Annotated in this window: 86 protein-coding genes, 3 tRNA genes and 1 pseudogene; 61 read left to right on the top strand and 29 right to left on the bottom strand. The window is 74.8% G+C overall.

Translation table 11 applies throughout. The features are described from left to right. Positions 1-201: 201 nt before the first annotated feature. The 3 genes from Ae331Ps2_RS04130 to Ae331Ps2_RS04120 all read left to right on the top strand — a co-directional run bounded on the left by Ae331Ps2_RS04130 (position 202) and on the right by Ae331Ps2_RS04120 (position 21,457). Entirely contained in the window at positions 202-14,988 is a 14,787-nt protein-coding gene (locus Ae331Ps2_RS04130; RefSeq protein ID WP_075329687.1) for a toxin glutamine deamidase domain-containing protein, read from the top strand. A gap of 3,273 nt (positions 14,989-18,261) precedes the next feature. Further along, on the top strand, positions 18,262-18,870 hold the full coding sequence (locus Ae331Ps2_RS31790) for a type VII secretion system-associated protein (RefSeq protein ID WP_158071527.1): 609 nt from the start codon (positions 18,262-18,264) through the stop codon (positions 18,868-18,870). Positions 18,871-19,024: 154 nt separating this feature from the next. Continuing rightward, the gene (locus tag Ae331Ps2_RS04120; RefSeq protein ID WP_075310585.1) at positions 19,025-21,457 is read left to right on the top strand and encodes a right-handed parallel beta-helix repeat-containing protein; all 2,433 of its coding nucleotides are present in this window, start codon (positions 19,025-19,027) and stop codon (positions 21,455-21,457) included. A 28-nt stretch (positions 21,458-21,485) separates the two neighbouring features. Here the strand turns inward: Ae331Ps2_RS04120 and Ae331Ps2_RS04115 are convergent, their stop codons facing one another. Continuing rightward, positions 21,486-21,716, bottom strand: coding sequence for a LuxR C-terminal-related transcriptional regulator (locus tag Ae331Ps2_RS04115; RefSeq protein WP_075310587.1), 231 nt, complete (start codon positions 21,714-21,716; stop codon positions 21,486-21,488). After that, complete coding sequence (locus tag Ae331Ps2_RS04110) at positions 21,716-24,145, bottom strand: hypothetical protein (protein ID WP_139318947.1); 2,430 nt, start codon at positions 24,143-24,145, stop codon at positions 21,716-21,718. Before Ae331Ps2_RS04110 ends, Ae331Ps2_RS04115 begins: the two co-directional genes overlap by 1 nt. A 223-nt stretch (positions 24,146-24,368) precedes the next feature. Between Ae331Ps2_RS04110 and Ae331Ps2_RS04105 the strand changes: the two genes are divergently transcribed. The 9 genes from Ae331Ps2_RS04105 (at position 24,369) to Ae331Ps2_RS04065 (ending at position 34,264) form a co-directional block, all read left to right on the top strand. Next, the gene (locus Ae331Ps2_RS04105; RefSeq protein WP_075310591.1) at positions 24,369-27,086 is read left to right on the top strand and encodes a helix-turn-helix transcriptional regulator; all 2,718 of its coding nucleotides are present in this window, start codon (positions 24,369-24,371) and stop codon (positions 27,084-27,086) included. A 10-nt stretch (positions 27,087-27,096) separates the two neighbouring features. Further along, complete coding sequence (locus Ae331Ps2_RS04100) at positions 27,097-27,876, top strand: enoyl-CoA hydratase/isomerase family protein (RefSeq protein ID WP_020624499.1); 780 nt, start codon at positions 27,097-27,099, stop codon at positions 27,874-27,876. Positions 27,877-27,955: 79 nt separating this feature from the next. After that, a complete protein-coding gene (locus Ae331Ps2_RS04095; protein WP_075310593.1) occupies positions 27,956-28,912 on the top strand; it encodes a class I SAM-dependent methyltransferase in 957 nt (318 codons plus the stop codon). Beyond that, positions 28,909-30,084 carry a MacS family sensor histidine kinase gene (gene macS, locus Ae331Ps2_RS04090; protein ID WP_075310595.1) on the top strand — a complete coding sequence of 392 codons (1,176 nt, stop codon included), beginning with the start codon at positions 28,909-28,911 and terminating at the stop codon, positions 30,082-30,084. Before Ae331Ps2_RS04095 ends, macS begins: the two co-directional genes overlap by 4 nt. Then, positions 30,081-30,734 (top strand): response regulator transcription factor, encoded by a 654-nt coding sequence (locus Ae331Ps2_RS04085; RefSeq protein ID WP_020624502.1) that lies wholly within the window; start codon positions 30,081-30,083, stop codon positions 30,732-30,734. The genes macS and Ae331Ps2_RS04085 overlap by 4 nt, the downstream gene beginning before the upstream one ends. A 137-nt stretch (positions 30,735-30,871) precedes the next feature. Then, a complete protein-coding gene (locus Ae331Ps2_RS04080; RefSeq protein WP_075310597.1) occupies positions 30,872-31,477 on the top strand; it encodes a DedA family protein in 606 nt (201 codons plus the stop codon). Between the two features lie 135 nt (positions 31,478-31,612). After that, positions 31,613-32,227 carry a response regulator transcription factor gene (locus Ae331Ps2_RS04075; RefSeq protein ID WP_075310599.1) on the top strand — a complete coding sequence of 205 codons (615 nt, stop codon included), beginning with the start codon at positions 31,613-31,615 and terminating at the stop codon, positions 32,225-32,227. 43 nt (positions 32,228-32,270) lie between these two features. Further along, positions 32,271-32,771, top strand: a complete 501-nt coding sequence (locus Ae331Ps2_RS04070) for a helix-turn-helix transcriptional regulator (protein ID WP_020624505.1) — start codon at positions 32,271-32,273, stop codon at positions 32,769-32,771. A gap of 11 nt (positions 32,772-32,782) precedes the next feature. Beyond that, entirely contained in the window at positions 32,783-34,264 is a 1,482-nt protein-coding gene (locus Ae331Ps2_RS04065; RefSeq protein WP_075310601.1) for a serine hydrolase, read from the top strand. Between the two features lie 37 nt (positions 34,265-34,301). Here the strand turns inward: Ae331Ps2_RS04065 and Ae331Ps2_RS04060 are convergent, their stop codons facing one another. Both Ae331Ps2_RS04060 and Ae331Ps2_RS04055 read right to left on the bottom strand, forming a co-directional pair. Next, the gene (locus Ae331Ps2_RS04060; RefSeq protein ID WP_075310603.1) at positions 34,302-35,240 is read right to left on the bottom strand and encodes a nucleoside hydrolase; all 939 of its coding nucleotides are present in this window, start codon (positions 35,238-35,240) and stop codon (positions 34,302-34,304) included. Between the two features lie 33 nt (positions 35,241-35,273). Further along, entirely contained in the window at positions 35,274-35,477 is a 204-nt protein-coding gene (locus tag Ae331Ps2_RS04055) for a hypothetical protein (RefSeq protein ID WP_075310605.1), read from the bottom strand. A gap of 80 nt (positions 35,478-35,557) precedes the next feature. On the opposite strand from Ae331Ps2_RS04055, the gene Ae331Ps2_RS04050 reads away from it, so the two are divergent. Then, complete coding sequence (locus Ae331Ps2_RS04050; protein ID WP_020624509.1) at positions 35,558-36,277, top strand: acyltransferase; 720 nt, start codon at positions 35,558-35,560, stop codon at positions 36,275-36,277. 13 nt (positions 36,278-36,290) lie between these two features. Here the strand turns inward: Ae331Ps2_RS04050 and Ae331Ps2_RS04045 are convergent, their stop codons facing one another. From Ae331Ps2_RS04045 to Ae331Ps2_RS04035, 3 genes are all read right to left on the bottom strand, one after another. After that, positions 36,291-37,526, bottom strand: a complete 1,236-nt coding sequence (locus tag Ae331Ps2_RS04045) for a glycosyltransferase family 4 protein (RefSeq protein WP_075310606.1) — start codon at positions 37,524-37,526, stop codon at positions 36,291-36,293. A 180-nt stretch (positions 37,527-37,706) separates the two neighbouring features. Next, positions 37,707-39,281, bottom strand: coding sequence for a glycoside hydrolase family 57 protein (locus Ae331Ps2_RS04040; RefSeq protein WP_020625242.1), 1,575 nt, complete (start codon positions 39,279-39,281; stop codon positions 37,707-37,709). Continuing rightward, complete coding sequence (locus Ae331Ps2_RS04035; RefSeq protein ID WP_020625243.1) at positions 39,278-40,027, bottom strand: bifunctional 2-polyprenyl-6-hydroxyphenol methylase/3-demethylubiquinol 3-O-methyltransferase UbiG; 750 nt, start codon at positions 40,025-40,027, stop codon at positions 39,278-39,280. Before Ae331Ps2_RS04035 ends, Ae331Ps2_RS04040 begins: the two co-directional genes overlap by 4 nt. A 152-nt stretch (positions 40,028-40,179) precedes the next feature. On the opposite strand from Ae331Ps2_RS04035, the gene Ae331Ps2_RS04030 reads away from it, so the two are divergent. Both Ae331Ps2_RS04030 and Ae331Ps2_RS04025 read left to right on the top strand, forming a co-directional pair. After that, positions 40,180-40,404, top strand: a complete 225-nt coding sequence (locus Ae331Ps2_RS04030) for a hypothetical protein (RefSeq protein ID WP_020625244.1) — start codon at positions 40,180-40,182, stop codon at positions 40,402-40,404. 179 nt (positions 40,405-40,583) lie between these two features. After that, positions 40,584-40,790: a hypothetical protein gene (locus Ae331Ps2_RS04025; protein ID WP_020625245.1), complete on the top strand. Its 207-nt coding sequence runs from the start codon at positions 40,584-40,586 to the stop codon at positions 40,788-40,790. A 27-nt stretch (positions 40,791-40,817) separates the two neighbouring features. On the opposite strand, the gene Ae331Ps2_RS04020 is transcribed toward Ae331Ps2_RS04025, so the two are convergent. Together Ae331Ps2_RS04020 and Ae331Ps2_RS04015 are read right to left on the bottom strand one after the other, a co-directional pair. Beyond that, a complete protein-coding gene (locus tag Ae331Ps2_RS04020; protein WP_020625246.1) occupies positions 40,818-42,038 on the bottom strand; it encodes a helix-turn-helix domain-containing protein in 1,221 nt (406 codons plus the stop codon). Between the two features lie 10 nt (positions 42,039-42,048). Further along, positions 42,049-43,836 carry an acyl-CoA dehydrogenase gene (locus tag Ae331Ps2_RS04015; protein WP_075310608.1) on the bottom strand — a complete coding sequence of 596 codons (1,788 nt, stop codon included), beginning with the start codon at positions 43,834-43,836 and terminating at the stop codon, positions 42,049-42,051. Between the two features lie 340 nt (positions 43,837-44,176). On the opposite strand from Ae331Ps2_RS04015, the gene Ae331Ps2_RS04010 reads away from it, so the two are divergent. The 4 genes from Ae331Ps2_RS04010 (at position 44,177) to Ae331Ps2_RS03995 (ending at position 50,050) form a co-directional block, all read left to right on the top strand. Continuing rightward, on the top strand, positions 44,177-45,622 hold the full coding sequence (locus Ae331Ps2_RS04010) for a class I adenylate-forming enzyme family protein (protein ID WP_075310610.1): 1,446 nt from the start codon (positions 44,177-44,179) through the stop codon (positions 45,620-45,622). Between the two features lie 138 nt (positions 45,623-45,760). Beyond that, positions 45,761-47,563, top strand: a complete 1,803-nt coding sequence (locus Ae331Ps2_RS04005) for a DUF3556 domain-containing protein (RefSeq protein WP_075310612.1) — start codon at positions 45,761-45,763, stop codon at positions 47,561-47,563. Positions 47,564-47,645: 82 nt separating this feature from the next. Continuing rightward, a complete protein-coding gene (locus Ae331Ps2_RS04000) occupies positions 47,646-48,416 on the top strand; it encodes an SDR family NAD(P)-dependent oxidoreductase (protein ID WP_075310614.1) in 771 nt (256 codons plus the stop codon). Positions 48,417-48,637: 221 nt separating this feature from the next. Further along, a complete protein-coding gene (locus Ae331Ps2_RS03995; protein WP_075310616.1) occupies positions 48,638-50,050 on the top strand; it encodes an NAD(P)/FAD-dependent oxidoreductase in 1,413 nt (470 codons plus the stop codon). Between the two features lie 7 nt (positions 50,051-50,057). Here the strand turns inward: Ae331Ps2_RS03995 and Ae331Ps2_RS03990 are convergent, their stop codons facing one another. Further along, positions 50,058-50,354, bottom strand: a complete 297-nt coding sequence (locus Ae331Ps2_RS03990; protein WP_075310618.1) for a hypothetical protein — start codon at positions 50,352-50,354, stop codon at positions 50,058-50,060. Between the two features lie 391 nt (positions 50,355-50,745). Here Ae331Ps2_RS03990 and Ae331Ps2_RS03985 point away from each other — a divergent pair, with 391 nt between their 5' ends. The 8 genes from Ae331Ps2_RS03985 to Ae331Ps2_RS03950 all read left to right on the top strand — a co-directional run bounded on the left by Ae331Ps2_RS03985 (position 50,746) and on the right by Ae331Ps2_RS03950 (position 59,375). Next, entirely contained in the window at positions 50,746-51,531 is a 786-nt protein-coding gene (locus Ae331Ps2_RS03985; protein ID WP_020626655.1) for an electron transfer flavoprotein subunit beta/FixA family protein, read from the top strand. 42 nt (positions 51,532-51,573) lie between these two features. Further along, positions 51,574-52,521, top strand: coding sequence for an electron transfer flavoprotein subunit alpha/FixB family protein (locus Ae331Ps2_RS03980; protein ID WP_075310620.1), 948 nt, complete (start codon positions 51,574-51,576; stop codon positions 52,519-52,521). 187 nt (positions 52,522-52,708) lie between these two features. Beyond that, positions 52,709-53,485: a GNAT family N-acetyltransferase gene (locus tag Ae331Ps2_RS03975; RefSeq protein ID WP_075310622.1), complete on the top strand. Its 777-nt coding sequence runs from the start codon at positions 52,709-52,711 to the stop codon at positions 53,483-53,485. Further along, the gene (locus tag Ae331Ps2_RS03970; protein ID WP_075310624.1) at positions 53,482-54,591 is read left to right on the top strand and encodes a 1-acyl-sn-glycerol-3-phosphate acyltransferase; all 1,110 of its coding nucleotides are present in this window, start codon (positions 53,482-53,484) and stop codon (positions 54,589-54,591) included. Before Ae331Ps2_RS03975 ends, Ae331Ps2_RS03970 begins: the two co-directional genes overlap by 4 nt. Before the next feature lie 67 nt (positions 54,592-54,658). Next, positions 54,659-55,867: a cysteine desulfurase family protein gene (locus Ae331Ps2_RS03965; RefSeq protein WP_020622514.1), complete on the top strand. Its 1,209-nt coding sequence runs from the start codon at positions 54,659-54,661 to the stop codon at positions 55,865-55,867. Between the two features lie 3 nt (positions 55,868-55,870). Further along, positions 55,871-56,953 (top strand): tRNA 2-thiouridine(34) synthase MnmA, encoded by a 1,083-nt coding sequence (gene mnmA / locus Ae331Ps2_RS03960; RefSeq protein ID WP_075310626.1) that lies wholly within the window; start codon positions 55,871-55,873, stop codon positions 56,951-56,953. A 519-nt stretch (positions 56,954-57,472) separates the two neighbouring features. After that, complete coding sequence (locus Ae331Ps2_RS03955) at positions 57,473-57,931, top strand: nitroreductase family deazaflavin-dependent oxidoreductase (RefSeq protein WP_075310628.1); 459 nt, start codon at positions 57,473-57,475, stop codon at positions 57,929-57,931. A gap of 409 nt (positions 57,932-58,340) precedes the next feature. Continuing rightward, positions 58,341-59,375, top strand: coding sequence for a methionine synthase (locus tag Ae331Ps2_RS03950; protein WP_075312891.1), 1,035 nt, complete (start codon positions 58,341-58,343; stop codon positions 59,373-59,375). Positions 59,376-59,526: 151 nt separating this feature from the next. On the opposite strand, the gene Ae331Ps2_RS03945 is transcribed toward Ae331Ps2_RS03950, so the two are convergent. Continuing rightward, the gene (locus Ae331Ps2_RS03945; RefSeq protein ID WP_075310630.1) at positions 59,527-60,306 is read right to left on the bottom strand and encodes an isocitrate lyase/phosphoenolpyruvate mutase family protein; all 780 of its coding nucleotides are present in this window, start codon (positions 60,304-60,306) and stop codon (positions 59,527-59,529) included. 105 nt (positions 60,307-60,411) lie between these two features. On the opposite strand from Ae331Ps2_RS03945, the gene Ae331Ps2_RS03940 reads away from it, so the two are divergent. Next, positions 60,412-60,819, top strand: coding sequence for a hypothetical protein (locus Ae331Ps2_RS03940; RefSeq protein ID WP_075310632.1), 408 nt, complete (start codon positions 60,412-60,414; stop codon positions 60,817-60,819). Positions 60,820-60,893: 74 nt separating this feature from the next. Here Ae331Ps2_RS03940 and Ae331Ps2_RS03935 read toward each other — a convergent pair whose 3' ends face one another. From Ae331Ps2_RS03935 to Ae331Ps2_RS03920, 4 genes are read right to left on the bottom strand one after another with little or no spacing between them, the layout of a single operon-like run. After that, positions 60,894-61,733: a DMT family transporter gene (locus tag Ae331Ps2_RS03935; protein WP_255407973.1), complete on the bottom strand. Its 840-nt coding sequence runs from the start codon at positions 61,731-61,733 to the stop codon at positions 60,894-60,896. Between the two features lie 34 nt (positions 61,734-61,767). Then, positions 61,768-63,399, bottom strand: a complete 1,632-nt coding sequence (locus Ae331Ps2_RS03930; RefSeq protein WP_020627724.1) for a peptide chain release factor 3 — start codon at positions 63,397-63,399, stop codon at positions 61,768-61,770. Positions 63,400-63,408: 9 nt separating this feature from the next. After that, on the bottom strand, positions 63,409-63,807 hold the full coding sequence (locus tag Ae331Ps2_RS03925; RefSeq protein WP_075310636.1) for a VOC family protein: 399 nt from the start codon (positions 63,805-63,807) through the stop codon (positions 63,409-63,411). A 3-nt stretch (positions 63,808-63,810) separates the two neighbouring features. After that, positions 63,811-64,194, bottom strand: coding sequence for an ankyrin repeat domain-containing protein (locus Ae331Ps2_RS03920; protein ID WP_020627726.1), 384 nt, complete (start codon positions 64,192-64,194; stop codon positions 63,811-63,813). A 58-nt stretch (positions 64,195-64,252) separates the two neighbouring features. Between Ae331Ps2_RS03920 and ligA the strand changes: the two genes are divergently transcribed. After that, the gene (gene ligA, locus Ae331Ps2_RS03915) at positions 64,253-66,697 is read left to right on the top strand and encodes an NAD-dependent DNA ligase LigA (protein ID WP_075310638.1); all 2,445 of its coding nucleotides are present in this window, start codon (positions 64,253-64,255) and stop codon (positions 66,695-66,697) included. Between the two features lie 245 nt (positions 66,698-66,942). Further along, a complete protein-coding gene (locus tag Ae331Ps2_RS03910) occupies positions 66,943-67,662 on the top strand; it encodes a 3-keto-5-aminohexanoate cleavage protein (RefSeq protein WP_060713011.1) in 720 nt (239 codons plus the stop codon). Between the two features lie 59 nt (positions 67,663-67,721). Here the strand turns inward: Ae331Ps2_RS03910 and Ae331Ps2_RS03905 are convergent, their stop codons facing one another. Then, positions 67,722-68,378, bottom strand: a complete 657-nt coding sequence (locus tag Ae331Ps2_RS03905) for an amino acid-binding protein (protein ID WP_075310640.1) — start codon at positions 68,376-68,378, stop codon at positions 67,722-67,724. A gap of 333 nt (positions 68,379-68,711) precedes the next feature. Here Ae331Ps2_RS03905 and gatC point away from each other — a divergent pair, with 333 nt between their 5' ends. The 4 genes from gatC to Ae331Ps2_RS03885 all read left to right on the top strand — a co-directional run bounded on the left by gatC (position 68,712) and on the right by Ae331Ps2_RS03885 (position 73,136). After that, on the top strand, positions 68,712-69,038 hold the full coding sequence (gene gatC / locus Ae331Ps2_RS03900) for an Asp-tRNA(Asn)/Glu-tRNA(Gln) amidotransferase subunit GatC (protein ID WP_020622204.1): 327 nt from the start codon (positions 68,712-68,714) through the stop codon (positions 69,036-69,038). Further along, positions 69,035-70,543: an Asp-tRNA(Asn)/Glu-tRNA(Gln) amidotransferase subunit GatA gene (gene gatA, locus Ae331Ps2_RS03895; RefSeq protein WP_075310642.1), complete on the top strand. Its 1,509-nt coding sequence runs from the start codon at positions 69,035-69,037 to the stop codon at positions 70,541-70,543. Before gatC ends, gatA begins: the two co-directional genes overlap by 4 nt. Continuing rightward, entirely contained in the window at positions 70,540-72,042 is a 1,503-nt protein-coding gene (gene gatB, locus Ae331Ps2_RS03890) for an Asp-tRNA(Asn)/Glu-tRNA(Gln) amidotransferase subunit GatB (RefSeq protein WP_020622202.1), read from the top strand. The genes gatA and gatB overlap by 4 nt, the downstream gene beginning before the upstream one ends. 137 nt (positions 72,043-72,179) lie before the next feature. Then, complete coding sequence (locus tag Ae331Ps2_RS03885; protein ID WP_075310644.1) at positions 72,180-73,136, top strand: ABC transporter substrate-binding protein; 957 nt, start codon at positions 72,180-72,182, stop codon at positions 73,134-73,136. A gap of 45 nt (positions 73,137-73,181) precedes the next feature. On the opposite strand, the gene Ae331Ps2_RS03880 is transcribed toward Ae331Ps2_RS03885, so the two are convergent. Next, the gene (locus Ae331Ps2_RS03880) at positions 73,182-74,279 is read right to left on the bottom strand and encodes a sorbosone dehydrogenase family protein (RefSeq protein ID WP_233147642.1); all 1,098 of its coding nucleotides are present in this window, start codon (positions 74,277-74,279) and stop codon (positions 73,182-73,184) included. A gap of 55 nt (positions 74,280-74,334) precedes the next feature. Between Ae331Ps2_RS03880 and Ae331Ps2_RS03875 the strand changes: the two genes are divergently transcribed. From Ae331Ps2_RS03875 to Ae331Ps2_RS03855, 5 genes are all read left to right on the top strand, one after another. Beyond that, complete coding sequence (locus tag Ae331Ps2_RS03875; RefSeq protein ID WP_075310648.1) at positions 74,335-75,255, top strand: 2-hydroxyacid dehydrogenase; 921 nt, start codon at positions 74,335-74,337, stop codon at positions 75,253-75,255. Between the two features lie 269 nt (positions 75,256-75,524). Further along, positions 75,525-76,556: a polyprenyl synthetase family protein gene (locus Ae331Ps2_RS03870; protein WP_233147641.1), complete on the top strand. Its 1,032-nt coding sequence runs from the start codon at positions 75,525-75,527 to the stop codon at positions 76,554-76,556. Continuing rightward, positions 76,546-77,562: a UbiA family prenyltransferase gene (locus Ae331Ps2_RS03865; RefSeq protein ID WP_233147640.1), complete on the top strand. Its 1,017-nt coding sequence runs from the start codon at positions 76,546-76,548 to the stop codon at positions 77,560-77,562. Before Ae331Ps2_RS03870 ends, Ae331Ps2_RS03865 begins: the two co-directional genes overlap by 11 nt. Then, on the top strand, positions 77,559-79,235 hold the full coding sequence (locus tag Ae331Ps2_RS03860; RefSeq protein WP_075310650.1) for a prenyltransferase/squalene oxidase repeat-containing protein: 1,677 nt from the start codon (positions 77,559-77,561) through the stop codon (positions 79,233-79,235). Before Ae331Ps2_RS03865 ends, Ae331Ps2_RS03860 begins: the two co-directional genes overlap by 4 nt. Then, the gene (locus tag Ae331Ps2_RS03855; protein WP_083695213.1) at positions 79,232-80,548 is read left to right on the top strand and encodes an NAD(P)/FAD-dependent oxidoreductase; all 1,317 of its coding nucleotides are present in this window, start codon (positions 79,232-79,234) and stop codon (positions 80,546-80,548) included. Before Ae331Ps2_RS03860 ends, Ae331Ps2_RS03855 begins: the two co-directional genes overlap by 4 nt. Before the next feature lie 11 nt (positions 80,549-80,559). Here Ae331Ps2_RS03855 and Ae331Ps2_RS03850 read toward each other — a convergent pair whose 3' ends face one another. Continuing rightward, positions 80,560-81,576 carry a methyltransferase gene (locus tag Ae331Ps2_RS03850; RefSeq protein WP_075310652.1) on the bottom strand — a complete coding sequence of 339 codons (1,017 nt, stop codon included), beginning with the start codon at positions 81,574-81,576 and terminating at the stop codon, positions 80,560-80,562. A 163-nt stretch (positions 81,577-81,739) separates the two neighbouring features. On the opposite strand from Ae331Ps2_RS03850, the gene Ae331Ps2_RS03845 reads away from it, so the two are divergent. The 9 genes and pseudogenes from Ae331Ps2_RS03845 (at position 81,740) to Ae331Ps2_RS03805 (ending at position 90,848) form a co-directional block, all read left to right on the top strand. Beyond that, on the top strand, positions 81,740-82,576 hold the full coding sequence (locus Ae331Ps2_RS03845; protein WP_075310654.1) for a TauD/TfdA family dioxygenase: 837 nt from the start codon (positions 81,740-81,742) through the stop codon (positions 82,574-82,576). Between the two features lie 49 nt (positions 82,577-82,625). After that, positions 82,626-83,864, top strand: a complete 1,239-nt coding sequence (locus Ae331Ps2_RS03840; RefSeq protein WP_075310656.1) for a cytochrome P450 — start codon at positions 82,626-82,628, stop codon at positions 83,862-83,864. Then, positions 83,861-84,874, top strand: coding sequence for a histidinol-phosphate transaminase (locus Ae331Ps2_RS03835; protein ID WP_139318950.1), 1,014 nt, complete (start codon positions 83,861-83,863; stop codon positions 84,872-84,874). The genes Ae331Ps2_RS03840 and Ae331Ps2_RS03835 overlap by 4 nt, the downstream gene beginning before the upstream one ends. Beyond that, on the top strand, positions 84,871-86,130 hold the full coding sequence (locus Ae331Ps2_RS03830; RefSeq protein ID WP_075310658.1) for an MFS transporter: 1,260 nt from the start codon (positions 84,871-84,873) through the stop codon (positions 86,128-86,130). The genes Ae331Ps2_RS03835 and Ae331Ps2_RS03830 overlap by 4 nt, the downstream gene beginning before the upstream one ends. Before the next feature lie 71 nt (positions 86,131-86,201). After that, a complete protein-coding gene (locus Ae331Ps2_RS03825; RefSeq protein ID WP_075310660.1) occupies positions 86,202-86,804 on the top strand; it encodes a DoxX family membrane protein in 603 nt (200 codons plus the stop codon). Continuing rightward, complete coding sequence (locus Ae331Ps2_RS03820; RefSeq protein ID WP_075310662.1) at positions 86,801-87,688, top strand: aminoglycoside phosphotransferase family protein; 888 nt, start codon at positions 86,801-86,803, stop codon at positions 87,686-87,688. The genes Ae331Ps2_RS03825 and Ae331Ps2_RS03820 overlap by 4 nt, the downstream gene beginning before the upstream one ends. Positions 87,689-87,971: 283 nt before the next feature. Next, a pseudogene (locus Ae331Ps2_RS34125) lies at positions 87,972-88,439 on the top strand (sensor histidine kinase); the annotation flags it as partial. Between the two features lie 438 nt (positions 88,440-88,877). Further along, positions 88,878-89,540, top strand: a complete 663-nt coding sequence (locus Ae331Ps2_RS32995; RefSeq protein ID WP_139320104.1) for a response regulator transcription factor — start codon at positions 88,878-88,880, stop codon at positions 89,538-89,540. Between the two features lie 75 nt (positions 89,541-89,615). Further along, entirely contained in the window at positions 89,616-90,848 is a 1,233-nt protein-coding gene (locus Ae331Ps2_RS03805; protein ID WP_075310664.1) for a glycosyltransferase 87 family protein, read from the top strand. Between the two features lie 19 nt (positions 90,849-90,867). On the opposite strand, the gene Ae331Ps2_RS03800 is transcribed toward Ae331Ps2_RS03805, so the two are convergent. The 4 genes from Ae331Ps2_RS03800 to Ae331Ps2_RS03785 all read right to left on the bottom strand — a co-directional run bounded on the left by Ae331Ps2_RS03800 (position 90,868) and on the right by Ae331Ps2_RS03785 (position 95,941). Next, a complete protein-coding gene (locus tag Ae331Ps2_RS03800) occupies positions 90,868-92,250 on the bottom strand; it encodes an NAD-dependent succinate-semialdehyde dehydrogenase (protein ID WP_075310666.1) in 1,383 nt (460 codons plus the stop codon). Between the two features lie 55 nt (positions 92,251-92,305). Then, a complete protein-coding gene (locus tag Ae331Ps2_RS03795) occupies positions 92,306-93,304 on the bottom strand; it encodes an aldo/keto reductase (RefSeq protein ID WP_075310668.1) in 999 nt (332 codons plus the stop codon). A 68-nt stretch (positions 93,305-93,372) separates the two neighbouring features. Next, on the bottom strand, positions 93,373-95,214 hold the full coding sequence (ilvD, locus tag Ae331Ps2_RS03790) for a dihydroxy-acid dehydratase (protein ID WP_020627342.1): 1,842 nt from the start codon (positions 95,212-95,214) through the stop codon (positions 93,373-93,375). Between the two features lie 178 nt (positions 95,215-95,392). Continuing rightward, a complete protein-coding gene (locus Ae331Ps2_RS03785; RefSeq protein WP_020627341.1) occupies positions 95,393-95,941 on the bottom strand; it encodes a PH domain-containing protein in 549 nt (182 codons plus the stop codon). Between the two features lie 425 nt (positions 95,942-96,366). Here Ae331Ps2_RS03785 and Ae331Ps2_RS03780 point away from each other — a divergent pair, with 425 nt between their 5' ends. The 5 genes from Ae331Ps2_RS03780 (at position 96,367) to Ae331Ps2_RS03760 (ending at position 101,944) form a co-directional block, all read left to right on the top strand. Further along, positions 96,367-98,163, top strand: coding sequence for an acetolactate synthase large subunit (locus tag Ae331Ps2_RS03780; protein WP_233147791.1), 1,797 nt, complete (start codon positions 96,367-96,369; stop codon positions 98,161-98,163). Further along, entirely contained in the window at positions 98,160-98,669 is a 510-nt protein-coding gene (gene ilvN, locus Ae331Ps2_RS03775) for an acetolactate synthase small subunit (RefSeq protein WP_060712994.1), read from the top strand. Before Ae331Ps2_RS03780 ends, ilvN begins: the two co-directional genes overlap by 4 nt. Positions 98,670-98,723: 54 nt before the next feature. After that, complete coding sequence (ilvC, locus tag Ae331Ps2_RS03770) at positions 98,724-99,728, top strand: ketol-acid reductoisomerase (RefSeq protein WP_075310672.1); 1,005 nt, start codon at positions 98,724-98,726, stop codon at positions 99,726-99,728. 259 nt (positions 99,729-99,987) lie between these two features. Then, positions 99,988-101,598, top strand: coding sequence for a phosphoglycerate dehydrogenase (gene serA, locus Ae331Ps2_RS03765; protein WP_075310674.1), 1,611 nt, complete (start codon positions 99,988-99,990; stop codon positions 101,596-101,598). A gap of 85 nt (positions 101,599-101,683) precedes the next feature. Then, positions 101,684-101,944: a hypothetical protein gene (locus tag Ae331Ps2_RS03760; protein ID WP_020627336.1), complete on the top strand. Its 261-nt coding sequence runs from the start codon at positions 101,684-101,686 to the stop codon at positions 101,942-101,944. A gap of 28 nt (positions 101,945-101,972) precedes the next feature. On the opposite strand, the gene Ae331Ps2_RS03755 is transcribed toward Ae331Ps2_RS03760, so the two are convergent. Then, complete coding sequence (locus Ae331Ps2_RS03755) at positions 101,973-102,983, bottom strand: LLM class flavin-dependent oxidoreductase (protein ID WP_075312899.1); 1,011 nt, start codon at positions 102,981-102,983, stop codon at positions 101,973-101,975. 242 nt (positions 102,984-103,225) lie between these two features. Here Ae331Ps2_RS03755 and Ae331Ps2_RS03750 point away from each other — a divergent pair, with 242 nt between their 5' ends. Beyond that, complete coding sequence (locus tag Ae331Ps2_RS03750) at positions 103,226-104,266, top strand: 3-isopropylmalate dehydrogenase (RefSeq protein WP_020625276.1); 1,041 nt, start codon at positions 103,226-103,228, stop codon at positions 104,264-104,266. A 43-nt stretch (positions 104,267-104,309) separates the two neighbouring features. On the opposite strand, the gene Ae331Ps2_RS03745 is transcribed toward Ae331Ps2_RS03750, so the two are convergent. Continuing rightward, positions 104,310-104,618 (bottom strand): EthD family reductase, encoded by a 309-nt coding sequence (locus Ae331Ps2_RS03745; RefSeq protein WP_020625275.1) that lies wholly within the window; start codon positions 104,616-104,618, stop codon positions 104,310-104,312. A 122-nt stretch (positions 104,619-104,740) separates the two neighbouring features. Here Ae331Ps2_RS03745 and gltX point away from each other — a divergent pair, with 122 nt between their 5' ends. The 4 genes from gltX (at position 104,741) to Ae331Ps2_RS03725 (ending at position 106,601) form a co-directional block, all read left to right on the top strand. Beyond that, positions 104,741-106,219, top strand: coding sequence for a glutamate--tRNA ligase (gene gltX, locus Ae331Ps2_RS03740; RefSeq protein ID WP_075310676.1), 1,479 nt, complete (start codon positions 104,741-104,743; stop codon positions 106,217-106,219). Between the two features lie 55 nt (positions 106,220-106,274). After that, a tRNA-Gln gene (locus Ae331Ps2_RS03735) sits at positions 106,275-106,346 on the top strand. A gap of 58 nt (positions 106,347-106,404) precedes the next feature. Further along, positions 106,405-106,480 (top strand) — tRNA-Glu (locus Ae331Ps2_RS03730). A gap of 48 nt (positions 106,481-106,528) precedes the next feature. Then, a tRNA-Glu gene (locus tag Ae331Ps2_RS03725) sits at positions 106,529-106,601 on the top strand. Positions 106,602-106,688: 87 nt separating this feature from the next. Here Ae331Ps2_RS03725 and Ae331Ps2_RS03720 read toward each other — a convergent pair. The 4 genes from Ae331Ps2_RS03720 to Ae331Ps2_RS03705 all read right to left on the bottom strand — a co-directional run bounded on the left by Ae331Ps2_RS03720 (position 106,689) and on the right by Ae331Ps2_RS03705 (position 111,190). Further along, entirely contained in the window at positions 106,689-108,089 is a 1,401-nt protein-coding gene (locus Ae331Ps2_RS03720) for an MFS transporter (RefSeq protein WP_075310678.1), read from the bottom strand. After that, positions 108,086-108,526: a MarR family winged helix-turn-helix transcriptional regulator gene (locus tag Ae331Ps2_RS03715; RefSeq protein WP_043279813.1), complete on the bottom strand. Its 441-nt coding sequence runs from the start codon at positions 108,524-108,526 to the stop codon at positions 108,086-108,088. Before Ae331Ps2_RS03715 ends, Ae331Ps2_RS03720 begins: the two co-directional genes overlap by 4 nt. A gap of 62 nt (positions 108,527-108,588) precedes the next feature. Next, a complete protein-coding gene (locus Ae331Ps2_RS03710) occupies positions 108,589-110,352 on the bottom strand; it encodes an Hsp70 family protein (RefSeq protein ID WP_075310680.1) in 1,764 nt (587 codons plus the stop codon). 133 nt (positions 110,353-110,485) lie between these two features. Beyond that, positions 110,486-111,190 (bottom strand): IclR family transcriptional regulator, encoded by a 705-nt coding sequence (locus Ae331Ps2_RS03705; RefSeq protein WP_051050238.1) that lies wholly within the window; start codon positions 111,188-111,190, stop codon positions 110,486-110,488. Positions 111,191-111,255: 65 nt separating this feature from the next. Here Ae331Ps2_RS03705 and leuC point away from each other — a divergent pair, with 65 nt between their 5' ends. From leuC to Ae331Ps2_RS03690, 3 genes are all read left to right on the top strand, one after another. Further along, complete coding sequence (leuC, locus tag Ae331Ps2_RS03700) at positions 111,256-112,683, top strand: 3-isopropylmalate dehydratase large subunit (RefSeq protein WP_020625106.1); 1,428 nt, start codon at positions 111,256-111,258, stop codon at positions 112,681-112,683. Further along, positions 112,683-113,273 carry a 3-isopropylmalate dehydratase small subunit gene (gene leuD, locus Ae331Ps2_RS03695; RefSeq protein WP_020625107.1) on the top strand — a complete coding sequence of 197 codons (591 nt, stop codon included), beginning with the start codon at positions 112,683-112,685 and terminating at the stop codon, positions 113,271-113,273. The genes leuC and leuD overlap by 1 nt, the downstream gene beginning before the upstream one ends. Before the next feature lie 138 nt (positions 113,274-113,411). Further along, the gene (locus Ae331Ps2_RS03690) at positions 113,412-113,969 is read left to right on the top strand and encodes an HU family DNA-binding protein (protein ID WP_075310682.1); all 558 of its coding nucleotides are present in this window, start codon (positions 113,412-113,414) and stop codon (positions 113,967-113,969) included. 273 nt (positions 113,970-114,242) lie between these two features. Here Ae331Ps2_RS03690 and Ae331Ps2_RS03685 read toward each other — a convergent pair whose 3' ends face one another. Next, positions 114,243-115,175, bottom strand: a complete 933-nt coding sequence (locus Ae331Ps2_RS03685; RefSeq protein ID WP_139318951.1) for a hypothetical protein — start codon at positions 115,173-115,175, stop codon at positions 114,243-114,245. Positions 115,176-115,343: the final 168 nt, after the last annotated feature.

The following is a 115,343-nucleotide window of genomic DNA, read 5'->3' as shown; positions in this document are numbered from 1 at the left end:
CCGAGCCGGCTCGCCTCCTCGACGGCGACGTCGACCGGATCCCCGTCGAGGAGAGCACGGCGGCCCTGGACGGGGTGCTGAACCGGCTGGCGGCCATGACCGGGTCCACGCCGCTCTCCACCATCTTCCCCTCGCCCGAGTACCGGCTCTCGCCCGATGCCGACGGCGTCCGGGTCGAACCGACGACGGGGGGGCGTCGGCGTGGCGGTGTCGCCCCACTACACCGCCGGGACCGCCGTCGCGGGTCTCGCCGACCTGCTGACGTGGTTGTCCGGTCGTCCGGCAGCGGTCGACGTGTTCCCGGCCCGCGCGGCGCGCCTGCACCTGGCGGACGGGTTGGACCTGGGACGGCGGCTGGCCGAGGAGATGGCGACGGACCCGGCGTTCGCCGGTCGGGCGCCGCACACCTGGGCCGCGACCCGGGCGGCCGTGCACGGCACCGTCGCCGCGCTGTACCTGCAGTTCGCGGCCATGGCACAGCATCTGCACGCCAATGCCGGGGTGTCGCTGACCAAGAACTTCTCCGCGTTCAACCTGCGGCACTTCCCCGACCACGTCGTCGAGGGGACCGGCCCGGAGGGCGCGGCCTGGCTGCGCCGCCACTCGGCCACGGTGATGGACCGGTTCGCCTCGACGTTCCGTGCGGTGGACACGGGCGAGGGGCGCGGTGACCCCGACGCCGGCCTGCTCGACCGACGGCTCCCGCCACGCTGGAGAGACGACACCGAGCGGAGCACCGCGACCCTGCGCGACTGGTTGTACGGCGGGTTCGGCGACGACCCGCACCGGCGCCGGGTGGGTCCCGACGAGGCACTGGGCATCCACACGGTGCTGCCGGAGCTCGACCACAACCGCGCCGCGAACGGCACCCCCCGCCTGGACCCGCCCGCCGCCGTCGGGGAGATGCGCCAGGAGGGGCCGCGCTCCCTGCACGTCGGCGGGTCGCCCTTCGCCGGCCGCCAGGACGTGCTGACCGGCATCCGTGAGATCGGTGCGGCGAGCCGGAACGCCTACGCCGCGGCGGAGGCACTGCGCGTACAGGAGACGATCGAGGCGACGCCGTTCGCCGCCCCGGGGACCTGGGCCCGTGCCGTGCGCGGCGAGAGCCTCGGCGCCGGGGTCGCCGCCCACGAGACCTGGCGGGGGAGGCCGACGGTCTCCCCAGGCACCGACCCCACCCGGGTCCCGGCGGCCGTCGCCGAGGTCGAGAACGCCTTCGGTGCCCGGCTGGCCCCGGTCGGGGACGGGCCGGCGGCGTTCACCACCGTCGTCGACCGGGTCCGCCACGCCGGCCACGGGGCCGACGCGATCGTCCACGCCTATCCGGCGGCAGCCGACCCCCGTCGTTCCTACGGCCGCGACGAGTGGGTCGGGCCGGTGCGCCGTGTCTGGAACCTGGTCAACCACGAGGGCACCGTCTGGATCGTCGACCCGCGGACCGGTACGGCCGCCGTCGCCGGTCCCGACTCGATCCCGCGGACCGGCCGGGTGTTCGCCGTGGGCGCCGATCCGGATGCGGCCCCGATCCGGTTCGCCTCCGACGACGCGTCCGGGGCCGCTGCGAGCTCCCCGGGAGCGGGGGCCCGCCCCGAGACCGGCCCGCCCGGCGACGGCCCGGACACCACGACCGGGCCGCCCGCCCCCACCCGGTCGTGGCGGCCGGGCCCGTTGTGGCACACGGACGGGACCACGGCCGCCGCCCCGCAGCTGCCGGACCCGCTGCTGCCCGCGCAGTGGGAGGCACGCCGCGGCGACGCGCCGTCCGGGACCGCGCACACCGAGCTCGTCCGCGTGCTGCGGCAGCCGGACGGCACCCTGACCCCGCAGGGCAACCCGGTGACCGTCGACGTACGCCGGATCGAGGTCGAGCCGGGACGCTGGGTGCGCGAGCTGACCCTGCCGCTGCACCTGGTCGGGGACCCCGCACACGTCGCCCGCGCCACGGACCTGGCCGCACAGGCGCTGCGCGAGCACGTCGACGGCCGCTACGAGCTGCCCGGCGGCGACCAGCTGCACCTGCGCATCGAGCCGTCCACGCGTGCCGACGCGAACCGCGTCCTGGTGACCTCCGAACCGGACTACACCGGGGCGAACTCGACGTCGCTGCACTGGCGGCTGGAGCACCTCGAGCGCGGCGACGACCCCGCACTCGCGGTCGGCCGCACGTTCCACGAGCTGCTGCACCGCGTGGGTCTGCCCGACCGTTACCGGGTCCCCGGTGCCGTCCTCGGCGGGGCCGTCGACGCGACCGGCGTGATGGGCACGGACTGGCGCAGCACGCTGCTCACCGACGCCGACCTGGCCCGGATCGACCAGGTCGCGCGCCAGGCCCCCACCCACGATCTGCCGCTGCCGGGGTCCAGGAGCGCCGCACCGCCGGTCGCGGGGAGCCCGGCAGCGCGCCGCGGTCCCGACGGGGAACCGATCGCGCCGGACTCCTTCGACTGGGGCCCGGTCCCGTCCGGCGACCGCGACAGCACACCCGGCTCGGAGCACCCGTACGACTCCGCGTACGACACCGACTCCGCGTACGACACCGACTCCGCGTACGACACCGACTCCGCGTACGACACCGACACCGCTCACGGGCCCGACGACGCGACCCGGCTCACCGTCGCGTTCGGCGAGGGTGACCACCGCGTGGACCCGACCGGGCGGGTCGCCGTGCAGGCCGCCACCGACCGGTGGATCGACGACGTCGTCGCGGCCCGCAACGAGGGCCGTCCCACTCCCGCCCTGACGGTGACCGGGCACGGCAACGGCTCCCGGTCGGCGTCCCGGGCGTGGGCCGACCGCACCGCTGCGGAGCGGACCGGCCTCGACCGGGCCCGCGCGGTCGAGGCGATCGCCCGGGCCCGCCTGCGCGCACGGATCGCCGACGGCGGGACCGACGGGCTCGCGGAGCGCGACTTCCGGATCGTCGCCACCGGGACGGTGCGGCCGCCGTCGCCCGGGGCGTCCCCGGCCGAGCACCGCGTCGCGGTGCTGGGACACGACACCTCCGACGTCACCGCCGTGGACTCGGTGCACGACGTGCCGTTCCGCAGCGGCGCCACCCGCCTGGACGCCGCCGCCCGACGCGAGCTGCAGAGCATCGCCGAACAGGTCCGCGAACGGGCCCGCCTGGCCCGCGCCCTGGGGCTGCCGCCGCCCCGCCTACAGCTCGTCGGCGACGGCATCGGACACCACGCCGACCGGCTCCTCGGCGCCGTGCGCCGGCAGCTGGGCGACGCCGACACCGACCGGGCGGGCCGCCCGCGCGACGACGTCGCGCACCGTCGCGCCACCGGCCACGCCCGCGCCACCGCGGCCGCCGTGTACCTGCGCGGCCTGCTCGCCGACGTCGAGGGCGGGGTCCGGGTCACCGCCCGGTCCGCCGTCGACGCGCCCGACGGCGTCGTCCCGCCCCCGTCGCGCGGGGTGCAGGCGCTCGTCGACCAGCCGGTCCGGCGCACCGTGATGGGCGACCCGCAGGGGCGTCACCTCGCCGACGTCCCGCGCCGGGTGCACGTCCCCCTGCTGAACGGCCGGCTCGACTCCCGGAGCCTGCGGTCGCTGGCCGCGTGGGCGCAGCGGACCGGTGACCCCGCCGCCGTGCACGTCTGGACCGACGCGGGACGACTCACCGAGACCGCGCGGGTCAGCCTGGACCGACGCGGGTTCACCGTCCGCGACGTCGCCACCGAGTTCCCCGCCGGAACCCGCGCCTCGGACCGCATCCTCAGCCGCCTGCTCACCGACGACCTCGACCGGGCCGGCGCCGACGTCGCCGTCGCCGTCCTGCACCGCGACGGGGGCATCTGGGCCGAGCCCGGTGTCCTCCCGGACACCCTGGAGCCGCTGCCGGAGGTGATGCCGCTGATGCCCCGCGGTCTCACCGACGGCGAGCCGCTGTTCCCCCTGCTCACCCGCCCCGACGACGGCTCGGGAACGCCGCCCACCGGGTTGATGGTCGCCCCGCCCGGGTCCCCGTTCCTCGGTGCGCTGCTGGGCTCCCCGCGCCTGGCCGAGGACGGCTTCGTCGCCGGCCGTCTGCACGGGTACCTGGAGACCCGGGGTCTGGTGGACCTCGACGCGCCCCGCGACCCGAACGCGGTGCGCGCGCTGCGCGACGACCTGGAGTCGGGCCGCTACCGGTTCGACGACGACGTCCTGGCCCCCTGGACGGGCCCGGACCCCGGCCCCCGGCGCGGCGCCGGGCCCGCCGGGACGGGATCGGCGACCCGCACCGCCGGCCCGGGGCCCGACCGGCTGCTGCGTGTGCGGACCGTCGGGGCCGACCAGCGCCGCGCCGTCGCCGAGCTGATCGACGAGATGGTCCCCGGCCGCCACCGCCGTCGGGAACCGGCGGTGGCCGAGCAGCTCGACGAGATGCTGCGTGCCCGGCCGGAGGCGCTGCACAGCGGCCTGCCGTTCGACGTCCGGGTCGGGGGCCGCGTCTTCGAGGCCGTCGTCGCGATCGACCAGGACCCGGCCCGGCCCGGCCCGGTCCGCGGCCCCGACGCCCCGGCCGCGACCGACGGCACCGAGCAGATCCGCCGGGGCACCGCCACCTACGTCGAGGGCCTCGCCCACACCTCCGGCCTGTCGGTCCCGGTGGTCGGCACCGGCGGCTCCATCACCGGCTTCGGTGGCGGCGGGGTCACCCTCGGCGGCAGCGACACCGTGCACCACCGCACACGCAAGACCGTGAACGTCGACATCGGCTACGACGGCAAGCACCCCCCGGCCGGCGACGTCCCGGTGCGGTTCACCGTGACGCTGCGCGACGACACCGGGGCCCTCGTCGGACCGGGCCCACGTACCCTCGCCGGCACCGCGAGCGGCTGGTTCGACACCGCCGACCGCCGGTCCGGCGGGCGCGTCCCCGCCCGGCTCGACGGCACCGCCGGCCCCGCACTGTCCAACGCCACGGTCCTCGACATCCGCACCCCCGGCGTCGACGCAGCACTGGCCCGGCTGGCCGGCCAGCTCCCTCCGGAGCTGGTCAGGCCCGGGACGCCGGGACACAACCGGCTTGCCCACTTCCTGTCCGACAACACCCTCACCCACCACTTCCAGCGGCTGACCGGCGGCTGGATGAAGTCCGACGAGCTGAGCGTGGGCGGTGGCCGGTCGGCGTACGTCATGGCCCGGCTGGTCCCCAGGGCCGGGTCGTGGCGCGGCCCGATCGCCGGCAAGACGCCGCTGTCCCAGCGCATCGACTGGGGCGTCGAGTCCGGCCGCAGCCGGGGCCGAGGTGTGTCCGGTGAGCTGCGCGGCGGCTGGCGGGTCGCCCCGAAGTTCCTGTTCCTGAACCTGGGTCCCTATGTCGGTGCGGGCTGGAGCCACCGCCGCGGGTGGTCCGCCAACCACATCAGCGCCTCCCGGCGCAACGTCGACCAGACCCGCCTGCAGGCCTTCGACGTCGACTTCGACCTGGAGATGAAGGTCGCCTGGGGTTCGACGAGCGAGACCGCCCCGCCGGTGCGGGTGCCGGTCGAGACGCTGCTCGCCGACGACCCGCACAACGCCCGCGACGCGGGTCTCCCGGTGCCCGACGAGATCCGCGACGCCCCCCGCTCGGCCCGCACCGACACCCTGCCGCCCTACCTCGCTGCGGGCCGCGGCATCGGTCGCGCCCACGTGCACTCCCTCGGCGACGCCCCGGCCCGGCTGCGGGAGCGGATCGAGCGGATCGCCGCCTCCGAGGAGGGCGGCATGGCCTCGCTGGTCGACCACGACGGGGCACACCGCACCGCGTCGAAGGCCGGCACCGTCGAGGGCTTCGGCGAGAGCTGGCGGATGCTCGACCACCAGACCACCCACGCCGTCCTCGGTGCGACGGCGGACCAGCTCCACGACGGCGGCGTGCACCTGCTGTTCGCCCGGGACGGCGTGCGGCACACCGAGTATCTGCACGTCCGCGTCGACGCGGAGATGTCCGGCGTCGTCGACGAGGGACCGCGGGCCGGCGTCGCCGCGAAGAGCAGCGCCGGCCACCGCACGGAGTCCACGGCGAGCGCGGCCAGCGCGTTCGACGCCGGCTTCGGCGCCCGGTTCGGCCTGAGCTTCGACGTCGGCCCGATGTACCTGGGCGGGACGGCCCGTGCCGGCTACGCCCACGGCGGCGACGCCGGGAACGCGGTCGGCACCGTCACCGGCCGGCGCAGCGTCGGAGGCCCCGGCGGCGACGCGCACCGCGTCACCGGACTCAACACCTACCGCGTCACGGCGGAGAGGTTCTCCGTCACCAACGCGTTCGGCCGGGTCACCGGCATCGGCCGGCCGGGCCTGCAGGCCGTCGAACGGACCCCGGTGCCCGACGTCGCCGAGCCGCCCGTCGCCGAGCCGTTCGCCCTCGACGTGCTGAAGGAGGAGATGCTGCAGCCGGGGACGCCGTCGCGTCTGCAGCGCGTCCCGATGCCGGGCGCACCGACGGCGACCCCGATCGGACGGAACAGGACCAACCTCGCCCCGACCCTGCGACCCGACACGATCCTCACCTGGGTCGGCGGGGCGGCCGCCCGCCGCGCGGCGATGGAGCAGGCCTTCGACGCCACGACCGGGGCCGGGGTGCTCGCCCGGTCCGGCACCGACGACGGCCGCGCCCTCGACATGACCTTCGGCCCGGAGCGGATCGCCAACGACCGCACCGTGACGCAGAAGGGGATCGGGACACCGGTCTTCGTGCACAAGGGTCGCCTGTTCGACCAGCGCGGCACGGGGGAGGGCGAGCTGATGCTGTTCCGCCCGCGGATCCTGTCGGTGGACCACGCACCACCCGTCGACCGCTCCCGCAGCGAGGTCGTCTTCAGCGGTGGCCTGGCGTCGGGCAGCAGCAACCGCACGCACACCGTCACCGGGACCGCAGGCGTCGAGGCCAACGACACGGCGCTGACGGCACAGGACATCGCCGCCGCGAACGGGCACCCGACCGGATCGGGGGGCGTGCACGGCGGCTACCGGGCGTCGCACCGGGCGGGCCGCTCGCGCGGTACGTCGGGGGCCAGCGAGACGTTCCACGACCTGGGCAGCAGCCGTTCCTACGTCGTCGTGATGGACGGGGTGTTCAAGGCGACGGCGCGCACGACGGCCACCAACCGGGCGCTGGACCTGTTCCGCACGCCCACCGAGCGGACCGCGACCCGCTACGTGAACCTGCCCCGGCAGGTCTACGTGTCCGCGGGTGAGGCACAGCTGCGGGACTGGGGCCTGCTGCCCCCGGAGCTGCCGCGTCCGGACACGGCCGACGTGCCGCTGCAGGTGCCGTCGCGGCTGCGCGCCGCGTCGCCGGTGGGCGGCCTCGGCTGGGCCATGGACGAGGGCGTCGCCGGACCCCTCGCCGACCTGGCGGCGAAGATCCCCGCGCACTTCGACGGGGTGCTGTCGGAGGCCGACATCCGCACCGTGACCGAGCGGTTCACCGATCCGCAGCGCGGGTTCACCGCCTCGGACCTGAAGGGCATGCAGGACAGCCTGGCCGGCAACGGCCTGACCTTCACCGGCTCCCGCGGCGGTGTGGTCGGCCACCACGACCTGACCGGGACCCTGCGGTTCGTGCCCGACCCGGCGCCGGACGCCGCGCGGGTGGAGCGGGTCGTCCACGACGGGCACGCGCCCAAGGTCGAGCAGTACCTCAGCGACCAGCGGATGAGTGTGACCGCGGTGTCGTCCGGGCCGAGCGCCGACATCGGTGGCAGCGCGGGGGGCCGGGAGGGCTCCGTCGACGGGAGCCCGCACTACGGCGGCGGGCTCGCCGCCGGGGGCGCATCCTGGTCGTCGACGAGCCACCGCCCCGACGCGACGGCCCACACCTACCGCGGCTGGCGCTGGCTGGGGTCCGACGGCCCGACCGCGATCCTCGGCCGCGACGGACATCTGGAGCTGTCGGTGTCCCGGGACGGGACGACCACCCCGTCGCTGGCCTCGGTGCCGTTCACCCTGCGTCAGCGGGTCCCGGCGTCGTTCCTGTCCACCCTGCCCGACCCTGCGGTCCCGCCGCCGAACCAGATGCGTCCGGCGGCGGCGGTCGACCCGGAGACCGTCCTCGGCAACATCCGCGGCGACGCGCAGCGCGCCCGGACCGCGTTGCAGCAGGCGTTGCGGGCCGCGGACGTCCCTCGGGCCTGGACGGCCCCGGGGGCGCCCGCCCACCACGCCCTCGACGCGATGTTCACCCCCGAGTACCTCGACCCCTGGATCCCGCTGCTGCTGGACGGCCCGACCGACCTGCCGCCGGTCGCGCACCCGAGCCTGCCCGGCTCCACGCTGACGCCGCGGCTGCGCATCGTGCCCGAGTCGCTGCACACCGAGGCCGTGTCGGCCCAGCTCGGGGTCGGTGCGGAGTCCAACTCCATGACCTCGACGGTCGCCGGTCCCTACAGCGAGGTCTCCAGCGGTGTCCGGAGTGGCCTGGTCGGGGACGGCCGTACCGTCGACGAGTCCCGCGGCGACCTGCGCGGCGACGCCCAGGGACAGTCGTCGGCCAGCAACCGGTCCATGCAGCTCCCACTGACCGGACGCGAGCACGAGACCAAGCTCGGCGGCTCGGTCCGCATCCTCGGCGGCTCCTACCGCTACGAGGTCGGGGCGGTCCTCACCCGGCCCGGTCGCGCCGACCTGGACATCACGGGCACGGTCCGGGGCGGGGACCTGCGCCTGTTCATCGGCGAACGCGACGCCGAGGCGCTGCTGGGGCCGATGCCGGCCGAGGTGCGTGCCGCGATGACCGACGAGAAGGTGCGCGCCGACGCCTGGCGCGCCGCCGACACGGAGCTCGTCGCGGTCCAGCACCGCTACGACGAGCTCTGGCTGGACACGCCCGCGGAGGACCGCCGTCGGCTGGAGAGCCTGCGTGGTGAGGCGACCGGCCGCATCGCGACCGACCTCCGCGTGGCCGGCGAACGCTACGCCGACGCCGCCCGCGAGTGGGCCGAGGCCAAGACCGAGCTGGACCGCCGCGCCGCCCAGTGGGTGCAGCAGCGTCCGGTGGCGCCCGCGCCGCTGCCGCCCCGCGCGCGGCGGCTGGGCACGATCCCCGAGGACGACGAGCCCCCGGCGCCCACCCGGTCGGGGAGGAGCACGGCCCCGGGAGACCCCGGGACGGTCGTGCACCAGCCCTTCCGGGCACCGGAGACGCCGACGCGACCGCAGATGGACGCCATCCGCGTCGCCCTGGACGGCCGTGGGCTGCGCTCCAGCCGGGACGACTCGTTCGAGATCTACCAGCGCTGGCGCGAGCAGGGCCTCCCGGTACCGCCGTCGCCGACCGAGCTGGCCCGCGCCGCGGTCGAGCACGCCGACCGCAACGGCCACACCGCCGAGGGACGTCTCGCCGCCGCGATCACCGACCGGGACGGTCGGCCGCAGCCGTTCGTGACGCCGGACCGCTGGGCACACCTGCTGCAGGGCGACCCCGCGGACGCCGCCGTGGCCGTCGTGGAGACCTGGCACGGGACTCCCCGGCTACCCGACTCGGACCACGGCCGCGTGGCGGAAGACGTCGTCGCCGCGGGACTCGGCACCGAGCTGACCACCGTCGGGGTGGGCGCGGACGCGTGGGCCGCGGTGTCCGCGGCCGTCCGGGGCGCGGGACACGGCGCCTCGGCCGTCGTGGAAGCCGCCCGGGAGACCGGCCGGGGACCGCGCACGGTTCCCGCCATCTGGGTGCTGCTCCAGGACGGGGACACCCAGTGGCTCGTCGATCCGCGGGCCGGTACCGCGACGCGGGTCGGGCCGGACGGTCTGCCCGCCGTCCGCGAGGTGCGCGCCGCCGCGGTCACCGGCGGTCGGGCGCCGCTGCCGCTGCCCAGCCACTCGGCCGTGCCGGAGACCGCGCCGACCCCGGAGCCGACCCCGGAGCCGACCCCTCGGCCGGAGCCCGCCGTCGCGGACCCCGCGGCGGACCGGTCCGGCCCCGCCGGGTCCTCCTTGCCCCAGGGGGATCGCCCCGGCGACCCGACCGAACCCGGTGGGTCCGGAACGCAGAGCCCGACCGTGCCGCCGTTCGTCGTCCTCGATCCCGGCGCGGTGGGCTCCGCCACGACGACGTCGTCGGCGCCCCGGACGGTGGACGACCTGGCCTGGACCTACTCCGGATCCCGTCCCACCGCCGCCGCCGAGCTGCACGAGGCCTGGCACGGGCAGCCGCACGCCCCGCGCGAGGAGCCGTCCGGGCCCGTCGGTACCCGTCGGATTCTGGAACGGACCTTCGGCGCTCCGTGGACCGCGGTCGGCACCGGTCCGGCCGCGCTCGGCGCGGTCATCGACACCGTCCGGGCCGCCGGGCCGGGCGCCGACGCGGTGGTCTGGGGCGCGTTCGAGCGCGACCCCGCCGTTCCACCGACCGGAGAGGGACACCCCCGGCTGATCGGGCCGACCCACTGGAACCTGCTCAACGACGGCGGCACGGTGCAGCTCGTCGAGCTGCGCACCGGCGACGTCGTCCCGGCCACCGCCGACCACCTGAGCTACCTGGGCCGGGTCGAGGCGGTCGGGACCGGCGCCGACGGCGTGCCGTTGGTCTTCCCCCGGACAGACCACCGGTCCGTTCCGCGGCCCCCGTTCGCCGACGACCCGACGGCCGTGTTCGGGCTGCACGAGCCGATCTGGCGACAGCTGCGGGGATCCGGTCTCGACGGGCACCTGGCGGTGCACGATCTCTGGTGGGGCCGCCCCCGCGCCACGCCGGACTCTGGCGCGACGCCCGCACCGGCCGCGACCCCCGATCCGGTCGGCACCCGGGCTCCGACCGAGAGCGACCGGGGTCGGAGGAACGTCCGGGACGAGATCGAGCGGACGTTCGGGTTCCCGCCGGTCGAGATCGGCACCGGCCCGGACGCGTGGGCCCGGTTCGCCGACGCGCTGCACGGCGGTGGCCACGGCGGCTCCGGGCTGGTCCGGATCGAGCACCCCGGCGACGGGCGCGTCGAGACGCTCTCCCTGCTGCAGGTCGAGGGTGACGTGCTCGTACTGACTCCGTCCGACGGCGGCGTCGTCCTCGCCGAGCACGTCGTCGTCCCCGACGATGCGCGCCTCACGGCGGTAGGGGTCACCAGCACGGGCGACCGTGTGCGGGCCGTCCCGGCCGACGAGCCGGAACCGTTCGTGCCCGGGCCATCGGTGCCCGAGGCGCCCCCCGTGGACGCGGTTCCGGCCGCCCGCTCCGGGCGCGCGGAGCCGCTGCACCGCACCGGCCCCCGGTGGCAGCAGGGGCACGAGCCTGCGGCGGACTCCGAGCAGCTGCACCGCCGCGACGTCGTCTGGGACGCCCAGCGGGCCGCGGCACCGGTGACCCTCGTGCGGGCCGACGCCATCACGGTGCTCCCGCCCGGTGAACGGGACGTCGGCATCTCCCGGTTCGCCGACCTCGCGCCGGTGGAGGTGCGCCGCTACGAGGTGTTCCCCGGGCACTTCGTCCGTGAGCTCACCGCCGCAGTGCGGCTGGTGGGTGACCCGGCCGCGGTCGCCGAGGCCACTGCGTTGGCCGTCGAACAGCTGGAGCTGCTCAACTACCGCTACCGGCTTCCCGGCGGGGACCAGCTGCACCTGAGTCTCGATCTCTCGCCCACCCGCCCCGAGCATCAGGTCGTCGTGGTGGAGGACGTGCCGTGGGTTCGCGGGCAGTCGCCCACGTCGCACCAGGAGCGCTGGCAGCTGGACCAGATCCGCAGCCTGAAGGCGATGGGGTCCGCCGTCGCGGCGCACGAGCTCTCCCACGTGTTCGGCCTGCCGGACAGGTACGGCCCGCACGGGAACGCCGCGGCCGTCGGCGGGACCGTCACGTACGGCGCCTTGATGGGCCCCGACGGCATCCTGGTGTACACCGAGGCCGATCTGGCACGCCTCGACGCCCTGTTCGGCGGGCCACAGCTGCCGAGCAGGCCGCTTCCGTCGGTCACCACGCCGACGGCCCGGGATCGGCTGGTGCCGGGCAACCACCAGTGGGCAGCGATCCAGAACGTGCTGAGGGAGCTGGGTCTCCCCGTCGTCCGGGACGATCGTCCGGAGCCGACCGCCCCGGACCACCCGACCGCGTCCGGCGATGCCGCGGCGACCGCGCGGGACCGCGCGGCGTACCACGGGAACGAGGCCTACCGCACGGCGTTGCTGGACGCCTACGACGCGTGGCGGCGGCGGACCTCTCCGCTCCCCTTCGACGTCGACACGCTCGCCCGGGCGACCGTCTCACTGGCCGAGATGCGCAACCTGGTGCGCGATCTGCTCCCGTTCACCACCGACCGGACGGACCGGTTCGCGCTGCATCGTGGGGCGTGGGAGGAGTTGGCGGGCAGCGGTCTCGACGGGCACCTGGCGCTGCACGACCTGTGGCGTGGACGCCCACGGGAGGTCGTCGCCGAGCCCGCCGCGGATGCGGTCGAGCAGACGTTCGGCGCCCCGCTGGCGGAGATCGGCACCGGCGTCGCCGCCTGGGTGCAGGTCCACAACGGCCTGGTCCACGGCGGTGACGGCAGCTCGGCGCTGGTCCGGATGCATGACCCGGCCACGGGACGGACCGAGACGGTGTCGATGATCCACAGCCGGGGAGCCGTGGTCGTGCTGACTCCGTCCGACGGCGGCGTCGTCGCCGCGGTGCGGCGGGAGCCGGGCGCCGGCGTGGTCGTCTCGGCCGTCGCGACGGGCCGCGACGGCAACCTGCTGCGGCTGCACGATCCCGCGCCGGCCGACGGCGTATCCACCGACGGCGTATCCACCGACGGCGTGCCCACCGACGGCGTGCCCACCGACGGCGTGCCCACCGACGTCGTGCCCACCGACGCCGCCCCGGAACCCACCCCCGCACCCGAAGCTGCTCCCACGCCCGAGCCGGCCTACGCCCCCGCCCCGGGCAACACCCTGGCCCCAGCGACCCAGAGCGGTCCGACCACGGGCGTCGACCACGTCGTCACGGTGGCCGCCGCACTGTTGCCGCGCCCGCCCGCCGACAACGATCTCGCCTCCCTGCGGCACGCCGTCCGGGACGACGTGGGTGCCCTGCTCGACGGCCGCATCGTGCGGGTCGGCCGGGAGAAGGTCCTCGTCACCGTGGCCCCGGACTGGTCGGCGGCGACCCCGGTCCACGGTGGCTCACCCGAGCCCGCAGGCGCGTCCCGTGAGTCCCACCGGGGCTCCTCGGCGGCGACGTCGTCGTCGCGGTCGCCGATGACCCGTTGGTTCCTCTTCGTCCCGGCGGTCCCCGGTCTGTTCGGCCTCGGTGGGGTGACCCTGCCGACCGGGGCGTCGACGCACCGCACGGCCGTCCGCTCGGAGTCCGAGCAGGTCGCGATCTCGGTGACGCTGCCCGAGCGGCCCGAGGGCGGCACCGGGTTCCGGGGCATGCGTACGGTCGAGGTGCCGCTGCGCTTCAGCCTCACCAGGGTCGACGCCGCAGGCGACCCGATCGGCCCGACGACGACGGTCGGGGACCGTCCCGGTGACCCCCGGGTCTCGGCCGGGATGACCGTGCCTGTCGGGCTCCGCAGCACCGGGACGACGGTGCCGCTGCCGCCGACCCTGCCTCCGTCGTTGGTGGAGGGCGCGCACCTGGACTCCTCGACGCCCGGACGGCACCAGCGGACGGCACTGCCCGCCACCCCGGAGCGGACGCCGGACGTGGCGCGACAGCTGGCCGAGCACATCGGGTCGGCGAACCCCCACACCCTGCGTGCGCTGCGGACGGCGCTGAGCGCGGACGGCCTCGCCTCGCAGCTGCCACGGATGGCGGTCGGCCCGCGCCAGGCCGGCAGCGGCGCCGGCTGGGTGGACTCGGTGTCGTTGCTCCCCAAGAGCAACCCGCTGCTCTCGCTGTTCAGCTCGCACGGCCGCAGGCTCCAGCTGCGGGCGGTCGCCCGGGAGGTCGAGTACCTGGAGACCATCGAGGGAGCGAGCTGGTCCACCACGACGAAGGGCGCCGCGACGGCCGCCGGCGGCACCCGGGCGAGCCGGGCGGGCGAGGGCTCACTCGGGGCCGGAGCGGGCGTCGACGTCGGCCTGGTCACCGCGGCGGCCGGTCCGCTCGGGGCGGGCGGCCGCTCGGCCGAGACCTCCCACGCCCACGACCGCACGACCACCCACGAGTCGACGCAGGACCGGACGGGCCCGGTCGTGCGCTACCGCACGGTCTACGACCTGGAGGCCCGCCTCCCGGGCCAGGCGCCGATCACCTTCGACCGTGCGCTCACCGCGCAGCACTGGACAACCCCGGAGGAGGCGGCCGGCACCGGCGTCCTCCCCACGGCGGACGGCCTCCCGGGAGGCCCGTCGGCGTCTCCCGAGCCGCAGGCGACGAGCGAGAAGCTCGCCGCGATCATGCGGGACTCGGTGGCGTTGCTGCCGGGCCACCACCGGTGGTCGTGGCGGGACTCGACCTTCGCCACCTCTTTCGACGACACCCGGCTGAGCGGCGGGATCTCCGACCGCCACGAGCGCGAACTCGGCCGCACGGACGCGGTCGAGGCGGCGGTGTCGGCGGACCGGCTGCCCCGCATCACCCCGGACCTGCTCGTGGACGGGCCGCTCACCGTCGAGCTCACCCCCGAACCCGGCCGCGGCCACGACTACCACGTCGCGCTGCGGGTCTCGGCCCGGCTCGACGGCGAGCTGGTCGACCTGGGCCCCGCCCCGGAGCGCCCCTCGACCACGCGGATCGGCGAGACCGGTAGCGGCGAGCACACCGCGAAGCGGGGCTGGTCGGTCACCGGGGGAGTCGTCGGCCGGGTGTACTCGCAGCTTGCCGGGAACCTCGCACTGGCCACCTTCTACAGCAAGCTCGGGTACCACCGTTCCACCTCGACGACGATCAGGCACACCACCGGGTCCGACGTCGGGGGGGGGCCCGCGGCCCCCGGCTCGACGCCGACGGCGCGCCGGTGCCCGAGCCCCTGCACCGGTACCGGGCCCGGGTCGAGTACACCGTCACCGGGCACCACTGGTCCCGGCCCAACGCCCTGGTCCGGGGGGTCACCGTCGGCGGTTCCGGCCTCGGGGTCCCGACCCGTCAGGACCTGACCATCGTCGATCCCGGAGCCGCGGAGGCCGGACGTGCGCCGGGGACGGTCGTCGCCGACGTCGTGCTCGAACTGCCCGCCGGGTCCGATGCCGCCGCCGTGCGCGCCGAGCTGGAGCGCACCGTCGTACCGACCGACCGCACCGCCCTCCCCGGGATCGCGCTGAACGGGGACCCGGCGCTGCGCCGGGGCACGTCCCGCGAGCTCGACGGGATCCGGCTGCTGTCGGTGCACGGCCTCGAACACGTCCGGACCTCGGTGCGCGACCAGACCGTCGACGCCTCCGGTGACCCGGCCCTCGGGTTCGCCGACGGAGCGAACTCCGGCCTGATCGACACCGCGCTCTCGCAGAGCGCGCTGCGCGGCGACCCGCACCTGTTCTCCCGGCCGGTGCACCTGGACGGGCTCGGCTGGGCGCGTCGCCGGGCCGACACCCAGGCAGCGGCGGCGGTCTCGTTCTCCCTCCGCGAACCTCAGGTGCTGGACACGGTGTGGGAGCAGCCCTCGGGGGCGATCACCGGCGGCAGCGTCCTGGCCCGCGAGGCCGGGAGCGGCTGGTCGCTGACGAACTCGATCGAACCGGCGTACCTCGCCACGGGCGACCCGGGCGCCATCGGTGGCGGTGCCGGCAACGCGATCGGCCTGTTCCTCGGCGAGATCGGCCTGTGGGGTGGCTCGCAGTCCTTCCGGGACGGGGAGAGTGCTGCCGCGCAGACCACACGCACGATCTCCGGTGAGCCCCGGGCACTGCACCTGATCCGGGCCGACCTGGGCTCCACCGTCGCCGCCGAGGCGAGCCGCCGGGGCAACCTCGACCGATGGGAGGTGTTCGGGCGGTCCCCGGTGGGACGCTCCGCGGAGCGCTTCACGCTGCCGGGAGCAGTGCACGCCCTGGTGACGGACGAGCAGCTCCACGCGATCCGGACCCTGCAGGCGGAGGAGGACGCCCTCCGCGCCGCGGAGACCGGACCGCCCCGCCTGCCGGAGCTGGTCCTGGACCACACCCCCGGCGGGTCGATCCTGGCCGCCTCGTCGCGTCCGGCGGTCGAACCGGTGCCCGAGGGGCGGTCGCTGCCGGCGCCGGACCGGGTGGGCGGCGTCCTGCAGCCGGTCGACCTCAGCGACACTCTCCCGCTGCTGCGCGAGCAGCTGGTGCACCGGCTCGGGCCGGAGCGGGCCGAACGACTGCTCTCGTCCTCGGCCGTGACGACCCCGCACGACGGCCACCGCGAGGCGCACACCCTGCTGTCGGCCCTGCAGGGCTCGTTGCGTGACGCGATGGCCGACGGGGTGGGTATCGCGCTGAGGTTGGAGGACCGGCTCAGCGGCCGGACCTACGACCTGCGCGTCGGAGCCGAGCTGCTCGCACCGCCCGAGCCGCTGGGCGTGACCCACGGCGAGCTCACGACGACGACGGTCTCCACGTTCACCCGGACCGCCGCGCGCACCCTGCGCCGGGTCCTGGCCGAGGTCATCATGACCGTGGTGCCGGGCGGGATGTTCGTCCCCTCGACCGAGGCGGGTACCGCTCGACATGGTGCCCCGTACCTCGCGGCCGGTCTGGGGCTGGCCTACGTCGGGGAGTGGCTGGCCCAGACCCGGCAGACGGTCGAGGAGTGGGCGACGGCCCGGCAATCCTCGGAGACGGCGTCGGGGGTCCTGGCGGCACACCGTGCAGAGGTCCTGTTCGACGTGCGGATCGAGCGGCACGGTGAGCGGATCGCCGCTGCCCCCGCGGTCCGGACGGTCGAGCTCCGGTCCCTGGTCGAGGACACGCTGGCCGGTCGTATGCCGCAGGCCCACCGGCAGGTCCCGGCCTCGCGGACCACGATCCGGTCGGCGGACGAGGCCCGGCCGGACGCGCTGGCGGCCTGGCGGTCCGCGGACGCGGCCGCGCTGCCCGCCGATCCCGCCCGTGCCCGGGCCGTCGACTTCGCCGGCGACACCGGCGACCTCGTCCGGGCCGCCGAGCAGGCCGTCCGTGAGGGCGGCGGGACGGTCACCGCGGCGACCACCCGTGCCCTGCAGGCGGACCTGACCCCGAGCCGGTTGACGGCCTCGGCCCGCGAACAGCTCGAGCACGGGATGCCCCTGGTCGTCCCCACCAGCTCCGGCTTCGACCTGACCCTGCACGCCGTGCTCCCCGACACCGGCGAGCTGGTGGGGGCCAGCGACCGCATCCGGCTGGGTGGCTCCACCGCCCGGACCGGCGCGGAGCACGTCGAGTACGGGTCCGCCAGCGAGCACCTCGTCGGTGCCATGCCCGTCGTGTCCGGCGGGGTCCCGCACCCGCCCGAGTCGAACACCTACTCCGAGGGGCGGCAGCCGTTCGGCCAGGCCTCGGGCTGGGCGCTGGGCCTGGAGCCGCTGGGCGCGGCCGGGGCCGAGCACGAGCAGCGCGGCGCGACCTCCTCGGGCGGCACCGAACGCCCCGCACGCGGGCCGGGTGACGTGAGCCCGATCAGCACCCTCCACACGCACGGGACCCGGTTCAGGGTGGTCGCCGAGCCCCGGTCCGTGCCGCTCGGCTCCGGCCGGCGGACCGGCGTCGTCGACGTCGACCTCGACCAGGGGTACGTGGTCCGGCGCACCGACCGCGGCGAGAGCCTGCCCGCCGCGCTCGTGGACGCGGTGCACCAGCTGGGTGTCAGGGACCGGGAGTGGGGCCGGGCCCGGTCGGAGCTGCGGGCCGCGGAGAGGGGCACCGGGGCCGATGCCGCCGCGAACGACCAGTCGGCCGCCGCGGAGCGCGAGCGGGCCGCCGCCGAGGCCTGGTGGTCGGCCAAGGGGAACTACGACGCCGAGCTGGCCCGGACCGGCACCCGTTCCGACAGCCCCCTCCCAATGCGAGGGGACCCCCCGCGTGACCCCGCCCCCGCCGACGGTCCTGGCGTGCCACCCGGCCCCGCGGTCCCGCCGGCTCACGAGAGCTGGGTCTCCGAGGCGGTTCCGAGCTGGGACGTCGACGGCGACGTGTCCACTCGCGAGCCCGTCCGGTCGGCCCACGAGGACGACGCCGTCCGGGCCGGGCACAGCGGTCAGTCCGCCCGGACACCCCCGACGCCGTAGGCTCCCGCCGTGCTGTCGATGTGGGACCTGCCGGAGATCCGGTCGGCCCCGCGACGGCCGGGCGTGTGGCCCACGGCAAGGACGGCACCCGGTGCGCGGCACGTGGACGCGATCCGGGACCTGGGGCGTCCCGACCCACGCGTGGCAGCGCCCCGGCCGCCCGCCCGCTGACACCACGAACCGCCCCCCGAACGGAGCGCTGTCCATGAGCACCTCCCCCGGCCACACGCCCACCCCGGATGGCGGGCCCGCCGAGCCCGAGGTCCCCGACACGGCCGAGGACCAGATCGCCTACCTCATCGACCCGGGCTGGCGGCCGACCCCCGGGCAGCCCGATCCCGGGCCGGCCCAGGTGGTGGGGGCCTGGATCCTGCGCGCCGACGGCGGGATCGAGGGGTTCCAGAGCAACCCCGACTACGTCCCGTCGGACCCCGGGTCACCGACCGACCCCGTCGACGCCGTCCTGCAGATCCTGGCCCTCGACCGGGAGGACGGCCTGCGCCCCGAGGACGAGACCATGGAGCTGCTCGACACGGTGCTGGTCGAGGCCCGGCTCGGCGTCGCTCTCGACGAGAACGGCGTCGCGGTCGTCCGGGCGGCACCCGGCGGGGGAGTCGTCCCCGTCGTCACCGCCGCCGCGCACCGCGACCGGGTCACCGGCGTCGCGTCCTGGCGCGAGACCACCGCCGCGGAGCTGGCCGCCGCCCTCCCCACCGAGGGCGTCGACATCGTGGTCAACCCCGACTCGCCCGCCCCTGCGCTGATCCCGGCCGCGAGGCTGCGCTCGCTCGTGGGCGGGGCCCCCACCGGGTGACCGGTTCGCGGGGGATCTCCCCCGTGGCGCGCGCGTGGGGTCCCGTCGTCGCTCCGCGGTGCCGGGGCCCGCACTAGACAGGGGAGGACCGCCGGAACCGACTCTGCCGAAGGGGCGCGATGGAGCCGCGACGCCGTACGGGACCGGTGCCGCGATGAGCGCGGCACTGGCCGTCTCGCCGATGGGCGGTACCGGGCACCGCAGCCTCGCCGACGCCGTGGCCGCGGCACCCGAGGGTGCCGTCATCAGCGTGGCGCCGGGAACCTACACCGAGCCCCTCGTCCTGCGGCAGGCCGTGACGATCCTCGCCGAGGAGGGCCCGGGCACCGTCCGGATCGCCCCTCGCGAGGGGGTCGCGGTGGTGCTGGCCGGGCCGCCGTCGGCGACCGCGCAGCTGTCCGGCATCACCGTGGCGGGCGCCGAGGGGGTGGTCGCGGCGGTGCTGGTGACCAGCGGGGCGCTGCAGCTGAGCGAGTGCGCGGTCACCGGCGCGGGCTGGTCGGCGGTGCTCGCCCGCGACGACGGCGCGGTGCACGCCCGCGACTGCACGCTGACCGCCCCGACGGGCGCGGGGGTCGTCGTCAGCTCCCCGGTGGGCAGCACCGTGTCGCTGTGCCGCATCACCGACGTCGGCACCACCGCGGTCGTGGTGGCCGGCGACGGCGTGCTGGACCTCGCCGCGACCCGGATCGAGAACCCCGCCGGCAACGGCGTGTTCGTCCACGAGCGGGGCCGGCTCACGCTCTCGGGGACGTCGGTGTCCGCGGCGGGCAAGCCGGCCGTCGCCGTCGAGCAGGAGGGTGCGCTCACCGCTTCCGACCTGCGGGTCACCGACACCGCCGGGGCCGGGCTGTACTTCGCGAGCAGTGCCGCGGTGCAGGTCGACGGCGCCGAGATCGGGCCGTGCGGCGCCGTCGGCGTGCACGTCGACCAGGCCTGCCGCCCGCAGCTGCGCGCGCTGACCGTGCGCGCCGCCACCGGGGCCGGGCTGCTGTGGACCGGCCGGGCCTCGGGCACCGCCACCGGATGCACCGTCGGGTCCACCGAGGGCGACGGGCTGCGGGTGACCGGGCGCAGCACCCCCGAGCTCGACGCCGTCGAGACCAGTGGCGACACCGGCGCCGGTGTCGTCGTCGACGACGGCGCCGACCCGTTCCTGCGCCGGCTGCGCGTCCTGGACGCCGGGACCTGTGCCCTGGTCGTCTCCGGTGGTGCCCGCGGCCGCCTGGAGAACGTGGAGATCGAACGCGCGGGCGCCGACGGGGTGCGGGTCACCGACGGGGCCCGCCCGCAGATCGACGGGCTGCGCCTGCGCGGCGCCACCGGGTCCGGTGTGGCCGTCGGCGGTGCGGCGTTGTCGCTGGCCGACGGCGACCTGTCCGCGGTCGGCGGCGACGGCGTCACCGCCGGCACCGGCGCCGACCTGACCCTGCAGCACTGCTGTGTCGTCGGGGCGCCGGGCGCCGGGTTCCGCCTGGGCACGGGCTCCGGCGGCACCCTCGAGGGCTGCGGGGCCGTCGACGGGGGAGCGGACGGGATCGTCGTCGCCACGGCCGAACCGGTCCGGCTGACCGGCTGCACCGCACAGGGCAACGCCGGTGCCGGGCTGCGGGTCACGGCCCCCGCGGCGTCGCTGACCGTCGAACGGCTGGCCAGCCTCGCCAACGGGATCCCGGACGCGCCGGGGCCCCGGTCCGGTGGCCAGGCCGCGGTGGCCGACGGCGGCCCCACGGAGGTCGCCGCACCCGCACCGGGCGCGACATCGGCCCGGCGGCCGACCAACGACCCGCTCGACGCCCTGCACGCGCTCGTCGGTCTGGAGGGGGTGAAGGCCGACGTCACCTCGCTGGTGAACCTCAACAAGATGGCCAAGCGCCGCGTCGACGCCGGGCTGTCCGCCCCGCCGATGGCCCGCCACCTGGTGTTCGCCGGCGCGCCCGGCACCGGCAAGACGACCGTCGCCCGGCTCTACGGCGAGATCCTCGCCCGCCTCGGGGTGCTGCGGTCCGGGCACCTGGTCGAGGTGGCGCGCGCGGACCTGGTCGCCCAGATCATCGGCGGCACCGCGATCAAGACCACCGAGGCGTTCACCAGCGCGCTGGGCGGTGTCCTGTTCATCGACGAGGCCTACACGCTGTCCAGCGGACGAGGCGGCACCGGCCCCGACTTCGGGCGCGAGGCGATCGACACCCTGGTCAAGCTGATGGAGGACCACCGCGACGACGTCGTCGTCATCGCCGCCGGCTACTCGAAGGAGATGCAGCAGTTCCTGGAGGCCAACCCGGGCATGGAGTCCCGCTTCAGCCGGACCATCGAGTTCGCCAACTACGACGCCCCCGAGCTGGTCACGATCGTGCGCAGCCAGTGCGAGCGCCACGACTACCGCCTCGCCCCGGAGGCCGAGCAGGCCCTGCTCGCCTACTTCGAACGGATTCCGAAGGACGGCACGTTCGGCAACGGGCGCACCGCCCGTCGGGTGTTCGAGCGGATGGCCGACCGGCAGGCGTCCCGGCTGAGCTCCGGCGGCGCCGTGGATCCCGCCGACCTGACACTGCTGACCGTGGATGACCTCGAACTCGCCGTCTGAGGCCGTCGCAGGTCCGGGGCTCGACCGGTCAGCCGGAGAACCCCGGGTCCTGCATCGCCGTCATGAGCTCGGTGCGCGACCGGTAGCCGGCGCGCGCGAACATCCGGCCCAGCCTGCCCTCCACACTCTTCTCGCTGACCTGGAGGATCGTGGCGATCGTCCGGTTGCCGAAGCCCTGCCCCACCAGCAGGCCCAGCAGCCGCTCGTTCTCCGCCACGACCGAGGCCCGGCCCGGCACGGTCACGCCGGCGCGGGTCATCAGGCCGCGGACCCAGCTGCGGCACAGCAGCGCGCCGAGCTCCCCGAAGAGGTCGTAGCACTCCCACAGGCGTCGGGCCCCACGAGATCGAGCTCGCCCAGCATGCCGATGACCGTCGCCAGTTCGAGGGGGATCCCGCGCTCCCGGGCGAGCCGCAGACAGCTCTCGACGGTCGCCCCGTCGCGGTCGACGAAAGAGCGCACGAGCAGCAGGTACAGCTCCGTCCGCGAGGTTCCCAGCATCCCGTGCAGACGTTCCAGCGCCCCGCCCACGCGCCGTGCGCCGTCGGCGTCGCCGCGAGCCATGGCGATGCGCGCCACCTGGAGGTGGGTCGCCTCGGTCCCGATGAGGACACCGCGCTCCTCCGCGTCGGCGACCGAGCTCTGCAGCCGGTCCATCGCCTCGTCGAGGTCCCCGACGGCGACGTCGGCGAGGGCACGGGGGGCGGCGAGCAGATGTCGCAGCGACGACTTCGCCGCGATCGCCTCGTCCAGGAACTCCCGGGCCCGGGTGATGTCGCCCCGGGCCAGCAGCAGGAAGGCGTGGTGCTGCTGGGTCAGCTCCAGGCCCGCGTCGTGCCCCACGACGAGCCCACCGACGCGGTAGCGGCGGGCCAGGTCCTTCGCCTCGGTGGTCCGGCCCTCCAGGAACGCCAGCGAGGCCCGGTCGGACAGGCTCAGCATCTCCGGGGTCAGCCCCTCGCTCGCCATCAGTCGGCGGGCCCGGTCGACCTCGCTGAGCTGGAGCAGGAGTGTGACCAGCCCCTGGACGAAGGCCAGTTGCCGACGGGCGGAGTTGTCCTTCGGCCACAGTTCGCGGTCGGCGAGCAGCGTCTCGAACGTCGCCGGACGTCCCGCACCCAGCTCGGCCATCATCGAGATCGTGTCCCCGAGGTAGGAGTTCGCCCCCGGACCGCGCCACGCCCACCGTGTCTCGTCGAGCAGCTCCAGGGCGTCCCGCCACCGGCCGAGCATGAACAGGGCCAGCGCCCGCCACGAGGACCGGGCGGCCACGTCACCGGGGAGTTCGCGGCGGCCGTGGGCGACGGCGCGGAGCCCCTCGATGTCGCCGAGGCTGCGCATCGAGCCGAGCAGCGTCGCACCGGCGTCGATCACCCACTCCTCGGGCAGGACGTCGCCGAGGTCGTCCAGGACGGACTCGATGGTCGTGACGGCGGTGGCGTAGTCACCGGTGCGGTAGCAGCTGGTGGCGTACATCCAGCGGGCCATCGCCTCGTCGGCGCGGTCGGAGGACAGTTCCGCGGCGGCCAGCCACCAGGCCTTCGTCCGGCCCGGGTCGTCGGCGGCACGGATCGTGGCCCGCTGGACCAGCTCGGTCCGGGCCCGGCCGGTGTCCAGCAGCGCGCCTGCCTCGGCGATCCGGTCGGTGAGGTAGTCGGGGTCCTCGGCGCGGGCGGCGCCCGTCCACACCGCGACGACGGCGGTGACGGCCACCCAGCGCCGCTCGTAGGGGCCCAGACAGGCGGCGAGCTCGACCGCCACCTGCGGGACCGGGAAGCGCCAGCCGCCGTCCGCCCCGCCACGGTGCAGCACTCCGGCGTCGACGAGCTCGCCGAGGTGGTCGTGGGCCTGCTCGACGCCGATGTCGAGGCTCGCGGCGAGCAGCCGGGGCAGTGCGGGCCCGAGCGGCGCGAGCAGGGCGACGGCGGTCGCGACCGGCCACATGGCGGGTCCCAGGCGACGCACCGGGCGCAGCAGCGGCCCGTCCGGACGGGGGGTCGGCCCCTGCCCCGGACCGAGGTAGGCGTGCCGGTCGGAGATCACCACCCGGCCTCCCGCCGAGAGGCTTCCCAACAGGTCCAGCACCGCCTCCGGCACCCCCCGCGTCCGCGCGAGCACGAGGTCGACCAGCTCGGGTGCCGGACGGCTGCGCAGCTGCTCGGCCAGCAGGCGCGCGATCTGCGCACGGTCGAGCGGCCGCAGCCGGTGCGAGTCGAGGACGCCGTCGCGACGCAGCGCACGGACCACCGGGACGAAGGGACGCAGGAACCCCGGGACCGGGGTCTGGACGGTGAACACCGCCCGGACTCCGGCCTCGGCCAGGGACGGCACCAGCGCGGCGAGCACCGCGACCGAGTCGGGATCGCTGCGATGCAGGTCGTCGACGAGCAGGGTCAGCCGGTGCCGGTCGAGCACCATCGCGATCGGTGCCGCCACCCGGGCGGCGAGGGCGGGGGAGTGCCGGGCGCCGTCGACCGGGTGCAGCAGCGTCGGCGGGACCCGGTCGAGGACGGCCGTGCTCCCGTCGATCACCGGACCGTCGGGGGTGTAGCGCAGGCGCAGGACCTCGCCGCCGCGGTCCCCGATCCCGGCGCCCAGCCGGTCGAGCAGGGCGGTGCGCCCGATACCCGGCGGTCCGTGCACGAGGGCCGGGCGGGTTCCGTCGTCCGGAAGGTCCGGGACGGGCAAGGGTGCCTCCACAGGGCGGTCGTCGACGACGGCGTGACAGGACGGGGGAGTCCTCGCACCGCGGACGACGAGCGGACATCGGGCCGGTGCCCGGTCTTCCCGGGGGCCGGTCGCGGCGGTGCGGATCGTGCCTCGTCGGTCGATCGTACCGTTCCGCGCTACATGTCATGATCGTCGCAGCTTGCGGGGCCGCATGACAGGGCCGCACGACAGGGACGGTGACGTGGGCAGGGAACGGATCGAGCTCTGTGGTCGGGACGAGGTGCTGGACGCTCTGCGCGGCACTCCAGGGGCGTCGTTGACGGTCCTCCGTGGCCCCACCTCCAGCGGACGGACCGCACTGCTCACCCGGATCGGTGACGAGCTGCGCGAGTCGGGTTCCACCGTCCTGTTCGTGGACGCGGTCCAGGACCACGCGGACTGGGACCGGTTCGGGGTCCGCCCGCTGCTGGCCGCGGTCCGTCGATCCTTCGAGCAGCTCGACCCCGGGCTCGAACTGCCCGGGGCGATGCGGTCGGTGCGCCACCTGGCCACCGCCGAGACCTACGAGTCGATCGCCGGGCGCTCCCGGCTGCGCGCGGAGACCGGTCGCCTCCTCGCCGCGGTCGGCGCCCGGGGCCCGGTCACCGTCGCCGTCGACGACGCCGACCACGTCGAGGCTCCGCTGTTCGTGCTCGCGGAGGCCCGACGCGCCGGGCACCGCGTGCTCGCCGCGACGCGGACGGCACAGCTCCCGACCGAGCAGGTCGCCGAGGTCGGTGACGTCGCCGACGAGATCATCGACCTCCCGATGCTGCCGGACGAGGCATCGGTGGAGATCCTGCGGCGGGCGGCGGGCGGCCCGGTCGACCCGGGACTCGTCGACGCCCTGCGGGGCGCGCTCGGGCTGTTGTTCGGGTGCCCGGGAACCCTGATCTCCACCCTGGCCGCGTTGCGTGCGGACGACCGTGTCGTGCGCGTGGACCGCAACCTCTGCCTCCGCGACGACCGCGCGCCGATCGGGCTCCCGACCGGGCACTTCCTGGTGGAGGCGGTGCGCACCGCAGGTCGTGTCGCGGAGGAGCTCGTCGCCCTCGCGGCGGGCCCCACCGGGCTCCGGATCGCCGACCTCGACGCCGTCGCCGGGGCGACCGGGCGGACCGCGGTGGGCTGTGGCGCCGTCGTCGACGCCCTCGCCGCGGAGTCCGCGCTCGAGTGCGACTTCCGGGGGCGCCTGACACCGCTGTGCCGGGCGCTGGGGACCACGGTGCGGGCCGGGCTGGGGGAGGACGCGCTGCGCGACCTGCACGTGCGGATCGGCCGCCGGCTGCAGTCCACGGTCGAGCTCAGCGGCCGCGACGACCTGTCCGCACTCGCCGACCACGTCGCCGCGGCCGGAACGGCGTGGCCCGCCCAGCAGCGGCTGACGGTCGTGTTGCACGACGAGGCCGTCCGCGTCGCCGACAGCGACCCGGACCGCGCGATCACCCGTCTCCGGTCCGCGTGGCGGCACGCCGGGCCCGGACACGGCCGGCGTCGTGTGCAGACCGAGCTGATCCGCACGACCCGGGCCGCGGGCCGCTTCGACGAGCTGGCCGACTTCGTCGCCGACGCCGTCGACGAGGGTGGGTACCGGACGACGGGCTCCCGCACCGAGCTGACCGCGGCCGCCGCGCTCGCCGCCCTGCAGCTCGGCCGCCGGGTGAGCACGCCGGTCCGCTCGGCCCTGGCCGGGATCGGGGACCCCTACTGCCCGCTGGAGCTGTGCGAGCGCTGGTGGCGCGGTGACCACCTCTCGATCGGTGAGCTGGTGCGGGGCTTCGCGCCGCTCGCGCCCGGCGGGCCGGTGTCGACGCTGCGGGACCTGTCCGCGGACTCGCTGCGGGTGCCCGCGGACGTCCGGCACGCGTACTCCCGGCGGCGGCTGGTGCCGCTGCTCCGGTGGCTGCAGGGACCCGGCTACCGGCCGCCGGCCGAGGGCCCGTTCGCGGCGTTCGAGCGCATGATGATCGCCTACGGGGACGGGCGCTGGAACCGGGCGTTGTCGGCGGCCCGGCTGCTGCAGACCCAGGAGTCCGCGGACCTGGTCTCCCGGCCGTGGGCGGCGCTGGCCGCCGCGGCCGTCCATCGCTACCGGGGCCGGGAACGGCGTGCACTGGCGTGGGCGCAGATGATCCCCGAGCTCGACGACACCGACACCGACACCGCCGTGCCCGCGTTGCGGGAGTGGGCGCAGGCGCGGCTCGCCTACACCGGGGAGAACCCGCTGGAGGCGCTGCCCCTGACCTGGGCGGTGTACTGCCGCGAGCTGCGGCGCGGCTCCCCGGGGCCGCACGCCGGTGAGGTCCTGAACTGGCTGGCGATGCTCGCCCGCAGCAGCGGCGACGACGGGTGGCGGCGCCGGATCGGCGAGGCGGTCGAGGAGGCGGTCGCCGCGGAGCCCGAGTCGGTCGGCCCGGAGTACGGCGATCTGATCCGGGCGATGCTCCACGACGACCCCGCCGCCGCCCGCCGGGGCGTCGCGTGGTGGCGTGAACGGGGCAGCCTGCCGGACCTGGCACAGGCGTGCCTGCAGGCCGCCGACGTCGTCGGGGCCGAGGAGGCGGAGCCCCTGCTGCACGAGGCGCTCGCCATCGCCGACGACCTGAAGGCGGTCCGGCTCCGGCGCTCGGTGCGGCGGGCGATGGCGCGGTACGGGATCGCCGTGCGGACCCCCGAGCTCACCGAGCAGCGGCTGTCCGAGCTGGAGATGCAGCTGGTCGAGCTCATCACCGAGGGCCGCTCGAACCGGCAGATCGCGGCCAGGATCACGATGAGCGAGAAGACGGTCGAGAACCACCTCACCCGGCTCTTCGGCAAGACCGGCTGCCGCAACCGGCGCGAGCTGGTCGTCGCGCACCTGGCGGGCCGGCTCACCGGGCTGGCTCCCGAGCCGTGGGAACCCGGCGTCGGGGCCCGTTAGAGTCCGCTGCGTGACCGAATTCGTGAGCCTGTCCGTGGACGCCGGCGTCGGGACGATCCGGATCGACCGCCCGCCGATGAACGCCCTGAACCGCCAGATCCAGGGCGAGCTGCTGGAGGTGGCCGACGAAGCCGCCACCCGCGCCGACGTGCGTGCGGTCGTCGTCCACGGCGGGGAGAAGACCTTCGCCGCGGGAGCGGACGTCAAGGAGATGGCGTCGATGTCCTACTCGGACATGGCCCCGCAGGCCCGCAAGCTCTCCGCCGGGCTGGGCGCGATCTCCACCATCCCGAAGCCGACGGTCGCCGCGGTGACCGGCTACGCCCTCGGCGGCGGCCTGGAGGTCGTGCTCGGTGCGGACCGCCGCATCGCGGGCGACAACGTCAAGCTCGGCTTCCCGGAGATCCTGCTCGGCATCTTCCCCGGCGGCGGCGGCACCCAGCGCGCCGCGCGGCTGATCGGCCCGTCCCGCACCAAGGACCTGATCTACACCGGCCGCATGGTCAAGGCCGACGAGGCCCTGGCGATCGGCCTGGTCGACGAGGTCGTGCCCGCCGACGAGGTCTACACCCGCGCCGTTGCGTGGGCGCAGCAGTTCACCGCGGGCCCCGCCCTGGCCTACGCCGCCGCGAAGAAGGCGATCGACAACGGCCTCGACACCGACCTGCGCACCGGCCTGGACATCGAGTCCGAGCTGTTCGCGGGCGTGTTCGCCACCGACGACGCGAAGGCCGGCATGGCCAGCTTCGTCGAGAACGGCCCCGGCAAGGCCACCTTCACCGGCCGCTGAGCCGCACCGCCCCGCCCGGACGCGCGACGCGCCCGGGCGGGGAGCGGGTCGGCGGCGCCGTTCTGCAAAACTCCTACTCATGAGTTCGGACCCGGCGCCCACCCCGCACGCCACCGCCGAGCAGGTCGAGGCGGCCTGGCACGACCCGAAGCTCGCCAACGTGCTCTACCACGACTGGGAGGCGGGCACCTACGACGAGAAGTGGTCGATCAGCTACGACGAGCGCTGCATCGACTACGCCGTCGGCCGCTTCCGCGCCGCGGCCCCGTGGGACGGCCGCCCCTACCTGCGCGCCCTGGAGCTGGGCAGCGGCACCGGGTTCTTCCTGCTGAACCTCATGCAGGCCGGCGTCGCCGACCGCGGCGTCGTCACCGACCTCTCGCCGGGCATGGTCGCCGCCGCCACCCGCAACGCCGAGCACCTCGGGCTGGAGGTGGAGGGGGCCGTCGTCGACGGCGAGCACATCCCCTTCCCCGACGACAGCTTCGACCTCGTCGTCGGGCACGCGGTGCTGCACCACATCCCCGACGTCGAGGCCGCGTTCCGCGAGGTCCTGCGGGTGCTGGAGCCGGGCGGGCGGTTCGTGTTCGGGGGCGAGCCGACCACCGTCGGCGACGCCTACGCCCGCACGCTCGGGCAGTGGACCTGGAAGGCCACCACCACGCTGACCAAGCTCGGCCCGCTGCGGGGCTGGCGCCGCCCGCAGCACGAGCTCGACGAGTCCTCGCGTGCCGCCGCGCTGGAGTCCGTGGTCGACATCCACACCTTCGACCCGGCCGCGCTGGAGGCCACCGCCCGCCGGGCCGGTGCCGAGGGCGTCGCCGCGCACACCGAGGAGTTCGCCGCGGCCATGCTCGGCTGGCCGGTGCGGACCTTCGAGGCCGCCGTCCCGCCCGGGCGACTCGGGTGGAACTGGGCGATGTTCGCCTACCACGGCTGGCAGCGGCTGTCCTGGCTCGACGAGCACCTGCTCACCCATGTCGTGCCGCGCAGCTGGTTCTACAACGCGCTGATCACCGGGACGAAGCCGAGATGAGCGTTCGGCCCCGCCGGGGCGCCCTCGCCGTCAGACTCGACGACGTGGAGCACCCGCTGGAGCCGTTCTGGCGCGGCGTCATCGCCTACCGCCTGCTGACCCTGCTGACCGTCGTCGGCGTGACGCTCTACCACCTGCGCACCGGCTACGAGCGCCCGCTGGCCGCGGTCGCCGTGCTCGGCGTGATGGTGGCGTGGACGGCCGTGACGTCGTGGGGCTACCTCGGTGGGCTGCCCGGCGCCCCGGACCGCCGCGGCCTGCTGGCCCTGGCCGACCTCGGTGTCTGCGTCGCGGTCATGGCGACGACCCCACTGGTCGTGCGCGTCGCCCACCTCGACGAGGGTGGTCCCGGCATGGGGTCGATCTGGACCTCCGGCGCGGTGCTGGCCTGCGCGGTCGCGTTCCGGATCACCGGCGGCGTGCTCGCCGCCGCCGTGATCACGGTGGCGCTGGTGCTGTCCAAGCAGCGGTTCGGGGTGCTGGAGCTGGGCGACATGCAGCTGCTCCTGCTGGCCGGGCTGACCGTCGGGTTCGCCGCGCACGTGCTGGAGCGCACCGCCGCCCGGCTGCGCCGCCTCGTCGCCGAACAGGCCGCGACCGCCGAACGCGAGCGGCTCACCCGGGCCGTGCACGACGGCGTCCTGCAGGTGCTGGCGCACGTCCAGCGCCGCGGTGCGGAGCTGGGCGGCGGGGCGACCGAGCTGGGTGTGCTCGCCGGGGAGCAGGAGACCGCGCTGCGCGCGCTGCTGTCCGGGTCGGGGACCACCGACGCGTCCGGGCGCCGCGACCTCGCCGCCGCGCTGCGGATCCTCGCCTCGGACCGGGTCACCGTCTCGGCCCCCGGACGGCCGGTCGAGCTGAGCGGGCCGGTCGTCGACGAGGTGGAGGGCGCGGTGCGGGCCGCGCTCGCGAACGTGGCACTGCACGCGGGCCCGGACGCGCGCGCCTGGGTGCTGGTCGAGGAGCTGCCCGGGGCGGTCGAGGTCAGCGTCCGCGACGACGGCCCCGGCATCCCCGAGGGCCGCCTCGCCGAGGCCGAGGCGCAGGGCCGGATGGGGGTGTCCCGCTCGATCCGTGGCCGCGTCGGCGACATCGGCGGGACACTGACGCTGGACACCGGACCGGACATCGGAACCGAATGGGTCATCAGGGTCCCCAGGGAGGACACATGAGCATCCGGGTGATGGTCGTCGACGACCACCCGATCTGGCGCGAGGGCGTGGCCCGCGACCTCGCCGAGCGCGGCCTCGACGTCGTCGCGACGGCCCCGGACGCGCCCGCCGCGGTCCGGATCGCGACGGCCGTGCGGCCTGACGTGATCCTCATGGACCTCAACCTGGGCGCGACCTCCGGCGTGGACGCGATCGCCGCGATCGGACAGCAGAGCCCGGACAGCCGGGTGCTGGTGCTGTCCGCGTCGGGCGAGCACGCCGACGTCCTGGAGGCGGTCAAGGCCGGTGCGCTCGGCTACCTGGTGAAGTCGGCCGGGGTCGAGGAACTGCTGGAGGCGATCCGGCGCACCGCCGACGGCGTCGCCGTGTTCACCCCGGGGCTGGCCGGGCTGGTGCTGGGGGAGTACCGGCGGCTCGCCGACGCCCCGCGCCCCGCCGACGGCGCGCCGTCGGTCCCGGCGCTCACCGAGCGGGAGACCGAGGTGCTACGCCTGGTCGCGAAGGGCATGACGGCCAAGCAGATCGCGGCGAAGCTCGTCGTCTCGCACCGGACCGTCGAGAGCCACGTGCAGAACACCCTGCGCAAGCTGCAGCTGCACAACCGCAGCCAGCTCGTCCGCTACGCGATCGAACAGGGACTCGCCGACTGAGCCCGTCCGGGAGCGGCACGGTGGGTTCCCCGCGGTGAACGGCGGCAAACGGTAACGGGGGACACCCCCATCACGAACAGGTCACGGGACCCGGCAGACTCGGAGCAGCCCCCGACGCGCGACCCCCGGAGACGCCTGTGACCGACCCGAGCGCGCTGATCGGGTACCTGCTCCAGAGCCCCTGGCTGGTGCCCCTGCTCGCCGTCGCCGTGATGTGCGACGGGCCGTTCCCGTTCCTCCCGAGCGAGCCGGTGCTCTTCAGCGCCACGGCCGCCGCACTGGCGGACGGCGACCGGTGGCGGATCGTGGCCCTGTTCGGTGCCGCGGTGGTCGGCTCCCTGCTCGGCGACGCGCTGCTCTACGGCGCCGGACGCAGCTCCCACTCCGTGGTCCGGGCCACCCGTCGCGGTGACGGGACCGGTGCCTGGATCCGCCGCCACCTGCACCGACGGCCGATCACCGCGCTGGTCGCGACCCGGCTGCTGCCGGGCGGACGGCTGGCGAGCGTGTCCGCGGCCGGCCGGGTCCGGCTGCCGCTGCGCGCGTTCCTGCCCGTGACCGTCGCCAGCGCGCTGGTGTGGAGCACCTGGATGACCGGCATCGGTGTCCTGGTCGGACCGATCACGCACGGCGACCCGCTGATGTCGGTGCTCGCCGGGGTCGTCCTCGCGGCGCTCGTCGCGTCCGTGGCCGCCGCGGCCAGGGCGCTGCTGCGGCTGCGCCGCCCCGTCGTCGCGGTCTGACCGGTCCGGCCGGTCCGACGGGCGCCCGACCCGTTCGCGTCGAACCTGCGTCCCGCGCCGTTCGGACGGTCTCCTGCGCTGCGGCACATGGCAAGCTGAGCCGTCCGGACGAACGGGGCGGGGAGAGCTGAGGACGTGCACGAGGACGGCGAGCGGATCTCGGCGGTGGCGGTGGGGCGGCCGGTCGTGCCGCCGGGGGTCGAGGTCGTGGCCCACGTGCCGCCCGCGCCCGCCGAGGGGGCCGCGGCCGCGGTCGACCGCGCCCGGCCCGGCCTGGTCCTGGTCGACCTGACCGGCCCGGAGGGCGTGGCGCCCGCGGTGATCTCCGCGGTGCTCGCGCGCGTCCCGGCCGTCGCCGTGCTCGCCGTCGCCGGTGCGGTCGCCGCCCACGCCCGGGTCCTCGACGCGGTCCGGGCCGGCGCGACCGGCGTCGCGACCAGTGCGGACCCCCGGGAGCTCGCCGCCGTCGCCGCCGCGGCCGCTGCCGGGCGGCCCGCGTTCTCCCCGGGGCTGGCCGACGTCGTCCTGGAGTCGGTCGCGGCCCCCGCGCACGCGGTTCCGGAGCTCAGCCCGCGCGAGTCCGAGGTGCTGCGGCTGGTGGTCGAGGGGCTCACCGCCAAGCAGATCGCGGCCCGGCTGGTGCTGTCCCCGCGCACGGTCGAGAACCACGTGCAGCGGCTGCTGCGCAAGTTCGAGGTGCCCGGCCGCGCGGCGCTCGTCCGGCACGCCATCGAGTACGGGCTCGCCTGAACCGTCGCTTGTACGTTTCTGCGTATTTCCGTACTTTCGTGGTGTGACCGATCTCGACGCCCGGCTGCGTGCCGTGGAACGCGCCGTCGCCGACCTGCAGGACGCACTCCGTCCGACCGGCGGGGACACCCCCGCGGCGCCCGCGGACGACGTCCTCTGGGCGCTGACCGAGCTGGAGGCCCGCAGCCCCGGCGCGGTCCTGATGGCGGGAAGCGTCGCCGTCCCCGGCACCGGTGAGGTCCGCTGGCAGTACGCCCGCCCCGGCGAGGCGCTGCTCGACGCCGACTGGTCCGAGCTCGCCGGCACCCTCGACGCGCTCGCCCACCCCGCACGGCTGGCGATCCTGCAGCACGTGCTGGGCGGGGTGCACGGCACCGCGCAGCTGCTGGAGCAACCCTCGGTCGGCACGACCGGGCAGCTGCACCACCACCTGCGCCAGCTCGTCGCCGCCGGGTGGCTGGCCTCGACCCGCCGCGGCCACTACGAGGTGCCCGCCGCCCGTGTCGTCCCGCTGCTGGTCACAGTCCTGGCCGCGCACCGATGAGGGGACCCGCGATGACCGTCACCACCACCTCCACCTCGACGACCGCCGGGACCGGGCACCGCGTCGGGGCCGTGTCCGCTGTCGCCGCCGTCGCCGCCGTGCTGGCGGTGCTCGTCGGCGCCGTCGCCGGCCCGGAGCACCGGCGGCTCGGCCCGCAGACCACCGGTGACCCGGCCCTGGCCGAGCGGGTCCGCGCCGCGGCGGGCGGACACGACGGCTACCGGTCGCTCGCCGTCGCCGAGGTCACGCCGACCACGGTCACCACCGCCGGGCTCGGCCCCGCCGACGCCGGGGCACCCTTCGAGATCGGCTCGGTCACCAAGACGTTCACCGCCGCGTTGTTCGCCGACGCCGTGACCCGCGGCGAGGTGCGTCCCGACGCCCCGCTGGAGCGGGCCCTGCCGGAGCTGGCGGGCACCCCGGCGGGCGCGGTCACCCTCGCCTCGCTCGCCCAGCACCGCTCCGGGCTGCCGCCGCTGGGCGCGACCGCCGCCGCCGGGGCCCTGGCCACGACGGTGAACCTGAACCCGTACTCGTCCACGACCACCGCGCAGCTCCTCGACGACGCCCGCGCCGCCGCGGTGGACCCGCAGCAGCCGCCCACGTACTCCAACTTCGGCGTCGCGCTGCTGGGGACGGCGCTCGTCCGCGCCGCAGGCGCCGACGGCTACCCGCAGCTGGTCGCCGACCGGATCACCGGCCCCCTCGGCATGTCCACGACGACCTTCGCCGCCACCGACGCGCAGGTCCCGGACACCGCGGTCCCCGGACACCGCGACAACGGGCGCCCCGCGCCGCGCTGGGTCGGCGAGGGCTACCTGCCCGCCGGGAGCTCCACCTTCTCGACCGTCGAGGACCTCGCACGCTGGGCCGCGGCCCAGCTCACCGGCGTCGCACCGGGGACCGCCGCGCTGACCCCGACCGCGCAGGACGGGACCGGCACGTCGATCGGCTGGATCTGGGTCACCAGCGAGGCCACCGGCGCCGACGGCGCCCGGCACCCCTACGTCTGGCACAACGGCGGCACCGCCGGGTTCAGCAGCATGGTCGCCCTCGACCGCGACGGCGGCCGGGCCGTGGTCGTGCTCGGCGACACCACCGCCGGGGTCGAACCGGTCGCCGGCACCCTGCTGTTCGGCACACCTCCGTCCGACGGCGGCGCGGGCCTCCTCGCCTGGGCGCCGGTCGCGGCCGCGGCGCTGTTCTCGCTGCTCGCGCTGCGCCGCGCGTTGCGGGAGGGGGCCCTGCTGCCGATCGCCGACGGCCTGCTGACCGCGGTGTTCGGGCTGGTGCTGCTGTGGAACCGGGGTCCGTGGGCCTCGGTCGGGGGCTGGGTGTGGGGCCTCGTGCTCGCCCCGGCCGCGGCCGCGCTGGTCCTCGCCGTGCTGCGGGGCCGCGACCTGCCGCTGCGCCCTTCCGGGCGCGCCGTCACGGCCTGGGCGGGGCTCGGGCTCTCGGCGGCGCTGGTCGCCGTGGCGGTGTGGGCGGGCTGAGACCCCGCGAGGCTCGCGGGAGCAGCGCCCGCGCCGGCTACCGACGCGCGGTGAGCCGGGCCAGTGCCGCGTCGAGCACGGCGGGCACGTCGGGCGCGGACAGCACGTCCACCGGCCGGGTGCCCGGCTCGGCGGGCACCGTCGCCCCACGGGCAGGCCCGAAGCCGGTCTCCACGGTCAGCGCCGTGGGCGTCGGGGTCAGCGACCCGGGCGCGACGCACTCCAGCAGTGCCGTCGCGTCGTGCAGGGCGACGGCGTCGCGGCCGTAGCGGCCCCGGTAGAACCGCATGTACGGGGCGATCATCGCGGCCAGCTCGGCGCCGACCGGATCGGCGTCGCCCAGTGCGGCGACCCACTCCGGGCCCGCGGCACAGCCCAGCGTGGTCTCCAGCGGCACCAGCGCGACCGGCGCGGAGCCCGCGCCGGGGTCCTGGGCGAGGACACGGTGCGCGGCCTCCGGGTCGGCGTGGACGTTGAACTCGGCCGCGGCGGTGACGTTCCCGCCGCCGATCGCCCCGCCCATGACGACGACCCGCTCGATATGCCCCGCCAGGTCGGGACGGGCGGCCAGCAGGATCGCGGTGTCGGTCAGCGGGCCGATCGAGGCGATCGTGACCGGCTCGGTCGCCTCCTCGAGCACCCGCGCCATCAACGCGACCCCGGATCCGGCCACCGGCGCGACCGGCTCCGGCAGCGCCGCGGCGCGCCCGCCGAGCCCGTCGGAGCCGTGCACGTGCCCGGCCCGCTGTTCGCGCCGGTGCACCAGCGGGCGGGCGGCCCCGACCCCCAGGGGGACGTCCGGCCGCCCGGCGAGGGCGAGCAGCCGTCCCGCGTTGGGCAGCGTGGCGTCCAGGCCGACGTTGCCGAACGTGGCGACGACGGCCCGGACGTCCACCTCGGGACTGCGCAGGGCGAGGACGAGCGCGACGGCGTCGTCGACACCGGGGTCGGTCGAGATGATCAACGGACGGGGCACACCGGCGAGCCTACGACCGGCCCGCCGGGGCGGTCACTCGCTCCGGGTGGGCTCGTCCTCGTGCTCGGCGTCGACCTCGCGGGCGGCCGCTCCGGTGGCCCCGGAGTCGTCGGTCGTCGCGGCGGGTCGGGGGTTGCCCGCCTTGTCGGCGTCGACGCGGGAGGTGCCGCCGCCTCCGGAGGTCAGTTCGTCGGTACCGACGTCGGTGCCGTCGTCGGGCTGGCGGTGGTCGCTCACGGGCTGGCCTCTCGGGTGGGGATCGCGGTCCTCGGGAGGTACCCGTCGCCGCAGGGGTGCACACGCCTAGTGTCTGGCGGGTGCGACGTCCGCCGATCCCCGACGCCGACCCGGAGCAGGCGAAGCTGTTCAGCCTCACCTCGCTGCGCTGGATCCTGCGCCACCGCGCGTACGGCCCCTGGTACCTGCGGCGGTACTGGCGGCTGGCGAAGCTGCGGCTGCGGCACCCGCACGTCGTGCTGCGCGGCATGGTGTTCCTGGGCAAGGACGTCACGATCGAGGCCCGCCCCGGGTTCGGGCGGCTCGAGATCGGCCGGTGGGTGCACATCGGCGACGGCACCGCCCTGCGCTGCCACGAGGGCTCGATGCGGATCGGCGACAAGGTCGTGTTCGGCCGCGACAACACCGTCAACTGCTACCTCGACGTCGAGATCGGCGCGACGACGCTGGTCGCCGACTGGGTCTACGTCACCGACTTCGACCACCGCACCGACGACGTCCGGCGCCCGATCAAGGACCAGGGCATCGTGAAGTCGCCGGTCCGGATCGGCGAGGGCTGCTGGCTCGGGGTGAAGACCTCGGTGCTGCGCGGCACCCGGATCGGCCCGGGGAGCGTGCTCGGGGCGCACGCGGTCGCGCGGGGGGACATCCCCGCGGAGTCGATCGCCGTCGGGACCCCGGCGCGGGTGGTGCGGGACCGGCGGGCCGACTACGAGGCCGCGGCCGCCGAGCGTGCCGCCGTCGCCGACATGGCCCGCAAGGCCGATCGGGCCCTGCAGGCCCGGCTGGACCGGGCCTGAGCACCCCGCGGGCTCAGGTGTCGAACAGGTTCCCGGTGGGGATCTTCGGGCGGGGGAGCTCCCTCGGCCCGGCCGCGGTGGCACCGGCGTAGATGCGCGCGGTGTGCCCGGCGATCACCGGCCAGGCGAAGTCGGTGCGCAGCCGGGCCCGGGCGGCGCGGGCCCGGCGGCGGGCCGCGGCCGGGTCGGCGAGCGCGCGGTCCACGGCGTCGGCGATCCCGGGGACGTCGCCGGGGGCGAACCCGAGACCGGTCTCGCCGTCGCGGACCAGCTCGCCGAGCCCGCCCGCGGTCGAGGCGACGAGCGTCGCGCCCACCGCTGCGGCCTCCAGCGCCACGATCCCGAACGGCTCGTAGCGGCTCGGCAGCACGACGGCGTCCGCACCGCGCAGCAGGGCGGTCAGCTCGCCGTCGGGCAGGTGGCCGAGAAAGGTCACCGAGCGCGTCACCCGGTGCTGCGCGGCGCGCTCGACCAGCATGTCCTGCTGGGTCCCGGTCCCCGCGACGAGCAGCCGGGTCCCGCGGTGCCGCCGCCGGATCCTGGGCAGCGCCGCGATCAGGTCCTGGACGCCCTTCTCGTACTCCAGGCGTCCGACGTAGACGATCCGCGGCCCGTCGCCAGCCGGTGCCGCGGCGGCGCGGGACCGCCAGCGACGCGGGTCGATGCCGTTGTGCACCACGTGGACGGCGGCCGGGTCGAGGTCGTGCAGGGCCGAGACCTCGGTGCGCATCGCGGCGGAGCAGGTGATGACCTCGTCCGCACGCTGGGCGAGCCACCACTCGGTGGAGTGCACCTGCCGGTTCAGCGGGCCCGGCAGCCAGCCGGAGTGCCGGCCAGCCTCGGTGGCGTGCACGGTCGCGACCAGTGGGACGCCGAGGACGTCGGCGAGCGCGATCGACGGATGCGCGACGAGCCAGTCGTGGGCGTGCACGACGTCCGGCCGCCAGCCCGGCAGCAGCGTTGTCAGGGCGTGGCGCAGCATCGCGTGCCCCATCGCGAGCGTCCACGCGACCAGGTCGTCGGCGAACTCGAGTTCCGGCGGGTCCTCGGCCACCCGCAGTACCCGGACCCCGTCGACGGTCTCGGCGCGGGTCGGATGGGTCTCGGCGTCGGTGCCGGTGGGGGCCCGGGACAGCACGACGACCTCGTGCCCGGCCGCGACGAGCTCACGGGACAGCGCGTGCACGTGCCGCCCCAGCCCGCCGACGACGACCGGCGGGAACTCCCAGCTGACCATCAGCACCCGCATCGCCCGATCCTGGCAAACGCCGGACCGGTGGTAACCCCCGGGGCGTCGTCCACCGCGCTGGGCCCCGCGACCCCGCGGCCCCCGCCGCGCCCGGCGGGGCGGTGGACCCGGTGCCCGGCGGGGTGGTGAGTCCGGCGCCCGGGGTCGGTGGCCCACGGACACCCACCTCGCCGTATTCGCTTACCGGGTAAGCGAGTTCGCGGTCAGACCCGCTCCAGGTCCCGCGTCCACGTGTCCGGAGGCCGGTGGCAGGGTGGCAGCGGCGTGTCCGCTCAGGTCCCGCGCGTCCACGTGCCCGAAGGTCGGCAGCGGCGCGTCCACCCAGGCCGCGACCCGGCGCCGAGCGGCCCGCCGCCGACCGGCGCGCAGCAGCCCGGACAGCTCGGCCACCCGCCCGGCGTGCAGGGCGGCGCGTGAGCGGGCGTACCCGGCGGCGGAGTCCTTGCTGACCATGAACGCCCAGTCGCTGGACAGGGCGTGCAACGCCTGGTCGGCGAGCAGGTCGGCCAGCGGGTCCCGGACGGGCCCGGGGTGCGGGGCGGCGAGCAGGTCGGACTGGACGGCGGCGTTCGTCGCGACCAGGTCGGCGACCTGCGGCCCGGCCCAGACCCGCCAGTCCTTGCCCGAGCCCCAGGACGACTCCCGGAGGTCGACCGGATCGCCGACCAGCCCGTCGTCGACGGCGTCGCCGAGGGTGCGCACGGCGACCCCTGCCTCGGGCAGCCGGCGGAGCACGGCGGCCAGCCACGCCGGCCCCTCGTGCCACCAGTGCCCGAACAGCTCGGTGTCGAACGCGGCGACGGTCAGTGCCGGGCGGCCGCGCTCGGCACGCAGTGCCCTCAGCCGCGCGACGACGGTGTCGACGAAGTCGTCGGCGTCGCGGGAGACCGCGCGGGCGGCGAGCGCGGGGTCGTAGGGCTTCTTGCGCCCGGTCGGCACCCGCCGTCCGGTGACCCGCGCCGGTTTGAGGCCGGAGTCGTGGTCCCAGGTGTGGAAGTCGCGGTACTCGGCCGAGCCGGGGTAGCCCTTGCGGGGCGACCACACCCGGTAGGTGATCTCCAGGTCGCGGCCGACGCACACGACGTCGGAGGTCCCCACCGGCCGGGCGAACGCGGTGTCACCGCGCAGCGCGGGGCCGTCGACGAGGAAGCGGTGCACCCCGGCGGCCGCGTAGTCGTGCTCCATCCCGGGCGCGAAGCCGCACTCGGGCGCCCAGATCCCGGCCGGTCGGGCACCCAGGCGGAGTGCGTGGTCGTCGAGCCCGGCGCGCAGCGAGAACGCACGGACCCGCGGGTCGAGGAGCGGCTGGAACGGGTGCGCGGCCGGCCCTCCCAGCAGCTCGACGGCGCCGGAGTCGCGCAGCCCGCGCAGCGCGGGCGACCCGCCGTGGCGCCAGTGCCGCTCGAACTCCGCCGTCGCCGCCGTCGACACCCGGTGCTCGTGCGCGGCCAGGTCGGGCAGCCGGCCCGCCGCCGAATGCGCACGCAGCGTCCATCCGCCGAGCCAGTCGTGCACCCCGCGCAGGCAGTGCGGGTCGTCGAGCTGGGCGGCCAGGACCGGCGTCACCCCGAGGGTGGCGAGTCCGGTGCGGCCCTCGTCGGCCAGCTCGCGCAGCGTCGCGACGACGGGCAGGTAGGAGTGCGCCCAGGACTGGTAGAGCCACTCCTCGCCGACGGGCCACCGGCCGTGCCGGGCCAGCAGCGGCAGGTGCGAGTGCAGGACCAGGCAGAACGTCCCGACGGGCGTGCCGCTCACGGCCGGGTCGCCGTGACCAGCAGGTCGAGCGAGGCGTCGAGGTCGGCCTGGTCGCCGGTGCGCAGCACGAAGTCCGAGCACCGCACCCCGGCGACGTCGACGGCCAGCGCCTGCGGCCACGGCTGCCCGGACAGCGCCAGCGCGGTCTGCGCCTCGATCAGGCCGCCGTGGCGGGCGTCGAGCTCGCGCAGCCGCGGACCGTGGTGCAGCCCCTGCACCACGACCCGGCCGAACCCGGCGTCGGTGACCAGACCGGCCAGCTCGCGGGGGTCGAGCTCGCGGGTGTGGAACGGGTTGAGCGGGGTGTCGCGGCCGGGGGAGAAGGTGATCCGGTTCGGTGTCGACACCATCAGCCGCCCGCCGGGGCGCAGCACCCGCAGGCACTCGCGCAGGAACCGCTCCTGCTCCCACAGGTGCTCGATGACCTGCAACGACACGACGACGTCGACGCTCCCGTCGGGCACCGGCAGCGCCACCAGGTTGGCCCGGGCCACCCCGACCCGCGGATAGCGGGCCCGGACGTGGGCGACGGTCGCCACGTCGTAGTCCAGCGCCAGCACTGCGCGGGCGGTCCCGGCGAGCAGGTCGGCGCCGTAGCCCTCGCCGCATCCGGCCTCCAGCACGACGCCGCCCGAGCAGTCGGCGGCGATGGCCGCGTAGACCACCTCGTGGCGGCGGAACCAGTAGTTCTCGTGGCTGATGCCCGGGACGGTGCGCTCCCCGGTGAGGGGCAGGCTGCTGGTCACCCTCCGACTTCACCACGCCCGTCGGTGAGACCTCCCACCGGTCCCCTCGCGTGCGCTACCGCTCGTCGACGCGGGGCAACGCAGCGTCACCGCGGACGTCTGGAGACGTGGAGCCCGACGCAGGACCTGCCAGGCACGACGGAGGGAGACCCATGACCGACATCGCGACCGACGAGGACACGGTGACGCTGACCATCACCGGCCGTAGCGGATCCTGGCTCGTGTCGGGTGTGCTCGGCCGGGAACCGCTGCCGCTCAAGGGGTTGGACGACGGCGCCCTCGCCGAGATGCTGTGGGCGATGCTGCCGGTCCCCCCGTCGGCCGCGCACGGCCCCGCGTACCCGGCCCCCGCGCCCGGCCGCCGGCACCCGGGCTGAGCCGCACTAGGGCCTCAGTCGGGTCGCGCACGTCCGGTTCGCGGTCGGCGCACGGTTCGTGCCGGTCGCCGTGCGATCGCTCCCGGACGGGTACCGCCGGCCCACCGACGGGTATCCGCCCTTCCCCCGGCCGTGCGGGTCGGGTGACGCCCACGGCGTCGTGCCGAGAGGAGCCCAGGATGAACGACCCGGCGGACGAGAACGAGACGCTGTCGCTCACCATCACCGGGCGGTCCGGTTCCTGGGTGGTGTCGGGCGTGCTCGGTGACGAGCCGGTCGAGCCGCGCGCGATGGACGACGAGGCCCTCGGCGAGGTGCTGTCGATGGTCGTGCCCGAGGAGGACCGCGCCGACGCCGAGCCCCCGCCCGGCCGCCGCGTCGGCTGAGCCCTACAGCCGTCCGTCGGCTGAGTCCTACAGCCGTCCCCGCAGCAGCGAGGCCGCCAGCAGCGCCACCTCGACCTGCAGCCGGTCCTTCCCGACCGGGCGTCCGAGCAGTTCCTCGGCCTTGCGCACCCGGTAGTGCACGGTGTTCTTGTGCAGGTGCAGCCGGGCCGCGGCCCGGGTGTAGCTGCCGCCCTCGGCCAGGAAGACCCGCAGCGTCGCCCGGAGCTGGTCCACGCCCGGCTCCTCGCAGGTCAGCCCGGCCAGCACCCGGTCCACCCAGCGGCGCAGCTCGTCGGACCGGTCGGTCAGCAGCGCGGCGACCGCGACCTCGTCGAAGTCGGTGACCGCCGGGCGGGCCTCGTCGGTCTCGGCGACAGCCCGCGCCCGGACGGCCTCCGCCAGTGACCCGCGGAACCCGGCCAGGCCCCGGCCCGCTCCGCCGAGCGCGAGGCGCAGGTGCCCCGGCAGCCGCTCCCGCAGCAGTGCGACGTCGAGCGGGGGCACGTCGGGCGCGCTGTGCCACGCCCACAGGGTGCGGCTGTCGGCGAGCACGGTCAGCGGTGGTCGGCTCGACGCCTCGCCGAGCAGCCGTGCCCCGGCCTGGAGGACGGCGTCGTCGACCGGCTCGCCCGCCGCCCCGGGCGCCCACAGCACCGCGGCCCGGTGCCAGCCCCCGACCGGGATCCCGAGCAGCTCGCGGGCGGCGGCCTCGCTCAGCGGTTCGGTCTCCAGGACCATCCGCACCCGCGCGGCGATGTCGGCGCCGGAACGCGTGCTCCACCGCCGTCGCTCGGTCTCGTAGATGTCGATCAGGCCTCCGATGACCTGGTCGATGTAGCGGTTGGTGCGGCCGGTCAGCTCGGACAGGACGGTGAGCGGGTCGGGACCCGGCCGGTCCAGCCGGCGCAGCGCGTCGATCGCCCACTGGTCGAACATGTGCTCGCCGAGCCGGTAGGCGCGCAGCAGCGCCTCCAGCGACAGCTCGTACTGGGCGAACCGGCGGGCGTACTCGGCGGCCGCCGGCGGCACCGTGATCTGCTCCATCGGGATGGCGTGCGCGAGCATCCCGACGATCGCCGACAGGTTCGCCGCGGTGCTCGCGACCATCAGCCGCCGGACCGTCTCGTCGTGCCGGAACTCCGGGATGACCCCGACGAACCAGTCGGTCATCTCGGTGGTCAGCTCGGGCAGCCGGGCCTCGATGTCGCGGGCGACGGCCGCCACGACCTCGTCGACGTCGGCGGGCACGACGACGAACCTAGAGCCAGGCCGGATCGAGGTCGACGGTGGTCCGGTCCAGCGACGCGAGCAGGTCGAACCAGGGCCCGGTCCGCGGCAGCTCGTAGCGGAAGAAGTACCGGGCGGCGGCCCGCTTGCCCCGGCCCAGGTCGTCGTCGCGGCCGGCGGCGGCGAGCAGCTGCTCCAGCCACACCCACGCGACGACGACGTGCCCGGTCGCCTCCAGGTGCACCGAGGCGTTCGCGAGCCGCGCCGCGACGTCGGGTTCGGCGTGCAGCGCGCGGGTCACCTCCACCAGCCGCACCCGGGCCGCGTCGAGCGCGTCGGCGTGCTCGGCCGCCTCGCCGCCCGCGGCGCGGCCCCGTGCGACGGTCGCGGCGAGCACCGCGTCGAGGGCGTCGAGCCCGGCGGCGCCGCGCATGGCGAGCTTGCGTCCGAGCAGGTCCAGGCCCTGGATGCCGTGGGTGCCCTCGTGGATCGGGTTGAGCCGGTTGTCGCGGTAGTGCTGCTCGACGTCGTACTCGCGGGTGTAGCCGTAGCCGCCGTGCACCTGGATCGCCAGGTCGTTGGCCGCCAGGCACCACTGCGACGGCCAGCTCTTCGCGATCGGGGTGAGCACGTCGAGCAGCAGCCCGGCCCGCTCGCGGTCGGCCGGGTCCTCGGCGGTGCGCTGGTCGTCGAGCAGCCGCCCGCAGTACAGGACCAGGCCCAGCCCACCCTCCACGTAGGACTTGCCCGCGAGCAGCATCCGCCGGACGTCGGCGTGGTCGACGATCGGGACCTGCGGCGCCGCCGGGTCCTTCGCGTCGACCGGGCGGCCCTGCGGCCGGCTCCGCGCGTACTCCACCGCGGCGAGCTGGCCGGTGTAGCCCAGCGCCACCGCGCCGGCACCGACACCGACCCGGGCCTCGTTCATCATGTGGAACATCTGCGCGAGCCCGGTGTGCGGCTCGCCGACGAGGTGTCCGACCGCCCCCGGCTCGCCACCCGGGGTGTGCGCGCCCTCGCCGAAGTTCAGCACGGTGTTGGTGGTGCCGCGGTAGCCCATCTTGTGGTTCAGTCCGGCGAGCACGACGTCGTTGCGGTCCCCGTCGGGCAGGAACTTCGGCACCACGAACAGCGAGATGCCCTTCACCCCCGCCGGACCGCCGGGGATCTTCGCGAGCACCAGGTGGACGATGTTCTCGCCGAGCTCGTGGTCCCCGCCGGAGATCCACATCTTGGTGCCGGTGATCCGGTACGTGCCGTCGCCGCGGGGCTCGGCGCGGGTGGTGATGTCGGCCAGCGACGACCCGGCCTGGGTCTCCGACAGGCACATCGTGCCGTGGAAGCGGCCCTCCAGCATCGGCCGCACCCAGGTGTCCACCTGCTCCGGGGAACCGTGCGCGAGCAGCAGGTTCGCGTTCGCCGTGGTGAGCATGGCGTAGGCGAAGGTGCTGATGTTCGCCGCCGCGAACCACGCCGAGCACGCCGTGTGCACGACCTGGGGGAGCTGCAGGCCGCCCGCGTCGGCGTCGGCGGTGGCACCGAGCAGGCCGGTGCCGGCCAGCGCCGCCAGCGCGGGTGTCACCTCCGGGTGCATCTCGACGCGGCCGTCGACGAAGCGCGGTTCCTCGGCGTCGTTGCGCTTGTTGTGCGGGCGGAACCGCTCGGCCGCGATCTCGGCGCAGACGTCGAGGACGGCGTCGACGGTCTCCCGGGAGTGCTCGGCGAACCGCGGACGGGCGGTCAACGCGGTGACGTCGAGCCAGTCGTGCAGCAGGAAGTCCAGGTCGCTGCGGGACAGCAGCTGCGACGGTGCGGCCATGACGGCTCCTTCGGGTCGGGGGCGGCGGATCGGGCGGGTCGGCGGGTCGGGCGCGGTGAGCGGGTCGGGACGGGCCGCCGTCGAGCGGCAGGACCGTACCGGTGACCGACCGCCGGCCCGCGCGGCGAGGGGATCGTCGTGGGTACCGCGGCACGTCCGTCCCGGACGAGGATCGCGGTCCGAGTGGTGCAGCGCGAGGAACTCGGCGCTGCTTTGTGTCCTCGGTACAACCGGCCCGGCCGGGTTCGTGATCCACGCCCATGGCGTCGGTCACACGGCGCTCCTACCTTGGGCGGGTCGATCGACGACGCCGTGTCCGACACCGAGGGGAAGGACCCCGATGCACATCGCCGTGCTCCCGCAGGATCGCGTCCGGGCTGCGCCGACCGGACCGTGCATCGCCGACGAGACCCGCGCGCTCGACAACGCGGCGTTCGCCGACGCCGTCGCGGGTGCTGCCGCCGCCCTGCACGCCGCGGGGGCCGGTCGGGGCGACGTGGTCGCGGTCGTGCTGCCCAACCGGGTCGAGCTCGTGGTCACCCTGTTCGCGGCCTGGCGGCTCGGGGCCGCCGTCACCCCGGTCAACCCGGCACTGACCGTCGACGAGGCGGGGCACCAGATCACCGACTCCGCCGCGCGTGTCGTGGTGGGGGAACGGGCGGCGTCGCCGCTGGTGACCCTCGACGTCGCCGAGCTGGCCGGGGACCCGGCCGCCGCGCCGGAACCGGTCACCGACGACGACGCGCTGGCCCTGCTGATCTACACCAGCGGTACCACCGGGCGGCCCAAGGGCGTCATGCTCGACCACCGCAACGTCCGCGCCATGTGCGAGATGATCATCGCCGGGATCGGGCTCGACGACACCGACCACAGCCTGCTGATCCTGCCGCTGTTCCACGTCAACGGCATCGTCGTCTCCGTCCTGTCCCCGCTCCTGGCAGGCGGGCGCACCACGATCGCCGGCCGGTTCCGGGCGGAGACCTTCCTCGACGTGGTCGCCCGGGTCCGGCCCACCTACTTCTCCGCGGTCCCCGCGATCTACGCCATGCTCGCCGCCCTGCCCGCCGACGCGGTGGCCGACACGAGCTCGCTGCGCCTGGTCATCTGCGGGGCGGCGCCCATGCCCGCCGAGCTGATCGCCCGTTTCGAGGGCCGGTTCGACGTGCCGCTGGTGGAGGGGTACGGACTCTCCGAGGGCACCTGCGCCTCGACCCTGAACCCGCCCGGCGGGCCGCGCCGTCCCGGCACCGTCGGACTGCCGCTCCCAGGACAGACCGTCGCGCTGATGGGCCCCGACGGCACCCTCGTCGACGACGGCCCGGGCGAGGTCGTGATCTCCGGTCCGAACGTGATGCGCGGCTACCTGAACCTGCCCGGGGTCACCGCCGAGACGATCCGCGACGGCTGGCTGCACACCGGCGACGTCGGCCGGTTCGACGACGACGGCTACCTGGTCCTGGTCGACCGGATCAAGGACATGATCATCCGAGGTGGGGAGAACCTCTACCCCAAGGAGATCGAGAACGCGCTCTACGCGCACCCGGCCGTGCACGAGGCCGCCGTGGTCGGTGCCGCCGACCCGGTCCTCGGCGAGGTCCCCGTCGCCCACGTGGCCCTGCTCCCCGGGGCCGTCGCGAGCCCGGAGGAGCTCGTCGAGCACTGCGCGGGGCGACTGGCCCGGATCAAGATCCCCACCCGGATCACGATCGTGGACGCCCTGCCGAAGAACTCCGTCGGCAAGATCGACAAACCCACCCTGCGCCGGGCGGCAGTCCCGACCGGCTGACCCGGCACGACCCGGCACGACCCGACACCGATACGACACCGACCTCCCGCGGACCGCCCCGGTCCGGCGGGGGAGCCGACCTGCCCGGAAACGCCCGCGGACGGCTACCGCATGCCACCCTCCGAAAGGGGATGAACAATGGGGTTCAAGACGGGGGACTTCCCCCCGGTCGATCTCGACACCTTCCTCGACAAGCCGCTGTTCGAACGCACGAAGGCGCTCGCCCTGCACTGGGTGGAGTACGGCTTCGGATCGCCGAAGATGATCCCGACGACCTACGTCGTCAAGCTGGTGGTCCTCTACGTGCTCGTGGGCACCACCCTGATCACCTGGACCTCCGGCGTCGGCCCGGTCTGGGACGTCGCGGGCTGGTGGAACGAGCCCATCGTCTACCAGAAGCTCGTGCTGTGGACGGTGCTGCTGGAGGCGATCGGCGTCGCGGGCTCCTGGGGTCCGATCGCGGGCAAGTTCAAGCCGATGACCGGTGGCATCCTGTTCTGGGCCCGCCCCGGGACCATCCGGCTGCGTCCGTGGAAGGCGGTCCCGGGGACCGACGGCGACACCCGCACGGTGCTCGACGTCGTGCTCTACCTGGGTCTGCTCGCCTCGCTGCTGACCGCTGTCGTGCTGCCCGGCGTGCCGAGCGCGTCGCTGTCGGCGGTGCTGCCCGACAACACCTCCGGTCTGGTCGCGCCATGGCTGATGGTCGCGCCGATCGTGCTGCTGATCCTCTGCGGCCTGCGCGACAAGACGATCTTCCTCGCCTCCCGCGGTGAGCAGTACCTGCCGGCGATGGTGTTCTTCGGTGTCCTGCCCTTCGTCGACATGATCGTCGCGGCGAAGCTGCTGATCTGCGCGGTGTGGATCGGGGCGGGCGTGTCCAAGTTCGGTCGGCACTTCACCAACGTGATCCCGCCGATGGTGTCCAACAGCCCGTGCGTCCCGTCGAAGTGGGTCAAGCGGGCCCACTACCGGGACTTCCCGCGCGACATCCGCCCGTCGAAGCTCGCGACGTTCATGGCGCACGTCGGCGGCACCACCGTCGAGATCATCACCCCGCTGGTGCTGCTGTTCTCCACCAACTACTGGCTGACGCTGGCCGGGGTGGTCCTCATGGTGGTGTTCCACCTGTTCATCACCTCGACGTTCCCGCTGGCCGTGCCGCTGGAGTGGAACATCCTGTTCGGCTACCTCGCCGTGTTCCTGTTCCTCGGCTTCCCCAACGGCGACGGCTTCGGCGTCACCGACATGTCCTCCCCGGCGCTGACCCTGGTGATCGTCGCCGCGCTGGCGTTCTTCCCGGTCCTCGGCAACCTGCGCCCGGACCTCGTGTCCTTCCTCCCGTCGATGCGCCAGTACGCCGGGAACTGGGCGTCGGCGCTGTGGACCTTCGCCCCCGGCGCCGAGGAGAAGCTCAACTCGATCGCGCACCGGCCGACCAGGAACCAGGTCGACCAGCTCCGGGCGATGGGCTACCCCGCGGCCGTCGCGGAGGTCACCATGCAGCAGACGATCGCCTGGCGGTCGATGCACTCGCAGGGCCGCGGGCTGTTCTCGGTGCTGTCGGCCCGGCTCGACGACCTCGACTCCCGCACCGTGCGTGAGGCCGAGTTCACCTGCAACTCCTTGATCGGCTTCAACTTCGGCGACGGTCACCTGCACGACGCGCACATGATCGCCGCGGTCCAGCGGCGGGTCGGCTTCGCCCCGGGCGAGCTCGTCGTCTGCTGGGTGGAGTCGCAGGCGATCCACGCGAAGGTCCAGCACTACCAGCTGATCGACGCGGCGCTCGGCGTCGTCGAGCGCGGGTACTGGAACGTGGCCGACGCGGTGAACGAGCAGCCGTGGCTGCCGAACGGGCCCATCCCGCTGACCGTCACCTGGCGTGCCCCGCAGCGGTCGGCCGCCGACGAGGACACCGCCGGGGCCCCGGCGGTCTGAGTCCCGGCGGGGCGGGCGGAGCACGACGCCCGCCCGCCCCGCCGACCCATCCGACGTCCCATCGACGAAGAAGGAACGCACCATGGGTGACGCACTGAACGGCCGGGTCGCGATCGTGACCGGCGCGGGCAAGGGACTGGGACGGGCCATCGCGGAGCGCTTCGGCGCCGAGGGCGCGACGGTCGTCGTCTCCGACATCGACGAGGCCGCCGCGAAGTCGGTCGCGGACGGGATCGCGGGCGCCTCGTACCTGGCGTGCGACGTGCGCGACGAGGCGCAGGTGCAGGCGCTGGTGGCCCACGCCGTCGAACGGCACGGCGGACTGCACGTGATGGTGCCCAACGCCGGCGTCGGGCGGCCCGAGCCGCTGCTGGAGATGGACCTCGCCGCCTGGCGCGCGGTCACCTCGGTGAACCTCGACGGGGTCTTCCTGTCGATCCGCTACGCGGCCCCGGCGATCATCGCCGCGGGCGGCGGCACGATCGTCACCCTCGCCTCGGTCACCGCGACCACCGGTTCGCCGCTGATCGGCCACTACGCCGCCGCCAAGGCCGCCGTCGTGAACCTGACCAAGACCGCGGCGACGGAGTTCCGGCCCCACGGCGTGCGGGTCAACGCGCTGCTGCCCGGCTTCATCGACACCGACCTGGTGACGGCGGCGCAGCCGGGGTTCGAGGCGGCGCTCGGACTGCCCGCCGGCGGGTTCGACGGTCTCATCGCGCAGAAGCAGGGGGGCTACGGCACCCCTGCCGACGTCGCCGAGGCGGCGCTGTTCTTCGCCAGCGAGCGGTCCCGGTTCTGCACCGGGAGCGGCCTGGTCCTGGACGGCGGACTCGATGCGTCGCTGCTCTGAGGAAGCCCCCGGGAACCCCCGTCGCGTCTGCGTGGCGGTGTGGCGGACCGCCACGATGATCGGCTCGCCCGCGTCGTCGCGACCGGGCCCCCGCACCGCCGGGACACAGGGTCGGTCGTGAGCCGTCCCCGGGACGGGGCGTCCTGTGCCACCGGGTCCGGGTACAACTGCGACGGCGGGGGAACCACCTGCTGTCGGTCCGCTGGAACGGGAGAACACACATGAGCACCGCGACGGTCGTCGGTTCCGGCCCCAACGGTCTCGCCGCCGCCGCCGTGCTCGCCAGGGCCGGGGTCGAGGTCACCGTGCTGGAGGCCGCCGACGAGATCGGCGGTGGCACCCGCACGGTCGAGGCGATCGTGCCCGGCCTGCTCGTCGACCACTGCTCGGCGGTGCACCCGATGGCGGTCGGCTCGCCGGTCCTGGCCGAGCTGGGCCTGGACCGGCACGGGCTGCGGTGGCGCCTGCCCGAGGTCGACTGCGCCCACCCCCTCGACGACGGCGACGCCGGCGTCCTGCTGCGCTCCGTCGCCGACACCGCGGCGGGCCTGGGCGCCGACGGGCCGCTGTGGCGTGCGCTGTTCGGCAGCCCGTCCCGGAACTACGACGCGCTGTCCCAGGACTTCCTGGGCCCGTTGCTGCGATTCCCGGGCCACCCGCTGCTGCTCGCCCGCTTCGGTGCGCCGACCGTCCTGCCGGCCGAGCTGCTGGCACGGGCGTTCCGCACCGAGCGGGGCCGCGCCCTGTTCCTCGGCACGGCCGCGCACGCGTTCCGGCCGCTGAACCGCCCGCTGTCGAGCGCGATCGGGATGGGCATCCTCACCGCGGGGCACCGCTACGGCTGGGGCGTCGCGCAGGGCGGCTCCCGGGCGATCTCCGACGCGCTGGCCGCGGTGCTCGCCGGACACGGAGCGAAGATCGAGACGGGCGTGCACGTCCGCTCCGCCGACGAGCTGGGCGACCCGGACGTCGTGGTGTGGGACGTCGGCCCCGACCGGCTCCCGCAGCTGCTCGGCGACCGTCTGCCGCCGCGGGCCGCGCGGGCCTACCGGCGGTTCCGGTACGGCCCGGCCGCGTTCAAGGTCGACTACGCGGTGCAGGGCGGGATCCCGTGGACGTCCCCCGGGGCGCGGCGGGCCGGGACCGTGCACGTCGCCGGGTCGGCCGCGGAGACCGCGCTCGTCGAGCGCGAGGTGCACGCGGGCCGGATGCCGGAGCGTCCGTTCGTACTGGTCGGGCAGCAGTACCTGGCCGACCCGACGCGGTCGGTCGGCGACGTGTACCCGGTCTACGCCTACGCGCACGTCCCGTACGGGTACACCGGTGACGCGACCGCGGCGATCACCGCGCAGATCGAGCGGTTCGCTCCCGGGTTCGGGGAGCGGGTCGTCGGGACCCTGGTCACCGACCCGGCCGCGTTCGCGGGGAACCCGAACTACGTCGGCGGGAACATCCTCACCGGCGCCAAGGACCTGCGACAGCTGGTCCTCGGGCCGCGCACGACGGTGCAGCCCTACGACACCGGAGCACCGGGGCACTTCCTCTGCTCGGCCGCGACGCCGCCCGGACCGGGTGCGCACGGGATGTGCGGCGCGCACGCCGCGCGCCGCGCGCTCGCCCACCTGGGCCGCTGAGGGCGGCTCAGACGGGCTCGGGCTCCCCGCTGACGGCCACCACCCCGCCGATGTCCTGGCGCAGCCACGCCAGCAGCGTCGTGTCCTCCAGGGTCAGCGGCACCTCCGGCCCGCCCCACCCCAGACGGGTGGTGGGCCGGTGGACCAGCGCGTCCTCCAGCATCGCGGCCAGACCCTCGGTGGCCTGGACGGTGATACCGCCGTGCTCCACCGTCCTGCTGCCCGCAACGTCGGATTCGGCGTGCGGCCCCGTGCTGAGCACGTAGCCGGTCCCCAGACGGTCGTCGAACCCCGTCACCTGCACGACGGCTCCCTCCTGCCGAGTGCGCGAGATGTCGACGGTAGCGAAACCCCACCCCCGATCAGGGCGTACGGCGTGTGACGTCGTGCGTGCACCAGGTGAGGAGAACCGCGCGTGAGTACGGTCACGACCGACCCCGGTTTGCCGGGGCGCTACTCGTTGGTAACAATGAACGTCACAGTGGCACGGCGTGCCATTACGGCACGACCAGTGGCAGAGTCACCGGCTACGACGGGCGCGACGCCGCGGCCCACCCCGCTCTTGCGAGAGCGCGCGGCGCAGCACCGTCACGGTGACGCGAGACGGTCCGGACCCCGACGGGGCGGATCGCGAAGAGGACGACGCGGTGTGCGCGTGGGCGCAGGCCGCCGCGGCAGGAGGTCGAAGAGGTCCTATGAAGATCGTGACCCTGGTGAAGCAGGTGGCCGACACCTACTCGGAGCGGAAGCTGTCCGACTCCGACCACACCCTCGACCGGGAGGGTGCCGAGGCGGTGATCGACGAGATCAACGAGCGCGCCGTGGAGCAGGCCCTGCTGCTCAAGGAGGCGAACGACGGCTCCGAGGTCGTCGTCGTGTGCATGGGCCCGGACCGGGCCACCGACGCGATCCGCAAGGCGCTGTCGATGGGCGCGGACTCCGCGGTGCACCTGTCGGACTCCGCGATCCACGGCTCGTGCGCGGTGCAGACCGCGAAGGCGCTGACCAAGCTGATCGGCACCGTCGAGGGCTGGGACCTGGTCATCGCGGGCAACTCGGCCTCGGACGGCCAGATCGGTGCGGTCCCGGCGATGATCGCCGAGCTGCTCGGTGTGCCGTCGCTGACCCACGCCAACGAGCTGTCCGTCGAGGGCACCACGGTGAAGGCCAAGCGGGAGACCGACGAGGGCGTCACCCACCTGACCGCCGAGCTGCCCGCCGTGGTCTCGGTCGGCGAGAAGTCGAACGAGCCGCGCTACCCCTCCTTCAAGGGGATCATGGCGGCGAAGAAGAAGCCGGTGCAGACCCTCGACCTGGCCGGCGCCGGGATCGACCCCTCCGAGGTCGGGCTGGCGAACGCCCTGACCTCGGTCGTGTCGGCGTCGCCGAAGCCGCCGAAGCAGGCCGGCGAGAAGGTCACCGACGAGGGCGACGGCGGCGCGAAGATCGCCGAGTTCCTGGTCGGCCAGAAGCTGATCTGACGCTGATCGACGACCGACACCACTTCTGCACAGGAGATATTCATGGCTGAGGTTCTGGTCCTCGTCGACCACGTCGACGGCGACATCAAGAAGACCACCTACGAGCTGCTGACCGCCGCCCGCGCGCTGGGCGAGCCGTCGGCGGTCGTCGTCGGCCCGGCGGGCACCGCCGACAAGCTGGCCGACGGCCTGACCGAGCACGGCGCCGAGAAGATCTACGTCGCCGAGACCGACTCCACCGACTTCCTCTCCCCGGAGACGACGGTCCTGGAGTCGCTGGTGAACTCCGCCTCCCCGGCCGCCGTGCTGCTCGCGGCCACCGGCAACGGCAAGGAGGTCGCCGGCCGCCTGGCGATCCGCACGAACTCCGGGCTGCTGTCCGACGTCGTGGGCGTCTCCGCCGACGGCGTCTCGCACTCGATCTTCGGTGGTGCCTACACCGCCGAGGCGAAGGCCAACACCGAGCACCCGGTCATCACGGTGCGCCCGGGCTCGGTCGAGATCTCCCCGGCCGCCGGTGCGGGTGCCCGCGAGACCGTCGAGGTCCCGGCGCCGTCGGGGCGTGCCGCGACCGTGACCGGCCGTGAGCCGATCCAGGGCGGGTCGCGTCCGGAGCTGACCGAGGCGACGGTGATCGTCTCCGGTGGCCGCGGTGTCGGCTCGGCCGAGGACTTCAGCGTCGTCGAGGGTCTGGCGGACTCCCTCGGTGCCGCCGTCGGTGCCTCGCGTGCCGCGGTGGACTCCGGCTACTACCCGCCGCAGTTCCAGGTCGGCCAGACCGGCAAGTCGGTCTCGCCGCAGCTCTACATCGCCCTCGGCATCTCCGGCGCGATCCAGCACCGTGCCGGCATGCAGACGTCGAAGACGATCATCGCGGTGAACAAGGACGAGGAGGCGCCGATCTTCGAGATCGCCGACTTCGGCATCGTCGGCGACCTGTTCAAGGTCGCGCCGCAGCTGCAGGAGGAAGTCGCCAAGCGCAAGGGCTGACCCTCCCGGTCCGCCACCACACGCTCGACGCCCGGGTGCCCCGCGCACCCGGGCGTCGTCGTGTGTGCGGGGCCCGTTCACCTGCTCCTGCCTGCGACGACACCTGTCCGGGACCGTTCACTCCGATGCCACCGACGTGTCGTCGCGGAACCGTCCGGGTGTCGCACCCGCCCGGTACCAACCCGGTGTGACCCAGGTGATCGTCTCGACCCCGGAGACCGCGGCCCGGCGGTACTCCCTGCTCCTCACGACCGACGACGGCGACGTCGCCGCGGCGCAGGCGCTGCGGCACCGGGTGTTCGCGGACGAGCTCGGCGCCCGGCTCGACAGCGCCGTCCCCGGCCGCGACGTCGACCGCTTCGACGCCCACTGCGACCACCTCGTGGTCCGCGAGGACGCCACCGGCGAGATCGTCGGCACCTACCGGATGCTCCCGCCGCAGCGGGCGCGCGCCGCGGGCGGCCTCTACGCCGACGGCGAGTTCGACCTCACCAACCTCGACCCGCTGCGGTCCGGCATCGTCGAGACCGGGCGCTCCTGCGTGCACCCCGACCACCGCGGCGGCGCCGTCGTCGGGCTGGCGTGGGCCGGGCTCGCCCGCTACATGCTGCTCACCGGGCACCGCTGGCTGATCGGCTGCGCCAGCGTCTCCCTGGCCGACGGCGGCGCCCAGGCCGCGGGCGTCTGGGACCGGGTCCGCGCCAAGCACCTCGCCCCCTCCGAGTACCGCACCGTCCCGCTCCGCCCCTGGGACCCGACCGACGTCCCGCGTGGCCGGGGTGTCGCGGTCCCGCCGCTGCTGCGCGGCTACCTGCGGCTGGGCACCTGGGTGTGCGGGCCGCCCGCGCACGACCCGGACTTCGGCGTCGCGGACTTCCCGGTGCTGCTGGGGATGGACCACATCGACCAGCGCTACCTGCGCTTCTTCCTGGGCGAGGACGCCGCCGGGGTGACGGGCGCATGACCCTCGCCGCCGGACCGGAGGGCGACGCCGGCGCGCCCCTCCGCCCGCTCCGCCGCTTCCGGCCCCGTGGTCGTGCCTCCGCTGTCGTCCCCTCCGCCGGGGCCGCGGTGCTCCCGCCCACCCCGGCGGACCCGGCGCTCTCGCCCACCCCGGCAGACCCGGCGACGGGGGACCGACGCGGTGCTGCGCACCACCCGGCCCGTGCCGCCCTGCGGACCCCGGTGCGCCCGGTCGTCGACCACCCCACGCACCCGCCGGCACCGCCCGCGTCGCAGCGTCCCGGCGGGCCGTGGGCGGCCTGGTCACCGTGCACCCCGCAGGAGTGCCTGCCCCCGCGCACGACGACCGGCACGCTGCGCCTGGCCCGCCGCACCGCGACGCTGCTCGCGGTGCTGGCGGTGGCCGCGACGACCGTCCCGGTTGCCGCGCTGTGCGGTGCCCGCGTGCTGGAGCCGGTCCTGCGGGCGCTGCACCGCGCGGTGCTCGGCGCCGCCGGGGTCCGGCTCGTCGTGCGCGGCGGACCGCTGGCGCCCGCGGACGGGCGGGGCGCGCTGGTCGTGGCCGACCACACGTCGTGGATCGACATCCCGGCGCTCGGCGCGATCGGCCCGGTCACCATGCTCGCCAAGCGGGAGGTCAGGGACTGGCCGCTGATCGGTGCGCTCGCGGCCCGCACCGGCACCCTGTTCGTGCACCGCGAGGGCCTGTCCCGGCTGCCCGGCACCGTCGCGACCTGCGCCGATGCGCTGCGGGGTGGCACGCTGGTCGGGGTCTTCCCCGAGGCGACGACGTGGTGCGGCGCGATCTCCGGGGACTACCGGCGCGCGCCGTTCCAGGCCGCGATCGACGCGGGGGCCCCGGTCCGGCCGGTCACCGTCGCGATCACCACCCCGGACGGGCGGCCGACGACGGCCGCCGCGTTCGTCGGCGAGCAGACCCTCGGCGACACCGTCGGCCGGGTGCTCCGGCTGCCCGGACTGGTCTGCGAGGTCACCGTCGGCGAGCTCGTCGAGCCGGGCCCGCGCACCGACCGGCGCGCGCTGGCCGCACGGGCCCGCGACCGGGTCCGTCACCCGCGCCCCGCCGCGACCGCCACGGCCGTGTGAGACGGACGGTCGTCCACGACGGGTTCGGCACGCACCGCTGTCACGGCGGGGTCTACCCTGGAGGCCGATGACGTACCTGGACCACGCGGCGACCACACCGATGCTGCCCGCCGCCGTCGCCGCTCTGAGCGACGCGCTCGGCCGCACCGGCAACGCGTCGTCGCTGCACTCGTCGGGGCGCCGCGCCCGGCGCGCGGTCGAGGAGGGGCGTGAGCGGATCGCCGAGGCGGTCGGCGCGCGCCCGTCCGAGGTCGTGTTCACCACCGGCGGCACCGAGAGCGACAACCTCGCGGTCAAGGGCCTGTTCTGGGCCCGCCGGGCCGCCGACCCCCGCCGCTCGCGGGTGCTGGTCTCGGCCGTCGAGCACCACGCGGTCGTCGACGCGGCGGAGTGGCTGGCCACCCACGAAGGTGCCCGGCTGCGGCTGCTCGAGGTCGACGCGACCGGCCGGGTCCACCCGGAGACGCTGCGCGCCGCGCTCGCCGAGGACCCGGACGGGAACGCCCTGGTCTCGGTCATGTGGGCCAACAACGAGGTCGGCACCGTCAACCCGGTGCGCGAGCTCGCCGCCGTCGCCCACGAGTTCGGGGTGCCCTTCCACACCGACGCCGTGCAGGCCGTCGGCATCCTCGACGTCGACTTCGCCGCGAGCGGTGCCGACGCGCTCACCCTCACCGGGCACAAGCTCGGCGGCCCCTACGGCGCGGGCGCGCTGCTGCTCGGCCGCGAGGTCGCCTGCACCCCGCTGCTGCACGGCGGCGGCCAGGAGCGCGACGTCCGCTCCGGCACCCTGGACGTCCCGTCGCTGGCCGGACTGGCGGCGGCCGTCGTCGAGTCGGTGGCCGCCGCGCCGCGCCGCCGGGTGCACCTGGCCGGGTTGCGCGACGAGCTGATCCGCGTCGTGCGCACCGAGGTGCCCGACGCGGCGCTGAACGGTGACACGACCGACTCCCGGGTCGACGGCGGTCCCGGCAGGCTGCCCGGCAACGCGCACCTGTCGTTCCCCGGCTGCGAGGGCGACAGCCTGCTCATGCTGCTCGACGCCCACGGCATCGACTGCTCCACCGGTTCGGCCTGCACCGCGGGCGTCGCCCAGCCCAGCCACGTGCTGCTGGCGATGGGCGCCGACGAGTGCACCGCCCGCGGGTCGCTGCGCTTCTCCCTGGGGCACACCAGCACCTCCGCCGACGTGGCCGCGGTCGCCGGGGCCATCGGGTCGGTCGTGGAGCGGGCCCGCAACGCGAGCCGTCGCACCCCCGCGTCGGTCACGGGCTGAGCCGTGCGGGTCCTCGCTGCGATGAGCGGTGGCGTCGACTCCGCGGTCGCCGCCGCGCGGGCGGTCGCCGCCGGGCACGACGTCGTCGGTGTGCACCTCGCGCTGTCGCGCACCCGCGACGCGATGCGGTCGGGGTCGCGCGGCTGCTGTTCCAAGGAGGACGCGGGCGACGCCGCCCGCGCCGCGGACGTCCTCGACATCCCGTACTACGTCTGGGACCTGTCCGAGGAGTTCACCCGCGACGTGGTGGACGACTTCGTCGCCGCCTACGCCGCCGGCCAGACGCCGAACCCCTGCCTGCGGTGCAACGAGAAGATCAAGTTCGCGGCGGTCCTGGACCGGGCGCTCGCCCTCGGCTTCGACGCCGTCTGCACCGGTCACTACGCCCGGCTCGACCCGGCCGGACCGGTGCTGCGCCGCTCGGCCGACGGCGGCAAGGACCAGTCCTACGTGCTGGCCGTGCTGCGCGCCGACCAGCTGCGGCACGCGATGTTCCCGGTCGGCGACACCCCCAAGCCGCAGATCCGGGCCGAGGCCGCCCGGCTCGGGCTGCGCGTCGCCGGCAAGCCCGACAGCCACGACATCTGCTTCATCCCCACCGGGGACACCCAGGGCTTCCTGGCCGACCGCCTGGGCAGCACTCCCGGTGCCCTGGTCGACGCCGCCACCGGCGAGACCCTCGGCACCCACGGCGGCGTGCACGGCTTCACCGTCGGGCAGCGCAAGGGTCTCGGGATCGACCGCCCGGCCCCCGACGGCCGTCCCCGCTACGTGCTCGGCATCGAGCCGGTCAGCGGCACCGTGCGGGTCGGCCCGGAGGCGGCGCTCGACGTCACCGCGATCACCGCGCGCACCCCGGTGTGGACCTCGGGCGTGGCGCCGGCCGCGCCGTTCGGCTGCGTCGTGCAGGTCCGCGCGCACGGCGGCACCGCACCCGCGACCGTCACCCCGCTCGGCTCCGCCGTGCAGGTGGACCTGGCCGAGCCGCTGCGCGGGGTCGCCCCGGGGCAGGCCGTCGCCTTCTATCGCCCCGACGACGACGGCGACATCGTCCTGGGGTCGGCGACGATCACCGGGACTGTCTGACCGGGGCTGTCTGGCTGGGGCTGTGTGGCCGGGCTGCCTGGCCGGGACTGTCTGGCCGGGGCAGCCCGGCCGGGTCCGCCCGACCGGAAGCGTCTGACACGTACTGCCCGACCGGGACCGCCTGGCCGGGGCTGTCTAACCGGCGCTGCCCGACCGGCGCTGCCTGACCGGGGCCGCCCGACCGGGACTGCCTGACCTGGTCCGCCTGACCTGGTCCGCCTGACCTGGTCCGCCTGACCTGGTCCGCCCGACCGGGACCGCCCGACCGGGACCGCCCGACCGGAAGCGTCCGGCATGTACTCCCGGGCCGACCACGTCCGGCCGGGGCCCGCCCGGACTCGGCCGCCGGGAGTGCGCCGCCACCGCCGGGGCGCGGCGCTGTCGTGGCGGATCGCCGTCCGCCGAGATGCACCTCAGCGGGCCCCGCGCGTCGCTGGAGCCCGCTGATCTGCATCTCGACGCACCTCCGGCGAGAGCACTGCTCTTGCTTTAACATAGTGAAGGGTGAACACTGCTCTCATGACGAATCGTCGCTCTCGGTCCCGCTACCTCGCCCCCGGCCGGTTCACCCGACGCGTGATGAACCCGCTGGTCGCCGGCCTGACCCGGCTCGGTCTCCCGCTGGCCGGCTCCGCGGTGCTCGGCGTCCGCGGCCGTCGCTCCGGCGAGGTCCGCACCACGCCGGTCAACCCGCTGCGCCACGACGGCGTCCGGTACCTCGTCGCCGCCCGCGGCGAGACCCAGTGGGTGCGCAACCTGCGCGTCGCGGGGGAGGCCGAGCTGACCGTCGGCCGTCGCACCGAGCGGGTGGCCGCGACGGAGTTGACCGACCCGGCCGTCGCCGTCCCGGTGCTGCGGGAGTACCTGCGCCGCTGGGCCTGGGAGGTCGGGGCGTTCTTCGACGGTGTCGACGCCTCCTCGTCCGACGCCGAGCTGGCCGCCGCCGCACCCCACCACCCGGTGTTCGCCCTGCAATGAGAACTCCAGCGATCGCCCCCTGCAGCGTTCGCCCTGCAGCGATCGCCCTGCAGCATTCGGCCTGCGGTGACCGCTCCGGGGCGATCGCTCCGTGGTGACCGCTCGGGGGTGATCGCTCTGCGGTGATCCCTCCGGTGATCGCCGACTGTGGAGCATCGGGTGCGGCTCACCCGCCTCCGCGCGCCACATTTGGCGATCATGCCCGCCGCCGACGGGCCGGGGCCGCACGCGTCGGGCCCGGACCGCGGAGGACACTGTGGGGGTGACCATCCCGGACCCCACCGACCCGCTGGCCGCCGCGCTCGCCGCCGCCGGACTCGGCGACGTCCGTCCCGGCGAGACCGTCGCGCCGCAGCCCCGGATCGAGGTCGTCGACGACACCCCCGCCGAGCCCGCCGCGCCCCGCGCCCTGTGGCCCGCCGGCGTCGGCACCGGCGTTGGATCACTGCCCGGCACCGACATCCGCGAGGCGTGTGCGCTGGTCACCGGCGAGAACCCCGAGTTCCCGGCACTGCCCGAGCTGCCCGCCCGCGGCGTCGGCGCGGACATGATCGGGCGCACGGCCGGGCTGCTGGTGGACCTCGCCGTCGAGGTCGTGCCGACCGGCTGGCGGGTCACCGCGCACCCCGGACGCGACCTGCGCCGGTCCCGGGACCTGATGTCCGGCGATCTGGACGCCTTCGACGACGCCTGCGACCACATCCGCCCGTCCTGGGTGAAGATCCAGGTCACCGGCCCGTGGACGCTCGCCGCCTCGGTCGAGCTCGCGTCCGGGCACCGGGTGCTCACCGACCGCGGGGCTGTCCGCGAGTTCGCCGCCAGCCTGACCGAGGGGCTGCGCACACACGTCGCCGAGGTCGCGCAACGGACCGGGGCGACGGTCGTCGTCCAGCTCGACGAGCCCGGTCTGCCCGCGGTGCTCGCCGGGTCGTTGCCGACCGCGTCCGGCTACGGCACCGTCCGCGCGATCGCCGCGCCGGACGCCCAGGACCTGCTCCGCGACCTGGTCGACGGCGTCGACGCACCGGTCGTCGTGCACTGCTGCGCGGACCGTGCGCCGATCCGGCTGCTCGCCGGCACCGGTGCGGCCGCGGTCGGCATCGACGCGACCCGACCGGCGTTCACCGGGAGCACCGCCGAACCGCGCGCCCTCGACGCGATCGGCGAGACCTGGGACAGCGGCGTCCCGTTGTTCCTCGGGCTGCTGCCCGGCACCACGCCGTCCCGCGAACCGGCGATCGGCGACCTGGCCCGCGCCGGCTACGACCTCGCCGACCGGCTGGGCTTCGACCGGCCGCGGCTGGCCCGCCTCGCCGTCCCGACGCCCGCCTGCGGGCTCGCCGGGGCCTCCCCAGCCTGGGCGCAGCGTGCGCTCGCCCTGTCCCGCGAGCTGGGAAAGGCCTTCGCCGATCCGGACGAGGTCGCGCCCGCCGACGGGCGCTGACCCCGCATGATCGGCGTCGCGCGCGCCTCCGTGTTCCGCGCGTGCGTCCGGACGCGCGCGCCGAGCGGATCACCGCGCGCCCGGCGGATCACCGTGCGCGGGGCGGATCAGTGCGCGCCGGGCGGCGGCGGAGTGCTTCTCCCCGGGCCACTCAGTTCAGCTTGCGGGTGCCCTCGGGGAGCCCGCCGCCGGCGTAGACGTCGGTGGCGAGGTCCTGCAGCGCGGTCAGCGCGACGTTCTGGCTCCACGGGCCGTAGGACACGCGGGCGACGCCCAGCTGCTGGGCGGTCCCCAGCGGGATCGACCCCGGGATGCCGATCAGGTTGACCTTGCGCTCGCCGAGCGCCTCGACCAGGCGTCCGACCTGGGTCTCGTCGAGCTTGCCGGGCACGAAGAAGTTCGACGCGCCCGCGTCCAGGTACGCCTTCCCGCGCTCGATCGCGTCGGCCAGCACGGCCTCGGGGTCCTTGTCACCGGCCTTGAGGAAGGCGTCGGTGCGCGCGTTCAGCACGAAGTCGATCCCGGCCTTCTCGGCCGCGGCGACGGCGGCCTCCACGGCCTTCACCGCCTCGGTGAGCGGCTTGACCTGGTCCTCCAGGTTGCAGCCGACGATGCCGACGTCGATCGCGCGCGCGACGGTGCCACCGGGGTCGCCGTAGCCGGCCTCCAGGTCGGCGGTCACCGGCAGGTCCCCGGCGACCTCCGCGATCAGCCCGACCTCGGCGATCATGAGGTCGCGCGGGATGTGCTCGCCGTCGGGGTAGCCGCGGGACGCGGCGATCCCGTGGCTCGCGGTGGCCAGGGCCGTCGTGCCCGGGGTCTCGGCGACGACCTTCGCGGTGATCGCGTCCCAGACGTTGACGACGAGCAGCAGCTCCGGTGCGGCGTGCAGCTCCTGCAGCTTCGTGGCCTTCTCGGCGATGGAGGTCATGTGATCACCGTAGGCCGGTTCCGGGGCCCCCGCCGCGTACCCAGAACTGAGGATCTGCGGTGTCCCCGACAGCGGCAGGGCCGTCCGACCCCTGATCCTTGTGCCGTGCTCCGAGACCGGTCCGACGTCCGACACCCGACCACCCCGCTGGGTGGTCTCGGGTCGTCCGCGCTGGTGCTGGGAGCGCTGGGCTCGGTGTTCGTCGCCGTCGCCGTCGCGATCGCGCTGTCCGCGGTGTCGCCGCTGACCGTCGCCGGTCTCGCGTTCGCCTCCGCCGGGGTCGTCCTCGCCATCGGCGGTCTGGTGCTGGGCACGCTGGGCGCGGTCCGTGCCTGCCCGGGCCGGTCCCGGACGGCTATCTCGGCCGCGGGGCTGTCGGTGGCCGGGCTGGCCGGCGGGCTGATCTGGCTGGCCGCGTTCGTGATGCTCGCCGTCACCGGGCCGGGACCGCCGCCCGTGCAGGGGGCCGGCACCGCGCCGGCCTGCGGGCCCGGGGTCTGCCACACCCCCTGAACCGCGGCCCGGCGACGCGTTCGGCCCGTCGTCCGAGGACCCTGTCGTCCTAGCACCCCGACGGCACCGCGCTGCTACGGCGCCCGCCCGCCGCTCTCCGCCTCGGTCCCGGCGCTCGCCCGGGCCAGCGCGATCGTCGCCACCACGAGCACGGCCACCAGCACCGCGACGAGTGCCCACCCGGCCCCGCCGGTGGACAGCCGCTCGTCGAGCACGGTCACGCCGACGACCGCGGCCACCACCGGCTCCCCGACGACCACCGCGGGCAGCGACGCCCCCAGCGCCCCGGCCTGGAACGCGGCCTGCTGCAGCAGGGTCCCGCCGACCACGGCGACGACCAGCGCCCAGGTCTCCCACGAGGTCAGCACCGTGGTGATCCCGTCGGACAGCGTGTCGACCACGCCCAGGGTGAGCGCGGCGACGACGCCGTAGGCGATGCCGGTGGCCGCGGCCAGCAGCAGTGCCCGGGCCGTCCCCGTCGTCGACCGGGCCGCCACGAGACAGGCGGCGAACAGCACCAGCAGCACTGACCCCGTCGGCGCCCACGCGGTGAGCCCGGCCCGGTCGACACCCGCGGTCGGCTCCCCGACGGTCACGAACAGCACCAGCGCCACCACCAGCACCGCGGCCCACGCCAGCTCCCGGCGGGACGGCCGCCGCCCGGCCCACCACGCGGCCAGCGGCAGCGCGAACACCAGCTGGGTGACGATGATCGGCTGCACCAGCAGCAGCGACCCGAACCCGAGCGCGACGGCCTGCATCGCGAACGCTGCCGTGTCACCCAGCGACCCGGCCAGCCAGCGCGGATCGCGGACCAGCCGCGCCAGCATCCGCAGCCCCCGGTCGTGCGGGTCCGCCGCCGCCGAGGTCTGCTGCGCGACGGCGGCGAGCGCGAAGAGCAGCGCCGAGAGCAGCGCGGCGCCGACCGCGGCGACGGTGTTCAGCGGATCAGGAGATCGAGGACCCGGCGGGCATGGCCTCGAACCGCATGTCCGGGAACTTGCGCTGGATGATGTCCATCCGCCACTTGTTGGTGAACAACGCGAGGTGCTCGCCGTCGGAGTCGCGGCGCAGGACCTCGCACTCGGACTGCCCGGCCAGCTTCTCGACCGCCTCGGCGTCGACCAGGCGCGCGATCTGGTACGGCAGCCGGTCGAGGGTGACCGGCGCGTTGAACTCGGTCTCCAGCCGTGTGGTGACCACGTCGAACTGCAGCGGCCCCACCGCGGCCAGCACCGGTGCCTGGTCGCCGCGCAGGTCCGAGCGCAGGATCTGGATGACCGCCTCGTTGCCGAGCTGCTCGATCCCCTTGCGGAACTGCTTGTACTTGCCCGCGTCCTTCGCGCGGATCACCGCGAAGTGCTCGGGGGCGAACGCCGGGATCGAGGGGAACTCGACCGGGTCGGCCGCGTAGAGGGTGTCCCCGGGACGCAGGGCGGTGGCGTTGACCAGGCCGACGATGTCGCCGGGGAACGCCTCCTCGACGGTCGTGCGCTCGGCGCCGAACACCGACTGCGCGTACTTGGTCGCGAACGGCTTGCCCGTCGCGGCATGGGTGAGCACCATGCCGCGCTCGAAGCGGCCCGAGCAGATCCGCAGGAACGCCATGCGGTCACGGTGCGCCTTGTCCATGCCGGCCTGGACCTTGAAGATCAGCCCGGAGGTGGGCGCCTCCAGCGGGCGGTCCTCGCCCTTCACGTCGGGCCGCGGGGCGGGCGGCGGGGCGAGGTCGACCAGCGAGTCGAGCAGCCGGGCGACGCCGATGTTGGACAGCGCCGAGCCGAACAGGACCGGGGTGGCCGTGCCGGAGCGGAAGCCCTCCTCGTCGAAACCGGCGCCGATCTCGTCGAGCAGGCCCAGCTCGTCCTGCGCGTTCTGCCAGTACTCGGGCTCCTGCGCGGCGATCGTCTCGGCGTCGACGACCTGTGCGGTGGCCTTCGTCGCGCCGCCGGCGGCCCGGGTGAACGCGGTGTACTCGCCGGTGCTGCGCTCGATGAGCCCCTTGAACTGCCCGGCGATGCCCAGCGGCCAGGTCAGGGGCATCGGGCGCAGGCCGATGGTCTGCTCGACCTCGTCGAGCAGCTCCAGGGCCTCGCGGCCCGGCCGGTCCCACTTGTTGACGAAGGTGACGATCGGGACGCCGCGCGAGCGGCAGACGTCGAAGAGCTTGAGGGTCTGCGGCTCGAGACCCTTCGCCGCGTCGAGCAGCATCACCGCGGCGTCGACGGCGGCGAGCACCCGGTAGGTGTCCTCGGAGAAGTCGCCGTGGCCGGGGGTGTCGAGCAGGTTGATCACGCAGTCCCGATAGGAGAACTGCAGCACCGCCGAGGACACCGAGATGCCGCGGGCACGCTCCATCTCCATCCAGTCCGACGTGACGCCCTTGCGGCCGGACTTGCCGTGCACCGCACCGGCGGAGTCGATGACCTCCGCGTGCAGCGCCAGCGCCTCGGTCAGGGTCGACTTGCCCGCGTCGGGGTGGGAGATCACCGCGAACGTCCGGCGGCGGGCGGTCTCGCCGACGACGCGCGCGTCGGTGGCGGTGCCGGTCTGCCGGGTGACGTTCTCGATGGTGCTCACACCTGCATTCTAGGCGTCGCCACCGACACCCCCCGACGACGGCGCCCGGCTCAGGTCGACCACGCAGAAGACGTTGCCGTCGGGGTCGGCGAGGACGACGAAGTCGGGCGCGGCGGGGTAGTCGTCCCAGGCCGGCCGGGTCGCGCCCAGCGAGGTCAGCCGCGCCACCTCGGCGTCCTGCTCGTCGGTGGTGTCGACCAGGAGGTCCAGGTGGAGCCGGGGTCTGGGCTCGGGCGGGGACGCGCTGCGCATCAGGCCGAGCACCCGCTCGCCGGCGGAGCCGGTCAGGGTGCGCCAGGACGGGCTCGACCACTCGTCGGAGACGTGCAGGTGCAGCGCGGCGGCCCAGAACGCGGCGGCCCGGTCGAGGTCGACGACGCCGACCACCGGGAACCCGAGCCTCAGCACGGCTCAGGCCCCCGCTTCCAGCAGCGCCCGCATGTCGGGCAGGTCGAAGTGCTCGACGGTCGCCCACGCCGACGGGCTGCCGTGGTGCGGGTCGGCGCCCGCGGCCAGCAACGCGGTGACCGACGGCGCCGACCGGGCGAACAGCGCGGCGGCGAGCGCGGTCTGGCCGCGGTCGTTGGTGTGGTCCGGCTCCGCGCCGCGGGCCAGCAGGTCGGCGACGACGGCGTCGTGGCCGTAGTAGGCGGCGAGGATCAGCAGGGTGTCGCCCTTGGGGTCGGTCAGGCCGACCGGGACGCCCGCGTCGAGGTAGGCGCCCAGCCGGTCCGCCGCGCCCTCGCGGGCCAGGTCGAACATCCGGTGCGCGAGCTCCACGGCAGCCTGGTCCATCCCCCGACCGTAGATTCCCCTGCTCGGTTGCGCATGACTGTCGGGGGGCGCGGCTAACCTGCGCCTCGTGAGTTCCCAGTCCGACGCCCAGCAGGCCCGCGAGCGCCACGCGCAGCTGGCGGCCGAGGTGGCCGACCACCAGTTCCGCTACTACGTGCTGGACGCCCCGGTCGTCTCCGACGGCCAGTTCGACGAGCTGTGGCACGAGCTGCTCGCGCTGGAGGAGGCCCACCCCGAGCTGGTCACGCCGGACTCGCCGAGCCAGCGCGTCGGCGGGACCTTCTCCACCGACTTCACCTCCTACGACCATCTCGAGCGGATGTTGTCGCTGGACAACGCCTTCTCGCCCGAGGACCTGCGCACCTGGCACGAGCGGGTGACGAAGGAGGTCGGCGGGGACCTGCACTACCTGTGCGAGCTCAAGATCGACGGGCTCGCGGTCAACCTGCTCTACGAGGGCGGGCGGCTCACCCGGGCCCTGACCCGCGGCGACGGGCGCACCGGCGAGGACATCACGCTCAACATGCGCACCCTCGCCGAGGTGCCCGAGCGGCTGACCGGCACCGACGAGTTCCCGGTGCCGGCGCTCGTCGAGGTCCGTGGCGAGGTCTACTTCCGGCTGGAGGACTTCGAGCGGCTCAACGCCTCGCTGGTCGAGGCGGGCAAGGAGCCGTTCGCGAACCCGCGCAACACCGCGGCCGGCTCCCTGCGCCAGAAGGACCCGCGGGTCACCGGCTCGCGCAACCTGCGGCTGATCTGCCACGGATTGGGCAAGCGGGAGGGGTTCACCCCCGACACCCAGTCCCACGCCTACGACGCACTGGTCGCCTGGGGCCTGCCGGTCTCCCCGCGCACCAGGGTGCTCCAGGGGATCGAGAAGGTGATCGAGTACGTCGAGTACTGGGGTGAGCACCGGCACGACGTCGAGCACGAGATCGACGGCGTCGTCGTGAAGGTCGACGAGGTGGCGCTGCAGCGCAGGCTCGGCGCGACCTCCCGGTTCCCGCGCTGGGCGATCGCCTACAAGTACCCGCCGGAGCAGGCCACCACCCGGCTGCTCGACATCCGGGTCAACGTCGGGCGGACCGGCCGGGTCACCCCGTTCGCGGTGATGGAGCCGGTGAAGGTCGCCGGGTCCACGGTCGAGATGGCGACCCTGCACAACGCCGACGAGGTGCGTCGCAAGGGCGTGCTGATCGGTGACCGGGTGGTCATCCGCAAGGCGGGCGACGTCATCCCCGAGGTGCTGGGGCCGGTCACCGACGTGCGCGACGGCTCCGAGCGCGAGTTCGTCATGCCGACGCACTGCCCCGAGTGCGGCACCGCGCTCGTGCAGCAGAAGTCGGGCGACGTCGACCGGCGCTGCCCGAACGCCCGTTCCTGCCCGGCGCAGCTGCGGGAGCGGCTGTTCCACGTCGCGGGCCGGGGCGCGTTCGACATCGAGGGGCTCGGCTACGAGGCCGCGGTGGCGCTGCTGACCTCGGGCGTGCTGACCGACGAGGGCGACGTCTTCTCCCTCACCGAGGCCGACCTGCTGCGGACCGAGCTGTTCCGCAACCAGAAGGGCGAGCTGACGGTCAACGGCCGCAAGCTGCTGAGGAATTTGGAGGCGGCCAAGGACCGGCCGCTGTGGCGGGTGCTGGTGGGGCTGTCGATCCGGCACGTCGGGCCGACCGCCGCGCAGGCGCTGGCCCGCGAGTTCGGGTCGATGGAGGCCCTCGAACGCGCCGCGGCACAGGCGAAGGCGGACACCGAGGCCGCCGGGGTCGCGATCGTCTCCGACGGGACGGCGGGGGAGGACGACGCCGCGGCCGAGGCCGCCGCGTCGACGCCCGAGGGTGCCGCGGCCGAGGCGACCGGCGACGTCGAGGCCGCCGAGGCGGAGGCGGCGGTTGCCGCAGGCGAGGCGGAGGCGGCACCCGGCGACGGGTCTGCCGGTGATGGGTCTGCCGGCGACGGGGCGCCAGACGACGGGGCGCCCGGTGAAGGGGCGCCCGGCGACGGGGCCGCCGACGCCGCGGCCGTGGAGGCCGCGAAGCAGGAGCGGGCCGCGGCGCGTGCCCGGGCGAAGGCCGTCGCGGAGGCGCTCGCGCCGATCGCCGGGGTCGACGGCGTCGGCCCGACCATCGCCGCGGCGGTGCGGGACTGGTTCTCCGTCGACTGGCACCGCGAGGTCGTGCAGAGGTGGCGGGCCGCGGGCGTCGCGATGGAGGACGAGGTCGACGACTCGGTGCCCCGCTTCCTGGAGGGCCTCTCGATCGTCATCACCGGCTCGATGGAGAACTGGTCCCGCGACGAGGCCAAGGAGGCGATCATGGCCCGCGGCGGGCGGGCGGCCGGGTCGGTGTCGAAGAAGACGGCCTTCGTCGTCGCGGGGGAGGCGCCCGGCTCGAAGTACGACAAGGCCGTCGAGCTCGGGGTGCCGGTGCTGGACGAGGCCGGGTTCGAGGTCCTGCTCGACCGCGGCCCCGACGCGGCGCGGGAGCAGGCCGCCGACGCCTGACGGCCCGGAGTCCGGTCCGCCGCGTGACCGGGGAATCCGCCCGGCGGCCGGACCTGCAGCACGCCGACGGTGAGCGACCACTCACCGGGCGTGTCGGGCGTCCGGCGCGGCCCGGCGTCCGGACGCCGACGTCGCCCGGACGCGTCCGCGCCCGGACGCCGGCCGCGGACGATCACCGCCTACCCTCGGTCGCTCGCCGGGGTCGTCCCGGCGGGAGGACGACCACTCGGATCGGGGAACACACGGTGTTGCAGGCGGCGCTCAACGGCTCACGACCGGCGGACGCGCACCCGGCGTTGCCGACCCTGGCCCGCCACCTCGCCCGTGACGCCCGGGCCGTCGCCCGGCTCGGCGTCACCTCGGTGCACGTGCACCCGCGCGACGACAGCGGCGCCGAGACGATCGAGCCCGCCGTGGTCGGCGACGTCGTGTCGCTGATCCGCCAGGAGGCCCCTGGCATCGAGATCGGCGTCCCGACCGGTCGCTGGATCCAGCCCGACCCCAAGGACCGCGTCGAGACCGTCCTGTCCTGGGGCCGGCTCGGCTCCGGCAAGCCCGACGTGTGCGGCGTCAATGTGCACGAGCTCGGCTGGACCGAGGTCTGCCACGCCGCGTGGTCGGTCGGCATCGCCGTCGAGCTCGGTGTCTGGACCAGCGGTGACGCCGTCACCCTCCGCCAGAACGGGCTGCCCCCGGGCACCCGCCGGGTGATCGCGGAGTCGACGGTGATCGACCCGGAGACCGCCGTCGCCGAGGGCATCCGGATCCTGCGCGCGCTCGGCCAGCCCCCCGTTCCCGTGCTGCTGCACGGCGAGGAGGAGGGCGCCTGGCCGGTGCTGGAGTACGCGACCCGGGTCAACATCGACACCCGGATCGGCTTCGAGGACGTACTGGTGCGCCCCGACGGCTGGCTCGCGACCGGCAACGACGACCTCGTCCGCACCGCCCTGTCGATCCGGGTCTGACCTGGATCCGCCGCACCCGCGCCCCGGCGACCCGGGTGGACCGGGGCGGGCGGCGGGGGTCAGGCCTTCAGCACCGTCGCGACGATCCCCGCGAGGTGCGCCAGCCGCGCCAGCTCCGACGGCCGGAACACCGGGCCACCCGGCCGTCCGACCACCAGCGTCTTCGGCGGTTCCCCGGTCCCGAACGGCGCGGCGGCCAGCTCGGTGTCCATCGCCCGCCACGGCTCGGGCACCCAGTGGCTGTCGTCGAGGGCGATCGCCCGGTCCAGCGGCAGCCAGGGCAGGTCCCCGGACCGGGTCTCGGGCGCCGCGGCGCTCTCCGCGATCCGGAAGGAACGACCGTTCTCGCTGACCGCGACCAGCGCCCAGCCGGCGCGGAACAGCCGCGGCACCTCGCCGGCGAGCAGGTCGAGCCCGTGCGCGTGGTCGCCGGCGATCTCGTCGAGCAGCTCCAGCTCGCGGTGGGTGTCCAGCTGCCCGGTGTGCGGGCGCACCGACTCCACCGACACCCCGGGCACCGACTCGGCCGCGGTGATGAGCACGTCCGGCGGCCGGTTGGTCGGCAGCTCCACGGCGATGTCGTCGACCGCCTGTCCGTCGCCGCGCTCCACGACGTCGACGCTGAGGATGTCCGCCCCCGCCCCGCCGAGGGCGGAGGCGACGGCCCCGAGATTGCCGGGCTTGTCCGGGAGGACGACCCGGAGCAGGAACGACACGGAGTGGATCCTCTCCCTCGACAGCGAGCGCCTCATCGGCACGCGTGTGCACCGCACCGGAGTGGCGGGGGGCGGTTCCGGGCGGGAACGATGATCCTGCCACCCTCGGGGCCGTCGGTCACCCGCCACCCGCATCATGGTGTGCGTACCTGGTCACCGGGGGGCGATCGGCCGGTGGACCGGCGGGAATAGACTCGCCCGATGGACCGGCGCGCGCGGGAGCGGCCGGGTCGTGTCGGCAGCCGGACCGGCGGTCGCACCGTCGTCGCCGCACCGTCGTCGCGACCGTCCACCCGCCGTCGTCATCATCGGACACCATCCCAGAGGAGGGGCATGACCGCCGATTCCGCGGAGCGGACGGGCGGGGTCATCACCCGGGACGAGGTCGCACACCTCGCCCGGCTGGCCCGCCTGGCCGTCACCGACTCCGAGCTGGACACCTTCGCGTCGCAGCTCGACGTGATCATCGGGTCGGTGGCCCGGGTCGGAGAGGTCGCCGCCGACGACATCCCGCCGACCTCGCACGCCGTCCCGCTGGAGAACGTCTTCCGCCCGGACGAGCGCCGCCCCGGCCTGAGCCAGGAGCAGGCGCTCGCCGGCGCCCCGGCCGCCGAGGACGGGCGCTTCCGCGTCCCGCGGATCCTGGGGGAGGAGCAGTGAGCGACCTGATCCGCCTCACCGCGGCCGAGCTCGCGGAGAAGATCCACTCCCGCGAGGTCTCCGCCGTCGAGGTCGCCCAGGCCCACCTCGACCGGATCGCCGCCGTCGACGGTGAGGTGCACGCGTTCCTGCACGTCGGCGCCGAGGCCGCGGTGGCCGCCGCCGCGCTGGTCGACGAGCGGATCGCCGCGGGCGAGGTCCCGGAGTCCCCGCTGGCCGGGGTGCCGCTGGCGCTCAAGGACGTGTTCACCACCTCGGACATGCCCACCACCTGCGGCTCGCGGATCCTCGACGGCTGGCAGCCGCCCTACGACGCGACGGTCACCACGCGCCTGCGCGCCGCCGGGATCACGATCCTCGGCAAGACCAACATGGACGAGTTCGCGATGGGCTCCTCCACCGAGCACTCGGCGTACGGCGTCACCCGCAACCCGTGGGACACCACCCGGGTGCCGGGCGGCTCCGGCGGCGGGTCGGCGGCGTCGCTGGCCGCGTTCGAGGCGCCGTTGGCGATCGGCACCGACACCGGCGGCTCGATCCGCCAGCCCGCCGCGTTCACCGGCACCGTCGGCGTCAAGCCCACCTACGGCCAGGTGTCCCGCTACGGGCTGGTCGCCTGCGCGTCGTCGCTGGACCAGGGTGGGCCGTGCGCGCGCACCGTGCTGGACGCGGCGCTGCTGCACGAGGTCATCGCCGGCCACGACCCGCTCGACTCGACCTCGATCGACCGGCCGGTCCCGGCCGTCGTCGAGGCGGCACGCCAGGGCGCGACCGGGGACCTGTCCGGGCTGAAGGTCGGCGTCGTGCGCGAGCTGGGCGGCGAGGGCTACCAGCCCGGCGTCCGCTCGGCGTTCGACGCCTCGCTGCGCCGGCTGGAGAAGCTGGGTGCCGAGATCGTCGAGGTCGCCTGCCCGCACTTCGAGTACGGGATGGCCGCGTACTACCTGATCCTCCCCAGTGAGGTGTCGTCGAACCTCGCCCGGTTCGACGCCATGCGCTACGGCCTGCGCGCCTCCGAGGGCCGCTCCGCCGAGGAGGTCATGGCCAACACCCGCGAGCAGGGCTTCGGGCCCGAGGTCAAGCGGCGGATCATGCTCGGCACCTACGCGCTGTCCAGCGGCTACTACGACGCCTACTACGGCCAGGCGCAGAAGGTCCGCACGCTCATCAGCCGGGACTTCGCCGCGGCGTTCGCCCAGGCCGACGTGCTCGTGTCGCCGACGGCGCCGACCGTGCCGTTCCCGATCGGGGACAAGGTCGACGACCCGCTGGCCATGTACCTGAACGACCTGGCCACCATCCCGACGAACCTGGCCGGGGTGGCCGGCATGTCGGTGCCCAACGGGATCTCCGAGGGGCTCCCGACCGGCCTGCAGATCATGGCCCCCGCGCTCGGCGAGGCCGTCATGTACCGCGTCGGGGCGGCGTTCGAGGCCGCCCGCGACGCCGACGAGGGCGGTCCGCTGATCGCCCGCGTCCCGGACGTTGCTGAGGTGAGGGCATGACCGCGGCCGTGGAGCTGGTCGACTTCGACGATGTCGTCGCCCGGTACGACCCCGTCCTGGGCATCGAGGTGCACGTCGAGCTGTCGACGAACACCAAGATGTTCTGCGGCTGCCCGACGGAGTTCGGGGCCGAGCCCAACACCCAGGTCTGCCCGGTCTGCCTGGGGCTGCCCGGCGCGCTGCCGGTGGTCAACCGGGCCGCGGTGGAGTCGGCGATCCGGATCGGCCTGGCGCTGAACTGCTCGATCGCGCCGTGGGGCCGGTTCGCCCGGAAGAACTACTTCTATCCGGACATGCCGAAGAACTTCCAGACCTCCCAGTACGACGAGCCGATCGCCACGGGCGGGTTCCTGGACCTGACCCTCGACGACGGCGAGGTCGTCCGGATCGGCATCGAGCGCGCGCACATGGAAGAGGACACCGGCAAGTCGCTGCACGTCGGCGGCTCCGACGGTCGCATCCACGGCGCCGACCACTCGCTGCTGGACTACAACCGGGCAGGCGTCCCGCTGATCGAGATCGTCACGACGATGATCCCGGACACCGGGGCCCGTGCCCCGGAGGTGGCCCGCGCCTACGTCACCGCGCTGCGCGACCTGATCCGGTCCCTGGGCGTCTCCGACGTCCGGATGGACCAGGGCTCGATGCGTGCCGACGTGAACCTCTCGCTGTCGCCGAAGGGCGGCCCGCTGGGCACCCGCACCGAGACGAAGAACGTCAACTCGCTGCGGTCGGTCGAGCGCGCGGTCCGGCACGAGATGAGCCGGCAGGCCGGCGTGCTCGACGCGGGCGGGGAGATCGTCCAGGAGACCCGGCACTTCGACGAGGCGACCGGCCACACCCGCGCCGGGCGACGCAAGGAGACCTCGGAGGACTACCGGTACTTCCCGGAGCCCGACCTGGTCCCGATCGCCCCGTCCGCCGAGTGGGTCGAGGAGCTGCGCGGCACCCTGCCCGAGCTGCCGTGGGAGCGCCGCAAGCGCATCCAGAGCGACTGGGGCATCTCCGACGAGGAGCTGCGCGACCTGGTCAACGGCGGGGCGCTGGAGCTGGTCGAGGCCACCGTCGCGGCCGGTGCGCCGTCGCAGGAGGCCCGCTCGTGGTGGGTGTCCTACCTGGCCCAGCAGGCCAACACCCGCTCGGTCGAGCTCGCCGAGCTCGCGATCACCCCGGCACAGGTCGCCCGGGTGATCGAGCTGGTCGCGGCGGGGGAGCTGACCAACAAGCTCGCCCGCCAGGTCGTCGACGGCGTGCTCGACGGCGAGGGCGGCCCGGACGAGGTCGTCGCCGCCCGCGGGCTGAAGGTCGTCTCCGACGAGGGCGCGCTGGTCGCCGCCGTCGACGCGGCGCTGGCCGAGCAGCCCGACGTCGCGGAGAAGATCCGCGGTGGCAAGGTCCAGGCGGCCGGGGCCATCGTCGGCGCGGTCATGAAGGCGACGAAGGGCCAGGCCGACGCCAAGCGGGTCCGCGAGCTGATCGTCGAGCGGGTCGGGGCCTGACCGGAGTGGCACGCGTGACGGGCCCCGGTCCGGTCGGAGCAACCGACCGGACCGGGGCCCGTTCCTCGTCCGCGACACGCGACCGCCAAGTGAGGCGAGGCTAAGCTCACCGGAGATCCCACGCCTCCGGAGGGCCCGTGTCCACTGCACTGCTCGAGCGCCCCGTCGTCGAGAACGCCACCCGCCGCCAACTGCTCGCCGCCGTCGGCGCCACCGGCCTGCTCGCCGCCTGCGGTCGCCCGTCGGCGCCCGTCGGCGCGGCCCCGGCGGGCGCGACCCGCAGCGTCACCACCTCGCTCGGCACCTACGACGTCCCGGTCGCGCCGGTGTCGGTGCTGGCCGTCGACTCGCGGGTCGACCTGGAGACCGCCGTCGCGCTCGGCCTGCCGGTGTCGGCGACCAGCCTGCGTCCCCCGGCCGCGTGGGTCCCGGCCCCGCCGGGGCTGCCGGTCCTGAAGGGTCCGATCGTCGACGAGGAGGTCCTCGCGCTGCGCCCGGACCTGATCGTCTGCTCCGCCGAGGACGACGGTGAGTACTGGCCGACCGCCCGGCTGCAGCGGATCGCGCCGGTCGTCCCGACCTCGTTCGACGTGCCGTGGCGCACCGACCTGACCACGATCGCCACCCAGCTCGACCGGCGCGACGCACTGGACCGGGTGCTGGCCGAGTACGACGCGGTCGCCGCCGGGGTCCGGGAGCGCCGCCGCGGGGCGCTGGCGACCAGGCGGATCGTCGTCGCCCAGTGGCGGCCCGAGGCGGGCACGTTCGTGGTGAACACGGCGGGCAGGCTGCAGCAGCAGGTGCTGACCGACCTGGGCGGCTCGCTGGCCGGGGAGGAACGCGCCTACGCCGCGGACCAGGAGGTGCCGCTGGAGGAGATGAGCCGGTTCCGCGACGCCGACGGATTCTACCTGCAGAACACCGGCACCGAACGGGCGCTCGCGACGATGCGTGACGTCCCGGTGTGGCGCGAGCTCCCCGCGGTGCGGGCCGGGAAGGTCGTCGAGACCACGGGCAACGTCAACTACGGCAGCGTCTACAGCGCGATGCAGGTCGCCCGCGACCTGGACGCGCTGTACGCGCTGCTCGGCTGAGCGTCCGGGGCGCTCGGCCGGAGACGGGCCCGCGCCGAGCCGGTGTCAGATCGCGCTGGCCCCGCCGCCGGTCGGCGGCTGGATGCGGACCACCCGGTCGTCGGTGCTGCCGGGGGCGCCGCCGTCGCGGTTCACGGTGCCCAGCCAGAGCAGGCCGTCCGGGGCGAGGGTGACCGGGCCGATGCGGCCGTAGGTGTCCTCCAGCACCGGCTTCGGGTCACCGGTGAAGGTGCCCTCGGGACCCGGGTTGAGCACGAACAGCGCCTTCCCGGTGCTCTGGGCGACGACGACCGCGCCCGGCAGCACCGTGCACCCCGCGACTCCGGGACGGTCCGGCCAGGTCCACGCCGGCGCACCGAGCGCGCCCGGGGCGACGCGGTACAGGACGTCGCGCCCGGCCGTCCGGTCGGTGACCCAGGTGGTCCGTGCCGCCGGGTCGACGCACACCCCGCCCGGTGCGGTGAGCCCGCGGGCCAGGACCGGCGAGGCGCGGTCGGGGTTGCCCGGGGCCGGCCGGCCCAGGGTGTCGATCCGCAGCACCGCCCCGGCGAGCGGACCCGCCCCGGCGGGCGTGGCGACCAACAGCGAGGAGCCGTCGGCGTCGACGGCCAGCGCCCCACCCGGGGGCAGCCCCGCCAGCACCGGCTTCGGCGCCTCACCGGGTGCGATCCGCCAGACCCGGCCCTCGGACAGGGCGTAGAGCAGGCGGTCCTCGGCGTAGCCGGGGGAGAGGACCAGCCCGGTCAGCCCACCCGCCGGATCGACCGGCACCGTCGCGACCGGCCGCGGCGTGGCGTTGCGGCGGACCTCCAGCACCCGTCCGGTCCGCCGCTCGGCGACGAGTGCGTGGTCGCCCTGCGGGAGCACCGCCACCGCCCCGACCGGCCCCAGGCACGCGGCCACGACCTGGGGGTCCGGGTCGACGCACGGCTGCGGGGCCGCCGCGGGCCCCTGCTGCTGCGGCGACGGCGGCCGGCCCGACGGCGGTGCCTGCTCCTCCGGGGCGATCCGGGGCGGCCCGCCCAGCTCGCCGGCGCCCTCGGCCTGGGGTCGCCAGTCGCGCGTGCCCGCGTCGGGGAAGGTGGCGCAACCGGCCAGCAGCACGACGAGCGTCGCGACGATCAGCAGCAGCCGGGCGGTCACGAGGAGCCAGGCTAGGCCCCGCGAGGTGAGTGCCCGGTGAGTACGGTCGGACGCCATGAGCAGTCCCGTGACCGTCCTCGTGCCGCACGCCGCCGGAGCCGAGATCCTGTCCGAGGTGGACGGGCTGGAGCCGGTCGTCTACGACCCGGAGAAGCCGCTGCCGGACGAGGCGGGGCGGGCCCGGGTCCTGGTCGCCCCGTTCCTGGCGACCTCCGAGGCCGTCGCGATGACCGAGCAGATGCCGCACCTGGAGCTGGTGCAGCTGCTCACCGCCGGGGCCGAGGCGTGGATCGGACGGCTGCCCGACGGTGTCGCGCTCTCCGACGGCCGTGGCGCGCACGGCGGCGCGACCGCCGAGTGGGTCGTGTCGGTGCTGCTCGCCGTCTACCGCCACCTCGACCGGTTCGTGCGGGCCCAGGACCGCGGTGAGTGGGACTACCACCAGACCGAGGAGCTGGCCGGCAAGAAGATCCTCATCGTGGGCGCGGGCGACGTGGGGCAGAAGACCCGGGCCCGTCTGGAGCCCTTCGAGGTGGAGACCGCGATGGTCGGTCGCACCGCCCGCGACGGCGTCCACGGCTGGGACGAGCTGCCCGCCCTGCTCCCGCGGTACGACGCGACCGTGCTGATCGTCCCGCTCACCGACGAGACCCGCGGCATGGTCGACGCCGACTTCCTGGCCGCCATGCCCGACGGGGCGCTCCTGGTCAACGGCGCCCGCGGACCGGTGGTGGACACCGACGCGCTCCTCGCCGAGCTCACCTCGGGCCGCATCCGGGCCGCCGTCGACGTCACCGACCCCGAGCCGCTGCCGCCGGGGCACCCGCTCTGGTCGGCACCCGGGCTCCTGCTGACGCCGCACGTCGGGGGGACCGTGCCGATGGCGATGCGCCGGGCCTACGGCGTCGCGGCCGAGCAGCTGGCGGCGTTCGTCCGGGGCGAGGAGCCTCCGAACCTGGTGACCGGGGCGTACTGAGCGGAGTCGTTCCTGCCCCGAGGGCGGTGTCGGCGGCTGCGGAGAACGCGGTCGCAGAGTCTGGTGAAAACCCCGGAGTTCGGGTGTTAAGCGATGTCCGGCCGGCGCCGCAAGCGCTTGCCCGACCTATGACGTAATCGTACGTTCGGGCCGCGTTCACCGGCTGACACGGCACCGATCGTGCCTGTGCCGCTCTCGGGGAGGTTCTGCCTGATGATCCGGACCGCTCGCCCGCAATGCTCGACGAGGAATTGTCGGAGACCTGCCCTGTGCCGGGCACAGTGAGCCGGGCGCTGTCGCTCACCGACGGCGACACCGCCCGGGACGACGCGGTGGCCCGCGGCCTCGTCCGCTCCGCGCTCGCCGAGCGTCGTCCGGACACCGGCTCCCGGTTCGACGAGATGACCCGCTACGCGCTGCTCGCGCCGGGCAAGCTCCTGCGACCGCTCATGCTGCTCACCGCGGCGGAGGCCGTCGGCGGCCGGCGCGAGGACGTGCTCCCCGCCGCCGCGGCGGTCGAGCACCTGCACGTCGCCTCACTGGTGCACGACGACATCATCGACGACGACGACCTGCGTCGCGGCCGGCCGTCGGTGCACGCCCGCTACGGCGTCCCGGACGCCATCGTGACCGGCGACGCGCTGCTGTTCGAGGTGTTCGCCGTCGTCGCCGAGTGTGCGGCCCCGCCGGAGGCCGTCGTCACGGCCGTCGCCGAGTTGGCCCGTGCCGGTAGCGACCTGTGCCGCGGACAGGTCCAGGAGTCCCAGCTCGTCGCGCCCGGACCCGGCCGACCGGGAAGCACACTGGACGACTACCTCGAGGTGGCCGCTCTCAAGACCGGAGCCCTGTTCCGGGGGGCGTGCCGGGCGGGCGCCGCGCTCGGCGGCGGGGACGCCGGGCAGGTCGACCTGCTCGGGGACTACGGCCACCACACCGGGGTCGCGTTCCAGCTGTTCGACGACCTGCTGCCCTACCTCGACGACGCCGTGGTCACGGGCAAGCCCGCGACCAGCGACGCCGCCAACCTGCGGCCCACCTGGCCGGTCCTGCTGGCACACCGCGACGGTGGACCCGCCGTGCGGCGGGCGGTGGAGACCGCCCTGTCCGGGGATCTCGGCCCGAGCGAGGCGCACGAGATGCTCCGCGCGGCGGTGACCGCGGACGACCTCTGGGACGCGGCGCGGTGCGGGGCGCGCGGCCACGCCGACCGGGCCGTGGCCCGCCTCGGTGAGCTCCCCGGTGCCGAGGCGGCACGCCGGCTCGCCGGGATCGCCGCGATCGCCGTCGACCGTGACCGCTGACGGGCGCACCCTGCGCGCCGACGCCCGTGCCGCACCGCGGCGGGGCGGGGGGACCTGGCAGGCGCACTGGGAGACCTGGCGGCCGTACACCACCTGGCACCCGGCGTTGCTGGGACTGGCCGGGGCGCTGGTGGCGGGCGGCAGCTCCCCGGGGCCGCTCGCCGTCGCGGTGCTGGCCCCGGTGCTCGGCTGGCTGGCCGGGCACTACCTCGGTGACTACTTCGACCGGGACCTGGACGCGATCGCCAAGCCGCACCGCCCGATCCCGTCCGGCAGGCTCACCCCCCGGGCCGCGCTGACCTGCGGGATCGCCTGCGTCGCCGGCTCGCTGGTGCTGACCACCGTGGTGAACTGGCGGACGCTGCCGGTGTTCGCCTGCGCGGTCGCCGGGATCATCACCTACAGCCGGCTGTTCAAGCAGCGGGGGCTGGCCGGCAACCTCAACCGCGGGGTGCTCTCCGCGCTCGCGATGGTCGTGGGGGCGATGGCCGTCGCGCCGTGGCCCCCCTGGGCGTTGCTGCCCGCCGCGCTGGGCTTCGCCCTGCACGACACCGCGTCCAACCTGATCGGGACGGTGCGCGACGTCGACGGCGACCGCGCGGGTGGCTACCGGTCGGTGCCGGTCCGGCACGGCACCGCGACGGCGGTCCGGACCGCGGCCGTGCTCTGGCTGTCGGCGATGGTCGCGGTCGGGGTGGGCGCCGTCGTCGCGGACCGGCCTGCCGCCCAGTTCGGTGGTCTGGCACTGGCGGTGCTCGTCGGTGGCTGTGCCTTCGTCGTGGTGCGCCCCGGCACGGTGACGCCCCGTCGTGCGCTGCGCTCGCACGAGGTGCTGGTCGCCGAACGAATGCTGCTCGCGGGCGCCGTCGTCGCGGGTGCCGCGGGGCCGCTCGTGGCCGGGGCGGTGGTGCTGCCCGCACTCGTCTCATCGCTGGTCATGCAGGCCCGGATGCGGGCCCGGCACGAGTTCCCGGCCGATGCCGGGGACGGAGAGGACACACCATGACACCGGCCCACGCCGGGACCGGCCGGCTCGCCGACGAGGTGGCGGAGGCGATCGCGGGAGGGGCCGAGGCGCTGCTGCGGTCGCGCCGCGACGACGGCGTGTTCGACTACGGCGCCGACAGCCTGCGGTCCACCCTCGCGACGGCGGGTGCGGTCACCGCGCTGCACTTCGCCGATCCCGGTGGGACCGCCGACCTGATCGCCGCCGGGGCCGCACGGCTGCGTCGCACCCAGACCGAGGACGGCGGCTGGGCGATGGTGCCCGGTCTGCCCGCGGAGCCGGGCCCGACCGCCGTGTCGGCCGCCGCGCTGCACCTCGTCGACCCGGCGGGGTCCGCCGAGCAGGTCGCGGCCGGGCGGCGGTGGATGGAGCGCTACGGCGGCCTCGCCGCGATCCCGCACCCGGAGGTCGTGCTCTGGTGCCGGCAGTTCTACGGGTTCGTCGGCTGGATCGCGCCGGCCGACATGCGGCGTTTCCCGCTGGAGCTGGCGTTGCTGCCCGGCCTGTACCGGCGGCTGTTCGACCTGCGGCTGCCGATGGCCTCGGCGCTGGGGCTCGCCCAGACCCGGCACCGCCGGATGACCCGGGTGCAGCGCACGCTGTCCCGGCTGGCCGAACCGAACGCGCTGCGCGTGATCCGCCAGACCTACGAGCACGAGGGATCCGCGGGATCCTGGTCGGAGGACGCCTGGGTGACCGGCCTGGTCTGCACCGGGCTGGCCCGCGCCGGCGTCGGCCAGGACATGGTGGACGCCGCCGTCGGCTGGCTGCGCCGGTCCATGCACCCGGACGGCTCGTGGGCCACGACCCCGCTGGACGCGGCCTGGACGATGTACGCGGTACGGGGCCTGGTCGAGGCCGGCTACGGCGACGACGAGCGCCTGGTCGCCTCCCGGGACGCACTGCTGGGCCTGCAACAGCACCGGCCCTTCCTCGCCTTCGGCTGCCCGCCCGGCTTCTGGGGCTGGACCGCAGGGCGCGGCTGGCCCGCGGTGCTGGAGACGGGCGAGATCGTGTCCGTGCTCAGCAGGCTCCCCGGCACCGTGCAGGGCGCCGCCGTCGCCGAGGGGGTCGGCTGGCTCACCGACCGGCAGGACTCCCGCGGCTCCTGGGGGCTGTGCGTGCGCAACACCAGGGTCGCGAACAGCGGCCCCTGCCCGACGACGACCGCGCAGGCGCTCGACGCCCTGCTCGACGCCGGGGTGCCGGCCGACGACCGGCGGGTCCGTCGCGCGCTGCGCTGGCTGGGCCGGGCCCAGCTGACCGGTGGTGGCTTCGAGTCGGTCTGGTACCGCGAGCACACGATGGGCACCGCCGCGGTGCTGGAGACCTTCGCCCGCTGCGGCCGCGGCGGGGACGGGCCCGCGGTCCGCGCCAGGGCCCTGCTGGAGCGCACCCGCAACCCCGACGGGTCCTGGGGCGACGGCCACGGCGCCCCGGGAACCGTGGAGGAGACCGGCTGGGCGGTCGCGGCACTGCTCGCCGCCGGTGCGGCCCCGGCGGAGGTGGAACCGGCCGTGCGGTGGCTGCTGGCGGCCCGCCTGCCGGACGGCGGCTGGCCGGCCGCGCCGGTGCACGAGTACGTCCGCCGGGTGAGCCGCTACGCCAACCCGGGGTTCACCCACGGGATGGCGCTGCGCGCGCTCGGCCGCTACCGGAAGGCCCTGACGTGAGCCACGGACACGACACCGACTACGACGCCGACTGCGACACCGATTACGACACCGAGTACGACGCGGTGGTGTGCGGCGCCGGGGTGGCCGGTCTGGCCGCGGCCTGCGCGCTGGGCAGGCTCGGGCACCGGGTCCTGGTGCTGGAGAAGCGCCCGGAGCCGCAGCAGGTCGCCAAGGGCGAGGTGCTGCAGCCGGGATCCCTCGGCATCCTGCGGGAGTGGGGCGTGGCGGACCGGCTGGAGGCGGCGGGTGCGCTGCGGCTGGAGCACCTGGTCGCCCGGGCCGCCGACGGGACGCCCCGGATGCGGCTGGACTACGGGCACCTGCCCACCCCGCAGCCCTGGCTGCTGGCCCACGACTACCCGACGATCCTGCGGGCGCTCGGCGACTCCCTGCCCCCTGGCGTCGAGGTGCGGCGCGGGGCGCTGGTCGAGGGACTGGTCCGGACCGGTGACCGGGTCACCGGCGTCCGGTGCGACGGCACCGCGGTCACGGCCGCGCTGGTCGTCGCCGCCGACGGCGTCTCCTCGCGGCTGCGGCGCGAGGCCGGGCTGACCGCGCCCCGTTCCGACTACCCGCACCGGCTCGCCGCCTTCGAGCTGGCGGGCACCGTCCCGCCGGACTTCTCCGCCTACGTGACCGACGGCGGGCTGCGGCTGCGGTACCCGCTCCCGGGGGGCCGGGTGCGGTTGTACGTCCAGGTCGCCGCGGACGAGCTGCGCGGGCTCGGGCCGGACGGGCTCCGCGCCTGGAGCGACCGGGTGCTGCGCGGCTGCCCCGGGCTCGACCCGGTGGCCGAGGCGTTCCGCGCGGGTGTCGCGGACCGTCAGGTGCTGCCGGTGTCCCGGGCACTCGCGCCGGCGCTGACGGTGCCGGGGCTGGCCCTGGTCGGGGAGAGCGGACACCTGGTGCACCCGATGGCGGCGCAGGGCATGAACAGCTCGATCGCCGACGCCCACACCCTGGCCGCGATGCTCCGGCAGGGCGGCTCGCTGCAGGCCGACGTCGTCGACCACGCGCTGCGCCGCTACGACACCGCACGCCGCCACGACCTGCACCACATCGGCCGGACCAGCCACAACGCCGCCCGGATGATCACCGGACGGTCCTGGATCGGGGACCGCGCGCTGACCGGGACCGGTGCCAACGACCGGATCCGGCACGAGGTCATGCACACCATGTCCGGACTCGGGATCCGGCGCCTGACCCCGGTGGACCGCCTGCACCAGATCGGGCTGCTCCCCGACCCGCGGGCCGCCCGGCTACCCGGCTGGGCCCGGACGGTCCGCGGGTCGGGTGCGGCGGCCCGATGACCCCACGGACCTCACGCCCTGGCGTACTCCAGCACGACCAGACCGTTCGCGCCGTCCCGGCGACCCCGGGCGACCAGACCGGCCTCGGCCGCGAGGACGTCGAAGGCCTCCGGTGCCCGCTCCCGGCCGCCCAGCAGGGTCAGCGACTGCAGGTCGAACGACGCGTTGTTCTTCGCGTGCTCCTCCCCGGCCAGCACCTCGACCACCAGCACCCGGCCGTCGGGCGCGACGGCCTCGGCGCAGCGGCGCAGGATCCGGACGGCGTCCTCGTCGGGCCAGTCGGTGAGCACCCGGGACACCAGCAGCACGTCGTAGCCGGTGGGCAGTGGCTCCAGGAAGCTGCCGCCGACGAAGCGGGCCCGCTCGCCCAGCCCGGCCCCGGACAGGAACTCCTCGGCCTCCGGGGCGACCTCCGGCAGGTCGAGCACGGCGCCGTGCAGGTGCGGGTGCGCGGACAGGACCGCGTGGAGCAGCGCCCCGGTGCCGCCGCCGACGTCGAGCACCGAGGAGACCGGCGCCCAGTCGTACCCGGCGGCGACCTCGGGACCGGTCTGCCAGGCGAAGCCGGCCATCGTCGCGCCGAAGAACAGGCGCAGCCGCTCGTCGGCGCGGTAGTCCGCCCAGAACTCTCGGCCGTGCACCGCGGGGTAGGCCGAGCGGCCGGTGCGGACCGCGTGCAGCATCCCGCCGTAGGCGAGGTCCATCCGCAGGCCCGGCCCGTCGGCGTCGAGCCAGGCACGCAGCAGTGCGTTGCGGTCGTCCAGCAACGCCTCGGAGACCGGGGTCAGCGCGTACCGGCCCGGCGCGGGCTCGGCGAACAGTCCGGCCGAGACGAGATGGCGGAGCAGCCGGACGAGCGCGTCGGGATCGGCACCGGAGGCCGCGGCGAGCTCACCGGCGTCGGTTCGACCGTCCCGGACCAGCTCCGGCAGCCGCAGGGCGACCGCGGTGCGCACCGCGAACGGGGTCGCCAGGTCGACGAGTGCGGCGAGAGCGGCGGTGCCGTCCTGCGTGGTCGGACTGGTCACGGAGTTCCTTTCGACGAACGGGAGGGGAAGTCGGTCCGCCACTGACGATGGCAGTTCGGAGCGGATTCCGACAAGGGTCCGTGACAATTCGACACAGCATTTCCCCGACCGATTCCGCCGGCGCGGTACGGCGGTCGAACAATGCGTACGGAAAGGTTTTCACATGGTTTCGCTCGACGTCCGTCCGGTTTCCGGAGCGCTGGGGGCCGAGGTGCGTGGGCTCGCGCTCGCCGACGTGGACGACGAGGTGTTCGCGCACCTGTACCGGCTCCTGCTCGACCACCTCGTGCTCTTCCTGCCCGACAACGCCGGTCTCGACCCGGCCGACCACGAGGCGTTCGGCAGGCGGCTGGGCCCACTGGAGGTCCACCCGTTCCTGCCGAAGCTGGACGGGCACGACGAGATCGTCCTCCTCGACTCCGACCAGGGGGCGAAGGCCGACGTCTGGCACACCGACGTCACGTTCTCCCAGACCCCGCCGATCGCGTCGGTGCTGCAGATCGTGCAGGGCCCCGAGGTCGGCGGCGACACCATGTGGAGCAACCAGTACCTCGCCTACGAGGCGCTGTCCGCCCCGCTGCGGGAGCTGCTCGACGGGCTCACCGCGCTGCACGTCTTCGAGCACCCGAACGGCTCCTACCGCAGCGAGGCCGAGCATCCGGTCGTCCGGGTGCACCCGGACACCGGGCGGCGCTCGCTGTACGTCAACCGGATGTTCACCCGGCGCATCCCGCAGCTGACCCCGGGGGAGAGCACCGCGCTGCTGGCCCACCTGTTCGACGTCTCCGAGAGCCCGCAGCGGGTCTGCCGCTACCGCTGGAGCGAGGGTGGGGTCGCGATCTGGGACAACCGGGCCACCCAGCACTACGCCGTCAACGACTACACCGGCCGCCGGGTCGGCCGCCGCGTCACCGTGCTCGGCGACCACCCGAAGGGCGAGCCGGCGCGCTGGCCGCACCACCAGGCCGCCGGGATGAGCGCGACGGCCGTCAAGGACTGACCGGCACGACCGGCACGAACCGACCGGCACCGCAGCAGGGGAGACCGCCATGAGCGAGACGACCACCACGAGCGCCGGGTCCGAGGAGTTCCTCGAGACCTACTGGCATGACCCGCACACCGCACTGGCCGGGGCCCGCCGGGACTGCCCGGTCCGCGAGGTCACCTTCGAGACCGGCCCGACCTGGCTGGTCACCCGCTACGCCGACGTCCGGGCGGGGCTGGCCGACGAGCGCCTCGCCAAGGACTGGCGGGCGTCGCTGCCGCCCGCCGAGCGCGCCGCGGCGCCGCCGGGGCTGCCCGCCCCGATGTCGCACATGCTGACCTCGCTCGACCCGCCGGAGCACACCCGGCTGCGCCGGCTGGTGACCCAGGCGTTCACCGCCCGGCGGATCGCGGCGCTGCGGCCGCGGGTCGAGAAGCTGGCCCACGACCTGCTCGACGCGCTCCCCGTCGACGAGCCGGTCGACCTGGTCGGCCGGTACGCGATCCCGCTGCCGATGGAGGTCATCTGCGAGCTGATCGGGGTCCCCGAGCTGGACCGCGAGGACTTCGCCCACTGGTCGACGGTGCTGATCGACGAGTGCCCCGAGCCGGAGCTGGTCCGGGCGTCGAACCAGATGGCCGACTACCTCGGCGGCCTGGTCGCCGCGCGTCGCCGCGACCCCGACGAGGCCCTGCTCTCCGGCCTGATCGCCGCCTCCGAGGACGGCGAGCAGCTCTCCGACATCGAGATCGTCGCGATGGCGATGCTGCTGCTCATGGCCGGGCACGAGACGACGGCGGTGTTCGTGACGAACAGTGTCCGGGTACTGCTGACCGAGCCGGACGCCCGGCGGCGGCTCGCCTCGCCGGAGACGGCCCCCGCGCTGGTCGAGGAGCTGCTGCGGTGGGCGTCGCCGGCGTTGAACGCCTCGCTGCGTTTCGCGACCGAGGACATGGAGATCGGTGGGACGGCGATCCCGCGCGGCGCGTCGGTGACCCTGTCCACCGGGGCCGCGAACCGTGACCCGAGCCGGTTCGACGACCCGACGCGGCTCGACCCCGACCGGGACACCGCCGGGCACGTCGCCTTCGGCCACGGCATCCACCGCTGCCTCGGTGCGGCGCTGGTGCGGCTGGAGGCCGACGTGGCGCTCACCGCGCTGTTCGGCCGGTTCCCGCAGCTGCGGGCCACCGCGGCGGAGGACGAGCTGACCTTCCGGCGCAGCGTGCACGTCCACGCCCCGCGGACCTTCCCTGTGCTGCTGGGCCCCACCCCCGACCAGGAACAGGAGCGACGAGCGTGACCCCCGTCGTCCACCAGCTGTCCTTCAACGAGAACCACTGGCCCGTCCTGCCCGGGGTGCGCGAGGCGCTGACCGGGTCGCTGGACACGATCGGCCACACACTCGACGCGTTGTCCGAGGGCCTCACCGCCGAGATCGCCCGGCGGCTCGGGGTGCCCGCGACCCGGGTCGTCGCGGGCGCGGGATCGGGCGCGCTGCTCCAGCAGTTCCTCGCCGCGCACTGCACCCCCGGCACGACGGTCGTGCACACCGCGCCGTCGTTCGCGATGTACCCGCTGCTGATCCGCAACACCGGCGCGACGGCCGTCGCCGTGCCGGACGGCCCCGACGGCAGCGACCTCGCCGGGGTGGTGAAGGCGGTCACCGACGACACCCGTGTCGTGGTGCTCTGCAACCCGGACAACCCCACCGGTGAGGTACTCGGCACCGCGGCGGTGCAGCAGCTGCTCGACGACCTGCCCCCGCACGTCCTGCTGCTCGTCGACGAGGCCTACCGCGAGTTCGCCGACCCGGACGCGGTCGCCGACGTGCTCGGCCTGGCCGCGCACGACGACCGGGTCGTGGTGGTCCGCACCTTCTCCAAGTCGCACGGGCTGCTGGGCCTGCGGGTGGGCTACCTCGTCGCCGCCGAGCGGGTCACCGCACCGATCCGGCCCAGCACGCCGTTCTACCGGGTGCCGACCCTCGGCCAGGCGGCCGCGCTGGCCGCCATGGACGCCGAGGAGCGGATGCGCGAGCAGTGCCGTGCGGTGGCCGCCGAACGCGACCGGGTCCGCGACGGACTGCTGGCGCTCGGCTTCGACGTGCCGCCCAGCGGCGGCAACTTCGTGTGGGTCCGCCTCGGCGGGCGCAGCCGGGCGTTCGTGGAGCGCCTCGCCGCCGCCGGGATCGCGGTCCGCGACCAGGACGGGCTCGGGGTGCGGGTCAGCACCGGCCTTCCCCCGGCGAACGACGCCGTCCTCGCCGCGGCCGCCGGCTTCGACCCCGCTCCGGGCGGAACCGCGCCGTGACCACCAGCCCGGGCACCCGGCAGGAGACCGCCGCACCGGCCCCTCGGACGTCGCGGCTGTTCATGCCGTTCTACCTCCTCGCGTTCGCCGGGCTGATGGCGACGACGGCCACCCCCGTGGCGGTGACGCTCGCCCTGCGCGCCCAGCAGCTCTACGGCGAGGAGAAGACCGCCGTCCTCGCCACCACCCTGGCGATCGGCACGGTGTTCGCCTCGGTCGCCCAGCCGCTGGGCGGCTGGCTCAGCGACCGCACCGTCTCCCGCTGGGGCCGTCGCCGGCCGTGGCTGGTGCTGGGCCTGCTGGGTGGGGTCGCGGGCCTGCTGGTGATCGCGCTGGTGCCGGAGCGCTGGGGGATGGTGCTCGGCTGGTCGATCGCGTCGCTGTTCCTCAACCTGGCGTTCTCGGCGCTGTTCGCGGTGCTCGCCGACCAGGTCCCGCCGGATCGGCGCGGCCGGGTCTCCGGCTGGATCGGGGTCGCCCTGCAGGCCGGGTTGAGCGCCGGGACCTGGGGCGCGGTCTGGCTGGGGAACCAGCCGGTCGCGCTGTTCCTCGGCCCGGCCGCGTTCGCGGTGCTGACGACCGCGGCGCTGCTCGTCGTGCTGCCCGACCGGTCGGCCGGACCCGGGACGCGCGCCCCGGCCGGGCGCGTCCCGTGGGGCGAGCGCCTCGCCCAGCTGGCGCGCTACCGCGACTTCGGGTTCGTCTGGGCGGGCCGGTTCCTGCTGCTCACCGGCTACTACATCTTCTTCAACTTCCAGCTCTACACCCTGACCGACCACCTGGGCGTGACCGTCGCGGTCGCGACCTCGGTGGTGGCGCTGAACAGCACGCTCAGCGCGGTGCTGAAGCTCGTGGTGGCCCCGCTGGCCGGCTGGCTGTCCGACCGGCTCGGCAGGCGCCGGGTGCTGGTGGGCTGCTCGGCGGCGCTGTTCGCGGTGTCGATGCTGCTGATCGCGCTGGCGCAGGACGTCACGACGTTCGTGCTGGGCGCCTCGGTCGGCTTCGTCGCCTACGGCGTCTTCCTGGCCGTGGACCTCGCGCTGGCGACCGAGGTGCTCCCGGAGGGCGACGCCCACGGCGGTTTCGGCCTGGGGCTGTACAACGTCGCCGGGACGGTCTCGCAGTCCCTCGCACCGGTGGTCGCGGTCTCGGTGCTGGCGGCTTCCGGCGACAGCTACCCGCTGCTGTACACGGTCGCGGCCGGGCTGGTGGCGGCGGCCGTCGTGACGGTGATGTTCGTCCGGTCGGTGCGCTGAGCGGGCCCGGCGCCACTCGGGGCCGCGCGGCGCCGGGGGAGACGACCGGTGTCCCGGTAGGGTCCGGCGCCATGAGCGGGCCCACGCAGCACTACGACTGGGGCAACATCTCCGGCGACGCACCGCCGGAGTCGACCCGGCCGGAGCGGCTCCCGGTGCCCGCGCACGTCTCCTCCGACATCGGGCTGCTCGTGCTGCGCCTGGTCGTCGGCGCCTCGTTCGCCGCGGCCGGTGCGCGGAAGCTCTTCGGCGTCGCGGGCGGCATCGGTCTCGACGCGAGCGCCGCCGCACTCGCCGCCGCCGGGTTCGTCGCGTTCGCCGGGCCGCTGGCGTGGGTGCTCGCGGTCGGCCAGCTGGTGTCCGGCGTGCTGCTCGTACTGGGTCTGCTGACCCCGTTCGCCGCGGCGGGCCTGCTGGCCACGAAGATCGTCGCGGTGACGGTCGCGCTGGTGCCGGTGACCAGCGTGCCGCTGTTCGCCTCGGACGGCGCGAACTCCCTGGAGCTGGACCTGCTGCTCGGCGCCGGGGCCGCGGCGCTGGTGTTTGCCGGGGCCGGGCGGATCGCGCTCGACGCCGGACGCACCTACCAGCGCCGCCCGCTGCCGTGGGCGGTGCTGTCGCTGGTCGTCGGCGTCGCGGTGGCGCTGCTGGTCCTGTTCGTGCTGCGGCGGTGACCGTTCCCGACCAGGCCTGGCTGGGCCCGCTCGCCCGGCGCCGCCGGCGTACGGTCGCGGTCCGCGACCGGACCCCGCTGAGCGGCGGATACGGCTCCGGCGGTGCCGAACGGATCGACCTCGACGACGGCACCGCGGTCGTCCTCAAGCGGACCGGTGCGGTCGAGGCCGCCGCGCTGCGCGCCGTCGCGGTGGTCAACGGCCCCGTGCGGCTCCCGCGGCTGCTCGCCTCCGGCGACGGCTGGGTGCTGCTGGAGCACGTCGACGGGACCCCGCTGCCCGACGACGCCCCCGTCCCCGACGAAGTGTGGCGCACCCTCGCGCTGGTGCACGCGCACTGGCGGCGCAACCGCCCACGCGGCATCCCTGTCGTCGACGACGCCTGGTGGGCGGCCCGGTGCGGGCACGCCGCCGAGCGCCTGCGCACCGCCGGGCACGACGGGGCGGACCTCGTCGCGAGGTGGGCGGACGACGAGCGCGCCCGCACCGCGCTGCGCGTCCTGCCCCGCACCCTGTGCCACGGCGACGCCCACCGGGGGAACGTCCTCGTCGGCCCGTCCGGGGCGACGTTGCTGGACTGGGGCAACGCCCGCGTCGCGGCCGGGTCGCTCGACGTGGTGGTGCTCACCGCGCCGCCCGCCGACGGGCCCGCCGACGCACCGGCGGCGCCGGTCCCCGTGGTCTACCGGGACACGCTCCACGCCGCTCTGGGCGCACCGGACCCGCCCGCGATGGTCGCTGCCGAGACCGCGTGGGCGCGAGCCCAGGCCCACGTGCAGTACCTGTCGTTCGCCGCCGATCACCAGCCGGGCGACCGGGCCACCTCCATGGTCGCCGTGGTGACCGCGGCGCTGGACGAGTTCGGCGCGATCGTGGGTGGGTGACGTGGGCGGCCTGTGGTCGGACGTGCGGTCGGCGCGGGTGCCGGTGTGGCCGGACAGCGGCCGCCGGGTCTGGCCGCGATGGCCGTTCCTGCCGGCGGCACTGGGCGTGGCGGCCCTGGCCGTCCTCACCTTCCAGCAGCTCGACGACGTTCTGCTGCTCGCACGGGCGGTCTGTTTCGCGATCGCCCTGGTGGTGGCCCGCGACCGCCCGGGGTGGGCACTCGCGGCCACGGTGCTCCTGCAGCTTCCGTGGCCGGGACCCGGCGGTGCACCGCTCCCCTGGATGGTGGACACCCATCTCTCCCAGGCGGCGATCCTGCTCGTCGCGGCGTCGGCGCTGCGGCCGCGGAGCACCGCCGTCCTGGGAGGTCTGATGGCGCTCGCCGCGACGCTCCGGACGGTCGTCTCGCCGGACTCGGGGCAATGGACGGGCCCAGAGTGGTCGCTCGCCGTGCTGTGGGTCGTCTCGATGCTGCTGGCCGCTGCGGTGGGGATCCGGAGCCGGGACCGGTGGTCGGCACTCGTGGACGAGCAGCAGGAGCTCCGGACGCGGGCACTCCGGACGGAGCGGGACCGTATCGGGCGGGAGCTGCACGACGTCGTCGCCCACCACCTGTCGGTCCTGGCGGTGCGCTCGGCCAGCGCGACCCGACGCATCCCGGGCGTCCCCGACTCGGCCGCCGTCGAGTTCGACGAGCTCGCCGCCCTGTCCCGGTCCGCTCTCGCCGACATGCGTCGCCTGGTCGGGGTGCTGCGCGACGACGACCCGGACGACGATCCGCACCGGGCCGGGAACGCGCCCCAGCCCGGTCTCTCCGACCTGCCGGCCCTGGTCGAGGCCACCCGGGGAGCCGGCTGCCCGGTCACCCTCGACGTGGACGGCGGCGACCGCGTCCCCGACGTCGTCGCCGTCTCGGTGCACCGGATCGTGCAGGAGGCGTTGGCCAACGCCGTCCGGCACGCGACGGGCGCCGCGATCGATGTCCGGGTCACGGCCACGCCCGGCGGACCGGTGTGCATCGAGGTCACCAACGCCCGCCCGCCGGCACCGCCCGTGCCGGCACCGGGGGGCGGGGACCGGGCTGCGTGCCATGGCCGAGCGTGCCCGTCTGCTCGGCGGGACGCTGGAGAGCGGCCCGACCGACGACGGCGGGTTCGTCGTCCGGGCCCGTCTGCCGTGGGGGACGACGTGATCGGTGTCGTGGTGGTGGACGACCAGGCCATGGTGCGTGCCGGCTTCGCGGCGTTGCTGGACGCGGAACCGGACATCACCGTCCTCGGCGAGGCGGCCGACGGACGGGAAGCGGTCGCCGTCGTCCGGGACCGCCGTCCCGACGTGGTTCTGATGGACGTCCGGATGCCGGTCCTCGACGGCATCGCGGCCACCCGGGAGCTGCTGGCGGACGCGCGTGGCCATCGCCCCCGTGTCGTCGTGTTGACGACCTTCGACGTCGACGACTACGTCTACGAGGCGCTCCGTTCCGGGGCGAGCGGGTTCCTGCTGAAGGACGCCCCGCCGGACGTGCTCGCCACCGCGGTGCGCACGGTCGCCGCAGGCGACGCACTGCTGGCGCCGTCGGTGACGCGCCGGATGATCGAGCGGTTCGCGGCCCACCGCCCGCCGTCACGCGCGGAGACCGCACGCCTGGCCGCACTCACCTCCCGTGAACGGGACGTGCTGCGGCTGATCGCCCGCGGCCTGTCGAACCGCGAGATCGCCGCCGACCTGGTCGTCGCGGAAGAGACGGTCAAGTCGCACGTCGGGAGGCTGTTCTCCAAGCTGCACCTGCGCGACCGGGCCCAGGCCGTCGTGGTCGCCTACGAGAGCGGACTGGTCGAACCGGGGCGCTGATCCCCCTGGAGAGCCGGACGGGGTTCCCGCCCCGGGGTGACGCCTCGGCCCCCTCCACCACCGGAGGGTGCCGTCATGCTGCTCTCGCGCCACGGACCGCTGCTCCCGCTCGCGACGTTCGCCGCATCGGTGGGCGTGGCCTTCCTGTTCCTGCACGGGATCGAGGGCATCGGGCTCCTGTCGACCGGGTGGACGGCCCAGTACCGGATCGACCTCGACGTGTACCGCCAGGCGGCCCAGGCGTGGCTGACGGGACGACCGCTCTACACCGAGGTGTTCCCGACCGGGTACGGCGAGCCCCTGCCGTTCGTGTACCCGCCGATCGCGGCGGTGCTGTTCGTCCCACTCACGTCGGTGCCGATGCCGCTCGCGGCCACGCTGCTGACCGTGGTGTCGGCCGCGCTGGTGCCGGTCGTGGGAGCGGCGATGCAGCGCGCGGTGGGCCGACCGGTCCGGGCCCGGTGGCTCGCGGCGGCGACTCCGGTGGTGCTGCTGACCGACCCGGTCCGGTTGGTGTTGTTCCTCGGCCAGGTCAACATCCTCCTGGTCGGCCTGGTCGCTGCCGGGCTGCTCGCCCGGGGTGCGTTCTGGGACCGGTGGCGCGGGGTGCCGATCGGGCTCGCGGCGGCGGTCAAGCTGACGCCGCTGGTCTTCGTGGTCTGGCTGGTCATGCGGGGTGACCGCCGGGGGGCCGTCGTCGCGCTGGCCACCTTCGCGGCGTCGATCGTGCTCGGTGCGGTGCTCGCTCCGGCGGACTCGGTCGCCTTCTGGTCCGAGCGGCTCAGCGGGGTCGGGATCCCGCTCGATCTCGGCTACGTCGAGAACCAGAGCCTGCGCGGGATCCTGGTCCGGTCCGGTGCGACCGGCACCGTGACGATCGGCTTGTGGTGCGTGGCGGCCGCCGCGGTGGGCGCGGCTGCACTGGTCCTGGCCCGGCGCTGCATACGGGAGGGGTTCCCGCTGGTGGGGGCGGCGGTACTGGCCGTCGCCGGGGCGCTGGTCTCGCCGATCTCGTGGTCGCATCACTGGGTCTGGGTCCTGGCCTTCGGGCCCGTCCTGGTCGAGCACGCGCGGCGGAGCCGCTCCCGAGCGCTGTGCGGGGTGCTCCTCGCCGGTGTGCCGTTGTTCGCGATCGGGCCCCACTGGCTGGTCCGGAACGGGAGCGGCGGTGTGCTGGACCAGCTGGTCGCCGCCAATCTGCCGCTCTGGGGACTCGCCGTCCTCGTCGCGATCGCGTGGTCCCTGCGCCGGGACACGGTCGCCGAGAGGCACCCCACGGCTGCCGGGCGCGTCCGCGGACGGCCCTGAGGTGCCTCTCGGCGTGCCCTCAGTCGCGGGCCTCGGCCGTACGGCGCAGCCGGGTGTTGACGAACTCGCCCATGCCCCAGCGGCCCAGCTCGCGGCCGAAGCCGGAGCGCTTCACCCCGCCGAAGGGGAGTCCGGGCAGCGTGGTGCCGTGCTCGTTGACGTAGGCCATGCCCACATCGAGGCGGTCGGCGACCTCCCGGGCGCGGTCGGAGTCGGTGCTCCACACCGACCCGCTGAGCCCGAAGTCCACGTCGTTGGCCAGGGAGACGGCCTCGTCGACGGAGTCGACGCCGTACACCACCGCGACCGGGCCGAAGATCTCCTCGGAGTAGGCGTCCATGTCCTTCGTGACGCCGGTCAGGACCGCGGGGCGGAGGAAGGCGCCGTCGCCGTCGACGACGTCGCCGCCGGTGTGCAGGGTGGCGCCCTGCTGCACGGCGCGACGCACCTGCTCGGCGACGCCGTCGCGGGCGGTGACCGAGGACAGCGGGCCGAGCCGGGTGCCGGGGTCGGTCGGGTCGCCCGGTTCGGTCGACTCGAACGTCGAGACCAGCACCGACACGAACTCCTCGACCTTGTCGTTCGGCACGATCATCCGCTTCGGGGAGTTGCAGGCCTGGCCGGCGTTCATCAGGCGGGCCCGGGCGGCGACCTTCGCGGTGCGGGCGATGTCGGCGTCGTCGAGCACGATGAGGGCGTCCGAGCCGCCCAGCTCCAGCACGGCCTTCTTCAGGTTCCGGCCCGCGGTCTCGGCGACCGCGGCACCGGCCCGCTCGCTGCCGGTCAGCGAGATCCCGCGCACCCGCGGGTCGGCGATCATCTCCGCGATCTGGTCGTTGGTCGCGTACACGTTGACGTAGACGTCGGCCGGGACGCCGGCGTCGTGGAAGATCTCGGCCATCACCGCGGCCGACGCCGCGCAGATCGGGGCGTGCTTGAGGACGATCGTGTTGCCCACCATCAGGTTCGGCGCGACGAAGCGCGCCACCTGGTAGTAGGGGAAGTTCCACGGCATGACGCCGATCAGCGGCCCGACCGGCTCGGTCTGCACCACCGACTCCGCGGCGCCCTGCGGGTCGAGCGTCTCCTGCTCCAGCAGTTCCGGGCCGTGCTCGGCGTACCAGCGGTAGATCGACGCCGCCAGCGCCACCTCGCCCGCGGCCTCCCGGACCGGCTTGCCCATCTCGGTCGCGATCAGGGTGGCGAGCTCGTCACGGCGGGCCTCGTAGGCCTCGGCGACCCGGACCAGGATCTGCGCCCGGTCCCCGACCGGGGTCGAACGCCAGGACGGGAACGCCTCGGTGACCCGGCGCAGGACGTCACCGACCTCGGCGTCGGTGAGCTCGGGGAACTCGTTCTCGGTCTTCCCGGTGGCGGGGTTGGTCGTGACGTAGGAGGTCATGTACGACGGGTGTCCTTCCTCGGAAACGGGCAAACATCGCAGAGTCATCGCAGGGTCAACGCCCGACGTTGCGCTGCAGGTGCTCCGGGTAGCGCTCGCCCGCGACCGCGGACGCCGGTGCGGCGGCCTCGATCTCGGCGAGCTCCTGCGCGGTCAGCTCCAGCGTCGCCGCCTCGACGTTCTGCTCCAGGTAGGTCCGGCGCTTGGTGCCCGGGATCGGGACGACGTGCTCCCCGCGGCTCTGCACCCAGGCCAGCGCGAGCTGCCCGGCGGTGACCCCACGGCGCTGCGCGACGGCCTTCAGCGCGTCGACGATCGCGAGGTTGGCGGCCAGGTTTTCCTCGGAGAAGCGGGGCAGGCCGCGGCGCATGTCGCCCTCGCCGAACTGGCCGGTCGAGGTGATCGCGCCGGTCAGGAAGCCGCGGCCCAGCGGGGAGAACGGCACGATGCCGACACCGAGCTCCGCGCAGGTGGGCGCGACGGAGCGCTCGATGTCACGCGTCCACAGCGACCACTCCGACTGCACCGCGGCCGGCGGGTGCACCGCGTGCGCGCGGCGCAGCGTGTCCGCGCCGCACTCGGACAGGCCGTAGTGGCGGATCTTCCCCTCCTCGATCAGCCCGACGAGCGCGCCGACGGTCTCCTCGATCGGCGTGTCCGGGTCGACCCGGTGCTGGTAGTACAGGTCGATGTGGTCGACGCGCAGGCGCCGCAGCGACTCCTCGACGCACTGCCGCACGTAGGCGGCGTCGCCCCGGGCGCCCTGGTTGCCGTCCGCGTCGCGGGTGATGCCGAACTTCGTGGCCAGGACCACGCGGTCGCGCCGGTCGGCGATCGCGGCGCCGACGAGCTCCTCGTTGGCGCCGTCGCCGTAGACGTTCGCGGTGTCGAGCAGGGTGACGCCCAGGTCGAGGGCGCGGTGGATCGTCGCGATCGACTCGGCGCGGTCGGAGGTGTCGCCGTAGGCCTGGCTCATGCCCATGCAGCCCAGGCCCTGGGCAGAGACGGTGAGATCGCCGAGTCGACGGGTTCCGAGGCCGGTTCCGGTAGCCATGCCAATCAACCTAGACGCGAACGGCCCCGGTCCGCAGGGCGCGGACCGGGGCCGTCGTGACGTGCGGATCAGGGGATGCGGCGGACCGCCCCGGTGTCGGCGCTGGTCGCCATGTGGGCGTAGGCGCGCAGCGCCTTCGACACGACGCGCTGCCGGTCCACGGGCTGCCACGGCCGCTCGGAGGACTCCATCTTGGCGCGCCGGTCGGCGAGCACCTCGGGATCGACGAGCAGCTCCAGGGACCGGGCGCGGACGTCGAGCCGGATCCGGTCGCCGTTCTCGACCAGGCCGATCGTGCCGCCGGCGGCCGCCTCGGGGGAGACGTGGCCGACCGAGATGCCCGACGAGCCACCGGAGAACCGGCCGTCGGTGATCAGGGCGCAGACCCTGCCCAGCCCGGCGCCCTTGAGGAACGCGGTCGGGTGCAGCATCTCCTGCATACCCGGCCCGCCTGCGGGGCCCTCGTAGCGGATGACCAGCACGTCGCCGGGCTTGATCTCCTTCTTGAGGATCGCCGAGACGGCCTCCTCCTGGCTCTCCAGCACCACGGCCGGGCCCTCGAACTCCCAGATGTCCTCGGGGATGCCCGCGGTCTTGATCACGGCGCCGTCGACCGAGAGGTTGCCGCGCAGCACGGCCAGGCCGCCGTCGGCGGAGTAGGCGTGCTCGATGTCGCGGATGCAGCCGCCCGCGGCGTCGGTGTCGAGGCTCGACCAGCGGTTCTCGGTGGAGAACGCCTGCGTGGTCCGGACCCCGCCCGGCGCGGCGTGGTAGAGCTCGATCGCGGTCTCCGACGGCGCCGACGACCGGATGTCCCACTCGGTGAGCCACTGCTCCAGCGAGGGGGAGTGCACCGCGTGCACCCCGGTGTTGAGCAGCCCGGCCCGCCACAGCTCGCCCAGCAGGGCGGGGATGCCACCGGCCCGGTGGACGTCCTCCATGTGGTAGTCCGAGTTCGGCGCGACCTTGGACAGGCACGGCACCCGCCGGGAGATCGCGTCGATCGCGGCCAGGTCGAAGTCGATCTCGCCCTCCTGGGCGGCGGCCAGGATGTGCAGCACCGTGTTGGTGGAGCCGCCCATCGCGACGTCGAGGGCCATCGCGTTCTCGAACGCCTCGCGGGTGGCGATGTTGCGGGGCAGCGCGGAGGCGTCGTCGTCGCGGTACCAGCGGGTCGCCAGGTCCATCACGGTGCGGCCCGCGTTCAGGAACAGCTCGCGGCGCGCGGCGTGGGTGGCGAGGGTGGAGCCGTTGCCCGGCAGCGAGAGCCCGAGGGCCTCGGTGAGGCAGTTCATCGAGTTCGCGGTGAACATCCCGGAGCAGGACCCGCAGGTCGGGCAGGCCGAGCGCTCGACCTCGGCCAGGCCGGCGTCGTCCACCTCCGACGACGCGGACGCCGAGATCGCGGTGATCAGGTCGGTGGGGGCCTGCGCGACGCCGCCGACGACGACCGCCTTGCCGGCCTCCATCGGCCCGCCGGAGACGAACACGGTCGGGATGTTCAGCCGCATCGCGGCGTTCAGCATGCCCGGCGTGATCTTGTCGCAGTTGGAGATGCAGACCAGGGCGTCGGCCGCGTGGCCGTTGACCATGTACTCCACCGCGTCGGCGATGATCTCGCGGCTGGGCAGCGAGTAGAGCATCCCGCCGTGGCCCATCGCGATGCCGTCGTCGACGGCGATCGTGTTGAACTCCTTGGCGACCCCGCCCGCCTCCTTGATCGCGCCCGCGACGAGGTCACCCATGTCCTTGAGGTGCACGTGGCCGGGCACGAACTGGGTGTAGGAGTTGGCGATCGCGACGATCGGCTTGCCGAAGTCGTCGTCACCCATGCCGGTCGCGCGCCAGAGCGAACGCGCTCCGGCGGCGTTGCGACCGTGGGTGGTGACGCGGGAACGCAGGGCGGGCATCGGTCTTCTCCAGCCGGGTCTTCCGTGGTGGTTCGTGAGGGGACCCCGGTGGGCGCGTCGCGGAGCGTGGGCGCGAGCCGCCCGGGGTGCGGCGCGACGGCGGCGGGGCGGGTCGCGTCCCGTCGGCCGGCGGGCCGATCGCCCGCAACCGTACGCCCCGCGACGGGCGTCGGTGTCGTCAGTGACCCTCGGCCGGGTCCTCCTCCGGCTCGGTCACCGCGGCCGGGTCGGCGAAGCGGCCGCCGCTGGCGACCGAGAGCGCGGGCAGGTCGCGTGCGTGCACCGCGGGCAGGACGAGGTCGTCGTCCTCACCCAGCACCGCGCTGACCCGCGAGCGCGAGCCGATCCGCAGACCGCGCACGTCGTCCCAGTCCACGGTGCGGGAGGAGAACGCGCTGCGCACGGTCAGCGTCTCCGGGTCCACGGTGGTGCGGACCCGCAGGATCCAGGCGATCGCCGCCACCGGGAGCACGAGCACGACCCAGAACCACGGCAGGCTGAACACCAGCGGCGTCGACCCGACGACCGCGACCAGGATGGCGAAGATGGTCAGCCGGCTCGGCTTGAACACCAGCGCGCGCGAGCCCACGCGGAGCTTGCGGCCCTCGTCGCGGACCCGTGGGGTCCACGCCAGCTCGCTGTCCACCTGCTGGGACGCCGCCGTGGCCCGCGGCGCGGCGGCGGAGGTGGTGTCGGCGGGGACGGCGTGGTCGTCGGTGCTGCTCACGACCCCAGTGTGGCAAACGGGGGCGGGGTGACGGCGGCCCGGACGGGTGGGGTCGTTTGACTCCGTCCGTGGGACGCGTGCTAGCGTCGACGCATGTTCGCCGTTCGAATTCTCGTACTTCTTGGGCGCGTCGTCGCCTGAGTTCGACCATCTCGAACGACGACGCGCTCACCCTCGCAGCGCCCGGAGCAACCGGGCGGCGGGGGTTTTTTCATGTCCAGCCCATGTCCGGCATCTGATCGACACGATCTCCAGCGAGGCAGACCCAGATGACCACCGTCCCCGCCAAGTCCGGCTCGTCCGGCCCGAAGCCGGGCCCGCCGCCCGGCCGGTCCGCCGCTCCGGCCGGCACCACGACGTCCCGCAGTCACACCTCTGCGCTCGCCGACACCGCCGTCCCCGGTCCGCGGATCGTGGACGAGCCCATGACCGGCGCCCAGTCCCTGGTGCGTTCGCTCGAGGAGATCGGCTGCGAGGTCGTCTTCGGGCTGCCCGGCGGGACGATCCTGCCCGCCTACGACCCGCTCCTGGACTCGACGAAGGTGCGTCACATCCTCGTCCGCCACGAGCAGGGCGCCGGACACGCTGCGACCGGTTACGCGCAGGCCACCGGCAAGGTCGGGGTCTGCATGGCGACGTCCGGACCGGGGGCCACGAACCTGGTCACCCCGATCGCGGACGCGCACATGGACTCGGTGCCGCTGGTGGCCATCACGGGTCAGCAGACCCGGCCGCTGATCGGCACCGACGCCTTCCAGGAGGCCGACATCACCGGCATCACCATGCCGGTGACCAAGCACAACATGCTGGTGACCGACGCGACGGAGATCCCGCGCGCGATCGCCGAGGCCTTCCACCTGGCGTCCACCGGCCGGCCCGGTCCGGTCCTGGTGGACATCCCGAAGGACGTGCTGCAGGAGCAGACCACGTTCTCCTGGCCCCCGGAGCTGCAGCTGCCCGGCTACCGGCCGACGACCCGGCCGCACGGCAAGCAGATCCGCGAGGCCGCCCGGCTCATCCGCGAGTCGGCCAAGCCGGTGCTCTACGTCGGCGGCGGCGTCCTCAAGGCCGAGGCCGCCGAAGAGCTTCGGGAGCTGGCCGAGCTGACCGGGGCGCCCGTCGTCACCACCCTGATGGCGCGCGGTGTGTTCCCCGACAGCCACCCGCTGCACCTGGGCATGCCCGGGATGCACGGCACCGTCGCCGCGGTCGCGGCGATGCAGCGCGCCGACCTGCTGGTCGCCCTCGGCTCCCGGTTCGACGACCGGGTCACCGGCAAGCTGGAGAGCTTCGCCCCCGAGGCGAAGATCATCCACGCCGACATCGACCCGGCCGAGATCTCCAAGAACCGGCGCGCCGACGTGCCGATCGTCGGGGACTGCAAGGAGGTCCTGGCCGACCTGGTCGAGGCCGTCCGTGCCGACCGCGCCGAGCACGGCGAGCCGGACCTGTCCTCCTGGTGGAAGCAGGTCGGCGGGCTGCGCGACCGCTACCCGCTCGGCTACGACGAGCCGAGCGACGGTGCGCTGTCCCCGCAGTACGTGATCGAGCGGATCGGCGCGATCGCCGGGCCCGACGCGATCTACGCCGCGGGGGTCGGCCAGCACCAGATGTGGGCCGCCCAGTTCGTCAAGTACGAGAAGCCGCGGACCTGGCTGAACTCGGGCGGGCTCGGGACCATGGGCTACGCGGTCCCGGCCGCGATGGGCGCCAAGGTCGGCGCGCCGGACACCGTCGTCTGGTGCATCGACGGCGACGGCTGCTTCCAGATGACCAACCAGGAGCTCGCCACCTGCGCGATCGAGGGCATCCCGATCAAGGTCGCCGTCATCAACAACGGCAACCTCGGCATGGTCCGCCAGTGGCAGAACCTGTTCTACGGCGAGCGGTACTCCAACACCGACCTCAACACCCACAAGCTGCGCATCCCGGACTTCCCGATGCTCGCGCAGGCGATGGGCTGCGAGGGGCTGCGGGTCGAGTCCAAGTCCGACGTCGACCGGGTCATCCACCAGGCCATGGAGATCAACGACCGGCCGGTCGTCGTGGAGTTCGTCGTCGGCGCCGACGCCCAGGTGTGGCCGATGGTCGCCGCGGGGATGAGCAACGACGAGATCAACGTCCGGCGCGACATCCGGCCGGAGTTCGAGCACGACGAGCTGGCCGCCTCGGTCGACGCGGTCGCCGATGTCACCGAGCAGGCCCTGGAGGGCGAGAAGTGAGCGAGCTCCACACCCTCTCGGTCCTGGTCGAGGACAAGCCGGGCGTGCTGGCCCGGGTCTCCGGGCTGTTCTCCCGGCGCGGGTTCAACATCAACTCCCTCGCCGTGGGCCCGACCGAGCACCCCGACGTCTCCCGGATGACGATCGTCGTCGAGGTGGACGAGCTCCCGATGGAGCAGGTCACCAAGCAGCTCAACAAGCTGGTGCACGTCATCAAGATCGTCGAGCTGGAGCCGGACGCCTCGGTGCAGCGCGAGCTGCTGCTGGTCAAGGTCCGGGCCGACGCCACGGTGCGCAGCCAGGTCGTCGAGACCGTGCAGCTGTTCCGCGCCAAGGTGGTCGACGTCTCGCCGGAGGCACTGACCGTCGAGGCCACCGGTTCGGCCGACAAGCTCACCGCGCTCCTGCGCATGCTGGAGCCCTACGGGATCCGCGAGATGGTGAAGTCCGGGATGGTGGCCGTCGGCCGCGGCCCCCGGTCCATCACCGCCGCGGCCGTCCGTTAGACAGACCGCGTAGCCGACGGCTACACACCCCCTGAGAGGAACCGTCCCAGAGCCATGAGTGTCAACATCTACTACGACGCCGACGCCGACCTGTCGATCATCCAGGGCCGCAAGGTCGCCGTGATCGGCTACGGCTCCCAGGGGCACGCGCACTCGCTGTCGCTGCGTGACTCCGGGGTCGAGGTGAAGATCGGTCTGCCCGAGGGCTCCAAGTCCCGGCAGAAGGCCGCCGACGAGGGGCTCGAGGTCGGCACGCCGGCCGAGGTCTCCGCCTGGGCGGACGTGATCATGGTCCTGGCGCCCGACACCAAGCAGCGCTTCATCTACGCCCAGGACATCGAGCCGAACCTGAAGGACGGCGACGCGCTGTTCTTCGGGCACGGCTTCAACATCCGCTACGAGCTGATCAAGCCCCCGGGAGGCGTCGACGTCGCCATGGTCGCCCCGAAGGGCCCGGGCCACCTGGTCCGCCGCCAGTTCGTCGACGGCAAGGGCGTCCCCGCCCTGATCGCCGTCGAGCAGGACGCCTCGGGCAACGCCAAGGCACTCGCGCTCTCCTACGCGGCCGGGATCGGCGGTGCCCGCGCGGGCGTCATCGAGACCACCTTCAAGGAGGAGACCGAGACCGACCTGTTCGGTGAGCAGGCCGTGCTCTGCGGCGGTGCCGCCGCGCTGGTCCAGACCGGTTTCGAGGTGCTGACCGAGGCCGGTTACGCCCCGGAGATCGCCTACTTCGAGTGCCTGCACGAGCTCAAGCTGATCGTCGACCTCATGTACGAGGGCGGCATCGCCAACGAGCGCTTCTCCATCTCCGACACCGCCGAGTACGGCGACCTCACCCGCGGCCCGCGCGTCATCACGCCCGCGGTCAAGGCCGAGATGCAGAAGATCCTGGGCGAGATCCAGGACGGCACCTTCGCCCGCGAGTGGGTGGCCGAGGACGAGGCCGGCCGCGGCAACTACACCAAGCTGCAGCAGCAGGGCGCCGAGCACCCGATCGAGCAGGTCGGCGAGAAGCTCCGCGGCCTGATGAGCTGGGTCGGCGAGAAGGCCAAGTGACCCTCGTATGACCCTCTGCCGGACGCGTCCGGCAGGATGAATCCGCCCGGGCCCCAGACGGCCCGCGGATGCCCGGGTCCGGACGCACCCATCCGGACCAGGCGACGCGAAACCCCCGTACCGGCGACACCGGGCGGGGGTTTCGCGCGTTCGGGGTGTGCCGTGCGACGACCCGTCCGTCCGTCCCGGTCCGCGACGGCCCGCGCGGTCCTAGGATGGTCGACGTTCGCGCACCGACCTCGGGGAGCACTCGCACACCGTGAGCACCGCAGCCACCGACCACCGTCCCGTCGTCCTGCTCGCGGAGACGCTCGCGCCCTCCGCCGTCGAGCTGCTCGGTGACGGCGTCGAGATCCGCCGCGTCGACGGCACCGACCGTCCGGCCCTGCTGGCGGCACTCGCCGACGCCGACGCGCTCCTGGTCCGGTCCGCCACCCGGGTCGACGCCGAGGCGCTGGCCGCGGCCGGCCGGCTCAAGGTCGTCGCGCGTGCCGGGGTCGGCCTGGACAACGTGGACGTCCCCGCCGCCACCGCGCGCGGGGTGATGGTCGTCAACGCCCCGACCTCCAACATCGTCTCCGCCGCCGAGCACGCCATCGCGCTGCTGCTCGCGACCGCGCGCCACATCCCGGCGGCGGACGCCGCGCTGCGGTCCGGCGAGTGGCGGCGCTCGTCCTACGGCGGGGTCGAACTGGGTGGCAAGACCGTCGGCATCGTCGGTCTCGGCAAGATCGGGCAGCTCGTCGCGCAGCGCCTCGCCGCGTTCGGCATGACGCTGGTCGCCTACGACCCCTACATCGCGCCGTCGCGCGCCGCCCAGCTCGGCATCGAGCTGCTGAACCTCGACGACCTGCTCCGCACCGCGGACATGATCACCGTGCACCTGCCGAAGACCCCGGAGACGCTCGGGCTCATCGGCAAGGACCAGCTCGCGCTCACCAAGCCCGGGGTGCTCCTCGTCAACGCCGCCCGCGGTGGCCTGATCGACGAGGACGCCCTGGCCGAGGCGGTCCGCTCCGGGCACGTCGGTGGCGCCGGGATCGACGTCTACGTCACCGAGCCGACCACGTCCAGCCCGCTGTTCGAGCTGGAGAACGTCGTCGTCACCCCGCACCTGGGTGCCTCCACCACCGAGGCGCAGGACCGGGCCGGGACCGACGTGGCCCGCTCGGTGCAGCTGGCGCTTGCCGGGGAGTTCGTGCCGGACGCGGTCAACGTGCAGATCCACGGCGCCGTCGGCGAGGAGGTCCGGCCCTGGCTGCCGCTGGTGCAGAAGCTGGGCACCACGCTGCACGCCGTCGCCGGGCGGACCCCGACCTCGGTCACCGTCGACGTCGCGGGCGAGCTGGCCAGCGAGGACGTCCAGGTCCTCGGCCTGGCCGCGCTGCGCGGGGTGTTCACCCACGTCGTCGAGGACCAGGTGACCTTCGTGAACGTGCCGCAGCTCGCCGAGGAGCGCGGGGTCGCCGTGGAGATCACCACCAGTCCGGAGAGCGCCAACCACCGCAGCGTGGTGCAGCTGCGCGGTGCCATGCCCGACGGCGAGAAGGTCACCGTGTCCGGCACCCTGACCGGCCGTGCCGAGGTCGAGAAGCTCGTCGAGATCAACGGACGGCACTTCGACCTGCGCGCCGAGGGCGAGGTCGTGCTGCTGGAGTACGCCGACCGCCCCGGCGTGATGGGCCGGGTCGGGTCGCTGCTGGGGGAGGCCGCGGTCAACATCGAGGCCGCCCAGATCTCGCAGACCACCGACGGCACCGACGCCATCATGCTGCTGCGGGTGGACCGCCAGATCGACCCGGCGGTGCTGGAGCCGATCGGCGCCTCGGTCGGCGCCCGGACGATCCGGCTGATCTCCTTCGACGACTGACGTCCCGGATCGCGGGAACGGACCTGTGCCGGCCGGGCCCGGCGTGGGATCGTGTCCGCTCGCCACGTCGAGAGGGAGTACTCCAGTGAGCTGGCTGCGGGCGCTGGTGCTGGCCGGTGCGGCGATCGGCGTCGCGTGCCTGGTGCTGCTCGGCGTCGGGTTCGTCACCGGGCTGTCGCTGACCGTGCCCTACGTCGTGTCGGTGATGGCGATCGTGACCGGGCCGCCGTCGGCGACGATGACGATCGGCCCCGGCATGCTCGTGGTCCTCGCCGCGCTCGTCGGGCTGATCGAGGCGCCGGGCCGGGTGCGGGCCCGCCGGTCGCTGCCGCGCGCCGGGCACTGAGCCCGGGGCGGCCGCCCGCCGGGGCGGGTCAGCCGCGCGGGGTCCAGCCCAGTGCCGGTCCGAGCGCGCCGGCGATGTCGGTGACGATCTGGACGTAGTCGTCGTGCGGGAAGCCGAACGGCAGCGCGAACACCGCCTCGTCGACCTCCCGGAACCCGGCGTCGGCCCACAGACGCTCGGCGATCTCGGCGGAGGTGCCGACCAGGTCGCGGGCGAACAGCAGCCCGGCCGGGCCCTGCGGGACGCCGACCCTGGCGTCGCGTTCCCGGGCGTAGGCGGCGTAGCGCTCGCGCTGGGCGGGCGTCGCGGAGTCGGTGGGGACGACGACCAGCCCCTGCGACACCCGTCCCGCCGGGTTCGCCGCGCGGTAGGCGCGGATCTGCCGGGACTGGATCGCGGCGAAGTCGCTCTCCCCGCCGCTGCGGACCACGTTGCTCGTGAGCAGGTTGAGCCCCTGCTCCGCGGCCCAGACGGCGGAGGAGTCGCTGCCCGCGCCGTACCACATGCGTCCGGCCAGACCGGGGGAGTGCGGCTGCACCCGCTCGGAGAAGGACTCGATCCCGACCGTCCCGGAGAAGGTGCTCGCCCGCTCCCCGCGGACCAGGCGCAGCAGCCTCGACACCCGTTCGCGGCCGAAGTCCTCGACGTCGGCGGTGTCCGGGTAGAGCGCGTCCCGCACGTGCTCCCACTGCATCGGCGGCCCGACCGAGACGCCCGGGTTGAGCCGGCCGCCGGAGAGCACGTCGACGGTCGCCAGGTCCTCGGCGAGACGCAGCGGGTTCTCCCAGCCGAGCGGGACCACGGCCGTCCCGAGCTCGATCCGTGAGGTCCGCTGGGTCGCCGCGGCGAGCACCGCGACCGGCGAGGAGATGCCGAACTGCAGGTGACGGTGCCGGACGAAGGCCGAGTCGAAGCCCAGACGCTCGCCCAGGGCGATCATCTCCAGGGTCGTCTCGTGTCCGGGGCGCGGGTCGTCGCCGTCGAAGGAGCCGATGGTGAGGAAGCCGAGGCGACGCAGCGGGCGGTCGGGCGTGGGCACGTCCGGGGCAACGACGCCGTCGTCGCGCTTCTTCCCCGTCACCCGGACGGGTGACCGTCGCGGTCGTCGTCGCACCCCTCGACACGCGCCGGTGTCCCCGGAACGGCCGTGTGTCGGGGGTACTCCGACCGCGTGCGGCGCACACCTCACCCGGACGGGACCACCCCAGTGGGTGGCCGAACGATGACCCTGCGTCGGCAGGCGGTAGCGTGCGGCCAGCAGTACGACGAGAGGACGAGGTCATGCGCCTTGCGGTCATCCCCGGTGACGGCATCGGCCCGGAAGTGATCAACGAGGCACTCAAGGTCCTGGGCGAGGTCGCCCGCGACGTGGAGACGACCGAGTACGACCTCGGTGCCGCCCGCTGGCACTCCACGGGCGAGCTGCTCCCGGAGACGGTGCTGACCGAGATCAAGCAGCACGACGCGATCCTGCTGGGCGCTGTCGGCGACCCGTCGGTGCCCAGCGGCATCCTCGAGCGCGGCCTGCTCCTGCGCCTGCGCTTCGAGCTGGACCACCACGTGAACCTGCGCCCCGCGCGGCTCTACCCGGGGGTGCGCGGCCCGCTGGCCGGCAACCCGGAGATCGACCTGGTGGTCGTGCGCGAGGGGACCGAGGGCCCGTACGTCGGTACCGGCGGCCTGCTCCGCAAGGACACCCCGCACGAGATCGCGACCGAGGTCAGCCAGAACACCGCGTTCGGCATCGACCGGGTCGTGCGCGACGCGTTCGCCCGCGCCCAGCGGCGGCCGAAGAAGCACCTGACGCTGGTCCACAAGACCAACGTCCTGACCTTCGCCGGCGCGCTGTGGTCGCGGATCGTCGAGGAGGTGTCGCTGGAGTACCCCGAGGTGTCGGTGGCCTACCAGCACGTCGACTCGACCACGATCCACCTGGTCACCGACCCGGGCCGGTACGACGTGATCGTCACCGACAACCTGTTCGGCGACATCCTCACCGACCTGGCGGCGGCGGTCACCGGCGGCATCGGCCTCGCGGCGAGCGGCAACATCGACGCCAGCCGTACCCACCCGGCGATGTTCGAGCCGGTGCACGGCTCGGCCCCGGACATCGCGGGCCAGGGCATCGCCGACCCGACGGCCGCCGTGCTGTCGGTCGCGCTGCTGCTCGACCACATGGGCGACCGCGACTCGGCCCGCCGCATCGAGGCCGCGGTCGCGTTCGACCTGGCCACCCGGGACCACGCGGCGACCGGCAACACGTCGTCGATCGGGGACCGGCTCGCCGCGCTCGTGTCGAGCCGCGAGGTCGCCACCAACTGACGCGGTACGGGTGGCCGCCGGGTCCCGGCGGCCACCCACCGGCTCAGACCTGGTTCGACGGCCCGGTCAGCAGGGTCACCCCGGCCCCGGCGAAGTTGTCGAGGTCGGCGACGGCGGCCTGGCCCTCGGGGCCGCCCATCCCGGCCTGGAACGCCGAGGCGTCCGGGAACTCCAGGACCGCCACGAGGTGGTACGGCGGCTGCGCGCCGTCCGGCCCCGGGACCGGACGGGAGACGGTGACCCGGGCCACGCCGGGGATCTTCTTCGCCAGCGGGGCGTGCACCTCGTCGTAGTGCTTGTCGAACGCGGCGGCGTCCTCGGGGTGGTTGTACAGGGCGGTCAGCTGGAACACGGGTGTTCCCTCCTGAGGGGGCGTCGTGCGGCGCCTCGCTGCGCCGCGGCACCCTCCACCCTGGCCCATCCGGCGCCCGCGTGCACCACCCCTCCGGACGGGGTCGATACGCTGGACCGACCATGAGTACTCCAGCCCAGGTCCGGGTGCGGTTCTCCCCGTCGCCCACCGGTACCCCGCACGTCGGTCTCATCCGCACCGCCCTGTTCAACTGGGCCCACGCCCGTCACCACGGTGGGGCACTGGTGTTCCGGATCGAGGACACCGACGCCTCCCGTGACTCCGACGAGTCCTACCGGTCCCTGCTCGACGCGCTGGAGTGGCTCGGCCTCGACTGGGACGAGGGCGTCGAGAAGGGCGGTCCGCACGGGCCGTACCGGCAGAGCGAGCGCGGCGAGGTCTACGCCGACGCGCTGCGCCGGCTGATCGACGGCGGGGAGGTCTACGAGTCCTTCCTCAGCGCCGAGGAGATCGAGGCCCGGCACCGCGCCGCGGGCCGCGACCCGAAGCTCGGCTACGACAACGCCGACCGCGACCTCACCGACGAGCAGCGCGCCGCCTTCCGTGCCGAGGGCCGGGCGCCGGTCTACCGGCTGCGCATGCCCGACCACGACATCACCTTCACCGACCTCGTCCGCGGCGAGATCACGTTCAAGGCCGGGCAGGTGCCCGACTTCGTGCTGGCCCGTGGTGACGGCACGCCGCTGTACCCGCTGACCAACCCGGTCGACGACGCGCTGATGGAGATCACGCACGTCCTGCGCGGGGAGGACCTGCTGGCGTCCACCCCGCGGCAGATCGCGCTGCTGGAGGCGCTGGCCCGGGTCGGCATCGGCCACGGCCCCTTCACCTATGCCCACCTCCCGCTGGTCACCGGTGAGGGCAGCCGCAAGCTGTCCAAGCGGGACCCGCAGTCGAACCTGTTCCACTACCGCGACCGCGGGTTCGTACCGGAGGGGCTGCTCAACTACCTCGCGTTGCTCGGCTGGTCGATCGCCGAGGACCGCGACGTGTTCTCCCTCGACGAGATGGTCGCCGCCTTCGACGTGTCCCGGGTGTCGAGCAACGCCGCCCGCTTCGACCTGAAGAAGGCCGAGGCGATCAACGCCGCGCACCTGCGCCTGCTCGCCCCCGACGACTTCGCCGAGCGGGTCGTGCCCTACCTCGCGGCCGAGGGGATCACCGACCCCGATCGCTCGGTGCTCGCCGCCGCCGCGCCGCTGGTGCAGGAGCGGAGCCAGGTCCTGTCCGACGCGGCCCGGATGCTGGCCTTCCTCTTCCGCGACGAGGAGGCCTTCACCCCCGACGACGACGCCGCCGCGAAGAACCTCGGCTCCGACGCGGCCCCGGTGCTGGAGGCCGCGGTCGCCGGGCTCGCGGACCTGCCGGAGTGGTCGGCCCCCGCGATCGAGGAGTCGCTCAAGACCTCGCTCGTGGACGGTCTGGAGCTCAAGCCGCGGAAGGCGTTCGCCCCCGTCCGCGTCGCGATCAGCGGCCGCACGGTGTCCCCCCCGCTCTACGAGAGCATGGAGCTGCTGGGCCGCGAGCGGTCGCTCGCCCGCCTGGGGGCCGGTGTCCGACGCTCCCGGAGCATGGGTTAGAGTACTGACATCAACGGAGAGCGGGCCTCGCTCCGGAACGAGGCCCGCTTTTCGATGGGGTATGGTGTAATTGGCAGCACGACTGATTCTGGTTCAGTTAGTCTAGGTTCGAGTCCTGGTACCCCAGCGGAAATCGCGACTTCTTCGGAATGACGATTTCTGACAATCGGCACGGTCTCGTCCAAGGTCCCGTCGTCTAGCGGCCTAGGACGCCGCCCTCTCAAGGCGGTAGCGCGGGTTCAAATCCCGTCGGGACTACCACGGACTCCATGCGCAGGGGTCCGCAATCGAGACCGAGCCGACTGTCCTGGTCCCGTCGTCTAGCGGCCTAGGACGCCGCCCTCTCAAGGCGGTAGCGCGGGTTCAAATCCCGTCGGGACTACTCCACGAAGGCCCCGCTCTCCGGAGCGGGGCCTTCGTCGTGTCCGGGTCAGGTCGCGCCGAGCAGCCCGGGGAGCCGGTCGGTCGGTCACGACGGTGCTCCTTCCGGCCCGGCGAGCCGGGCCAGTGAACGGTCGGCGAGGGTGAGCAGGACGAACAGCGTCGAGGCGACGAGCATCACCGCGGCGAGGACCGGCAGGCCGTCGCCCGCCGTACTGCCGCCGAAGGCGATCCCGCCCGCGGCCGAGGCGGCGATGGCGCCCAGGTAGAAGAAGGTGCGCATTAGCCCGGCCGAGGACGCGACCCGCTCCGGGTCGGCCTGCCGGTAGACCGCGTTCTGCACGGCGAGGTTGTTCAGGCCCTGCGGCAGCCCGGCGAGCAGCGCGACCACGACGATGACCCAGACAGGGCTGGCCGGCCCGAGGGCGAACAGCAGGGCGGCGAGCAGCACCTGCGCCACCCCGCCGACGAGCAGCTTGCCCCGGATCGCGCGCCGCCTGCCGGTCAGCGCGGTCACCCCGATCCCGGTGACGAAGATCGGCAGCAGGACCAGCCCGGCCGTCGCGGGGGTGAGCCCGCGGCCCTGCTCCAGCCACTGGGTGAAGCCGTAGAGCACGCAGTAGGACACGGTCGCGGTGAGCAGCGCCCGGACGAACGTCAGCAGCAGCGGCAGGTTCCCGCCGAGCACCCGCAGGTCCAGGAACGGCTCGGGGGTCCGCAGCTCGCGCACCACCAGCCCCGCCCCGGCGGCGACGGCCACCAGCGCGGGGGCGACCGCGCCGGCGTCGGGGTGCAGCAGGGCGAGCAGCAGCGCGACGGTGGTGACCGCGAACAGCGCGATGCCCGGCGGGTCGACCCGGCGCAGCGCGGCCCGCACGCCCCGGTGGGCGACCCGGGTACGGGGGAGCCGCAGCGCACCGAGCACCAGGCACAGCAGGGCCAGCGGGATGTTCACCACGAACACCGCCCGCCAGCCCGAGACCCCGAGGAGCAGACCTCCCAGGCTCGGCCCGACGACGGCGATCGTCGACGTCGCGATCGAGAGCACCGTCAGCACGCCCTCCGGGCTGTCGGTGCCGGTGCGGTCGGCCTCGCCGCGGATCAGCGCCATCGCCGCCGGGTAGCCCGCACACGTCCCGAGCCCGATGACGACCCGCCCCGCGACCAGCCACCAGATGTCCGGGGCGAGCGCTCCGAGGGCCCCGCCGACACCGACCAGCACGGCGCCGGCCAGGTAGAGCGGCCGCGGCCCGTACAGGTCGACCAGGCGTCCGGTGACGGGCTGGCCGACCGCGGTCGCGAGGTAGAGCCCGGACACCAGCCAGGCGGTCTCGGTCGCGGGGGCCCCGAGGGCGAGCCCGATCGGCACCAGCGCGACCGCGATCAGCGACGAGTTCACCGGGTTCAGCACGGCCCCGCCGATCATGGGGAGGAGCAGCCGGCGGTCGAACGTGGACGGCCCGGTACGGCGGCCCCGGCGCGGCGTCATCGCTCGGTCACCCGTTCCAGCAGCCGCATGGCCTCGTCGACGGTGCGCAGCTCGTCGGCGCTGAGCCGGTCGGCGAGCGCCCCGGCGAGCCAGTCCTCGCCGGCGGACCGGGCGTCGGCGGTGAACCGCCGGCCGAGGTCGGTGGCCGAGACGATCTGCCGGCGCCCGTCGGACGGATCCGGGCGGCGCTCGACCATGCCCCGCTCCTCCAGGGCGGCGATCGACATCGCGACCGACTGCGGGCGGACGCCCTCCGCGGCGGCGAGTGCGGCGGCGGTGCTGGGGCCACCGCGGTCGAGGCGGCCGAGCAGCGCGATCTGCGACGCCGTCAGCTGGTCGCGGTCGTAGTGCTCGCGCATGCGGCGGCGCAGCCGGCCGACGCCGATCCGGACCGCGCGGGCAGTGGAGGCGGCGGTCCCCGTAGGTGGTTGCGACATGCAACCCACGATAGGTCGACAGTCCGGATTAATCAATCCAAACTGTCGATCTGTCGGTGGGATCAGGTTCCCGGCGGGACCGGGTTCCCCTCCGGCGGGTTCGGCGTCGAGCTGCTCGGCGGGGGCGGTGCCGAGGACGACGAGGACGACGAGCTCGGCGGAGGCGGAGCGGACGTCGTGGTGATGACGACCGGCGGCGGCTCGGGGATCGGCGCGTCGGTCGTCGTCGGGACGGCCTCGGTCGGCCGCTCCCGGGTCCGTTCCGGCTGTCGCACCGGCTCGTGATCGACGGTCGTCGGGGGCGGGGCCTGGGTCGTCGTCGGGATCGCCGGCAGCTCGGGCGTCGCGTTGCTGATCGTGCGGTCCTGCGGCCAGAAGAACACCGTGCCCAGCACGGCCAGCGCCGCGACGACCCCGCCGGCGCCGATGAGCAGCGCGGGGGAGCGGCGGACGGGTGCCGGCCCGGGGGCGATGGTGGTCTCGCCGTCGTCGTAACCGCCGTACCCGCCGTAGCCGGGCACGGCGGTCTGGTCGTAGCCCACCGGCGGGACGACGGGGAGGCGGTCGGTGGGCGGGTCGGCGCGGGCGCTCTCCAGGTAGGCGGTGCGGTCGCCGTCGAGCTGGGTCGTGCCGCCGGTCGGCATCCGGTCGGTGACCGGGTCCGGGTTCTCCCAGGGCAGCGGGCCGGGGTCGGGGGCCAGCGCGAGACCGCTGCTCGTCGACACCGCGCCGAACCCGCCCGAGCCGGTGCCGGGCACGGGGTCGGGCGGTCCGAGCGCGACGACGGCGCCCTTCGCGATGGTGTTCTTCGGGTCCGCGTCGACCTGTACGGGACGTCCGAGGCCGGTGGAGACCAGCTCGGCGACCAGCGGGACCCGCGAGGACCCGCCGACGAGCAGCGCCACCGACGGCCCGGAGGCGGCCAGCCCGGCCGAGGCGATCGCGCGCTGCAACGCCTCGACCGACTCCTCCAGGCGGGGCCGGATGCGCTCCTCGAAGTCGCTGCGGTGCAGGCGCACCGTCGTGCGGACCTCGCCGAGCCACACCGGGATCGAGACCTCGGTGTCGGCCGACAGGGCCTCCTTGGCCTCGCGGCAGTCGCGGCGCAGCCGGGCCATCGCGGACAGGGCGTTCGGGTCGGTCTCGTCGAGGCCCTCGAAGGCGGCCGGGACGGCGTCGCGCACGTGGTCGACGACGGCCTGGTCGAAGTCGGCGCTGCCCAGCTGCTCGACACCCTCGGGCCTGCCGAGCAGGGTGAACCCGCCGCCCGCGGCCTCCTTGCGGACGACGGCGGCGTCGAAGGTGCCGCCGCCGAGGTCGTAGACGGCGACCGTCGCGCCGGGCTCGACCCGCTCGTTCGTCGCGTAGTGCAGGGCGGCGGCCTGCGGCTCGGTGAGGAAGGTGACGGTCAGGCCGCGCTCGGCCAGGGCGGCGGCGAACAGGTCGCACTTGTGCATTCCCCAGGACGCCGGGTGGGTCACCGCGATGCGGTCGGGTGCGCCGCCCTCGGTGCGTGCGACGACGTCGACGACGTGCTCGGCCAGCAGCGCGGACAGCTGCTCGGGGGCGAAGGACTGCTCACCCAGCGGGATCGGCGTCGGGTCGCCGATGCGCCGCTTGAACTCGCGTGCGACGCGGTCCGGCTCGGTCAGGGCCCGGCGTTCGGCGGCATCGCCGAACAGCAGCCCGCCGTCCGGTGCCACGTAGACCACGGACGGGATGTCGACCGAGTGGTCACCGAGCGTGACCATCTCGACGGTGCCGGCGTGGATGACCGCGGCCGCCGTCCGAGTGGTGCCGACGTCGATGCCCAGCAGGTAACCCATCGTCTCCCCGGTGTGCCGACCATGTCCGAAGGGTCCGGCCCGGTGCCGGACCACCACACGGTAGTGGAGCCCGGAACCACGACCTCGACCGACTCGGGACGTGGGAGGGGGTGCGGCTCGGCAGGGGCGCCCCCTAGACGAGCCGGTGCTGCAGGGCGTCCGCGGCGGCCAGCAGGTCGGCGGCCCAGCGGACCCCCGGCCGGCGCCCGATCCGGTCCACCGGTCCCGACACCGAGACCGCGGCGACGACCTGGCCCGCCGCGTCGCGCACCGGGGCCGACACCGACGCCACACCGGCCTCCCGTTCGGCGACGCTCTGTGCCCAGCCGCGGCGGCGGACGTCGACGAGGACGCGTTCGGAGAAGCTGGCGTCGGCAAGGATGAGGCGCTGGGTGGCCGGGTCGCACCAGGCGGCGAGCACCTTGGCCCCCGAGCCCGCGGTCATCGGCAGCCGGGAGCCGACGGGCACGGTGTCGCGCAGCCCGGACGGCGGCTCGGCGTGCGCGATGCAGATCCGGTGGATCCCGTCGCGGCGGTAGAGCTGCACGCTCTCGCCGGTGATGTCGCGCAGCCGGGGCAGGACCGCGGCCGCGGCGTCGAGCAGCGGGTCCGGCCGCCCGCCGGCGAGCTGGCCGAGGGTGGGGCCGGGGTGCCAGCGCCCGTCCGGGGTGCGCAGCAGCATCCCGTGTGCCTCCAGGCCGACGGCGAGCCGGTGCGCCGTCGCCCGGGGCAGCCCGGTGCGCTCACAGAGCTCCGCCAGGCCACACGGCCCCTCCGCCGTCGCCCGGAGAACCCCCACGGCCTTGTCGAGCACGCCGATCCCGCTAGACTGTCCCACGTTCCGATACTAACTTCCCACGATCTGGGAAGTCCACCGCGATCAGATCACAGAGGGAGGCGGGCGTGACCACCGCAGACAAGCCGCGCACGCTGGCCGAGAAGGTCTGGGACCGGCATCTCGTCCGCAAGGGCGAGGGTGACGAGCCCGACCTGCTCTACATCGACCTGCACCTGGTGCACGAGGTCACGAGTCCGCAGGCGTTCGACGGTCTCCGGCTCGCCGGCCGCCCGGTCCGGCGTCCGGACCTCACCATCGCGACCGAGGACCACAACGTCCCCACCCTCGACGTGCTCGCCCCGATCGCGGACGAGGTGTCGCGGGTCCAGGTGGAGACCCTACGGCGCAACTGCGCGGAGTTTGGCGTCCGGCTGCACCCGATGAACGACCCCGAGCAGGGGATCGTGCACGTGGTCGGCCCGCAGCTGGGGCTGACCCAGCCGGGCACCACGGTGGTCTGCGGGGACTCCCACACCTCCACCCACGGCGCGTTCGGCGCGATGGCCTTCGGCATCGGCACCTCCGAGGTCGAGCACGTGCTCGCCACCCAGACGCTGCCGCTCAAGCCGTTCCGCACGATGGCGATCGAGGTGACCAGCTCCGACGGCACACTGCGTCCGGGCGTCACCTCCAAGGACGTCATCCTCGCGGTGATCGCGAAGATCGGCACCGGCGGTGGACAGGGCCACGTGCTGGAGTACCGGGGCAACGTCATCGAGAACCTCTCGATGGAGGCCCGGATGACGATCTGCAACATGTCGATCGAGGCCGGTGCCCGCGCGGGCATGATCGCCCCCGACGAGACGACCTTCGCCTACCTGAAGGGCCGCGAGCACGCCCCCGCCGGCGACGACTGGGACGCCGCGGTGGCCGACTGGCGCACCCTGCGCACCGACGACGGCGCGGAGTTCGACCGGGTCGTGCACATCGACGCCGACGAGCTCACCCCGTTCGTCACCTGGGGCACCAACCCCGGGCAGGGCCTGCCGCTGGGCGAGTCGGTGCCGGACCCGGCCGCCATCACCGACGACGGTGAGCGCGCCGCGGTGGAGAAGGCGCTGTCCTACATGGGCCTGACCGGCGGGACCCCGCTGCGCGAGGTGCCGGTCGACGCGGTCTTCGTCGGGTCCTGCACCAACGGCCGGATCGAGGACCTCCGCTCGGTGGCCGATGTGCTGAACGGGCGCACGGTCGCGAAGGGCGTGCGGATGCTCGTCGTCCCGGGGTCGATGCGGGTCCGCTTCCAGGCCGAGGAGGAGGGGCTGGACAAGGTCTTCCTCGACGCCGGCGCGGAGTGGCGCTCGGCGGGCTGTTCGATGTGTCTGGGCATGAACCCCGACCAGCTCGCGCCCGGCGAGCGCTGTGCGTCGACCTCGAACCGCAACTTCGAGGGGCGGCAGGGCAAGGGCGGTCGTACCCACCTGGTGTCGCCGCTCGTCGCGGCCGCGACGGCCGTGCGCGGCACCCTGAGCAGCCCGGAGGACCTGGACTGATGGAGAAGTTCGAGACCCACACCGGGATCGGCGTGCCGCTGCGCCTGTCCAACGTGGACACCGACCAGATCATCCCGGCGGTCTACCTCAAGCGGGTCACCCGCACCGGCTTCGAGGACGGCCTGTTCTCGGCCTGGCGCCAGGACCCGTCGTTCGTGCTCAACACCGAGCCCTACGCCCGCGGGTCGGTCCTCGTCGCCGGACCGGACTTCGGCACCGGGTCCTCGCGCGAGCACGCCGTCTGGGCGCTGATGGACTACGGCTTCCGGGTCGTCATCTCCTCGCGGTTCGCCGACATCTTCCGCGGCAACTCGGCGAAGGCCGGTCTGGTGGCGGCCCAGGTCGCCCAGCCCGACGTCGAGCTGCTCTGGAAGAAGCTGGAGAACGAGCCCGGCACGCAGGTCACCGTCGACCTCGGCGAGAAGACCGTGCAGGCCGGCGACCTGACCGTGCCGTTCGAGATCGACGACTACGCCCGGTGGCGGCTGCGCGAGGGCCTCGACGACATCGGACTCACGCTGCGGCACGAGGCCGACATCACCGCGTTCGAGGGAACCCGGCCCGCCCGGATGCCACGCACGCTGGCCTGAACCGAACACGGGTGGTCACCATGACCTGACAGAAGTCGTGGTGATCACCCGTTCGGACCTGTACCAATGGAGGGTATGCGACCTGGACTCGCGCCGGGATCTGGTGCGCGGCAGGGCGCAGCCCTACCTTTCGTGACCATGAACAAGGCTCAGCTCGTCGACGCGCTGACCGCCCGGCTCGGAGACCGTCGTGCCGCCACGGCGGCCGTCGACGCGATGGTCGACGTGATCGTGGACGCGGTCGGCCGCGGTGAGACCGTCACCCTGACCGGGTTCGGGGTGTTCGAGCCGCGTCGACGTGCTCCTCGCACCGCCCGCAACCCACGCACCGGGGAGACGGTGCCCGTCGGGGAGACCGTGGTGCCGTCGTTCCGGCCGGGTGCGGCCTTCAAGGAGCGGGTGGCCGCCAGCGAGGCCGCCGCCGCGAACGCGACCAGCGCCCCCCGCCGCGCCGAGCGGGCCGCCCCGGCCGCCGCAGCCGCCCCGGCCGCCCCGGCCGCCGCAGCCGCTCCGGCTGGCGGAGCCCCTTCGGCCGGCGGCGCCGCCCCCGGGAAGAAGACGGCCGCTCCGGCGAAGAAGACGGCTGCCCCGGCGAGGACAGCAGCTGCCCCGGAGAAGAAGCCGGCCGCTTCCGCGAAGAAGGGGGCTGCTGCGGAGAAGAAGCCGGCCCGACGGAAGACCGCCGCGGAGAAGTAACCGCACCCCCGCGCTCCCCGCCCCACCCGCCCAGCGCTGCCTGCGCGTGTCGATCAGTACATGAGTGCTGTTCGAGCGGGTGCGGACAGCGCTCATGTACTGATCGACGGGCTTCCGACGGTGTGCGCCCTGGGATCGGGGTGGCCCGGCGAGCGCGCCGGTGTGGGCGGGTCGAGCTGGGTGGGGGCAGCCAGGCGGTTCCGGGCCGGTGGCGTCGCGTGCGGCTCGCTCCTGTCCCGCGGTGCTGCCCGACCGAGCCGGCGCCGGTGCGGGTCAGCGGGACGCGAGGCGGGTCCGTTGGGCGAGCAGGGCACGGACCGTCCTGACGGTGCGCCGGGCGTTGCGGGTGAGGCCGTCGGCGGTGATCCGCAGGGTCTGCCATCCCAGCGCCGCGGTGCGGGCGTTGCGGACGCGGTCGAGCGGGTCGTCGTGCTCCGCGCCGTCGTACTCGATCGCCAGCAGGGCGTCGGGGTAGGCCAGGTCGAACCGCACCCAGGGGCGGCCCCGGTCGTCGTACAGCGGGAACTGGACCTGTGGGACCGGGAGCCCGGAGAGCACGAGCAGCAGCCGTAGCCGGGTCTCGGGCGGGGACTCCGCACGCGGGTCGGCGAGCGCGACGACCCGGTCGAGTCGGGCCGAGCCCCGCACGTGCGGGTACAGCGAGCGCAGGACCAGCAGGTCGGCGGGGTCGAAGCCGGGACACGGCACCCGCATCCGGGACAGCTTCCGCTGCTCGGGTGCCGGTGTGTCCCGCAGCGGGACGAACACCGGCCGGTCCCGCCTCCGGGCGGCGAGCGCGTCGAGGGCGACGACGGCGTCGACGAGTTCGAGTCGCCGGCACAGCTCCCACGCCGTGGCGCGGGGCGAGGTGACCCGGACGCCGTCGCAGAGCCCGGGTTCGAGCGGGACGCCCTGGTGGGCGAGCAGGTCCGGGCGGGGCCGGATCCGCCGTGGCGCGACGAGCTCGGCCGGTGCACCCCATGGTCCGCAGGACGCGCCGAGGATCTCGGCCGCCGAGTAGGCCGACGCCGCCCCGAGCGGCCCGGCGTAGATCGATGCGGCCCGGGCCCGGAGCACCGGCGTCACGGGGACCGCGGCGGACGCGTACACGTCGGGGAACAGGCGCACGAACCGTGGCCCGCGCAGCCGCGCCGGCGTGACGATCCCGCGCGCGACGGCGTCCGACCCCCGGAACGGCTCCTCCACCCGCGCACCCTGCACCTCTGCCCACCTCCGCCGGGCCGGAACCGGTGCGCCCGTTCGCGATCGCACACCCCGACGCGAGGAGGGCACCTCCCGGACCCGGGGTCGATCAGCACACCAGTGTTGTCGATCCGGGCCCGAACAGCACTCAGGTACTGATCGACGAGTGGT

Origin of the sequence: Pseudonocardia sp. Ae331_Ps2, from assembly GCF_001932405.1 — a bacterium.
Taxonomy (GTDB): Bacteria; Actinomycetota; Actinomycetes; order Mycobacteriales; family Pseudonocardiaceae; genus Pseudonocardia.
This window is presented reverse-complemented; position numbering and strand designations above follow the sequence as displayed.

Bases quoted from the DNA above. Each gene is read 5' to 3' on its own strand.
- Ae331Ps2_RS31790 (WP_158071527.1), top strand. From the start codon at position 18,262: ATGAGCACCTCCCCCGGCCACACGCCCACCCCGGATGGCGGGCCCGCC.
- Ae331Ps2_RS04120 (WP_075310585.1), top strand. From the start codon at position 19,025: ATGAGCGCGGCACTGGCCGTCTCGCCGATGGGCGGTACCGGGCACCGC.
- Ae331Ps2_RS04115 (WP_075310587.1), bottom strand. From the start codon at position 21,716: ATGACCCGCGCCGGCGTGACCGTGCCGGGCCGGGCCTCGGTCGTGGCG.
- Ae331Ps2_RS04095 (WP_075310593.1), top strand. From the start codon at position 27,956: ATGAGTTCGGACCCGGCGCCCACCCCGCACGCCACCGCCGAGCAGGTC.
- macS (WP_075310595.1), top strand. From the start codon at position 28,909: ATGAGCGTTCGGCCCCGCCGGGGCGCCCTCGCCGTCAGACTCGACGAC.
- Ae331Ps2_RS04085 (WP_020624502.1), top strand. From the start codon at position 30,081: ATGAGCATCCGGGTGATGGTCGTCGACGACCACCCGATCTGGCGCGAG.
- Ae331Ps2_RS04065 (WP_075310601.1), top strand. From the start codon at position 32,783: ATGACCGTCACCACCACCTCCACCTCGACGACCGCCGGGACCGGGCAC.
- Ae331Ps2_RS04045 (WP_075310606.1), bottom strand. From the start codon at position 37,526: ATGCGGGTGCTGATGGTCAGCTGGGAGTTCCCGCCGGTCGTCGTCGGC.
- Ae331Ps2_RS04030 (WP_020625244.1), top strand. From the start codon at position 40,180: ATGACCGACATCGCGACCGACGAGGACACGGTGACGCTGACCATCACC.
- Ae331Ps2_RS04025 (WP_020625245.1), top strand. From the start codon at position 40,584: ATGAACGACCCGGCGGACGAGAACGAGACGCTGTCGCTCACCATCACC.
- Ae331Ps2_RS04015 (WP_075310608.1), bottom strand. From the start codon at position 43,836: ATGGCCGCACCGTCGCAGCTGCTGTCCCGCAGCGACCTGGACTTCCTG.
- Ae331Ps2_RS04010 (WP_075310610.1), top strand. From the start codon at position 44,177: ATGCACATCGCCGTGCTCCCGCAGGATCGCGTCCGGGCTGCGCCGACC.
- Ae331Ps2_RS04005 (WP_075310612.1), top strand. From the start codon at position 45,761: ATGGGGTTCAAGACGGGGGACTTCCCCCCGGTCGATCTCGACACCTTC.
- Ae331Ps2_RS04000 (WP_075310614.1), top strand. From the start codon at position 47,646: ATGGGTGACGCACTGAACGGCCGGGTCGCGATCGTGACCGGCGCGGGC.
- Ae331Ps2_RS03995 (WP_075310616.1), top strand. From the start codon at position 48,638: ATGAGCACCGCGACGGTCGTCGGTTCCGGCCCCAACGGTCTCGCCGCC.
- Ae331Ps2_RS03985 (WP_020626655.1), top strand. From the start codon at position 50,746: ATGAAGATCGTGACCCTGGTGAAGCAGGTGGCCGACACCTACTCGGAG.
- Ae331Ps2_RS03980 (WP_075310620.1), top strand. From the start codon at position 51,574: ATGGCTGAGGTTCTGGTCCTCGTCGACCACGTCGACGGCGACATCAAG.
- Ae331Ps2_RS03970 (WP_075310624.1), top strand. From the start codon at position 53,482: ATGACCCTCGCCGCCGGACCGGAGGGCGACGCCGGCGCGCCCCTCCGC.
- Ae331Ps2_RS03965 (WP_020622514.1), top strand. From the start codon at position 54,659: ATGACGTACCTGGACCACGCGGCGACCACACCGATGCTGCCCGCCGCC.
- Ae331Ps2_RS03955 (WP_075310628.1), top strand. From the start codon at position 57,473: ATGACGAATCGTCGCTCTCGGTCCCGCTACCTCGCCCCCGGCCGGTTC.
- Ae331Ps2_RS03945 (WP_075310630.1), bottom strand. From the start codon at position 60,306: ATGACCTCCATCGCCGAGAAGGCCACGAAGCTGCAGGAGCTGCACGCC.
- Ae331Ps2_RS03920 (WP_020627726.1), bottom strand. From the start codon at position 64,194: ATGGACCAGGCTGCCGTGGAGCTCGCGCACCGGATGTTCGACCTGGCC.
- gatC (WP_020622204.1), top strand. From the start codon at position 68,712: ATGACCGCCGATTCCGCGGAGCGGACGGGCGGGGTCATCACCCGGGAC.
- gatB (WP_020622202.1), top strand. From the start codon at position 70,540: ATGACCGCGGCCGTGGAGCTGGTCGACTTCGACGATGTCGTCGCCCGG.
- Ae331Ps2_RS03875 (WP_075310648.1), top strand. From the start codon at position 74,335: ATGAGCAGTCCCGTGACCGTCCTCGTGCCGCACGCCGCCGGAGCCGAG.
- Ae331Ps2_RS03860 (WP_075310650.1), top strand. From the start codon at position 77,559: ATGACACCGGCCCACGCCGGGACCGGCCGGCTCGCCGACGAGGTGGCG.
- Ae331Ps2_RS03845 (WP_075310654.1), top strand. From the start codon at position 81,740: ATGGTTTCGCTCGACGTCCGTCCGGTTTCCGGAGCGCTGGGGGCCGAG.
- Ae331Ps2_RS03840 (WP_075310656.1), top strand. From the start codon at position 82,626: ATGAGCGAGACGACCACCACGAGCGCCGGGTCCGAGGAGTTCCTCGAG.
- Ae331Ps2_RS03825 (WP_075310660.1), top strand. From the start codon at position 86,202: ATGAGCGGGCCCACGCAGCACTACGACTGGGGCAACATCTCCGGCGAC.
- Ae331Ps2_RS03805 (WP_075310664.1), top strand. From the start codon at position 89,616: ATGCTGCTCTCGCGCCACGGACCGCTGCTCCCGCTCGCGACGTTCGCC.
- Ae331Ps2_RS03800 (WP_075310666.1), bottom strand. From the start codon at position 92,250: ATGACCTCCTACGTCACGACCAACCCCGCCACCGGGAAGACCGAGAAC.
- Ae331Ps2_RS03795 (WP_075310668.1), bottom strand. From the start codon at position 93,304: ATGGCTACCGGAACCGGCCTCGGAACCCGTCGACTCGGCGATCTCACC.
- ilvD (WP_020627342.1), bottom strand. From the start codon at position 95,214: ATGCCCGCCCTGCGTTCCCGCGTCACCACCCACGGTCGCAACGCCGCC.
- Ae331Ps2_RS03780 (WP_233147791.1), top strand. From the start codon at position 96,367: ATGACCGGCGCCCAGTCCCTGGTGCGTTCGCTCGAGGAGATCGGCTGC.
- ilvC (WP_075310672.1), top strand. From the start codon at position 98,724: ATGAGTGTCAACATCTACTACGACGCCGACGCCGACCTGTCGATCATC.
- Ae331Ps2_RS03750 (WP_020625276.1), top strand. From the start codon at position 103,226: ATGCGCCTTGCGGTCATCCCCGGTGACGGCATCGGCCCGGAAGTGATC.
- gltX (WP_075310676.1), top strand. From the start codon at position 104,741: ATGAGTACTCCAGCCCAGGTCCGGGTGCGGTTCTCCCCGTCGCCCACC.
- Ae331Ps2_RS03720 (WP_075310678.1), bottom strand. From the start codon at position 108,089: ATGACGCCGCGCCGGGGCCGCCGTACCGGGCCGTCCACGTTCGACCGC.
- Ae331Ps2_RS03715 (WP_043279813.1), bottom strand. From the start codon at position 108,526: ATGTCGCAACCACCTACGGGGACCGCCGCCTCCACTGCCCGCGCGGTC.
- Ae331Ps2_RS03710 (WP_075310680.1), bottom strand. From the start codon at position 110,352: ATGGGTTACCTGCTGGGCATCGACGTCGGCACCACTCGGACGGCGGCC.
- leuD (WP_020625107.1), top strand. From the start codon at position 112,683: ATGGAGAAGTTCGAGACCCACACCGGGATCGGCGTGCCGCTGCGCCTG.
- Ae331Ps2_RS03690 (WP_075310682.1), top strand. From the start codon at position 113,412: ATGAACAAGGCTCAGCTCGTCGACGCGCTGACCGCCCGGCTCGGAGAC.